The sequence below is a fragment of the Roseobacter sp. YIN89 genome (genome assembly GCF_057219365.1).
In genome coordinates this window covers 288357-401366 of record NZ_JBXVVD010000003.1, presented here as the reverse complement: position 1 = coordinate 401366, position 113010 = coordinate 288357, and the positions used below count along the sequence as shown (strand labels likewise).

Here is a 113010-nt window from a genome sequence, read left to right as displayed (position 1 = left end):
GCTTGAATCGACGGAGTTACTTGCACGTTGTATGTAACATCCCATCGAAAGAATGCCTCTGCAGCCCGTTGGCTTCCAAGTGTTGAATCCGAGAGGCGTTCCCAGCCAATGCCCAATCCCAATTCACCGACCTGATTGTCAGGCCGATAAAGGCTGCCTATGGTAATCGCCCGGTCAGCTCGTGCGACGCTACCTTTGGAAACCCCTGCGCGGATGAAGGGCATCCATCCAGTTTCCAGCAACCAATTGGCCGAAAAGGCCATTCCGTAATCCGCCTCTGTATCAGCATCCTGTTTATCATCAAGGTGCCAAAATGTGAGGTGAACAGCGCGGTCAAATCGGCGCGTTCGGTCTGGACTCCAGCTCACATATGCTTGCGAAAAGAACTCCGCGCGATCTGGAATGACCTCTACCGATCCGCTGTCACCGTTTGCGTCATGAATAGTCACGCCGACAACAGTTTTATCGTTTAGCTTGAAGCCCGCGCCTGCGCCAAAGCCTAGATCCGGGAACGCAATTGTCGAATTGACCAGCAGTGATGCATTTTGAAACCGTGTCCACTGTCCGGAATAGCCAGACAAATCCACAAAATCTAGTGGGTCGAGGCGACCAACAACAACTCCGGCATTCCCTTGATTCAGGAACTGTTCCCAGTAAAGAGGTGCAAGAAACCAACCGGCATCCGTGAAGCTGGTCCCCGTGAGGCCAGCATATCCAAGCCTTGGACCGAGGTTGGCTGGTGATTGCCCGAATGCTGTGCGGTTTTCGAATTTCCAGACGACAGACCCGGTGTCCTTTGTGTCGCGGCCTGTCAGTGTCCAGCGACCAAATAAACGGAAAACACCAGAGGATGCCGATGGTCCGCCGCGTGCCTGCTGACCAAGAATCGCGTAGTCCAATCCGATGTCGAACCCGTATTGCTCGCGGAGCGATGTTTGGACGTCACGCCCCTCTGGGTCTGAAGCGCCATCCGCCTGCAAGTCCGAGCCGACACTGCTTGGCCCGCCAAGAAACGTGGATTGGTCATCAGTGCCCTGCGCTGGCGCGCCCTTTCCAAGCGCCGCCCAAAGGGCGAAAGCAAACAATCCTGTAAGGCACTTATTTGGCATGGATTAAATGGGAATAAATTTCGTTGAATATGGTGCCCAGCGATCTTTCCAAGGCCGTGCGGCTTCCAACTCGAAAGCCAATTCGTAAAGCATGTCATCATTGCCCGTCGCGGCCTGAAACATAGATCCAATTGGCAAGCCGCTCTCTGGGTCCCAATTCAGGGGGACGGACATCGCACAGTGGCCTGACACGTTTACAGGCGCCGTGAAGGACAATCCGTTTTGTAAAAACGCGAGCACTGACTCATTGACTTGGGTCTGTGGCGTCAAGGCGTCGGCTTTGATTGACAAGAAAGGCATCACCGGACTGAGCAGAATGTCGATCTTTGCGAACAACTCGGCATAAGCCCCGGGGACTGTTGCAAGATACGCGGCGCCCGCTGCGGCAACATCATCGGGCGTTCCAGAACCATAGGCGATCAGCGATGCCGTGAAGGGATCCAGCAGACCCGACTCCGCCGCCTCGCTGCCAGAAATACTCAAAGCGCGCTCATTGAACTTACTGAATTGTCCCAGAAATGCGCCGTTGAAGTTCTCGAAAAATTCATCGTAACGAACTGGGATCTTAGCTTCTACAACTTCATGCCCGAGATCGCGCAGCAATTGCGCCGTGTTCTCTTGCGCCGCAGCGACTGGGGCCTCGACAGCCACGCCACCTTGGATCGATGTTGCAAAGCCAACACGAATGCGACGCGTCGATGGAGCTGAGATCAGGCCAATGGTTTCAAAAGGTCCGTTCGGATCTTCGGTGTGCACAAACAGAGCGGCGCTATCGCGTACTGTGCGACTGATGGCTTGGTTCGTCTTGACCGGACCATGCGCTCCACCCGCTTCGCCAGAAAGCATCCGGGCACGACTCGGCTTTATTCCAAAGAGGCCTTGCGCACAGGCTGGTAAGCGGTTCGATCCTCCTCCATCGGTGCCATGTGCCATCGGAACCATGCCCGCGGCAACGGCTGCGCCAGCCCCCCCACTGGAGCCAAGCGTTGATAGGGACAAATCCCAAGGGTTCCGAGTGAGACCAAATGCGGTGTTGTTCGTGATGACCCCAAGTTGGGCAAATTCCGGGACATTGGTCATACCGATGATGTTCATACCGGCGGCCTCGACCCCGTCGATATACATCACGTTCTTGACCGGAATGTTCGTGAGCATCAAACGGGACCCATCCGTCCGTCTGACGCCACCAACATCGATCATGTCTTTGATCAGGATCGGCATACCTGCGAAAGTTGTGTCGGCGGAGATCGTCCCGGCTTTGTCGAAAGCACGCTCGTAGGTACGCGTCGTTATCGCATTCACAATAGGCTCCACAGCCTCTATCCGCCGGATCGTGATTTCAACGGCTTCGCGCGCCGTAATCTCACCGCGCTTGATCAATTCGGCCATACCGAGAGCATCGTAATCGACGAACTCATCGGTTCTCCGGGGCGCAGCGCGAACGCGCGATGGGGGCCAAGTTGCGGCAGAACCTACCATCGCGGTCGTAGATCCCTTGAGAAACGAGCGCCGCGATATGGTCATTTTGCACCTCCAAGAGCAAGGAAATCAGTGACAGGAATCTTAACCGCCTGGGCATTCGCAAGAAGGTGTCTTCTGATCGAACAGCACCGTGTAAATACCGCATAGCAATGATTAGGGAAAGCCATTTGAAGGGCGCTTCTCAAGCTGGACGAAGATTATTAAAGCATCCCGGAAGGAGTTCTTTTAAGCCCGCTAATCGGCAGAGAAAAGGCCTGAAAAGTCTCCGAAACTGCGTTGCAGCTAATGGCTGCATTGTCCGCGACTCGGTCATTGCGCCATTTTCCGCGAGCGTCTGCTCTTGCGCTAAGCGGCCATTCGAGGCTGAAACTTCGGATTTTCTTGTCCGAACGACCGCTCAACGGCGCTTAGCCGTCATCTGAGCAAAATACTCGGATGACCGAGTCGAGCCCACTTTGACAGATGCTGCGTGGAGCATGAATGTCCGGTTTTGATTTCCAACATCAACTTCAGGCGACAAGGCCGAGCTCTTTGTCGGTGGCTGTTGCCGAATATTTTTCCGTTGGGGGCATGGGTCTTGATTGCCAATGCGGCTCGAAAGTGAAGCTTGAAACGCTACGCCCTTCTGGCAAAGCACCATTTCCTGCCCCAAGCGCATAGTCGTAGTAGAGCTTGACGATCTCTTCATCGGTCACCTGCTCTGTCGCTGGATGCGCCATGCATGCGTCATGCCACGCGCGCACCCGGTCATAGCCCTTGCCTTCGGGAAGTTGGAAACCTTCGTAGTAGTCAAGGAACCAAAACCGCTTGAACATTGGGGTGAAGACGGCCTCAACCAGACCAAAATCCTCGAACAGATATGGACCGGTTGGGCTGTGATGCCCCAGGAAATCATCAATGTCCCGATACAGGGTCAAAAGCTTTTCTAGATGTGCGTCCCGCTGTGCCAGATCCTGATTCATGACAAAGAGATAACCTGCCATCGTGAACGGGCCCTCGCGGGCAATCAGCATCGACTCAATGGCATGTTCGACCGGGTCGCTGCGGCGCAACGGTGCCCCCGGCAAGGCTTCGTCAAGATAGCGCAGGATAACGAGGCTTTCCTTGAGGATGCGCCCGTCGCTGGTCTCCAGCACCGGCAAGGCAGTGGTGCCTCGGGTTTTGGCCAGCAACTCCGGATCGCGCGGCTTGGTGATGTCCACGACCCTGAATTCCACCGCATCTGTGAGTCCCCGCAGAGCAAGCAGGATTTCCAGACGCTGTGAAAAGGGGCAGACGGGGATGTGATAAACGATGTGCTTGTCGGTCATGTGATCAATCCAGCGGGGGGCCGGTGAAGGCCATGTTGTGCCGCTTGGCGCTTTCTTCGATAGCAGGCATGTCCTCGGGGATGCGGCATTGACCGGCTGCCATGTCGGCAAAGAAACCCTCAAACCCTCCGGGTGTGAGGATCACGAAATGGCGGCAGGGGCCGTCATCGGTCACTTTGAATGTATGTTCCTTGCCGCGCGGGATGAACACGCTTTCGCCCGCACCGGCGGTGAACTCATCGCCATCCAGCCAGAACCTGCAGGTCCCGGTAACGATCACAAAGGTTTCGTCTTCGTTCTGATGCACATGCCGCGGCGGACCGCTGCCTGCGGGGGACCAACTGTCCACAATGGACATCGCGCCTCCGGTCTGTTCGGGGCTCAGGATGGTCTTGTATTGCACGCCGAGCCATTCGATGGCGCCGTCGATTTGGTCCAGGTCTTTCATCGTTTCTCTCCCATAGTCTTGGATTGAAACGAAAGCGCTTTCGTTGACACTACTTTACAAGATGGCCAATCTATCAGGCAAACCGCATTTTCTGATATAGGGTATCGGCCAAGTGAATTTCGCTACACTCGATCTCAATCTTTTGCGCGTGTTGGACGCTCTCTTTCGCGAAGGCTCAACCGTAAAGGCGGCCGACCGGCTGGCCATGTCGCAATCCGCTGTCTCTGGCGCATTGTCACGTCTGCGCCATGCCTTGGATGACCCCCTCTTTGTCCGGCAGGGGAACCGATTGGTTGCTACGGATTATGCAGCGGGGATCGAAACCGGTTTGCGCGAGGAGCTCGAACGCCTGGAGCTCCTGCTGGCCCCGCCGACGACATTTGACCCGCAAACCGCCGAAGGCACTTTCCGAATTGCCGCCAGTGATTTTTTCGCGGAACTCCTGATGCCGCCCTTGGGTGATCTTTTGCAAAAGTCAGCGCCCAATTTGCGGGCTCAGCTCGTTGATCTGGTTCCGAACGACTACGTGGCCAGCCTTGAACGTCGCAAGGCCGACATTGCGCTTTTCCCCGATTTGGAACTGCCAGACTGGGTCAATCGAGAACCGCTTTTCCATTCGCCGTTCCACGTTATCGCCCGCAAAGGCAATCCAGGCATCAAGAGGCTTGAGGACGGATCGCAGATGCCGATGGATACCTTTTGCGCGCTTCACCACGTTCTGTTCTCTCCTGAGGGAAATCTCGCTGCGATGGGTGATGCTGCGCTGACACGCGTTGGTAAACGTCGGCAGGTCGCGATGACAGTTCCAGTGTTCAGCGGCGTTTGCCGCGCGGTGAGCGAAAGCGATCTGATTGCGCTTGTGCCCGCGCAACTTGCCGAGAAAGTAGCCACGGCCTTCGGGCTGCATGTGTTCAAACCTCCAATGGAGATTGAACCGGCGTTGATCATCGGCATCTGGCACAAGCGTTCCGACAATGCCCCGATGGCGGTCTGGATGCGGAGCCAAGTCTTCGAATTTATGAAGGGTTTGGAGTTAGACATTTAGGCAATCTGTGCCACGCAGCGCCCGTAGGATATATACAAATCGATGTTTCGAAAAACAGAATCGAAATTGGTTTAATCAGTCAATGCAGACATTCGCGCAGGCGCAGCGAATTCACACTTTGTCCGCGACTCGGACCTTCGACGATTTTTTACGAACGGCCGCTGCTGGTGTAAGCAGTCGTACCCACTCTCAGAGCAAAAAACTTATACAAAAAATCTGTCGTTAAGGCTTATCAGACGCCTTCTCCGTTGCATCAAGTGCAGCTAAGAATGCCGCACGCCAAGTTTGGATATTGTTAGAGTTAAGATCATTTTCTCTTAGATATTGACCGCCCTGTCTCTTTTTTTTGGCCTTGTCATATTCTTTGACATGTTTGATTTTGGTCTCTTCTGACCAGCTTCTCTTGCTGCCTTTAGATTGCTTTGCTTCTTCCTTTTGTAGTGGAAGGGTATGGCCATAAATCTCTGACAATAACTTTACGTCTACATCCGGTTCCTTTTCCCGCAAGTAGCCTTTGAAGTCATCTTCGAAATCTTCAAACCTATCTGTCACTTCATCCATCGTTTTTTTTAGGCTGTGTAGGGCAGGTTTGATCATCTCTTCCCAAACTGAATGGAACTCGTGGCTCATCGTCTCTTTAAGCTCAGCGTAGTATTTTTCGTCAGCTTCTTTTTTCTCAGCCTTTAGTTCAGCGAGTGTCTTTTTCTTAGCCATTTTTCCCCATCCCCATTTTCGGTGTTGGTAGCTAGAGTCTAAATTGAAGCACCAACTGTGTCATGATCTCATGCAGAGAATACACATAAATTCAATATTTCTTCAGATAATTATTAACGCACTGGGAAAGCGTCAGGACTGAGGTTTTTTACTTGGGGTAAGCCAGTCGATGATGTACCGCGCGAATGTTGAAAAACATAGGCGATTGGCCGTTTTGTAGAAGAAGCAAGTTTCACTCAAGGAGAAATCACCTTCTACCGCGCCAAATCACTTCTTATCCCGCGCGGCCTTTTCTTCTTTGGTCAGTTTGTTGTTCCAAACATTGTTGCTCAAACCCAGTTCAGCTTTAAGTGGTTTGGTCTTTCCGACGCTGACTTTGCCGCCTTTGTTGAGGAACTCCTGAATAAGCGCATCATCCGTTGTTTTTTTGGGGACATGTTTCATAGAAATACATTTACCTTCTCAGCATCATTCTTGTCACGCATCATTTTAAGGATAATGTACGCCAAAGGTCTTCTGCCGATATTTCATAAGCGCAGCGTCACACGAGGGCACCATCTTGGTGATACTTGTCGCAAACGGCTCTGATTGCGCTGTGCGTGGCTCTGTGGGGCAGGAGATAGTTACAAATTCAGGTGAACGATTGAGCACGTCATATACTGGCGTAATCTGTGATTACGGTGCATGGCGCTTTGTCGTGTTCCACCTTCTTATGGGACCGCTTTTCGCCTTCAGGTTAACAACCAATTCTGTCGCCCAGAGATTGAATGAGGCAGCACGGATTTGCTTTCAAGACTAAATCGGCACAGAGTGAATGAAATTGAGGGAGTATACTTGTGCGGTTTCGACTTACCTTAGCCACCATCATACTGGCCGGCCCAGCCTCGGCACAGAACGTCGAAATGCAGAATGGCGAGAACCTTTTTCTGTACTTTTGTGCCGAGTGTCATGGAAGGGACGCAGAAAGCATTGGCCCAATGGCTGAAATGCTGGCCATCGAAGCGCCGCAACTTACGACACTTAGTGAACGTAACGGCGGAGAGTTTCCGACAGAAACTGTTGCCATGCAGATCGATGGTCGCATGAACATTGGCAGCCACGGCGATATGCCGGTTTTCGGCCCGTATCTGGAAACCGTCCAGTCAGTAGCTATCAAACTACCAAGCGGGCAGACAATGATGGTGACGCAGAACCTTGCTGACTTGATTACATATCTGAAGACTGTTCAGAACGAACCAAAATAGGCGGCTTGGTTCAAAGTGCGAAACGTCGCAGTCGGTATGCGCGTGTGACGATCGCGCAGGAGGTGATATCTACGTGATCAGATAGCAATGTCACTTTGTAGCCTGACAGTTGCGAGATCGTGTTGCAGAAGGAGTCCGTCAGAGACTGGCGTAATCTGTAATTACGGGTCTCGGTTTCGGGTTAGGTTTTTTAGGAGGTATTTGCCCTGATTGAGGAACTTTTACGGGTATTTCTGGTTTTGAACTCGTATTCGACATTTTACCAAGCCAATCAATAGTTACAGTTACAACAACGCCTAACTGTAACATAAAACGGCTAATTCACAAAATTCCGCCAAGCATTGCGTACAAATCCCTTGAGATAATATGGACCTTTTTACCTCCGCCGAGGGCTAGTTTTTCTAGAACTGAATGCTGTGCTTGGCGTTGTCCTCGTCCAAATGTGAGTCCGTCGTGCAACTCTCTCTGAAAAGCTCAAACCTGCGCATTGGTGCGTGTGCAAATTGCCCGTATAGCTTCAGTAAAAAAATAGTAATCGAGCAGGTGAACCATCATGAGCATCAATCCAAACCCAGAAAACAGGTCATTTTTCCGTTTAGAGAATGCGTTAATCTTTGCTGTATATTTGGTTGCAGTAGTGGTTCTAACAACTGCGGCAGAAACTATTGTGGCTAATGCAGTGACGCCCGCCAATATTTTGCCTTTCTAGCCTCTGAACCGTGCCAGTTTTTCAGATACGCATTTGTAGGAAACATTCTCGTGGGGATATGAGGCACTTAATGCGGTACTTCTATCTTCTTCCAGCGATTTTTCTTATGGCTGGATGCGCACTCCATGACCCAAATGATAGAAATCAGTCTGGTCGTTAATCGTCTAAAAAATCCAGATCAAGCTTCTTGATAGCTTCTAATCTGACTTCCAAGCTTGGTCCTACTCCATACTTAGAAGCTTCATCACCAGATGAATGACCAGTTATGAAGTCGTTAATCTCTTTTGAAACACCATTATCACGCAGCATATCTTTAAATGTGCCGCGTAGACTATGAACCACCTTCTGCTTATCGTCTGTCACAGTGCGTATAATCTTCATCAGGCTGTTAGAAAGACTTGTAGTGGTCTTACCATCCTTATTGGTCTTAACGCTCTTAAAAAGCCTACCCTGACCTTCTGGAAGGGTAATTTTAGGGTGTACTGGTACTAAACGCTTAGAACCTTGGTTTTTCACTATAGAATTGGTCAGATCGTAGTACAGAACACCTTCATCACTGGTCTTGATATCTTCATGATTCAGAAGTGCAGCTTCATCCAACCTCATTCCAGTTGAAGCCAAGATGGATAAAAGAAGCCTATGGTCTTCACTCATATCAATGCTGAATATTTCTGTTAGTTCAGCTTTTGTGAATGGGCTATATTTTGTTGATTTTTTACCATAAATGGACAGAGTGAGATTAACGAATGGATTATTTTCAATCAATTCTTCACGTTCTAGCCAAGAAAGAAATGGTGAAACAAATGTGATGTGGGTCTTGATGGTCTTACCTGCATACCCTTGTCCCTCAAGATGTTTAGCAAATCGGTAAGCATGTGCTTTCTGAATTTCACCTACATACTCTGGTCCAACTGAATCCATGAAACGCTCCAATACTCGTTTAGCCGATTTCTGGGTGCTAATTCTGTCCCATGACCTACCGTCTAGATAAAGCGGTATAGCCTCAGAGAGAGGCATAGAGGCTTTCTGTGAAGTGTCTGTTGGTATCGGTGTGGCAACAGGTGGTTTTGGACATACAGTCTTTGGAAACTCTGCACGTTCCATTGCATCGCCTAACTGAGCCTCTAATTTGACCGTGTGGGCTAACATTCTGTCGTACTGACGTTTGTTTATACCCTGTACACGTGCTTTGAAGTCTGTTGGGTCTTCTCTTCTGATTGGAGCAAACCCCATGTCAACCAACTGCTTATCCAGCGTCTGGTAGATTTCTTCTGTGATGCTGTGTTGAAGCTTTTCAGCTTCTTTCAAGTCACTCGTGCCTGTTGATCGTCTGATTTGATTACCATTGTGTGATAATTCAGGTGGCTTGGTGACTACCACATAGTACTTATTATTTTTTGCTTTTAGCTGTATCAGGCTGGATTTATGGAACATGGTGTGAACCTTTTTCAAAACATTTTATAGTGTCCATTCTATTTTGCTTTGGAAATAAATCAATAATATTAAGCGTTTATTAACCATTTTTATGAGAGCCAGAAGCTCTCCCTCTGTCAGACTGTTCAAAAACTCATCCTGCACGCTTGGTGCAGCGGAGCCGATCCAGCTTGCACCCGATGTCAGCGCGTGCACGTTCGAGATCAAGGGCGTATCCCCCTTGGGCAATTCCGGCTGATTTACTTCGACATTCGACAAGGCGGTTCTCCACATCCTGACAGGTCCGCAGTAGCGTCTTGGCCGTCGCTACAGTCTTGCTGTCTTTTGTCTGCTCCAATCCGTCACCTTCACGGACACGGGCTTTGAGCGCTTCCAGTTCAGTGCGCAATTCTTGGATTGTCCCGATAACGGAATTCAGAAGGCTTTCAGTTTCAGACGTTACAGTTTCTACAGTTTGCAAGGTCATTCAGGTTCTACCTCTCGTGCGTTTTGCCTCCGCACGATGAGAGAAACGAAAAAACGACCCGACGGGAGTTAACCCGGGGTCGTTTGCCCACTTCTTCTAGCGTGCCACAAGGTGTACCAAAGACCGCGCGCAGAGTCAACAAAATTCGTTTTTAATTCAGTATCTTAGCGCACGGTTCCATTAACGAATTTCTTAACAGCCGCGCAGTGCGTTCTCGAAATCGAGGCCGTTACGCTAGTTGCTTGATGCTCTCTCAGCTTCAATCTTGCGCCATTCGGCGACGTTGCGATTGTGCTCTTCAAGCGTTTCGGCAAAGGCATGACCACCCGTGCCATCCGCAACAAAGAAGATGAATGGCGTCTCAAGCGGATTTGCCGCCGCCTCTAGGCTCGCACGGCCTGGGTTGGCAATCGGGGTCGGCGGCAAACCTTCGATGACATAGGTGTTCCAAGGCGTCTGGGCGCGCAATTCACTCTGGCGCAGCCCGCGCCCCAGTACGCCACGTCCCTGCGTGACGCCATAGATTACGGTTGGGTCTGTCTGCAGCCGCATACCCTGATTCAGCCGGTTCACGAATACGCTGGCTACCTGTCCGCGCTCCTCGGCAACGCCTGTCTCTTTTTCAATGATCGATGCCAGGATCAGCAACTCCTCAGGCGTTTGAATCGGCAGGTCTTCCGCCCGAGCACTCCAAGCTTCGGCGACACGACCTTCCTGCGCCGCACGCATACGCGCCAGAACGTCGGCGCGCGCGTCTCCGGGCCGCACTTCATAGCTGTCCGGCGCCAAAGCACCCTCAGGCGGAACCTCTTCCACCGTACCCTGCAGTATGTCCATCGCCTTCAGACCTTCAACGATCTGCCAAGACGTGACCCCTTCTGCAAGTGCAACGCGAAAGCGGGTGCCCGCGTCATCTTTGCGATCCTCATAGATTTCTGGCGATGTTTCTTCGACGGGGTTGAATTCCGCTTTCTCAACGAACTGGTTCGTTTGAGGATCGAGCTCCCTCAAACGCACACCGATGCTGTTCACACCAATCCGGTAAACGATCTCAATCCCGCAAGAGCTTGCACCACCGCGGGTGATTGTATCGACGATTTGCGCCATCGATGCATTCTCCGGCACTAGATAACTGCCCGCCTTCAACTGAGACGTCTTATCGGCGTAATCAGCGCCGATCCGAAAGATCGATGCCGACGAAATGACGCCATCTTCGGCCAAAGTATCGCTGACCCGACGCATGTTTGTACCTCCCGGAACCTCCACGCAATAAGCCTCATTCAGCGGCCCTGCGCCTGTGTAACGCCCCTGCCCCCACATGATCACACCGGCTCCGAGGAACAGCACCACCGCGAGCATCGTCACAGCATTGGAAGCAATATGGCGCCACATCAGCTGGTTTTTCCGAAGATCACGCTGGCGTTGGTGCCACCAAAGCCAAAGGAGTTCGAAAGAGCCACGTTGATCTCGCGTTCCCGTTTCGCGTTGGGCGCCAGGTCAATAGCTGTCTCAACCGCCGGATTGTCCAAATTGATCGTGGGTGGTGCCACCTGATCGCGGATTGCCAGAATAGAGAAAATGGCCTCAATCGCACCCGCAGCCCCCAAAAGGTGGCCGGTCGCCGATTTCGTCGAGGACATGGTGACCTTGCCAGCATGTTCGCCCAGCATCCTTTCGACAGCACCCAACTCGATGGTGTCGGCCATGGTCGACGTGCCGTGCGCGTTGATATAGTCCACGTCCTTGGGCTCCAAACCTGCGTTGCGCAAGGCATTACGCATAGATCGTTCGCCGCCCTCACCGTCTTCGGAAGGAGCGGTGATGTGATAAGCGTCGCCCGAAAGGCCATAGCCCAGCACTTCGGCATAGATTTTGGCACCGCGTGCCTTTGCGTGCTCGTACTCTTCCAGCACGACGATACCAGCACCTTCTCCCATGACGAATCCGTCGCGGTCCTCGTCATAAGGCCGGCTCGCTGTCTGTGGCGCGTCGCCTCTTTTGGTAGACAATGCTTTGCAGGCGTTGAAACCGGCAATACCAATCTCGCAAATGGCTGCTTCGGCACCCCCGGCGATCATCACGTCTGCGTCGCCATGCTGAATGAGCCGGCTCGCATCGCCAATGGCGTGTGCGCCAGTCGAACACGCCGTCACAACCGAATGGTTCGGCCCTTTGAACCCGTATTTGATGCTCACCTGCCCAGAGATCAGGTTGATCAGCGCGCCCGGTACAAAGAAAGGTGAAACACGGCGTGGGCCTTTCTCAGCCATCATCACTGCCGTGTTCGCGATCGAATTCAATCCGCCAATACCAGAGCCGATCAAGACACCCGTACGCTCAAGGCTTTCGGAATCTTCCGGCTGCCAGCCCGAGTCTTCGACAGCCTGCTGCGCGGCGGCCATCCCGAACATGATGAAAGTATCGACCTTTCGCTGCTCTTTCGGCGCCATATATACGTCTGCGTTAAATGTCCCGTCGGTGCCATCACCCAAGGGCACTTCGCAGGCGTATTGCGTCACCAGATTGCTTGCATCAAAACCAGTGATCGGCCCGGCACCGGACTGGCCATCCAGAATTCTCGACCAACTCGCCTCGACCCCATCGGCGAGAGGCGTGACAAGACCCAAACCCGTGACAACTACTCTGCGCATCGTAATGCCCCCTTCTTGTGTTGCCCTCCCATACCGTGAGGCGCACTTTTAGTGCAAGGGTCGTTCCTTACCCAGTTGTGGAACTTCGCCTACTGCGGCGGTGTGTTCCTTTCAAATAGCAACACAGGTTCTTCCATGTAGGCGGTTTCCCTCATACGCTGATATCCCAATTGTTTGGCGATTTCGACGGAACGAATATTCTCAGGATCGATCATGCAAACAAGACGCCCGGTGACGACGCGATCAAACCAATCATGTGCCGCACGCACAGCCTCGATGCCAAAGCCCTGACCATGTGCATCCGGTGCCAGCACCCAACCCGCCTCCGGAAAATCATCGAAATCATCGCCAAGGTCACGTTTTGCGTAAAAGAACCCGACCTGACCGGACATTTCCGGTGCCCGATGTCGGTGAATTGCCCATTGGCCGAAACCAGTGATCTGCCAATGTCCTGCGTGCCGCAAGAACGCGGCCCAAGCTTTGCTGCGCGGCCAAGGCGTGCGATCAACGTACCGCACAACTTCGGGCATCGCCCATATTTCGGCAAACCGGTTAAAGTCTTCTGCTCGCATGCCCCGAAGGGTCAAACGATGCGTGTTAATCGTCGGTATCGTGCGCGACATGTGCTCTGCCTCTTTATCGCGTAAACGGAGCTTTTCGCCCTCTGCAACCACCATGACGCAGGATGGCTGCGCGTTTCAAGCCCCATGGATGCCAAGCATGAAAAAAGGCGCCTCTCCGCAACGGAAAGGCGCCAATTTCAGCTGATCTGTCGGGCGCAAGCCCGGGTAAAGATCAGGAGGCTTCAGAGATGAATTTCACCGCATCGCCAAATGTCTGGATCGTTTCTGCCGCATCATCAGGGATTTCGATGCCGAACTCTTCTTCGAACGCCATGACCAGCTCAACAGTGTCAAGGCTGTCCGCGCCCAAGTCGTCGATGAAAGAGGCGCTTTCCACGACCTTGTCTTCCTCAACACTCAGGTGTTCCACAACGATTTTCTTCACGCGATCTGCGATATCGCTCATAATAGTCCCTCATTCTTTCAGGCCACGCATGGCCCCTTTCGGTTACCGGTCAGGCAGCGCACCGCGACCCTGACTTGGCGTATGCCCCAAAAGGGGCGGCTCTATTTCCTGACCCGCAGGTGCAGGAAGGTTCGGGCATGCAAAGCACCCCCGGTTGAAAACTGCGCCCCCTTTAACACAAGCTGCACCAATGGCAAACGCATTGTGCACCCCGCTCGAAAAGGTTGCGGAAAGTGGTTACAACATGGCCATACCACCGTTGACATGCAAGGTCGTGCCAGTCACGTAACCTGCTTCGTCGCTGGCAAGGTACAAAACAGCCGAAGCAATTTCGCCTGGCGTGCCCATGCGTCCAGCCGGAACCTGCCCCATGATTGCAGCCTTTTGATCGTCGGTCAGCTTGTCAGTCATGGCCGTCTCGATAAATCCGGGCGCGACCGCGTTGACCGTGATCCCCCGGCTAGCGACCTCATAGGCGAGACTCTTTGACATTCCCACCATACCTGCTTTGGACGCGGCATAATTTGCCTGTCCCGGATTGCCGGTCGCGCCAACCACCGAAGAAATGTTAACGATGCGCCCCCAGCGGGATTTCATCATGCCGCGCATCACGCCCTTACACAGCTTGAAGGTGGCCGTCAGGTTTACGTCAAGCACTGACTGCCATTCTTCGTCCGACATGCGCATGAACAGGTTGTCTCGTGTAATCCCCGCGTTATTCACAAGAACATCAACCGATCCCATGGCTTCAGCCGCCTGTTTCGGCAGGGCTTCAACCGCCTCCATGTCGCTCAGGTTGCAGGGCAGAACATGTGCACGCTCTCCCAATTCGCTCGCCAACGCCTCCAACGGGTCGACCCGTGTGCCCGACAGACCTACTGTCGCGCCCGCGGCGTGTAAGGCGCGCGCGATATCTGCCCCAATGCCGCCTGATGCGCCTGTAACTAGCGCGTTTTTTCCTGTCAGATCAAACATCTGCCTCTCCCTTTTCAAGTCTCGATAGCAGCTTTCACATCGTCTGGCACGCCGATGTTCCGCACCGTAGCGTCCTTTGCGATGCGGCGGATCATGCCGCTGAGCGCCTTGCCTGCGCCAATTTCCCAGAATTCGGTCACGCCCCGAGACGCCATCCACTCCACAGATGTTTTCCAGCGCACCTGACCGGTAACCTGCTTGATCAACAAATCGCGGATCGTATCAGGGTCACTGACAGCTTCTGCCACCACATTGGCCACAACCGGTACTTTGGGAGCAGCCATTTCAACTTCCGCCAGTGCTTCGGCCATTTTTTCGGCTGCGGGAGCCATCAGTGCGCAGTGGAATGGCGCGGATACAGGCAGCATCAGCGCCCGCTTCGCGCCGGCTTCCTTGGCCATTACAGTCGCACGCTCAACCGCATCCTTGTCACCAGACACCACATTTTGCGCGGGATCATTTGCGTTGGCTACCTGACAGACCTGCCCTTGGGCCGCATCGGCCGCCACCTGCGTCACCGTATCAAAATCCAGACCAAGCACTGCGGCCATAGCGCCCTGACCAACCGGAACAGCCTTTTGCATGGCCAAACCGCGAATACGCAGCAGCCTTGCAGCATCGGAGATCGAAAATGTTCCGGCAGCCGCCAGCGCAGAATATTCGCCTAGCGAATGCCCGGCGACAAAGGACGCACGCGCCACGTCCATGCCTTCGGTTTCCAGCGCCCGCATCGCAGCGATCGAAGTGGCCATAAGCGCCGGTTGCGCATTTTCAGTAAGCGTCAGGGTTTCAATGTCCCCGTCCCAAATCAGGTCACTGAGTTTCTCGCCTAAAGCCGCGTCAACTTCGTCGAACACGGCCTGAGCGGCCGGAAACGCCTCCGCCAGCGAACGCCCCATGCCTATCGTCTGTGCACCCTGCCCGGGAAAAACAAATGCGATGCCCATCTCGCTCCCCTTTGTTTTTGTCTCTTCTTTCTTTCGCCTTAGCCTGCCCCGGCGGCAAGAGCAACAATTCTGCAGGCAAAATTACACCGCTACTCCACGCGCAGCCCCTGTGCGGCACGGCAGATTGTCGATGCATCACGGATAACTAGTCTCTACCTAACGCAGCAGATGAAAGGCCTCTACAATGCAACTCGGCAATACCCAGTCCCACTATGGAACCGTCACGAAGGGGTTTCACTGGCTCACCGCCTTGCTGATCCTGACATTGATCCCCCTTGGCATTTACGCCAATGCCCTGCCTTATGACACAGATGCGGAACTGGCGCACAAAGCTAGGTTTTTCTCGCTTCATAAAACGCTGGGTGTGACCGTATTCTTTGTTGCTCTCGCGCGGATCATCTGGGCACTCAACCAGCCAAAGCCAGCTTTGCTGAATGCCAATCGCAAGCTGGAAAGCTTTGCTGCAGAAACCGTACACTGGTTACTTTACGGTTCGCTGTTGCTTGTTCCACTGTCGGGATGGGTCCACCACGCAGCCACCGAAGGCTTTGCGCCGATCTGGTGGCCTTTAGGCCAGAACCTGCCACTGGTGCCGAAATCCGAAGGCCTTGCCGCCACAACTGCTGGTCTGCATATCGTTTTCGAACGTGTGCTGGCAGCGTCCATCCTTCTGCATCTTGCCGGTGCGCTGAAACACCACTTTGTCGACGGCGACGCCACGCTGCGGCGCATGCTGCCCGGTCGTCCTGCCCTGCCCCCATTGCAGGGCGCACACCGCGTCGTGGCTCCAATTGCGGGCGCGGTGATCGTATGGTCTGCTGCCCTGCTCATTGGCTCTGCGCTGCATGTCTATGAGGGCCACGACAGCCCGGCGGTCGAGGTTGCCGCGCTTGATGACGTACAATCTGACTGGCAGGTGCTGGAAGGCGGCATCGCCATCACCGTGACCCAACTGGGCACAGAGGTCACAGGCAGTTTCTCGGACTGGACTGCCGCTATCAGTTTCGATGAAAACATCACCGAGGGTGTGGCAGGGTCTGTCGATGTCACTATTTCTATCGGATCGCTGACACTCGGGTCTGTAACGGGGCAAGCGATGGGCACAGATTTTTTTGATGCAGCGACCTTTCCAACTGCAACGTATACGGCGGATATCCTCGCCACGTCAGATGGCTACCGCCTTGATGGCACATTGACGATCAAAGACGAGACCGTACCGGTATCCATGCCATTTGAATTGCAAATTTCAGAGGGTGTCGCCTCAGCCTCCGGCCGTACTTCTTTGAACCGGATGGATTTTGGGATCGGCGCGACCAGCCAACCCACGGAAAGCAACCTCGGCTTTGACGTGGGGATCGCCACCAGTCTGACAGCCGCGAACACATCGCTCTGAGGCAAGGGCGTTCCTTGCCGGCTCAAAGATAGAAAAAAGGGCCGCGCGGTACACCCGCACGGCCCAGACACTTTAATATCAAGCGCGACTTACTTAAAACCGCCCGCGCGCATCTCGGTGTTGATCTGAATGTCGATCTCATCTGAACCGACTGGAATGAACCCAGCAACGCCGAACTCGGAGCGCTTGATTGTCGTGGTCGCTGTCATGCCGAGCCATTCACCCTTGTAGTAGTCAAAGAACTGACCAACAGGGTGCTCGCCCATGTTGTGAACGGTGATGTCGAATGTAGCGGGCTTGGTTACGTCCTTGATCGTTAGATCGCCAGTCGCGCGCACTGTCATATCGCCGGTCTGCTCGACGGACGTCGAGACAAACCGGATTGCGGGGTAGTTTTCTGCGTCGAAAAACTGCGCGCCAACCAACTCGGTGTCCAGCATCTCCACGCCACTGTCCACGCTGCTTACCATCACGGAAAAGTCCGCTTTGGCGTCGGCCACATTGCCAGCTTCGAATTCCAGCGTGCCTTCCACTTCGTGGAACTTGGCTGTCTGCATGGAAAAGCCTGCGTGGTTCCATGTAATCACAACATCGGTGTGTGTGGGGTCAGGGACCCATGTTTCGGCAAAGACAGGTGTGACGGCAGTCGCGCTTGCGATAGCTGCTGCAAAAAGGGTCGATTTCATCTCGATATCTCCGGGTTAAAACGTGAGATAAAGATGAGCTAAGGCTTTGAAATAACAATTACAGGAAATGAACAAGGGCCGCGCGCAAACGCACACTGAACAGTCCTGACCGCGATCAGAGTTTTCCGGCAACCCGCAAAGCGGTCACGAGGCTGCGGTGCGATACGCGGTCCGAGGCGGCGACCTCTGCCAGCAGAACATTGTCCTTGCCCCATAGTTGAACATGCGTGCCGGAGTTTTCCACCAACTCAAGATCTTTGAATGCACACCGATCCAGAATATAGCGGTCCTTCCCGCGGGTGCGGACAAGCCGTATCTCGTGGCGGATCGTGTCAATCTCGACCTTTGGGGCCGCCGGACGAATGAAGCCTTGCATACAATAGAGGCCGACAATGCCGCAGACGACCGAGGCCAGCAGCTTCATCAGCAAAAGCTCTGTCGCCCAGTTCGCTCCGGGCGCGATCCATATGCCGGCGGCAGTAATCAGCAGCGCTGTTCCAACGACGCCCTGAAGGAACCTCAAGATCATCCGGGTTCCGTCTGTCATGCGCACCGGTTGCGGCTCAATCGACGCGAAGGTTGCAGGATCTGCAGCGCTGGTCATGTCTCATCGTCCTCAATTGTGGTTAAACAGGAGTTAAAGAGGCAAAAAAGGCCAAAATTAGACGGGTTTTGGGCCGGTATGGGACGATTTGGCCCCTGTAGGCTCCACAAGGGGCCGCCGGGGCTTGCACCAGTGGGCAAAGCGTGTATACGGCACACTCCTTTTGCACAAATCTTGAACCGCGCAGTCTCTCGTGGTGGGGCCGCAAAAGGATATCGCCCCGCCTTTGAAATGCGCCTTGATATAAATGAGGAAAACACATGCCTTTGTATGAGCATGTTATGATCGCACGTCAGGACCTGTCCAACACACAGGCCGAAGGGCTGATCGAACATTTCGGCACCGTGCTGTCCGATAACGGCGGCACACTCGTGGACCACGAGTACTGGGGTGTCAAAACCATGGCTTACAAGATCAACAAGAACCGCAAGGGCCACTACGCCTTCCTGCGCTCGGATGCGCCAGCGCCTGCCGTGCAGGAAATGGAACGCCTGATGCGCTTGCACGACGACGTGATGCGCGTTTTGACCATCAAGGTTGACGAGCACGCCGAGCTGCCATCGGTTCAGATGCAGAAACGCGAAGAGCGTGGTGACCGCGGCGACCGTCGCGAACGCCGCTAATTTGCTTTAGGACAAGGATGTAAACCATGGCCGCAAAACCATTTTTCCGCCGTCGTAAAGTCTGCCCTTTCTCGGGCGACAACGCGCCGAAGATCGACTACAAAGACACACGCCTTCTGCAGCGCTATATCTCTGAGCGCGGCAAGATCGTACCATCTCGCATCACAGCAGTGTCTGCCAAGAAACAGCGCGAGCTGGCTCGTGCCATCAAGCGCGCTCGTTTTCTTGCCCTGCTGCCATACGCCGTGAAGTAAGGAGAGCATCATGCAAGTTATCCTTCTCGAACGTGTCGCAAAGCTGGGTCAGATGGGCGAAGTCGTTGACGTAAAGCCCGGGTACGCCCGCAACTTCCTGCTGCCTCAGGGCAAAGCACTGTCTGCTTCCAAAGCCAACATTGCAGCTTTCGAAGAGCAGAAAGCACAGCTTGAAGCGCGCAACCTGGAAACCCGTAAAGAGGCCGAAAGCCTCGCGGACAAGCTGAACGGTCAGCAGTTCATCGTGATTCGCTCGGCATCCGATGCTGGCGCGCTCTACGGTTCTGTGACCACGCGTGACGCTGCCGATGTTGCAACAGAGGCTGGTTTCTCGGTTGATCGCAAACAGGTTGTGCTGGCGCCGATCAAGGAACTGGGCATTCACCCTGTTCAGATCGTGCTGCACCCCGAAGTCGAGGCGACAATCGAATTGAATGTCGCGCGCTCGCCTGAAGAAGCTGAACTGCAGGCTTCTGGCAAGTCCATTCAGGAGCTTGCTGCTGAAGAAGAGGCCGCCGCGGACTTCGAAATCCAAGAGCTGTTCGATGACATCGGTGCCGCTGCATCCGAAGACGAAGAACTGGCCGAGTCTGCGGGCGTCGAAACGGCATCCGAGCAGGACGAAGATGCGCCTTCGGGCGATCAGGAAGACACAGCAGGCAAACCCTGATCTCTTCGCTTACCAAAGCAAAAGAAAGCCGGGCCGCATTGCCCGGCTTTTTTGTTACGGTGCAGTCTCTCTCCTGCATTGACTGACGTTCGGGAGTTTTGCCGCAGGCAAAAAGATCAGCCCATCAACACTTGATCGGGTTCCGCTCGAACAAGCGACAGATGCTGTGCTTTTGACGCTCGGTCATTTCGCAGAACGATCAATACAAGATACTTTCGAGCTAGACGGAGCAACCCAGCACAGCATTCATTCCGATGAATATTGCCATCACAGTTGATAGAGCCACAGCGCTGAGGGGCTTCAGGCCTTTGTGCCACCTCGCATTTCCGAATGATCTCACAGCGAGCGTGATCGACCAAATCACGACCATAGCTAGGATCGCCAAGCTGAGAAGGCCTCCGACAAAACCGCCTATGCAAGCTCCATCCGAAAGACGATCTTGGCTGGAGGAATACACAGCAAAAATTGCAATTCCGTTTTGTACAATCGCCACCGAAAGCGCAGCGATCCAGTGTATGGTACTGTCTGCAAAAGTTTTCAAAGCAGAGGCGCTCCACCGGAATTACACTCATGGTCCACCGTCTCGTGAACCTGTTTCTAATTACGTTTTGTATCAGCACCCATGACTACACGACCAATTTTGCCGCTCAACAGGGTGAATACCACGGCCTTCTCGAAGGTAGGGCCGCGCGACCCTGCGATGGTTGCCTACATGACAACGGCTTAGCAATCCGGAAGGATCAGGGCGGATACAAATGATTGTCGGCATCGGGTTCAAACGGGCCCCTAGAAGCATTTCGCTGAACGGTAACCATGCATACCAACCAGTCTTTCGCTTTACGGCAGCGCCCTCGTATGGAAATCAGGTTTGCTCGGTCAAAATTCCAGCGTCGTATTGCACAAGCTATGATCAATGTGGCGAGCAGCACATTTCGGCACATCTGAAATCTGTGACTGTCACTTTTAGGAACTGAGCCCTGCCCCTAGCACAACACGAAAGGTGGAAAAGGAGAGGGATATCAATTCCACAAAAAAATAAATAAACAAATTCGATTAGTTGGATGATTTTTATGGTGCGGGTGGAGGGACTTGAACCCCCACGCCTTGCGGCGCCAGAACCTAAATCTGGTGCGTCTACCAATTTCGCCACACCCGCATTGTGACAGAGCTGCCGACTCTCCCGGCGGCTGTCCTAACAAATGCATTCCACCGTGGCGAGCGAAATAAATAAGATTTTAACGGGATGGCGTCATATTGCGGCTCAATCTCGGGCCACGCTTGAAAAGGAGCACGGTGATGACCCCTGAAACAACCGGTCACGTGCCATCAAACAGACCATTATTTGCAACCGTGTCTCGCGCGGCCGCGCCCCTCTTGGGCGATGAATTTGCACGGCGGGGGATGCTTTGGGATAGTCTGGTTGTCACCATGGCGGGCCTGCAACCAGTTCAGTCGCTGCAGGTCGGGTCTGTTGTGGTAACACGCCACTCAGGCGCGGCAATGATCAAGCGGATCGAACAGATAAGCTGCATGTGTCGGGGGATATACGTGCTCGCCGGGTCCCTTGGCCACCGCAAGAGTGACCGTGACAGCCTTTTGCCTGCAGGCCAACCCGTGCTGGTCCGTGATTGGCGCGCGCGTGCCCTGACCCGCGAAGGCGAGGCCTTGATCCCGGCAAAAGCGCTCACCGACGGGGAGTTTGTGCGCGATGTAGGCCTGCTGCCCATGACACTGTTCCAGATCACCCTCGACCGCCCCGGTGTTCTTTATGCGGACGGCATGGAATTGGGCTGCTGCACGCCTTACGAGCTGTGGGCCGCACCTCCCTGATCCGTCAGACCAGACAGAACTTTTGGCATCATCTCGGGTAGATCTTCGGCAATCAGGCCCGGCCCAAAGGTACGTGCCGCCTCGACATGCAACCAGACGGCCGCTTCGGCTGAAACGATTAAATCTGGAGCCAACGGGCTTGCGGCGAGCCCAAGGATCAGCCCCGCCAACACATCGCCTGCGCCCGCGGTTGCAAGCCATGGTGCCGCACGCTGATAGGACGCCGCATGAACCACTGCCCCGCCTCCGGGGGCAGCAATCACCGTATCCGGCCCTTTGAGCAGCACCACGCACCCTGCCCGGTCTGCCGCCTCGCGGACCATGTCGATTTTTGAACGCCGGTTGCGGCTCTTCGCTGAAATATCCGGAAACAGCCGAGCGAACTCGCCAGCATGCGGGGTGAGAATGGTGCGGTCGCTCACCAGTTGCCACAACTGGGCGGGGTCTCGTGAAAAACTCGTCAGCGCATCCGCGTCGAGTACCACAACCGGAGCTCTATCGTCGCGGTCGGTCGGACCGCGCGCCAGCACTTCTTCCACCCGCGAGACAGTGGCCGACCCGACCCCCATGCCGGGACCAAGGCAGAACCCGGTCGCGCGATCATCAGCAATTTCGCGCACGGGCTGATCGGTGCGCAAGCCGCGCAGCATGACCGCATCAAGGCGCGCTGCGTTCTCTTGCAACGCAGCAGCTGGGCAAATGACCGTAACCAGACCGGCCCCCACACGAAGCGCGGCGCGCGCTGCGAGACGCGCCGCACCGCCACGCCCGACACCGCCTGCAAAAACGAAGACATTACCAAAATCATACTTGTGGCCGCTCTTCCCCGCTTTGGGAAGCACGCCAAGCGGCCAGAAACGCGCAGGCAAGGCCACACGCCCTTGCGCGCCAAACATCCAAGGCTCGGCCAGACGGGCGCGTTCGCAATCAGGTGCTGTGCCTATAATCGCGCGTTCCATCGCCTCGCCGCGCAGACCGATGTCAACGATCCTCAGCGCTCCGCAAAGCGACGGCCCCTGCTGCAAATAATGCCCCGGCTTGGGGCTATGAAATGTCACCGTCAAATCGGCGCGGTTGACAACCGGCTCAGTGGCAGCCGCCAAATCTTCAGGCCGCAGAAACACGCCAGTGTCAGCATCAAGCCCCGATGGGCAATCCACCGCAACGCGGCGGGCGTTTTTTCGCCCTTGGCCAGCCACGGACAGCCCTTTCAACACATCATCCGGCAGGCTTCGGGTGAGGCCCGTGCCAAACACCGCATCTACGACGACATCGGCCTGCGGCTCTGCGGCGATCGCTTCCGGGTCCCACATCGACACCATGCCCAATTCGCACCACGCGTCGTAGTTGCTGCGTGCATCTGCCGGCAATCGGTCGGCGTCACCAAAAAGGTACACACTGAGCGACCAGCCGCGCGCTTTCAAAAGCCGCGCAATGACAAACCCGTCTCCGCCGTTATTGCCCGGGCCACAAAGCACCAAAGCGCTCCGAGCTTCGTTCTCCAGTTCAGGCCAGTTTGACATCATCTCTCCGACGACGCCTGTGCCTGCACGTTCCATCAGCTCAAGCCCGGTCACGGCCCCACTGTCCATGGCCGCTTGTTCAAGATGCCGCATCTGTTTGGCGGTCAGTAATTCCGTCATTTCATACCCGCGATTCAGTTTCGCTTATATTTTAGGCGATTTGCATTATTTTTCACCGCCTGCTCATCAATCTTGCGCTCCACTGCATACAGAAAGCCGCCCGGCATGGACCCCGACCCGCTGGAATGCTCTCAAACGCGAAGAACAGTGACGCGGGAGGCCAGCATGAAGAAAATCGAAGCGGTTATCAAACCGTTCAAGCTCGACGAGGTCAAAGAGGCCCTTCAGGAGATCGGCGTTCAAGGTCTGTCCGTGATCGAGGTCAAGGGCTTTGGTCGTCAGAAGGGCCATACAGAGCTGTACCGTGGCGCTGAATACGTGGTCGATTTCCTGCCAAAGGTGAAGATCGAGATCGTCTTGGACGACGATATGGTCGAAGGCGCCATCGACGCGATCGTCGCGGCAGCCAAGACGGAAAAGATTGGCGATGGCAAAATCTTCGTCACGCCGGTTGAGCAGACAATCCGCATCCGCACAGGGGAAACCGGTTCAGACGCGCTCTGATTGGCGCTTCTTCCAGCAATTCATTCCAACCAAGAGGGATATCCGAGAATGAGCAAAGAACTACTCAAGATGATCAAGGACGAAGACGTGGCCTACGTCGACATCCGCTTTACCGACCCGCGCGGCAAACTTCAGCACGTCACAGTGATGTCGGACCTGGTTGATGAGGACTTCCTTGAAGAAGGGTTCATGTTTGACGGCTCTTCCATCGAAGGGTGGAAATCCATCGAAGCCTCCGACATGAAACTGATGCCCGATACGGACAGTGCTTATGTCGACCCGTTCTATGCAGAAAAAACCGTCTGTCTGCACTGCTCTGTTGTTGAGCCCGACACAGGCGAAGCCTACGAGCGTGACCCGCGCGGCACAGCCCAAAAAGCAGAAGAGTATCTGAAGTCTTCGGGCATCGGTGATGTTGCCTACATGGGCCCGGAAGCAGAATTCTTCCTCTTTGACAACGTGCGCTACTCCAACACCATGAACAAAGTATCCTATGAAGTGGATGCGGTTGACGGTTCATGGAACACCGATGCCGAGTTCGAGATGGGCAACATGGGCCACCGTCCCGGTGTTAAGGGCGGCTACTTCCCTGTTAACCCAGTAGACGAGTCGATGGACCTGCGTTCCGAAATGCTGTCCACGATGAAACGCATCGGCATGTCCGTAGACAAACACCACCACGAGGTGGCTTCCTGTCAGCACGAGCTTGGCCTGATCTTCAGCAGCCTGACCAAACAGGCGGATGAGCTGCAAAAGTACAAATACGTGATCCACAACGTGGCACACGCTTACGGCAAGTCGGCAACCTTCATGCCAAAGCCGATTGCGGGCGACAATGGCACAGGCATGCACGTAAACATGTCAATTTGGAAGGACGGCAAGCCGCTCTTTGCTGGCGACAAATACGCCGACCTGAGCCAGGAAGCGCTCTACTACATTGGCGGTGTTCTGAAGCACGCGAAAGCGCTGAACGCCTTCACCAACCCCGGCACCAACAGCTACAAGCGCCTGATCCCGGGCTTTGAAGCACCTGTTCTGCGTGCCTATTCTGCGCGTAACCGCTCCGGCTGCGTCCGTATTCCGTGGACAGAAAGCCCGAAAGCCAAGCGCGTCGAAGCGCGTTTCCCTGACCCATCCGCTAACCCTTACCTGTGCTTTGCAGCCTTGCTGATGGCGGGTCTCGACGGGATCAAGAATAAGATCGATCCGGGCGAAGCTATGGACAAGAACCTTTACGATCTGCCCGCCGAAGAACTGGCCGGCATTCCGACGGTTTGTGGTTCGCTGCGCGAAGCGCTGGACGAACTGCAGAAAGATATGGACTTCCTGCTGGCCGGTGACGTGTTCACCAAAGACCAGATTGAAGGCTATATCGACCTGAAGATGGAAGAGGTGGAGCGTTACGAGCACACACCACACCCCGTCGAATTTGCGATGTACTACAGCTGCTGATCGCATTTTCCCGCGTCAAACCGGTAAGATAAAAGAAAAGGGCGTCTCTGATTGAGGCGCCCTTTTCTGATTTTTTCATTAAGTACGTTCGAAAATGTTTACTTAATTGCGCCCGAAATCTGTCATACTTGGCCTGTAACCGTCCCTCTGAAGCGCTTGTGTCATGTAGTTAGCGCCGTTGTTTTGTTTTTGAGGAACTTTTGTCGATATGATGTTGGCGATCTTTATTCTTTCGATCTCGGCGGTGTTCGCATCGTTCTTGTCGCCTGCACTGTCGGATATTTTCCTACTCGCAGCGCCGATGGCAATCGCCAGCATGATAATTGCTTTGTGCAACGAGCAGCTGCGCCGGATCCAGCGGCTCAAGGACAATCGTGTGGTGATCGACGGGTCAAACGTCATGCATTGGCACAGGGGTCAGCCCAATCTTGAGACGGTACGCAAGGTGATCGGTGAACTGCGCAAAAAAGGTTTCAGCCCGGGGGTCGTGTTTGACGCCAATGCAGGCCACGTTCTGACCGGTAAGTTCCGAGATGAGAATTACTTCCGCCGTGCACTTGGCCTTGAGAAAGATTTCGTCATGGTCGTGCAAAAAGGCACGCAGGCTGATCCTATGATCCTGAAGGCCGCGCAAAACTGCAAAGGGCGCGTGGTTAGCAACGACAAGTTCCGCGATTGGGTACGACAGCATCCGGAACTGGACGATGAAGGTTATGTCATACGAGGCGGTTTCCGATCCGGAAAGCTGTGGTTGGGTCTGCCAGAGCTACGCTGACGTCGTATTCTTCACCATGTAGCTGTGGATCGAGAAAACGATAGCGCGGGTTTGCGGCAGGCGCAGGATGCACTGTCGCTCTGCGCGGACGTAAGGCGCTTCGTCCAGTGGCAAGTCATCTCTTTGTGCATCGGTCTCGGACCGCGGCGAAAAGAGCTCTGGTGAGGCATACCCGAGCATATTGTTGCGCCATAGAGGACGGCTGTCATGAACCGCATCAAACATCCGCTGTACCCGCCGCGTCATGTTTGCAGTGTATTCCCCAACAGGGGCGTGAATGCGGCTTAGTGGCTTGCCTGCTTTTTCCGCCAGCGTCCAACTGGCCGGAAAGCACAAAACAGCGGCAACAAGCACATGCTCTTCGCCTTGCTTTTGCAGGATACAGACATCTTCTTGCACGCATTTGGCCAAGGTCGCCAAAGGACTGTCGGCTTCGTGGTCAATCTCGGTCCCGTCGGGACAAAATATGTGCCGTTGCGTGTAGCTGAACCCCATCGCGGGCATCAGCTTCATCGCCTCATGCAGACATTCGGCCACTGCGTCTTGGGCCTCGGGCGACCCATCAAACAGAACCTCGCCCCGCCGACTGGCGATCAACTCACGGCGGTATCGCATCTGTTCCGCGTAGGCCTTATCGACGCGCAGCCAGCGGCCGTCAGACAATGGCCGGACACCGGGGAGCGGCGGCGCACGCTCAAGATCTTCAGGCATCGCATCGTGCAAAATCTCTCTCATTGCGCAAAAATACTGCCTATTTCAACGGTGTCAGCCCAAAAACGACGCGTTGACGGGTCGTAAACCGACCACACGGGAGGATCGAATCTTGAAACAGTCAGGACAGTGACCCAGCAAGATCGGATCTCCTCATGAACCATCATTTCAGCGACACGCGCAAAATCGACCCGTCACGCGGCTCAGTGCTTGGAGATGGCAGCCCGAATGACATGGATCGAATAGAAACTGGGCCCACACAACTTGCCTTTGCCGAGTGGGCAGCGGCGGGACTGGAACTGCCTGATCTGGAAGCGATGCGCGCTTTTCGCCATCAGCGCCTGACCGATCATATCGTGGCGCGCGGCTACGCCGGATTGTTGATGTTTGATCCTCTCAACATTCGTTACGCCACCGACAGCACCAACATGCAACTTTGGAATACCCACAACCCGTTTCGCGCGACGCTACTTTGCGCGGATGGGTATATGGTTATGTGGGACTATAAAAACGCCCCGTTTCTCAGCAAGTTCAACCGTCTGGTGCGGGAACAGCGTTCGGGTGCCGATCTTTTCTATTTTGATCGTGGCGACAAGGTCGGTCAGGCAGCGGATGTGTTTGCAAACGAAGTACGCATTCTGCTGGAAGAGCACGCACCGGGCCTGAAGATACTGGCCGCGGACAAACCCATGGTACACGCGCTTCGCAGCTTGGAAGCGCAGGGCTTGAAGGTCGTGGACGGCGAAGAGGTGACCGAGAAATCACGCGCGGTGAAGGGGCCTGATGAACTCAAGGCGATGCGGTGCTCGTCGCACGCTTGTGAGGTCGCCGTGCGCCTGATGGAGGATTTTGCCCGCTCGAATGTTGGTGACGGTGTGACGTGTGAAAATGACGTCTGGTCCGTGCTGCACGCTGAAAATGTGCGGCGTGGCGGTGAATGGATCGAAACGCGATTGCTGGCCTCCGGCCCACGGTCCAATCCGTGGTTTCAGGAATGCGGCCCCCGTGTGTGCCAACCGAACGAAATCATCTCTTTCGACACCGACCTGGTCGGTGCGTATGGTATCTGCACGGATATTTCTCGCAGTTGGTGGATCGGCCCCGGCAAGCCGCGCAGCGATATGGTTTACGCTATGCAGCACGGTGTTGAGCACATCATGAAAAACAAAGAGATGCTGAAGCCCGGCGTTATGATCCCCGAGTTGACTGCCGGAACGCATGTTCTGGATGACAAATATCAAAAGCAGAAATACGGCTGCCTGATGCACGGGGTGGGCCTGTGCGATGAGTGGCCGCTGGTGGCCTACCCTGATCGTGCTGTTGAGGGGGCCTACGACTATCCGCTGGAACCCGGCATGACGCTGTGTGTCGAAGCACTGGTCAGCGAAGTCGGAGGGGATTTTTCGATCAAGCTCGAAGATCAAGTCGTCATTACCGAAGACGGCTATGAGGACATCACCCAGTATCCCTTTGATGACGCGCTGATGGGCCGCGCATAAGTTTCATGAAGGGGGCCGTGCCCCGCGTAATTCGGTAAAGATCGCTTCACAAAGCTGCGGCGCCACCAGTCTCAGGTGGTGCCGCGCGCCGCGCTCGTTCGGATGGTATGGATCTTTGACCTGTCCGGATTTGTTGCGTCTGAAAAACGATTTGTTGCCCTGATTGGCCGCGACGGTGTCGGCCGTGATCCCTGACACGAATGAACAGCGCATACCCGCGCGGTCCAGTTCGGCCTTGATGTTTTCCTGCGCCTTCAGGCGCTGCATCGACACCTTTTTGGTGTAGGCCGGTGCGGTGGTCATAAAGATGCACGGAACACCGGCAGGCAGTTGCGCCGCCAAACGTTGTGCGTCGCGGCGTGTCAGGTCGGGACTTTCCGCCCAACGCTTTGCTGCATTGCCAAGAAATGTAAGCAACAGCAATCGCGGCGCGTAGTAGCCCTCCTGAAACATCGCTTCGAAAGGCGACTGTCCCTTTCGGCAAAACTGATAGTTGCGCCCCTGCCCGATCTGGACAAACGGGTTTTCGCTGGTGTTGACAGAACCGTACGAACCCGCGTTGACCTTCCATTTCTTGTCAATGTCACAGACCGATCCTTTGGCAGCTCCACCGCGCGCGGTCCAGGAGTGTATCGAAGTGGAGCGCACGCCAATCACCGCCACCTGCCCCGTTCCCAAGGCCTTCAACGTCCGCTTCTGGCGCATGCTTGGGGCGCAACTCGCCTCGATATCCGAGAAAAAGTCGACAAACGCCGGACCAGACCCAAAGCTGATCTGGCTGTCGCCCAGCACCAGAATGTCTGGTGAGACAAAAGATGTGTCCTGTGCCGTCGCGGTCAAAGGACCTGCTGCCGCCAAAAGCGCCAACGCCCATGCGCGTGCATGTTTGACCAAGGTTTCCATGTGTCGCCTACGCCTAATTTTGCCGCAATGGGCCCATGTGGGGTGTAGACTTCCACAACATGTCGCCTCAAAGCAAGACTTGCCCCCCAAACTTAGTCGTGAACATGTGAAACAATTCTCGTTTCGCGCGAAAGTAATGGGGTGTCGCCCAGTTATGGTGGGCACCGGCGCGGGTCGGTAAAGCACGTCCGCGTGAGCAGGCTGTCACACATCTTGCAAGAGGGCTTGGACGGCATCACTCTGTGTAGCGTAAAAAGGAGCACTTCATGCCGACAGAGCGCATCGTATTTCCCGGACATGACGGCTCGGAGCTGTCGGCCCGTCTTGACCTGCCTGAAGGACCGCATCTGGCGACCGCACTTTTTGCGCATTGTTTTACATGCGGCAAAGACATTCCGGCAGCACGCCGGATCGCCGCGCGTCTGGCGGCACAGGGCATCGCTGTGCTTCGGTTTGACTTTACAGGTCTGGGCCATTCGGGTGGCGAGTTCTCTAACACTTCGTTTACGTCCAATGTACAGGACCTGATGGCGGCGCATGCGTATCTGTCCGACAAGAACATGGCACCATCGCTGATCGTAGGGCATTCGCTGGGTGGGGCCGCTGTGCTAAAGGCCGCGGCGGCACTCGACAGTATCAAAGCCGTGGCAACCATCGGCGCGCCGTTCGATCCCGGCCATGTGACGCACAACTTCAAAAGTGCACTGGAAACGATCGAAGCCGAAGGGTCCGCCGAGGTCAGTCTGGGCGGCAGGCCTTTCCGCATTGGCAAAGGGTTCATCGAAGATGTGGCAAGCGCGTCGCTCAAAGAGGCAATCGGGCGTTTGAATGCCGCGTTGTTGGTGCTGCACGCGCCGCGGGACACAATCGTCGGGATTGAAAACGCCGGCGAGATCTTTGGCGCCGCAAAACATCCCAAGAGCTTTGTGACGCTGGATCGAGCTGACCATCTTGTCAGTGACCCGGCAGACGCCGAATATGTGGCAAGCGTCATCGCAACATGGGCGGCCCGCTATCTCGACATCTCCCGTCCCGCGCCACCGCCAGGCGCGCCTGAAGGGGTGCTACGTGTATCGGAAGCGGACCCGCACGGGTTTCTCAACGACATCACTTCGGGCAGCGGCCATCATCTGCTGGCCGATGAACCAATGGCCTATGGCGGCACGAACAAGGGGCTGTCGCCCTACGGATTTCTGTCTGCAGGCCTTGGTGCTTGTACCTCAATGACCATCCGGATGTACGCGCGGCGAAAGGGGTGGCCTCTCGATCACGTGTCGGTGGACGTGAATCACGACAAAGTGCATGCGCAGGATGCCAAAACGGCCGTCGGGGACAAGATCGACACCTGGCGACGGCGTATTACCCTAACCGGCAGTCTGAGCGACGAGCAACGGCAGCGCCTGTTGGAAATCGCTGACAAATGCCCCGTGCACCGAACCCTAGAAAGAAGCTCGACCGTCATCACCGAACTGGCCGACTGATCACGCCGACAGCCGGCAGCGGGCAGGAGACGCTTTGCATCTTGCGACTTTGCCTGAAAAAGAATGAGGCGCAGCCAGCGGCTGCGCCTCTCAATTGGATCTGAGCTGGCGTAGGATCAGCGGCGCGCGTCGCCCACCAGTTTCCAGACCAGTGGCAGGATGATAGCCGCCAGCGCCAGTTTCAGAGCATCCCCGATCAGGAACGGCGTCAGCCCCCATTCAACGATCGGCTTGTCCCAACCGTAAAGCTGCCCGAGCCACAACAGGCCCGGCACGTAAATCATTGCGTTACCAATCAGCATTGCAACAGCCATCCAGACAAATGACCGGTCCCAGCCGCGTTCGGCCAATGCGCCCAAGGTCAATGTCGCCAGTACATATCCCACCAGATAACCACCGGTACCGCCCATCATATAAGTCAATCCGGCCTTTTCGGCAGATGACCCGGCAAAGACATCATATCCCAGCGCACCAATGATCATGTAACCGATGATTGTCGCCAGCCCCAGCCGTGCACCATAGGCCGCGCCGATGGTGAGAACTGCAAATGTTCCCATGGTGATCGGTACCGGGCTTGGCCATACTGGCACGCTGATCTTGGCCGCTACGGCAAGCAGCGTTATGCCCAGGGCCACAAGTACGATCTGTTTTGCAAGGCGCGCGCCGCCGGCGTGCGGGCCGACGCGGGCGGCCAGAGTGGAATGTGTCGCTTGAAGCTGCATAAAGACTGTCTCCGTTTACGTCTCTTTTCCCACTCAATGCCGCAGTGCGCGCAGGCACGCAAGGGTTCTTGCGCTAACAGCGTGAGTATTTCGTTGTGGCGCTATAATCCTTGCGCGGGCCTTTGACGCGCCAAAAGACGCAAAAATCCGGCCAATCGTCAAAGACATAACGTAGCTGGTAGTCATCCGGTGCGCACCAGTGCTGCACAAGCCCACCCGATGCCGGCACCTGATGAAAGTATCGCCCGTCGTCAAAATAGACACTCAGATCATCCGCCCAGAAATACCGGCGTTGCGCCTGCATCGGGGGGTGGCCCGCGAGGATCATCTGCCCGTCTTCGAGATAGTTCAGACCGCCCTCTGCCCGAGACCAATCTGCAATGCCTTCGAAACGCGCAGTGGCGCCACTGGCCTCGCGGATTTCGCGCATCACCTGCCAACGACCGGCAAAATCCGTTAATCGTCTCGGGTCAGTCATCAACATAGACACCTTCGGTGATTTCGCCGCCTTCGCCGACAAAACGTACCGCGGTCGTGGCGCCTTGCACATCATAGCAAGCCCATAGGTCCGACGGAGGCCACATGCTGCAATAGCGGTCATCTTCGATGCGCCAGTACCCCCAACTGTCCTGCCCCGCGTTATAAAGTGTACGTCCTGACGCGTAGAAATGTTGCCATGCGCGCGCATATTGGACCCGCTTGCCGCTTAATGCATCACGTACCGCCTCCCCAGACAAAGAGCGCCACTCGGCATCGGCGTACAACGGCTGCGCACAGACCAGCGTCAAAACGACCAGCTTTCTCATTTACTTGGGCTCCGCGCTTGTGATGCCTTGCCGCGCAGTTTAAGAGCCAGCCAACCCGGTAAACAATCCCGAAAAGAGGTTCGCGCGCATGATCCCCCGCTACTCCCGCCCCGAAATGGTCGCCATCTGGAGCCCGGAAACCAAATTCCGCATCTGGTATGAGATCGAAGCTCATGCCTGCGATGCCATGGCCGATTTGGGCGTTATTCCACGCGAGAATGCGGATGCTGTTTGGAAAGCCAAAGACGTAGAATTCGACGTGGCGCGGATCGACGAAATCGAGGCTGTGACAAAACACGATGTCATCGCCTTTCTGACCCATCTGGCAGAGCACGTCGGCGCGGAAGAGGCGCGCTTTGTACATCAGGGCATGACGTCGTCGGATGTGCTGGATACCTGTCTCAACGTGCAACTGGTGCGCGCCGCAGACATTCTGATCGCCGATATGGAAAAGCTGCTTGAGGCCCTGAAAACGCGTGCGATGGAGCATAAGCACACATTGCGTGTCGGTCGAAGCCACGGCATCCATGCCGAGCCCACCACCATGGGGCTGACTTTTGCCCGTTTTTACGCCGAGATGGATCGAAACCTGACGCGGCTGCGCACTGCGCGGGAAGAAATCGCCACAGGGGCAATTTCGGGCGCTGTCGGCACTTTTGCCAATATCGACCCACGCGTCGAGGAACACGTTTGCACGCAGCTTGGCCTGACGCCGGAGCCCATCAGTACGCAGGTCATCCCGCGCGACCGCCATGCGGCCTTTTTCGCCACGCTGGGCATCATCGCGTCTTCGGTAGAAAACGTGGCCGTTGAGATTCGTCACATGCAACGCACAGAAGTGCTTGAAGGTGCCGAATTCTTCTCGATGGGGCAAAAGGGTTCGTCAGCGATGCCGCACAAGAAAAACCCTGTCCTAACCGAAAACCTCACCGGGCTTGCGCGTCTGGTGCGCATGGCTGTCATCCCTGCAATGGAAAACGTGGCCCTATGGCACGAACGGGATATCTCCCACAGTTCGGTAGAACGGATGATTGGTCCGGATGCTACAGTCACACTCGATTTCGCCCTCGCACGGCTGACCGGTGTGATTGAAAAGATGCTGATCTTCCCTCAGAACATGCTGGACAACATGAACAAATTCCCAGGTCTGGTGATGAGCCAACGCGTTCTTCTGGCTCTGACACAGGCTGGTGTCAGCCGTGAGGACGCCTACGCGATGGTGCAGCGCAATGCGCTCAAGGTCTGGGAGCATCGCACCGATTTCAAGCAAGAATTGCTGTGCGACCCAGAGGTTTGTGCGGCCCTGTCTAAAGAGGAAATCGAAGAGAAATTCGACATGGCCTACCATACCAAACACGTCGATACGATCTTTGATCGGGTGTTCAAAGACTAAGCACCATAAGGGCGCCAGCCAGACGAACAGGCAAATTACGTTGACGCAGCGGCAGCGCACGCTACTCTTGTCGCATACGTTCAACATGGAGAACCGCAATGACGATCAAGACTTTGGCCGCCGCGGTGGCCCTGACAATTATCCCTGCCATGGGATTTGCCTATGAATGCAACTGGGGCAAAGAACAGGCGTCAATGTCCTGTGCTGAGGGGAGCATTTATGACAGCGAAGCTGGAAAATGCGTGCCTACCACAGGCTGAAAATCAGTCTTCACGTAATATTGTAAGGGCGCTCTGACAGAGCGCCTTTTTTTATCGGTGGCACGCGCTAGCATCCGATGTAGCATTGAACAGGAGTAGACAAGATGCGCAAGATTGTAGCCGCCCTCTTGATGGCCCCTTCCATGGCCTTGGCCGCAGGCGACGACGAACCACCCTCAAAACCGACCGTTTTTTGCACCGGCGGTAAGGTATACGACAAAGAAGCCGGAAAATGCGTGGCGCCAAAAGAAAGCAGTCTTGATCGTGACGAGCTTTACGAAGCGGTGCGCCAGTTTGCCTATGCCGGTCAGTTTGAAGACGCACAGACTGTCGCCAAAGCGCTGCCAGAAGGGGATGCGGGCCGCCTGACGTATATGGGCTTTACGCATCGCAAGCTGGGCAACCCGGAACTGGCCATGATGTTTTATCAACGTGCCATCGATCAGGATCCGGCCAATATCCTTGCGCGTTCCTACATGGGACAAGGACACGTCGAAGCAGGTGACATTGATCTGGCAATGGCACAGTTGAAGGCCATTCGCGCGCATGGCGGCAGCGGCACGTGGTCGGAACAGTCGCTGCGCACAGCGATCGCGACGGGCACAACATTCAACTACTGACCGGCGCGACCGAGGGCTGATCATTTCAGGCAAAATTTACTTTTCTGTGTGAGAACAAATCAAGATCATACAGAGTGGTAGTGATGACAGAAATGGTCCCCTCATCCGGTTTCCCGGCATTACCCGGTGCGGTGGCTGGCAGACCCTCGCGCTTGAGCCGAAAGGCCAAAGCGGCCATCGTGGTGCGCCTTTTGATTAATGAAGGTGCGGACATTCCACTGGAGGAACTGCCAGAGGAATTGCAGGCACAGCTGACCGAGCAGATGGGCGCCATGCGTACGGTTGACCGCGACACGGTCGCCAGCGTTGTCGAGGAATTCGCAACAGAGCTTGAAAGCATCGGATTATCGTTCAGCGGCGGGATCGCGGGTGCCTTGGAGGCGTTGGACGGCAAGATATCAAAGCAGACCGCCATGCGCTTGCGCAAGGAAGCAGGTGTTCGGCAATACGGTGACCCATGGCAGCGCCTGCGAGATCTGGGACCAGAAAAGCTGCTACCGGTTCTGCAAAACGAAAGCACCGAGGTCGCAGCGGTGCTGTTGTCAAAGATCGACGTAAAAAAAGCTGCTGAATTGCTGGGAATGTTGCCGGGGCCGCAGGCGCGCAAGATTACCTACGCCGTATCGCTGACCAGCGCTGTCAGCCCTGATGCTGTCGACAGGATTGGTCTGTCGCTGGCGACGCAATTGGACGCAGAGCCGTTGAAAGCCTTCGACAGCGGACCTGTTGAGCGCGTGGGCGCAATCCTGAATTCAACCAAAACAACCACACGAGATGATGTGCTGGAAGGGTTGGACGAGACCGACGCAGGATTTGCCGAACTGGTAAGACGCGCGATCTTTACCTTTAGCAATATTCCACAGCGTATTGCCGCACGGGATATTCCACGCGTGGTGCGTGTTCTGGATCAGGAAGCTTTGGTGACCGCTCTGGCCGGCGCAGAGAATGCGGGGCTTCAGGCCTCCGCAGAGTTTATCCTCGAGAACATGTCAGCGCGTATGGCAGACCAACTGCGCGACGAAATTCAGGACCGTGGCACCGTCAAGGGTGCCGAAATGGAAGACGCTGCCGCCAACATTGTGCAATCCATACGTGATTTGGAAGCATCGGGCGAGTTGCTGCTGATCGTCGATAGCGGCGAACCAGAATGATTAGCCTCAGTCGGTCTGCTTGTGGTTCACACGAGTGGGATATAAGGCTTAACGGGCGATGCAGCCGATCTGCCATTGAGCCTGAAAGTCCCGCAAAACAATGTCCCAAGGGCCAGCCAATCGCCTCAAACGTCTGTCGCAGTAAGTCAGCAATCTTGCGATCGTAGGCATCATTCGCCTTGGCTTGGCACTTCCCTATCACATACGCGTCCCGCTGGTGGGCCGTATCTTGCAGCATTTGATCGGGCCACTCGCCGGATACCGCAGGCGGGCGCTGGACAATCTTGAGCTTATCTGGCCCGACAGCCCCCTTACCGAGCGCAAAGCCATAGCTGCCAAGTGTCTTAACAATGTCGGTCGGACCTTTATCGAAAATTACTCAAGCCGGGAATTTCCCGCACGACTGCGCGAGGCCGAACTGTCCGGAGCAGGTTTCGCGGCTTTGAAAGCTGCCGCCGCCGACAAAAAACCTGTCATTCTGGTCACCAGCCACTACGGAAATTACGAAGCCGTGCGCGCCGCCCTCGTCGCCAGAGGCTGCAATGTGGGTGGTCTTTACCGCAACATGCACAACCCGTATTTCAACGAGCATTACGTCCGCACCATGGAAGCCTTCGGCGGACCGGTCTTTCCGCAAGGACGCAGCGGAACCGCGGGTTTCGTACGCCACTTTAAACAGGGGGGGCAGCTTGTCTTGCTGTACGATCAGCATGTCCACGCAGCACCCGCTCTGGGTTTTCTCGGCCAACCCGCGCGCACAGCAGTGTCTGCAGCCGAGTTGAGCTTGCGTTATAACGCATTGCTCATTCCATTTTTTGGCATCCGACGCGCCGATGGGCTGACTTTTGACACGGTCGTCGAAGCGCCTGTTGCCGCCTCCACTCCTGAGGAAATGACACAGGAACTAAACGATCGCTTGGCCGCGCGCATCAAAGAAGACCCGTCACAATGGTTCTGGGTTCACCGCCGGTGGCGCCACCAATTGGGCTAAGGTTCAGTCGATCCGGCCAGCTGCAAGGATCGGCCCGTAGTCATCCCGCTGCACGAGAACGACAATGGGCCACTCGCCGGGCGCCGCAGCTTCGATTTGAAGCGGCTCGTCGCCATTCCACGTCGTGAGCTGCTGCCAATCCTGCGCAACATTGACATATTCGAGCGTGCGGCCAGCGTTCTCACCACGTGTTATGTTCGATTTGCGCCGGGGCTGATAGCGCACCATGTGCACCGTCATCGCGGCCTGCGAACCTGAAACCTTTTTTGCATCAATCGCGATCATGTCGCCGTTTCGCGTCAGCTTGAGTTCGACCGTCTTGGCGTCGCCCTTGTGCTTGTCGATTGCCGTGGCCAGCTTCATCGGTTTGGCGCCGACAATGTCGCTGGTCCCGTTTACAATCATCTCTGGTGTGTAGACAGAACGGCGCCCTGCCTCCATTGCATAGCCGCGCTGGCGCTTGGCGTGCCGCGGGTCTGCGAATTCATCCTTCCAGCCGATGTAGTCCCAATAGTCGACATGCAGCGACAAGGCGATCACATCTTCACGCTCTGCCAGCACCGCCATCATCTCGTCTGCCGGCGGGCAAGACGAGCATCCCTGCGATGTGTAAAGCTCGACCACCACGGCGGTTTGCTGCGCCATGGCCGGTATGGACGCTGCAAAGGTGATGGCAATGGCGTGCAGAAAGCTCTTCATCTGATTCCTCTTGAGACCGAATTTGGCCAGTCATCCGAACCTAGAGGCGACGCGGGAGAAACTCCAATCAAGGTTTCTTGAGAGTTTTCGTGAATTGTTGCAAAAAATCGGTGTACAATAGTATACATTTTGCCGCACACCCGCCTTATCCGGTTGAAATGGCCGTCGTCATGAGGCATGGAGACGGCAACTCAACGATGACCCAACCTTAGCCGAAGGGAGCCCCTATGCCCATTACCGTTGGTCACGACACCTCCAAAACCCGTAAAACACTTACAGTTGGCGATCAAAGCGTCGACTACTACTCCATTCCTGCCGCGACAGAGGCAGGCCTAGGTGATTTCAGTTCGCTTCCTGCTGCACTCAAGGTGGTGCTGGAAAACATGTTGCGTTTTGAAGACGGCAAGACCGTGTCGGTAGATGACATCAAGGCATTTGCCGAATGGGCGAGCAAGGGAGGGAAGAACCCCCGCGAGATCGCTTACCGCCCCGCCCGCGTTTTGATGCAGGACTTCACCGGTGTACCTGCTGTTGTTGACCTTGCAGCCATGCGCGACGGTCTGGTCGCTTTGGGTGGCGACCCGGAAAAGATCAACCCGCTGAACCCGGTGGACCTTGTCATTGACCACTCGGTCATGATCGACGAGTTCGGCAACCCGCGCGCGTTCCAGATGAACGTCGATCGTGAGTATGAGCGCAACATCGAACGCTACACATTCCTCAAGTGGGGCCAAAAGGCGTTCAACAACTTCCGCGTTGTCCCTCCAGGCACCGGCATTTGCCATCAGGTCAACCTTGAGTATCTCGCCCAAACCGTTTGGACGGACACGGATCAGAACGGCAAGGAAGTTGCTTACCCCGACACGCTGGTGGGCACGGACAGCCATACAACGATGGTTAACGGTGCCGCAGTTCTGGGCTGGGGCGTAGGCGGCATCGAGGCCGAAGCTGCCATGCTCGGTCAGCCGATTTCCATGCTGATCCCCGAGGTTGTCGGGTTTGAGTTAACCGGCTCCATGATGGAAGGCACCACAGGCACAGACCTCGTTCTCAAGGTCGTTGAAATGCTGCGCGAAAAGGGTGTTGTGGGCAAGTTCGTCGAATTTTATGGCGAAGGTCTCGACCGTCTGCCGCTCGCGGACCGCGCGACAATCGCAAACATGGCGCCAGAGTACGGTGCGACATGCGGGTTCTTCCCGATTGATGACGAAACCCTGCGTTATCTGACCAATACCGGTCGCGACAAGGACCGCGTCGCGCTGGTCGAAGCCTACGCCAAAGAGAACGGCTTCTGGCGCGGTGCCGATTATGCACCGGTTTACACCGACACGCTGCACCTTGACATGGGCACGATCGTTCCGGCGATTTCAGGCCCCAAGCGCCCTCAGGACTACATCTCGCTCACCGATGCCGCCAAGGCTTTTGGCGATTACATCAAAGGTCAACGTCCCGAGAAACGTGCGGATGCCGAAGAAAAAGCCGAATGGACCGGTGAAGGCGGCCAGCCTGCCCCAAACCATATTCCCGGCGACATCGGGCACCACAAAAGTCACGCGGTCGAAGGCGAAGACTATCAACTGCACGACGGCTCGATTGTTATTGCATCGATCACCTCCTGCACGAATACGTCCAACCCTTATGTCATGATCGGTGCCGGTCTGGTCGCGCGGAAAGCGCGCGAAAAAGGTCTGACCCGCAAACCATGGGTCAAGACGTCTCTCGCCCCCGGCAGCCAGGTTGTGTCAGCCTACCTTGAAGCGGCAGAGCTTCAGGAAGATCTGGATGCGATCGGTTTCAACCTCGTCGGTTACGGCTGCACCACTTGCATCGGTAATTCTGGTCCGATCCAGAAGGAACTGTCGGAGGCCATCAACAAGGGTGACCTGATTGCAACATCGGTGCTTTCCGGCAACCGAAACTTTGAAGGTCGGATCAGTCCGGACGTCCGCGCGAACTATCTCGCGTCGCCACCGCTGGTGGTCGCCTACGCTCTGGCGGGTGACATGAACATCGACATTGCCAAGGACCCACTGGGTCAGGATCAGGACGGCAATGATGTCTACCTCAAGGATATCTGGCCCACCAGCAAGGAAGTCGCAGAACTGGTAGAGCAGACGGTCACGCGCCAAGCCTTCCAGGAGAAATACGCTGACGTGTTCAAAGGCGATGAGAAATGGCAAGGTGTTGAGACAACGGACAGCAAGACCTATGACTGGCCACCCACATCGACCTACGTTCAGAACCCGCCATACTTCCAAGGCATGGACCCAGAGCCGGGTACGATCTCTAATATCGAGAATGCCTCTGTGCTTGCCCTACTGGGTGATATGATCACGACCGACCATATCTCTCCGGCGGGGTCGTTCAAGGATACGACACCGGCAGGCCAATACCTGATCGAGCGTCAGGTGCCACAGCGCGAATTCAACTCTTACGGATCGCGGCGCGGCAACCACGAAGTGATGATGCGCGGCACCTTTGCCAACATCCGCATCAAGAACGAAATGCTGGATGGCGTTGAAGGTGGCTACACCAAAGGGCCTGACGGCAAACAGACGTCAATCTTTGACGCGGCAATGGCCTATCAGGAGCAAGGGACGCCGTTGGTGATCTTTGGCGGAGAGCAATACGGTGCGGGCTCGTCGCGCGACTGGGCTGCGAAAGGCACTGCCCTGCTGGGGGTCAAAGCCGTAGTTGCAGAAAGCTTTGAGCGTATCCACCGGTCCAACCTCGTTGGCATGGGCGTCATTCCGTTCGAATTCACCGGTGGCGACACGCGCAAGTCTCTCGGTCTGACAGGCGAAGAGACTGTGTCCATTTCCGGTTTGGATACCATCAAACCACTGCAGGAAGTTCCCTGCACTATCACGATGGCGGACGGAACGGTGAAGGAGATCACTTTGAAGTGCCGTATCGATACGGCGATCGAGATCGAATACATCGAACATGGTGGCGTATTGCACTACGTGCTGCGCAATCTGGCCAAAGCGGCTTAATTGCCGCGCAGTGTCCGGGCACGGTGATGTGCCCGGACCTTGACTTTTTGCAATGATTTCCCTACTTTAAGTATAGGAAAGGAGGCCCGATATGACACAATTTGTTAAGACTTCGATCAAAACAGCTGCGCGTCATCCCGTGAACTTTGCGCTTGGTCTCGCTCCTGCTGTGGCTTTTTTGATGATCGGTGCTGCGCTGCTTTTGGCTTAACCGTCACGACCACGAAAATTCCGTCCGACGCGCACTTTTAGGGTTTTCCAAGAGAATACAGTCTCTTGCTGGTCATTGCTCGCCCAGTGAAATGCAGCGCCCACCAAAAAACCCAAGTACACATAACCGATCATCGCCTCAACCCCTGCCAGCAATCTCATGGCGGGAACAGGCTGCAGATCACCGTATCCCAGCGTCGTAAACGTCACCGTTGCAAAATAAACAGCGGTCGGGAAATCGGTATAAATTTTGACGATCTGGTGTTCCGGCGTATTCGCCAGCGTGTCGAGCGACAGCGCGAAAGGCGCTTGCAACGCCAGATCGGCGATCAGTACAGGATCAGCCCCGACGCAGACAGGGGCCGCGCAGACAACACCAGCAACCTTGTAAACAGATGCGAATACCAGCACACCGACCAGCCCGTTCAGAAAAATACCGAACCAAGCGTATCCATTTCTGATCCTGTCTTCGAAATACGCCAGAAATCCGGACGCGGCGGCGCCGATCATCACTATGACCGCAACAAAGATTGTCCACGACTGCTCAACCACCTCTGGGCCAAAGGCCATGAACAAGCCGAAAATACCCAAGTTGAAAATGATCGGCACTAGTACGTAAAAGAACTCGCGTGCCGTTGGGAGCATCAGCGCTCCAATGCCTTTTCTAGTTCGGGCAGAAAGCGGTTTTCGTAGTCACTACCGACCAAGGGGCCTGCAAACCGGTAAAGAACTGTGCCGTCACCATCCAGAATGAAGGTCTCTGGCGGGGCGGTCACCCCCCAATCAAGCGCAGTGCGCCCCTGTGGATCAAACGCAACGGCGACGAACGGGTTGCCGTCCTTTTGCAGATAGCCAGATGCAGGCCCGGCTTTGTCTTTGAAGTTTACGCCAACGATATTCATGCCCTCTGCTTCCATCTCAAGCAGCTTTGGATGTTCAGCGTGGCATGGCGGGCACCAGCTTGCCCAGAAGTTTACAAGGGTCACTGTGCCGGTCGCGAGATTTTCACCGGTGACGCCGTCGAACCCGTCAAGAGCCACTGGCGTGATCTCTGGCGCAGGCTGGTCAATCAACGTCGAACGCAGTTGCGTCGGATCATCCCGGAACATGCCGACTGCGGCCAGTGCGACAAAACCCGCAAAGATCACAGGCGGCGCGATCATCATCGGCGACACCCTAGCCATCAGGACGACGCCTTTTTTCGATTTCTTCCAAAGCCCTGCGCGCCTTTCGGCCTTGGTAAAGCGTGATCAGCACAAGCAGGAACAGCAACGCCAGAGTTGCCGCATAGGAACTCAGAACTGTGCCGGCGTATTTGCCCAGATCCGGCATCATGAGCGCGCCTCCCGTGCCAGCAGTGCCCGCGCGCGGCGCAGGCGTATCTCTGTTCCGGTCCGGTACAAGACCAACGCCAAGAACAACAGCACAAAGCCAGCAATCGCCACCAGAAGTGGAAAGTAAAACACGTCGGCCACGTTTTCCTCTTTGTCGAGGCTCAGCGATGCCCCCTGGTGCAATCCCTGGTTCCAAAACAGCACAGCATAGCGCGACAGAATCGCGAAAACCGAACCAACAAGGCACAGAACCGAGGTCAGGTCAGCCGCAGTATCGGGATCTTCGATTGCTTCCCACAAAGCGATATAGCCCAAGTAAAACAGGAAAAGGATGAGAAACGATGTCAGTCGCGGATCCCAGACCCACCATGTTCCCCACATCGGTTGCCCCCAGAGCGCACCTGTCGCCAGTGCAATAAGCGTCATCACAACCCCTACCGGAGCGGCGGCTTTGGCGGCCAATGCGCTAACGTGATGTCGACGGACGAGCCAGATCAGCGACGCCACCAGCATCATCAGCCACGCATTGATTGCCATCAAGGCAGACGGAACATGCAGGTAAATGATCTTGACGGTAGAGCCTTGGCGAAAATCATCCGGCGTGAAGAAAAACCCCCAAACCAGACCAACGACCAGCGCAACTGCGGACAGCGTCCACAGCGCAGGCAGCACTTTTTCGCTGAACCGAAGGAACTTCACCGGATTGGCATAAGACCAAAGGCTGCTGTTGCCGCTTGGCTGGTTATCGTTTTCAGTCAGTGACATGGGTCTTAGGTAGTCTTTCTGCGCAAGGCGCTCAATGGGCAAAACGCCACGTTCACCGCAAGTTCACCCGCAAAGCGGCTGCCGAGGCAAAGGGCATCGCCGCGATTACCCCTGCTGTAATGCCACACAGCATCAGCAGCGGGGTTTCCACCGGCATCGCAGATGCGCCGCGGCGCGCAACCTCGGCCCCGAAGATCAGCGTCGGAACGTAGAGCGGCAGCACAAGCAATGACATCAGCAGCCCTCCTCTTTTGACGCCAACAGTCAGAGCTGCGCCGAAGGTGCCGATCACGGACAATGCGGGCGTGCCAGCGGCAAGTGACACGACCAGCCAAATGTACCCGGGCCCCGGCAGGTTCAGCAATACGCCGAGAACAGGTGCGACCAGAACCAACGGCAGACCAGTCGTGATCCAATGCGCCAACGCCTTGACACTGAGCGCGGCCTCCAAGGGCAACGGCGACGTGGCCAGCAGATCAAGGGTGCCATCCTCCCAATCCAGAGCGAGCAATCGATCCAGCGACAAAAGGCAGGCAAGCAATGCGCCCACCCAGAGCACACCCGGCGCAATCCGAGCGAGCAGATCGGATTCGGGACCGACACCAAAGGGGACAAGCACGGTCAGGATAAGGAAAAAGGCCAGCCCGAGGCCAAATCCGCCACCTGCCCGCATGGCAAGGCGCAAATCCCTTAGCAACAGCGCCTTCACAAAAAGGCCTCGTCACTGGCTCCGGCCATAACATCCGCAGTGACACGCATGGAAGATATATCGAGGACTTCGGCGGAACGCAGCCCAAGGTCTATATGGGTCGCAATCAATGCGGCCCCACCTTTGGCAAGGTGGACGTCAACGGCTTGGGCAAAAAGAGATACCGCGTTGGTGTCCAGCGAAACCGTGGGCTCATCGAGCATCCAAATCGGTCGTCCCGTCACCAACAGCCGCGCCAGCCCCAACCGCCGTTTCTGGCCGGCGGACAAGGTCCCTGCAAGCCGGTCAGCAAGCTCGTGCAGCGCAAAACTGTCCAGCGCCGCGTCGATGTTTGACGCGCCAAACACGTCTGCCCAAAAACCGAGGTTTTCACGCACGGTCAGCATTGATTTCAACCCGTCGGAATGTGCTGCGTAGGCAATCTGATCTTCTGCACCTTCGATCCGCCCCGACAGCGGAGGTTGCAACCCGGCCAGCGTGCGCAGCAATGTGGTCTTTCCCGCGCCATTAGGTCCGCGCAGGATCAGCGCTTGTCCCGGCGCCAGCGTTAACGACACGTTTGCCAGAACCGGCACGCCGCCACGGGCCACGCTTAGATCGGTCACTTCCAACTTCATGGAACAAGCGTTAACCGATTGTTGTCACCTGCAAAAGGCTGATCAGACCGGCAACAAGGCCAAAGCAATCCGTCGCCCCTCACTCAGCAGCACATTGTAGGTGCGGCATGCCGCTGGTGATGCCATGGTTTCCACGCCCAGCCCTGCCTCTTCCATCGCCGTCCGCAGCGCTTCGGGCAGATGCGCAATCTCGGCACCCGTTCCGACAAAAACGACGTCAACCTGCCCGGCAAGCTGCACCAGAAGCTCGGCATCCGTCACACCGCCCCACGGCGTGATACCTTGTGGGCCTACCAAGATCGGCCCCTGATGGACCTCACCACCGATCCGGAAAAACCCCGGGCCGTAGCCTTCGACCGGCTTGGCATCGGTATAGCTGATCTCATTCAGGCGCATGTCGGTTCCTCACTTCCAAATCGGCAGGCCCAGAATAGCGGATGCTGCGATCACGATATAGGCCACGGCGCGAAAAATACCCTCGGCATCGGGGTCAAAAAGCCGCGCCCCCGCAATGTTTGCCAGAACGTTCGGGATACCGGCCAGCAATCCGAGCACGGCAATCTCCCACAGGAATAGATCAGACACCCAGAAAACGGAGATCATCACCACGTCGATCGCCAGCAGGTACAATAGAAAGTTCGCACGGATCGTAGCGATTGGCAGCCGGCTGGACATGTACAGCATAATTACCGGAGGCCCGGGAATTCCTGCGAAGCCTGACATGAAGCCCCCCAATGCCCCGGTCGCCATGGTGAGCCGTGGCGTCAGGATACCGCGGTATCGCCAGCCGCTGATCAAAGCAAAGAGGAGCACGAGAACAACCGTCGAAACCACCCAGCCGAAAAAATCGGCAGACATGTTGGCAAGGCACCAAACCCCGACCGGAACCGCGACAATGGCCCCGATCATCAAGCGCCCGACGTCGCGCGGAGCGCCATCCCGCCACGCAGCGCGAAGGTTCGGCAATGGCCCCAAAAGTTCTGCCATCATCATAAAGATCACGGCAGCCACCGGAGACAGCACCGAAGATGCCACGGCCATTATGATCATTCCACTGCCAAACCCGGCAAAGCCACGGACGAGCCCCGCCGCAACAACCGCGATGAAAAGCCAGACCAACCCGTCGATTTCCGACAGGTTGACCAGCGTCTCAGGCATCTATGTTCGCGTATTGATTGCCCGCATTGGCGTCCGGCTTGGACCAGTCGCGCTTGACGCCGAGGTACAGCAGCGCAGCCGAGGCCACGAAGATCGAGCTGTAAGTGCCCACAATCACACCCCAGATCATGGCAAAGACAAAGCCGCGGATCACGTCGCCACCCAGCACAAACAGGGCAATCAGGGCCAACAGTGTTGTGACCGAGGTCATGAATGTACGGCTCAGGGTTTCGTTGATCGACACGTTCAGCACTTCGGCCAATGGCCGCTTTTTGTACTTGCGCAAATTCTCCCGCACCCGGTCAAAGACCACCACCGTGTCATTGAGTGAGTAACCAACAATCGTGAGCAGGGCCGCGATGATCGCGAGATCAAATCTGATTTGCAGCTCGGAAAAGACACCGATTGTGAGGATCACATCGTGCACAAGCGCCAGTACGGCCCCAGCCGCAAACTGCCATTCAAAGCGCAACCAGATGTAGATCAGAACGGCCCCAATGGCGAGCACCACGGCAATCACCGCTGTCTGTATCAATTCACCCGATACTTTGGGACCAACCGATTCGACCGAAATGAATTTGATATCCGGTCGCACGGTCTGCAGCGCCGCCTGTACGTCACTGACGATTTGTGCAGATACCGCTTCTTCACCGTCCTGAGCCTGAATGCGGATCATGGCAACGTTCTGGTCTTCTTCGAACGTGGGATCAAACACCTCAGTAATTGTCACGTCACCCAGTTCGAGTGTGCCAATGGCATCACGATACACACCTATGTCGACGGGCAGCGGGCTTTCCGTGCGGATCGTCGTGCCACCACGAAAATCGATGCCGAAGTTGAGCCCCTGAACCATAAACGAAGCAAAGGCCACAACCATCATCAGACCGGAAATACCCAGCCACAGTTTCCATCGCTTGAAGAAATCGAAGTTCGTATTCTGTTTGACCAGACGCAGACGCATATCAGACCTCGAGTTTCTTCGGGCGTTTCCGCTCGAACCACATCACGACAAAGAGACGCGTGACAAAAATGGCGGTAAAGACAGATGTCAAAATCCCCAGACCCAACGTAATGGCAAAGCCGCGTACAGGGCCCGACCCCATTGCGAACAGGATCGTGGCGGTAATGAAGGTGGTGATATTGGCGTCCAGAATGGCCGACAACGCCTTTTCATACCCCAGTTCAATCGCACGCGCCGGACCCTTGGAGGTTTTCAGCTCTTCGCGAATCCGCTCGAAAATCAGCACGTTGGCATCCACCGCCATACCAACCGTCAGGACAATGCCGGCGATACCGGGTAATGTCAGCGTACCGCCAATGAGGCTGAGCAGTCCAAATATCAACCCGATATTGATAATCAGCGCAATGTTGGCGAAAACGCCAAAGAGCCCGTAGCTGAGGAACATAAACACGAGTACGGCGACAAAGGCGACGATCGTGGCGACTTTACCAGCGTCGATACTGTCTTGTCCCAGTTCCGGGCCAATCGTGCGCTCTTCAAGGAACTCTAACCCGGCTGGCAGAGCACCCGCGCGCAGAAGAACGGCCAGATTGGTTGATTCTTCTACCGTAAAGTTGCCGGTGATGATCCCAGAGCCGCCGGGAATGTGACTTTGGATCGTCGGGGCGCTGACAACTTCGTCGTCAAGAACAATGGCAAACGGCGACCCGATGTTTTCAGCGGTATAATCGCCAAATTTGCGAGCGCCTGAGGTATTGAACCGGAAGTTAACCGCCGGTCGTCCGTTTTGATCGAAAGACGGCTGGGCATCTACCAGTTCTTCACCGGTCACAACAGCCGCGGATTCGATCGTATAGAACGTTCCGGGCTCATCCAGAGAAGGCACAAGCTTGTTTCCGATGCCCGGATTTGCATTCTCGTCGGTTCCCCGTGTGACCACCGGGTTAAACGTAAGCTGCGCCGTTGTGCCAATAATTTCCTTCAGTTCGGCGGCAGAACCGATACCGGGGACTTGGATCAAAATCCGATCGGCGCCCTGCCGTTGGATCGTCGGTTCACGGGTACCGACTTCGTCGATGCGACGGCGAATGATTTCAAGGCTTTGCTGGACCGTGCGCTCGTCCGATGCCAGCTTTTCCGCTTCGGACAACGTGACGATAATCACGTCACCTTCGGCGCGCACTTCGATATCGTTTGCGCCCACTCCGCTGAGCGTCTGGACCGGACGCGCCAATCCGCGCACAACTTCCAATGCGCGCGTTATCCCCTCGGGTTGAGAGATACGCACGCGCACCTCGTCAATCGGTGATGGTTGCAGGCGGATCGTCCCGATAGTCGCACGCTCGGGCCGAAGAGCATCGCGGATTTCCGGCCAATAAGCCTCCATCCGGCTGGCATAGACATCGTCCACCTTGACCTCGGCGAGCAAATGCGCGCCACCGCGCAAATCAAGACCCAGATTGACCAGACCTGATGGCATCCATTCGGGCCACCGTGCACGCATTGCCTCGTTTTCCGCCGAGCTATTGCCCAGTTCGATCGCCTGTACAGCATCGTTGTGCTGTTCTACCTGCGTATAAAACATGTTCGGCACTGCCAGCCACAGGCCAGCGGCACAGGCCAACAGAATGGTGATCCGTTTCCAGAGATCGATCTGAAGCATAGTGACGCCTTTTCAATGCGCTATAGGGTGTTCTTACTTCGCCGGCTCGGTTTTTGACATGACCGAGGCGATAGTCGACTGCACCACCCGAACGCGCACGCCATCTGCGATCTCCAGTTCCAACTCATTGTCGTCTTTGACCTTGGATACTTTGCCGATCACGCCGCCTTGGGTGACAACCATGTCGCCGCGGCGCAGCCCGGCAACCATGGCCTGGTGGTCTTTCATTTTTTTCTGCTGTGGTCTGATCAGCAGGAAATACATGATCGCGAAAATGAGGATCAGTGGTACGAACTGGGCGAATGCATCCATGGAAGGTGTCCTTTGCGTCTCTCACAGCTTGGCGCTTTGTCAGCGCTCTGCCGATTTCGGCGGAACCTATGGGTTGCCACGCAGCTTTGCAAGGCAATGCGACACAGGAAAACGGATGAATCGGTTGCAAATGCGCGCCATGGCAGCATCGCGTGTTCGTGCATTGCATCTAAGCCCCCGACCTCGTTGGATAGCACAATGAAGCTGCTGATAAAGATTTGCTGTGCCGCCGGTCTCGCGGTGGCAGCGCTGGTAGGCACGGTGCTGCCCGTTGTCGCGGAACCAATGCCTGCGCTTGCGCCGGAAGAGCGACGCATTTGGCAAGCTGTCGGGCGGGTGAACAGCGCCGGATATCGGGTCAGACGCGGATGCACGGGGACGCTGATTGCCCCCGACCTTGTTTTGACGGCGGCACACTGCGTGCAGGGCGCCCTGTCGAAATCCGAGCGGCATTTTGTTGCCGGGTGGGACCGTGGTAGCTTTGTTGCGCACCGGACATCGAAAAACATTGAGGTGCACCCGCTCTACGCGGACACGGATGGGACAGAACGGCTAAGGTATGATGTCGCTTTGATCCGGTTGGCCGATCCGATACCGGCGTCGGCGGTGACACCGCTGGAGCTTTATACCGGCACAAAAGACCAACGGGATCGCGCGGGTACGCTGCTCGGCTATCATAACAGGCGGCCACATGTGTTGAATGCCCACAAGGGCTGCCCGCATCTGTCATCGGAGCCATTTTGGCTGTTCGGGTGCGAGGTCATTTCCGGAAATTCCGGCGGACCTACGGTGATCCATCAGGACAATCGCGCGCTGGTCGCCGGTGTCATTTCGGCACGCGCGGCCGATGGTGCGCAGACCATCGTCGCACCAGTTGACCTATGGGTGCGCAGGCACTGGCGAGAAGCGCAAGACCGGGCACGGATGCGCAATTAACAGGCGCCATTTCGCATGATGGTGTTTTGATCGTTGGAAAGATCGGTCATAAGGCTGAAAATCGATTCATGCCGCAGGACCCGAAACATGCACGATATTCGCGCCATTCGAGAAAACCCAACTGGCTTTGACGCAGGCCTCGCCCGTCGCGGAGACGCGCCGATGGCTGACGCGATCCTGTCTCTCGATGCGGCGCGTCGTGACAAGATCAGCGCGGCGGAAACGGCGCAGGCGGAGCAGAACAAGGCCTCCAAGATGGTAGGCGCAGCCAAGGCCAAAGGCGATGAAGCCGAATTTGAACGTCTGCGCGCTTTGGTCTCGGAAAAGAAGGCCGAGATCGCCCGCATGCACGCAGAGGCCAAGGAACTGGACGCTCAACTGACAGACATGCTGGCACGGATCGCGAATATCCCTGCCGAAGATGTGCCGGATGGCGCAGATGAAGGCGACAACGTCGAAATGCGTCGCTGGGGGGATATAAAAACATTCGATTTCGAGCCGAAGGAACACTTCGAAATCCGCGGCGTCGCACCGTCGATGGATTTTGAGACAGCTGCCAAGATTTCTGGGGCTCGTTTTGTCTTGATGTCGGGTGCGGTTGCACGCATTCACCGTGCGCTCGCGCAATTCATGATCGACACGCATGTTGACCATAACGGGCTGACCGAAGCCAACCCTCCGGTGCTTGTGCGGGACGAAGCCATGTATGGCACGGACAAGTTGCCGAAGTTCGGCGAAGACAGTTACCGAACCGAGGAAGGTATGTGGCTGGTGCCAACCTCTGAGGTGCCGCTGACGTATATTGCGGCCGGGCATGTAATCGAGGAAGGTTATCTGCCGCGCCGCTACACGGCCCATACTTTGTGCTTCCGTTCTGAGGCAGGCAGTGCCGGGCGCGACACCGCTGGGATGTTGCGCCAGCATCAGTTCGAAAAGGTAGAGATGGTTTCCATCGTTCATCCGGAGAAATCCGATGACGAACAAAAGCGTATGCTGCGCTGCGCCGAAGACATTCTGGAGCGGCTCGGCCTGCCCTACCGCACAGTGATCCTGTGTACGGGTGATATGGGCTTCGGCGCACGCCGTACCTTTGACATCGAAGCCTGGTTGCCTGGGCAAAATGCATATCGCGAGATTTCGTCGGTTTCGACCACTGGGGACTTTCAAGCACGCCGGATGAATGCGCGTTTCAAGCCTGCTGATGGCGGCAAGCCGCAATTTGTTCACACGCTCAACGGCTCGGGGCTCGCAGTCGGTCGGTGCCTGATTGCAGTACTGGAAAACGGGCAGCAGGCGGACGGGTCGGTGAAACTGCCCGAACCGCTGGCACCTTATCTTGGTGGCAGGCTGACGCTGAGCGCCGAAGGGGCGCTGACCTGAGCGATTGCGCGGATTGCAGGTGATCCGGGGCGCTGCCCCGGACAACGGGAAATTAACGGCTCAAAAAATGCTTATCGTGCGGGCACCACTTCGTACCCGCACTCTTCTGGTTCATCGTCGATCAGGACGGTTGGAAACCCGGGTGCCCGAATGTCGAGACCGGTGCTTTCTTCAAGACGCTCGATCATTCTGTCTGATTGTGCGCGGTCGCCAAAGCGGGCCTGCCCGTCTTGCATCATTTCGATGATCAGAGGAGATATTTCCAGCGGGATCTGGTGGTTATCTGCCAGTTTCTGGAACAGGCCGATGTCTTTTTGCACAAGATCCATCGTGAAATTGACATCTCGCGATCCCGACAGGATCAACTGGCTTTCTGTTTCGTGCACAAAAGAAGTGCCAGACGATATCTTGATGGCCTCAAAAGTGGTGCCCAAGTCCATGCCTGCCGCTTTCATTACTGTTAGCGCCTCGCACAAGGTCAGCAGATTGGCCGTCGCAAGGTAGTTTGTCATTACCTTGAGAACGCTCGCCGTGCCTACCGGACCGGTATGCAGCACCCGCCGCCCCATGAGCGTGAGCAGCGGCAGCACAGCGTCAAACGTCGCGCGGTCGCATCCGGCATAAATCGAGATATTGCCGGTATCCGCACGGTGGCATCCTCCTGAGACCGGACAATCCACCGCAGCGCCGCCTTGCGCATCAACTTCGCGCGCCAGTCGCTTTACCTCTTCGGCATCCGTGGTCGACATCTCCATCCACGTTTTTCCGGGTCCGATAAAGGGCATCATCTCTGCAAGGACTGCCGCCGAGGCAGCAGGGCTAGGCAGGCAGGTGATCACGACATTACAGCTTTGCATCATCTCCGCCGGCGAGTACCCGTTAATTGCGCCAGATGCGACCTTGTCTGCAACCAAATCACCATCGAGGTCGTGCACGGCCAGCGCCACGCCGTTACGCAACAGCGATCCGCTGAGCTTGCCCCCCACGTTGCCCAAACCGATAAATCCGACGCGCATGCCTGCTTCCTTTCGCTTGCGTTTTCGACACGCTCTTAGCGATTTAACGACCTGTCGCGCTTGTTCGCGACCTCAAGGCATTATCCGCTGCGTGCCGCACCGACAGCACGCGATACCATTTCCCAGTATATCTTGCCCACATCTTCAAGGCTGAGACGTCCATCGGCGCGAAACCATGTGTTCACACCTGTTAGCATCGCAATCACGGCCAGCGTCGTCACCTTGGTATCCTCGACCTCAAAGCCTTGATCGGCTTTACCCGCCTGAATGATACTTTCCAGATGTTGCTCATATTGACGTCGCAAAGCTTCGATGACGGTAAAGTTTTCCGGCGAGAGATTGCGCAATTCCATGTAGGCGATAAAAACCGCGTCCGGCCTGTCGTGATGAAACCGTATGTGGAACGAAACGAAATGGCGTAGCCGGGTTTGCGGGTCAGCGTCGTCGAGGTCTTCATACGCTTCCAGCAATTCTTCCATATGGGTACGCATCAGATGAAACAGCAGGCTTTGTTTATCCGGCGTGTAATTGTAGAGCGCCCCCACCTGCACACCTACTTCGGCCGCGATCTGACGCATGGATACCGCCGCAAAGCCATGTCGCGCAAAAAGCGCTTGTGCTGCCTGCCGGATACGCGGACCGGTTATGTCTGAGTGTGAGCCTGTTGTGCGAGCCATAACGGAAGATTATCTGAACGCGCGTTCAAAACAATCCCCGCTTGTGTGATTTCACCACTTGCGGCACAACTACGGCATCAAAGGAGTATCACTTTGCGTTGGATCGCGCTCATCTTGCCTCTGGTCGCGTCACTCGGCTGTACGCAGCTTCCCGACATCGCCGAACCAGTGCCACCGGCAGGCGGCGAACCGGGCTACCCTGCGCTTGTGTCTCTTGACGAACTGAGCACTAAGGATCCGGCCGACGAAGAAGCGGCTTTGCGCCGCGAAGCCGCTGACGCAGCCCGTGTGGCAAATTTGAAGGCGCGGGCGAGCCGGTTACGCGGGTTTCAGTTCGACTAACGGCAAAAGCCCTCTCTACTGCGTTGCACCGCGTGACATGACAGGCTAAACGCGAGCACAGGTACCCCGCCAGTCGTCGTCAAGGAGAGTTCGATGTCCCAGCCCCTTTGTCTTGGTATTGCAGGTCTTGGCACGGTGGGTGTTGGCGTCGTGCGGATCGTACGCCAGCATGCAGCATTGCTCGAAGCGCGCACCGGCCGGCGCATCGAAATCTCAGCCGTTTCGGCCCGGAGCCGTGACAAGGACCGTGGCGTTCCGATTTCAGGTTATGCATGGGAAGACGACCCTGTAGCGTTGGCAACACGTGACGACGTCGATGTGTTTGTCGAACTGGTTGGCGGCGACGAGGGCCCCGCAAAAGATGCCGTAGAAGCGGCCCTTTCCGCGGGCAAGGACGTCGTGACGGCCAATAAGGCTTTGCTGGCGATACACGGGCAGGCACTGGCAGAGCGGGCCGAGACCGCCGGAAAGGCACTGCGCTATGAAGCTGCGGTCGCTGGCGGAATTCCGGTCATCAAAGCATTGACGGAAGGGCTTGCCGCCAACGACGTGACCCGCGTGATGGGCGTGATGAACGGCTCTTGCAACTACATTCTGACACGGATGGAAGATGCGGGTCTGAGCTATGAAGAGGTCTTTGCCGAAGCGGATGCGCTGGGATACCTCGAGGCTGACCCGACACTGGATGTTGGCGGGATTGATGCAGCGCACAAACTGGCCATTCTGTCTTCGCTTGCGTTCGGCACAAAGGTGGATTTCGACGGGATCACGCTTGAAGGCATCGAGAGGGTCAGCATCGAAGACATCCGCGCGGCGTCTGACATGGGGTACAAGATCAAACTGCTGGGGGTGACCCAGAAGACTGCCCGCGGGCTGGAGCAGCGCATGCAACCTTGTCTGGTACCGCAAAGTTCGCCTTTGGGGCAGCTGCAGGGCGGCACAAACATGGTTGTGCTGGAAGGTGACGCGGTTGGTCAGATTGTACTGCGTGGCCCCGGCGCAGGCGAAGGTCCGACGGCATCGGCGGTCATGGCGGATGTGTGCGATCTTGCGCGAGGATTGAAAGGACCGGTCTTTGGTATGCCGGCGTCCTCGCTGACACGCGAGAAACCAGCTCATTCGACGCTGCCGGCATCATATTATCTGCGCATGTCGCTTCAGGACAAGCCGGGCGCACTGGCCAAAATCGCGGCTGTTCTGGGCGAAGCTGGCGTGTCGATCGACCGGATGCGGCAGTACGGGCACGACAACACAGAAGCGCCGGTTCTGATCGTGACACACAAAACCACCCCAGCCGCCATTGCCGAAGCGCTGGATGCCATGCAAGGCACTGGCGTGCTGACAGGCGCGCCCGTCGCATTGCGGATCGAAGACGTCTGAACGCACTGTTGTTCTTGCAGGCCTGCGCCTCTACGCTGACGTTGACACCAAAAACCTAAAGGAACCCAGATTATGCCTGCCCACGCCGAATTTCATGACCGGATGCTGTCGCTTGGCCTTGCCCGTGTCTCAGAAGCTGCTGCATTGGCGTCGGCGCGGCTGGTCGGGCACGGCGATGAAAAGGCCGCGGATCAGGCCGCGGTTAACGCGATGCGTGAACAGCTCAACATGTTGGACATCGCGGGCGTTGTCGTGATCGGTGAGGGTGAGCGCGACGAGGCACCGATGCTCTACATCGGCGAAGAAGTCGGCACTGGCAACGGCCCCGGTGTCGACATTGCGCTGGACCCGCTGGAAGGCACCACGCTGACCGCCAAGGACATGCCCAACGCATTGACCGTCATCGCGATGGGACCGCGCGGCTCGATGTTGCATGCGCCTGACGTCTACATGGACAAGCTGGCCATCGGCCCCGGATTTGCGCCGGATACTGTAACCTTGGACATGACCGTATCCGAACGTGTCGAAGCACTGGCAAAAGCTAAAGGATGCAGCACGTCAGACCTGACGGTCTGCATTCTTGAACGGCCCCGTCACGAGGATATGATTGCCGAGGTGCGGGCCACCAAAGCGTCCATCAGATTGATCACAGACGGCGACGTGGCCGGTGTCATGCACTGTGCCGAGCCTGGCACGGGCATTGACATGTACATGGGTGCAGGCGGTGCACCCGAAGGCGTACTTGCTGCGGCTGCGCTCAAGTGTATGGGGGGGCAGATGTACGGACGTCTGCTGTTTCGCAATGAAGACGAACGCGCGCGCGCGGCCAAAGCCGGTATAACCGATCTGAACCGCATCTATACCCGAGACGAAATGGTGACAGAGGACGTGATCTTTGCCGCGACCGGCGTAACACAGGGCAACATCCTGCCCGCCGTTAAACGCGAACCCGGTTGGCTCACAACTGAAACGCTGATCATGCGATCCAAAACGGGCTCGGTGCGGCGGATCAACTACCGTACGCCGATCTCCTCGCATCGCTTCTGACTTTTACGCAGGGCCTTTCGCAGCCGAGGAGGCCGCAAGACACCCATGAGTTTTCTTGGCGTGACATCATCGCTTACCGGGCGCCAGTGGCTCGGTCCCGCGATTGAAATAGACAGGGCTGCGCAAGCCTTGTCGCAGCAAACAGGATTGCCACCGGCGGTGTGTCAGATCCTTGCGCAGCGCCGCGTCGAAGCGGCCGAGGTAGAAAGCTATCTGTCCCCTGCCCTGCGTGATCTCATGCCGGACCCGCGCAGCCTGCGTGACATGGAAAAAGCTGCCAGTCGCGTGCTGCAGGCGTTGGGCAATCGCGAGCGGATTGCCATCTTTGCCGACTATGACGTGGACGGCGGCAGCTCGGCCGCTTTGCTGATCGGCTGGCTGCGCCAGATGCAGCATAGCGCAACACTCTACATTCCCGACCGGATAGACGAAGGTTATGGCCCAAACGACACCGCGATGAAGACTTTGGCCCGCGATCACGACCTGATTATCTGCGTTGATTGCGGCACGCTTTCGCATGAGCCCATTGCTGCTGCTGCCGGTGCCGACGTGGTGGTACTTGACCATCACCTCGCAGGCGAGACGCTGCCGCCAGCGCTTGCTGTCGTCAATCCCAACCGGCAGGACGAAAACGGCCACGCTGCGCACCTTTGCGCGGCGGCTGTGGTCTTTTTGTTGCTGGTCGAAATGCGGCGACAACTGCGAGAGGCTGGCAAGAGCAGCCCCGACCTCGTGGCAATGCTTGATCTGGTCGCTCTGGCAACCGTTGCGGATGTGGCTCCGCTCACCGGCGTAAATCGCGCTTTTGTACGGCAGGGTTTGAAAGTCATGGCGCGTCGCGAACGCGCGGGCGTCACCGCTTTGGCAGATGCGGCCGGCCTTGATGCTGCGCCTTCGGCCTATCACTTGGGCTACGTGCTCGGGCCGCGGGTGAATGCGGGCGGTCGCATCGGTGCTGCTGATCTGGGCGCGCGACTTCTGGCAACGGACGATCCGCACGAAGCTGCAGCACTTGCCGAAAAATTAGAACACCTCAACCGCGAGAGGCGCGATGTCGAGGCGGCCGTGCGTGCCGTAGCATTGGATCAGGCCGAGACGCGCGGACTGGATGCCCCCCTCGTCTGGGCGGCTGGTCCCGGGTGGCACCCAGGTGTTGTGGGAATTGTAGCATCGCGGTTGAAGGAAGTCTCAAACCGTCCCAGCGTGGTCATTGGTATCGAAAATGGCATTGGCAAAGGGTCAGGTCGTTCGGTGTCCGGTATTGACCTTGGACAGCCTATCCAGCGACTGGTGTCCGAAGGTCTGCTGATAAAAGGCGGCGGTCACAAGATGGCTGCCGGATTGACGGTTGCAGAAGACAAGATCGAGCCCGCCATGGCCCGGCTTGGCACGTTGCTCGCACAACAGGGCGCGGGCGCTCGAGGGGTTGCTGATCTGCGCATTGACGGGGTGCTGATGCCAATGGCCGCGCAAGTCGAGCTTATCGAACAGATCGAACAAGCGGGGCCGTTCGGCGCTTCTTCACCTGCCCCCCGCTTTGCCTTTGCCGAAATGTCCATACGACATACACGGCGGGTCGGAGAGAGCCATCTGAAAATCGGTTTCGGTAACGAGGCGGGGCACCTTGAAGCGATTGCATTCAACGCTTTCAGCACCGATCTCGGACCCGCTTTGGAGGCGCATGGCGGCGCCCGCTTTCATCTTGCGGGCAAGCTGGAGATCAACACGTGGCGAGGGCGCCAGTCGGTGCAACTGCGTCTCGACGACGCCGCGCCTGCCTGATCTGATACCTGAGATATTTTTCTGCTCTGGAGAAAACTTTCCGCTTGCGCCACGAGCGCGGATTGCATAATGACCCCTCACAGAGTCAGTGGCCCGTTCGTCTATCGGTTAGGACGCCAGGTTTTCAACCTGGAAAGAGGGGTTCGATTCCCCTACGGGCTGCCACTTCCACCTAACCCCCTAAAACTATTGACTTTACTCATAATAAACTCAATTTTTGGGTACAAACTTGGGTACAATAGGGTGTTAGGAGATGGCAGATTATCTCATACGGCGCGGCAATACGTGGCACGTGAAAGTCAGTATCCCTGAGGACGTACAGTATGCTTTCGGCCACCGCCGGGCGTTCAAAAAGTCGTTAAAGACGTCTGACAAACTGGTGGCCAAATCACTGTCCGCACCGCTGGTGCTTCGCGTCAAAGCAGAAATCCAAAAGGTACGAGAGAACCCCACGGCACACCTCAAGGATATCGACCAGCTATCTCAGGGTGACATAGCCCGTTACCAACTCACACTACTAGACGACATGGTTCGAGAGAAGGGCGTAATGCACACTGACCAGCTGAGCGATGCTGATGCGTCGGAGGTGGCTGAGAAATACAAGCTCGCGGTCGGCCAACTCACGCCATTCGATGGCCCACTGGATGCATACGCCAAGAGCCGCAGAGTTGAGCCAAAGACAGCCGCTAAGGATCGCCACGCAATCACCAAGTTTGCGGCCAGAGTGTCGGCAATCCAGCGCGTGGACAAGGCGGCCGTACGCGGCTTTGTGAGACACCTGTCGGAGAAGGAAGGTTTTAAGAATAGGACTATTAAGGACAACTTGAGTACACTTCGCGTTTACTGGAAGTGGCTGCAGGATAACTCCTTAGCAGATGAAGACAGGGTCAACCCCTTCGTTGATGTCGCGCTGCCTTCTGAGAACCGCAAAGAGGCTGCAGAGAAGGTGCGCCTACCCTTCACCACCGAAGACATACAGGTTCTGCACCAAGCGGTCATGAGCAGCAAGGATGAGACCCTCAAGGCAATCTTCCAGCTGGCCATCTATACTGGCTGCAGGATCGAAGAACTCGCAAAACTTGAGACACAGAACGTGACCAAAGACACGATAGAGATTGTCCGCGCCAAGACAGAGGCAGGCAATCGGGTTATCCCCATTCACGACAGGCTGAAACCGTTGGTCGCGGACCTCCTGTCGCGGGAAGATCAGTATCTTCTAGCAGACCTCAATGAGAACAGCATAGGCGTTCGGTCGTCACTGATGTCCAAGCGTTTCGGCAGGCTGAAAACCAAACTTGGCTATGACAGCCGGTATGTGTTCCACAGCATCCGCAAGACCGTGGCAACCCAGTGGGAACACGCTGAGGTACCCGAGGGTGTCGCTGCGGACCTCTTGGGGCATGATAAGCCTACCATGACATATGGTGTATATGCTGGCGGCTCTTCGATGGAGCAGAAACGCGCTGCCATCGCCAAGCTGGACTATGGGATAGACTGAGCGCTTCCCGTCAATTTTCGTTTCCTTTCCAGCGTGTGGCCTAACTGGCAAGCCTAAAAGGGTCTAAGCATCACCTTAATTGCAACCCCTACTGCATTGTAATCCTTACGATATTGCAAACCAACGCTGTTGACCGGTTCAACATCTGGCCTCTAGGGTCTCCTCACGAAGATCAACCTCCAAGGAGACCCAACGTGAACACCTCAAACCAAACTTCAAAAGACCTCAAGTCCATCATCGAAATCCTCGACCAGCGCATCTATGAGTTAGCGACGGAGGGCGACGTACCGCAAGAAGAGGTTAGCCTGCTTACTGCACTCCGAGAACACGCGGCCAGCGCGTCTGGTTAAGCAGTGGGGATGCCTCTGTTGGGCTTGTAAAAAAGTGAGTGTTATCAGGGGCCTCCAAAACTGCCCACCCATGAGATACAGATACCCAAAGGTAAACCTTATAGTTACACTATAGGTACACCTAGAGTATCCCCCTCAGGTACACTCAGAGTATCTCCTTGAGATGATGTAGGTAGGGTATATCCCCCCACTCCTACACTCTTAGGACATACACCGAGTGAGCCTCGGGTGATGGTCCGAGGTAGTAGCTCGGTCAATACACGATCAGTTCCACACACCAGTCCCCCGCCAAGTGTAGGGGTAGGCAGGTAACCCACCTAAGCCAAGACCCCCAAGCCCAGCACCATTACTCCGGTGACTGAGGCATTTAACTTGTCATGACCTGTGTTAACGGCCCAGCACCCTCTCGGTGACTGCGGCCTTTGGCGGTCTCCCCTCTCAGCGCCCCTCTCAGCGTCCCTCAACCGCTTACCCACGCTAATGCTCAGCCACTAGGAGGCCACCACCGTGTTCTTCCCATGCTCAAATCAAGCGTGTTCCGCGTTTATACCCCCGAGTGACCTCAAGGCGCGACGATCGACCGGCCTCTGCCACATCTGCCGTCTCCGTTGGTCGCTAGGTGGTCTGCCTACTGGCGGGTTTATCCCCAGCGATGCACTCAGGGTTATCGCCAAGGAGACCCTCAAAGACCTCAACCCCGCAGAACAGGAGATCAGAGAGGCTATCAGGCTAGCCCGAGGTACCCGCCACCGGGAGGGCAACTGGCAGGAGAGACCTGTCTACTCCTACAACCTGCTGATTTCACGACCCCGTCACATCGCATCCCGTCGACTGCCTCACATGTTGGTCGGTAGGCGCAAGCCACCTGACGGGGTCTCCGTGATCGTCGCCGCCTGTCACTACCACGTAGCGGTCAACCACCTCGGCGTAGGGTCGCGGTACGCACGTTGGCTGTGTGGTGCAACCTATATGCTGAGGCGCAACCTAGTGAGACCTCAGGGCCTCCTAGGGTCACTCAGGGGTCAAACGGTCAAGCGCAACTATCGGCTTGAAAGCAGCGACTTTGAGGTTGTCGGCAACCACATCCGGAAGATCGCCCAGCGCACACTCGGGTTCACCCAAGAGGTGGGTCGAGAGGCCACTGTCAGATACCTACAGGGTGTCGATGCGGGTCAGTTCAATCGCAGCGTGATAGTCCCCTACTACTCGCATCCGACGACTGGCCCCGGCGACAGTGCGCTCGACCATTACCTGCCCGACAGGGTGCCTTGGTCGCCTCAGTATGGGCATGGTCTCCGCAGAGCATCAGGCAAGATTGCAGGCCTTTGGCCAGAGGGGCTGGACGTCCCACTAGAAGAGCGCAGGGCGACACGTTCGCTCAACGCTCAAGTGCTCAACGCTCCAGTGCTCAACGCTCAAGTGCTCAGCAACAAGCCACGAACCTACGCAGCCAAGCCTGACGATACCGATTGGCTATTCACCCCATAACACAGGAGGCCAGCAGCCATGCCCCGGACGCACCCCAACAGAGCGATGAGACCTCAAAGAGAGACTGTCTGTTCTGCCTGCTTCACTTCTTTTACGACGCACAAGATGAAAGCGATGAGGTGCCCCGCGTGTATCGCGGATGGCAGAAAGGCGGTTGTCCGCACCTGCCAAGCCTGTCGTGAGAAGTTTACACTGACCGCTGAGGACCAGTTCAACTGTAAACCTTGTGCGGACGAGTTGGGCATTGACCAAACCACAACAACAAAAAGCGAAAAGAAGCAGCAGCCCAAATCCTTCCGCGACCCAGAGGAGATGCGGAGGTTCCTCGACCAGAGGGATAGTCTCCTACGCTGGCTGTCTGAGCGAGACACACGACGAGCCGCCTCAGGCTGGCAACCAATGCAGTGCTCATCGGAGTGCTTAAACCCCCACAACGAAACACTCGCGGTCCACCTAGGGCTGCACTAAAGAAGGAACTAACAAACATGGTTCAGAGATCCGTCATCGGTACGGCAGAGCAACGCGCCGCAGCCGAACCAGTTACAACTCATGCGACCTCAGAGGATTACCAACAGACGGGCCTGAGTGTCCGCAGTGGTCCCGCGGGGTTCTCCCGTGAGGTGCACCGCGCGAGCGACCTAAACGACAACGACATAATCGCGGTTCAAGGCATGGAGTTAAAGGTCTCCCACGCTCGTGAGCTTGGCCTGATCGGTCAACTCTTCGACGAGCAGGTAGACAGCTTGAATGCCGTCGATCCTGTCGTGGATGTAATCGCCAAAGCACAGGAAGAAGCGGCAGATCAGAAATCCAGCAACACAGGATATGCAGACTACGACACCGCCGTGGATAACCTCAACGCTCTGATTGATGAGGGCGAGATGAGCATGGAGGAGGGAATGGTCTACGATACGGCGCTGGCAGAGATGGCCATCACGGGGCTGTCGGCGGACGACGTCGTGGAGACCATCAATGGCCTCGAGGATGGCAGCCTATCTGAGCTGGATGTACCCGCGAACGTACGCGCTGTGGCCGCTCAAGTTGAGGCCCAAGTGCGTAGCGCAAGTGAGACGTCTGCGCTGACCGAGTTAGGTAAGCCTGCGTTCGAGGCTCTGAGCAAGCTGGCCGATAGTCACGCCGGGGTCGCCGGGGTCATCCAACGGTACGCCGTGGACCGCGCTCAGGGTAAGCATGGCGGTGTCAGTTGGGTCGAATTGTATACCGACCTACATGACCAGCTTGGTTTGACTGGTTGAGACATGATCCCCCTGAAGGAAATGTGTTGGGACGCGGACACTGAAACCGCGCTCCTGACGCTGGATCGAAGCTGCCTCGCAGACCAAACACTGTTCAATCAAACGGTGAGCTTGGTCCAAGAGGGTGTGTCCCCCTACACGCGGAATACGCCCATCACACAGAGCGAGTTGAGCCGCTGGCTCTCAGATATCCAGATGGCCCCCGAGGAGACCCCTAAAGATGCCCCTCATCGTGCAACCTGCAGGAGCGCAGCTACGTACAGAATTGTTCCCCACGCTGCCGCGGCCTGAGACCACGTCGATCAACTTCGGCTACACCAACACCGTTCCAGACCCTCGCATAGACGCCGAGGTCGTGGACTTCTTGGATGCCAACAGAGGTTACTTCGGGTGCACTTGGCATTACGTCATCAGGCTTGACGGTGTGGTTGAACTAGGACGTGACCCGAGAACCATCTCGGCGCGTGGTCGCAGCTACACACGCCGCCTGTCCACAATCTTCGTTGGCGTTGTTGGTGGTCTGGCTCCAGAGGACGGCCACCGTCTTGACACGATAACCAGCGCCCAGCGCCAAGCCATCGCTGAGTTGGAACAGGCCATCGCCGACACCCTCAACACACCACTAGATGTCATCGACCACACGGTTGAATGGACAGGCAGGGCCGAGGCTGACTTAGAGGAAGAGGCCAATGAACAAGCACTTGAAGATCAACTCGACCGAGCCGAGGAAGCCGCTGATCAGTTTTACTAACTTGCTCTGGCTAACGGCACTGCGGCTATCGCCGTTCCAATGGTCTGCGAAATACCAGATCGTACCGCGCCGCAAGCACTAGAGACGCTAGAGACGTCCCGAAACAACAATAATAACAATAATGAATGGAGGCAGACACCCATGGCTGCTGAACCACAACCAAACTACATCAACCCCGCTTACGCCCACAGACCCGGACACCTGTTCGGTGACTTCGAATATCTGATCGACACCTACCTCAAGGGCAACGCTGAGATTAAGCGTTCTGTCACGATAGCTGACTGGGAGGGAAGAGGTTTCGACAGTCTGAAATATCACCTGAGCAAGGGGGCTGATGCAAGCTACCGAGACGATCACGTTTACAAGGTCTGCAAGCTGGATGCTCCAAATCCAACAGTAGCTTATCTTCAGGCTTTGGAAGATGACCGAGAGAATAGCAAACCAACTCCGTCTCTCCCAAGAGGTATATCGATCGATCGCGGCATGTACCGGGTGGACGCCATGCGGCACGGAAAGCGGCATCGGAAGAGCCTCTCTACCCGCTCAGAGGCCGTCACCTACCTGCAATCACTTTCGTAGGGGGTGCGAAACCCGAAAACCTCAAAAGTGGGGTCAATAAAATAAGGGTTTTATGCGCGATCTCCCCACCAAAAATAGGCTCTCCGGTGGTACCCCCCATGCGAGCCTATCTCCCCACCAAAACAAAGGATTTTTTCGACATGACAAAGACCCCCACAGACAACACACGCGCCACAATGAATAGCTGGGAGATGTCTTGCAGTATCCTAGTGGGAATATGGCAGGCCATTGAGAAGGCCCGAGAGGAACACGCTGCGATCCTCGAAGCCAACCCCGGCAAGGCATTCGTTGCGGAGGCGGCTCAAGTGGCCCACACCATCGAAGCCCTGTTGGAGGCCAAGAAGAGCCTGGACTACGACCTGCGCAACATCGCACGGGGTGGAAACTTGAGTGTCCCTGAGGTTAACTGATGGTCATCTCATATTTGAACGCGGGGTATCTTGAGGTACTCCGCGAGCGCCTCGTCGGTACACTCGAAGCGAACGCCAAGTGCCCTTCAGTGGACGCTTTGGTACTTCAACGGGAAGACGGGACAGTTTTGTCTGACAGGTTGGGGCTATGGACCTGCGACCTGCGCGAAGCAAAGCTGTTTAGACCAACCGGACCCGAGGCGCTTGGAGCAAAACTCGTGCAATACAATATGGCCGAAGGCGTTCTACGCAGAAAGTTGCTCGCGCAGGTTAAGGCTATCGAAAAACCGCCAGGTAAGCGTTCAGTGAATCTTGAGGGCTGACGCCTTTCGGTGAACCGGAAAAGTCGCCAAGTACAGTTGGGCCTCACACACCGAGTTTTGGTGACTGTCTGCTGTGTCGCGGTTAGCAACCGTTCATGACTGAAAATTCAGAGTTTTGGTTCTGAAAGGCTGCTTCACGCAGAAGCAGACGCTGGCGGAAAATCAGTTTACTTCCGCTGTGCGGACAGAGCCGCCTTTTGCAGGCGCAACAATTTTCACCCTAAAAGGCGAGCCCCCAGGGAGTTGCGCACGCCGCACACCGCGAAAGCAAGTCAACGATGTGCAGCGAAAAAGAGTGGGACACTTTAAAAAGACTACTATCGGGCTTAGCCCGATAGCAGTAGCTGTAAAGCGGAGATTGCCGGCCATCCACTAACAGTAATTACTCCGGTATGTACCAGATTGGAGATGTATACGCGCGGTCTTGAATCGCTGGCGGCACGCTATCCGGCAATGGAATGTCATAAAAAGCTGCATCGTATGTCGTCCAACGCGGTTTAGGAATTTCTATCACACGCACATAGTAGAATGCATTTTGGGTCGGATCGAACTCAGGGTCCTGCCAGTATGCTTCCAGTCCAGCCGCGCCAATCGAATTATTGAATGTCGCGTTTTCGATGTCGACAGTTGACCCAACGGGTTGTCGGGCCCGGCCATCATCGCCAATCTCCCGACCATCCGATACAGCCACATCATAAATGCGTTCAAAGGTTTCTCCGGTGTTATCAATCCATCCCTTGATAATCTGAACGCGGTCCAGATTTGCGCCGTCTGGATCGCGCAGAGCACGGATAAGGAAGCGGGGTGCGGCTCCTTCAGGCGCCTTGACCAGATCACTGCCCATCGGAACGCCGTTCTGGTATCCGTTGGACACAAAATCAGGAGCGCGCAAATCGGTCTCTTCGAATGCCCAGCCGCCAAAAACCCGAACCCGTATCCGGCTACCAGTGGTCGCGTAGGCTTCTTTGCGGGCAATCGCGCCATACACCTCCTCGCGCGTGTTTTCCCGTGCCCATACAGCGGTCAGACCAGAGGCTGATTCCTGCGCTGTCAGAATGCGAAGTGCAGGGTCTTCGGCAGGGATCACGTCCCTGTTGTGCCGGTTCGCGGAGGGTTCCGTGTGCTGGTATTTCCCAAAATAGTTGTCCTCACGCGTTGTCGGGAGTGCCGTGTGCGTATCCGTCGTGCCATAAAGCCCGAACTTGTAGGGGTTCACGCCGATATCGCGCTCGATCTCCAACCCAACCTTTAACGCAGACCGGGCGTATTCGTATTTCAACATCTCGGGTGTCTTTGGGGAATTCCCCCCAAGGTTGGACACATCCCAGCGCTCAAACCCGGCAAACTCGTCATCCGGCGACAACATCGGATGAGTTTCTTCGTCCCCTTTAATCTGGGTCATTTCATGCATTGGTTCCCAACGGATACGCTTCGACGCATAATCTGCATCCATGGGGGAGCCATCAAATTTGTTCTTATTGAACATCAACCCGTTCGACATGTTCCCGTTGTGAGGAACGGCAATGGCATTTCCGCCAATGGTCGCTTCATAGTCTGCCAAATAGTCCCACAGCATTTCCGGATCAGGTGCCAGAAAGAACGGCAAGGGTCTGGTCTGGCTGGTTTTGTCGGCACCGTCCCCAAATATGATAACCCTGTGAAGGTTGTCGCCTTTGGGCGTGAAGGTCCATTCAAAACCGCTGAGCGCGGTAAAGGTGCCGGGAGCATTGTAGTGATCCACGGTCTCCACAATATCGAGCCAGATGTCGCCATCCAGATCCAACCCTTCGGTCGGGTCGATGCCCTGTACCGTCGCCAATTCAATAATTTCTGCAAAAGCGGCCATCCGGGCTGCTTGCCCTTCGCTAAATCCATCGTGGATACGGCGGCCCCACTCATCTGCCAACAGGTTTGGGTGTGATGTGCGGATTGCGGTCGCGAGCCCGAGCAATTCCGCATGTTCCGTTATGGCAAGGAAATCCAGCGGGCGAATGAGCTGAACCGGTTGCCCAGTATTTGAGTTTATTCTTTCGCCACGCGCCACCCGAAACGCGTCATGGATATTGAGCGACGTGCCAATAAGGCCAGCATCAAAAGATATCTCGGTGTGAAAATGCAAGTCGCCGAAAAGTACCTGATCGGGATAGGACCGTCCAACAAACGGAGAGTAGTCCGGTTCAGTTTCGACAGTCTCTTGTGAAACGACGCCCTCGAAAGCAACGGTGACTGACGCAAATGACGATATCAAAGCAGCGCTCAAGCACAGCCTAACGACCGCTGTCCGATCCAAGAACCGCGTATTTTTCATCTCATCCCCTCTCAGTTGCAGACATGTTGATCCACCTCAAAGACTGACACAGTCCATTCTGAAAGAAATGATCCTCAGATCACATCCGGTGCATTTTATGCATATTTCAGGTACTTTAGGGCATGAATGAAGTAAAAAAAATCGGTGCCAGCGAGGCTTGTGCGCTTAAACTGACATCAAAACAAAAGAAAATGTTATGTGCTTCTGGCTGGTTGTCGACATGCCCCAAGGCATTTCAGGAAGACCTGTTGAACTTGGGCGCGGTGGAATTACTGCAAGCAGGAGAAACCCTGTATAATCGTGGGAAAATCCCACAGCATGCACACGGCTTGATCAGCGGTCAGATAGATATCCTGTTGTTGTCGAAGAACAACGAAGAGCTTGTATATCCCCACAGCGGATCTAGCAGATGGTACTGTATGGCAGATGTCATAACCCAGGAAAAATCCGTGGCCACCGCGATCGCGCGTAAGCCTACACTCGTACTAAGCATCTCAGAGCCTGAGTTCACAGGTTTTTTGGAAGCGGAGCCTAAAAGATACCGAGAGATAGTATCACACTATAGCGCTCAACGCAGGCAACTTCAGGAAACCATAACTGATCTGGTTACATTCGATGGCGTCATATTGGTTGCCAAGCGTCTCTTGTGGATGATGGATACTGGCCGTTTGTGCCCGGATCGTTCTTGCATCTTGTCGCAGCACGATCTGGCCGGGACCATGGGACTGTCTGTTCCGACAATCCAGCGCGCCTTTCGACAGTTGAAATCGGAGGGGGTTATATCGACAGACTACGGAAAATTTTGTGTACAAGACCGCAATAGGCTAATGACATTTCTGGATAGAATACCTCAATAAGCCCTTCATTGAGCTACGCGTGAAAGTTGTCACCAATAGCATAAGATACAATGACCGGACGCGTCTGCGTTTCCGTTACCTCGCCAAATTTCGCTTTTGTAGAAGTAAGGATCAGAATGCTGCACAGGCGAAGCTCGGTGTTGGAGCGCTTCTGGTTTGGGCTCGATGCAGTCATTCACCAAGTTTTGGTGAGTGTCGGCTGTTTGCGTTAAGCCGCCATTCACAAACGGAAATTCAAAGTTTTGGCTCTCAATGTCTGCTTTCACCAGCACTGGACGTTCGTGAAAAATCGGCGAATGTCTCAGTTGTGTACGAAGCTTCCGTAGGATTGCTCCCCTATTCACATGGAAATGCTTCCGTCAAAGCATTCGTAAACAGAATTTGCGCAGGTAAATGACGAAGCTCGGGGTGTTCTTTCAAGTAAGCTACAAACACATCGGTCATCTGCTGAGCATTGACTGTGTTTGGAGTGCAGTACCCGAGGATATCCGTGGTCGCTGCCATAATTTCTTGAAGGCTCGACCCTTCGACGTTTTGTTGCGCGGCAAGCGCAGTGTACATTCCACCATCGTTCACCCCAAAAACATACCCATAGCAGAAAGCTTCTGACCCCCCGCTGGAATCTCCACATGCCTCCCAAAGTGCATTTCCATCAAGGCTTTGTGACGTCGCAGCAACGGGTCCAAGAGCCAATGCAGCGGCAACGAAAAGCGGTATCCCACACATCTTACTTTTGGTCATTTATGTGCCCTTCCGTGCAATCCTCGTAAAAGTGCCGCCACGTCGTATTTTATTGCGATTGTTACCCGTTGCAGACTTGCTTCACCTAGCGCTGTAATTGATGTAACAGCGGGTCGGCTAGAGCGCTTTTTAGTAACGGTCAATCTCTTTTGATTTCACGCCAACTGATAGCAACGTGCAAAACCCTTGTGCTATCCTCGGCCCCATATTGTGGGTCTTGATGCTCAAGCAGCACATGACCGCATAGGGCTCTGTGCAGGCCTTAGACGATTTTTAGTGAGCGTCCGCTGTCTCGCTGTTAGCTGCCGTTCACGGTTGGGAAATCGAAGATTTGGCTATTATTGACCGCTTTTAACAGCACCGGACATTCCCTGCACCAGCATCGGATGTCTCAGTTGCGGACAAACCGCCGTTTGCCACAGCGCTGCATTAGATACGAGGCGTGGCAATGCCAACTGGCCTTCGCAAGGGTCCTAATGTTATGCCAGTTGCAATTAATACAGAAAGGCAACAACAGGAGGTCAGATGTCGCGCCGCCGCTCGTTAGCTATGAAAGTTCGACACCGCTACTACGTTCGTCGCGAACTTGGCCTGTCTGGCTTCTGCGTCTATTGCGGGCAAATTGCCGACAGTCTCGACCACGTGCCACCGATTTCGTTGGCGGCTGACCTGCCTCTACCGGCTTTTCTGGATCTCAATCCTTCACTCCTACCATGCTGCCGGCACTGCAACAGCATCATCGGAGACAGCCCCAGTTTATCTCTCTCGTCACGACGTGAGATCGTCGAGAAATATCTCGAAAAGCGATATCCAAGCCTGCTGAAAGCTGGAGCACTTCTTGAGGGTGTTGAGTTCTCCATTTCGGACTTCCGATCAATGATGGCGTTCCGGATCTTCAAGCGGTGGTAATTCGCCACTACGACATTCATAGAAGTACCAACTCCCGAGTATGCGCCTTGTATCCTCCTGATAGTTGGGCATCTAAGGCTCGATAAGCCGAACCTGAGCAAAGCCCAGCATTCTAGAAGGATTTCGACGGACAAAATGATCGGATCGATCATTGAGTTGGTCTAAGTTTACTAGCGTTGAACAGTAACAATCCCCAGCATGAAACCGTCGAAATACGTTATCAGGTCAAAGTAAGACAAAAATCTGAATAGAGCAGACTCGATTTAGCGGACTCATGAAAGAACAGCGCACTATATCGCTCCAGCCTACCAAAAGGCGACAATCCATCACAGAAGACGCTCATCTCGGCTTGAGTAGCTGCCGAACGCTGACCGAATTTTTTAGGCAATTACCATAATGTCATCTACCACAAATTGTGTTCCGTCACTGAGAAGCGTTGGGTCTTTCACTCCCCCTTCCGACGAAAAACGGACTCCTTCGATGTCATCGAACTCTCGACCAAAGTTCCATTGCAGGGGGTTATCTGTATTCAAAATCAGTTCTTCGCGGCCAACCTCCACATAGTCACCGTTCTGTAGGTCCAGTGCGAAGACTGTGAGTTCTAGATCATCGCGCCACGCGGCAGTGAATGTAGCTTGGTTAAGATCAAAGCCGTCATTGTTAAAGATAAACGCGTCTTCGCCGAAATCGTTAAATCCAACCCAGTCACCCGACGTTAGTCCTTTTACGTATCCGCTTTGTTGGTCACCGTAGGATGTTGTGTGTAGTGCATTAATTCCGTCTGAAGTGAATGCACCAAGTTTTCCACTAGTATCGCCGAAATAACCGAACGCGCCAAGCGTAAGTGCGGAGGTATCAAAAGTGAAAAGGTCATCAAAGTCTATCGTTAGACGCATATTTCCATTTTCGTTACTGCTAGTTTTTTCGGGCGGCCCATCCGGTCGGAAATCTCGATAAACGGCTCCAGAAGAAGAGTATTTGTCAATAAAATCGCTAGGGTCGTAAACACCTGCCGCTGGCGCATACAGATCATTTGCGTCGCCGGGCAAATCATCTTCTAGTGCAATTGCCGGGCTGTCAGGGCCATCATAACCGCGGCCATAGGGCCCGCTTCGTAGAAAGAAATTTTGGTCAGCAATTTCCAAGTGAAGATGAATGCCGGCCGCGCCACCTGTCTCTCCCGGAACTCCCAACGACCAATCTTGATCAATGGATACTTTCAGTGTCTCACCGACACTGTAGTCAGGCTCAAGAACACGCGGGTCAAGGGTCTCAAAATGCCCATAAAGTGAATACACTTTCTTCATGTTTGGAAGAGTATGTTCGATAATCACGTAATTTCCGAAAGAAAATATGTAGCCAGCATCGATTATGTAGCCATTTGCAATCGGCAAAACCGGACCTGTTGCGACTTCGTAGTCGTCTCCAAGATGATAGACCGGTGTACTACCGTCGTAGAAGCCAAATTCGCCAAACTGAAAACCGAGAAGTCGATCGTCTACTGGATGCTGAAACTTTGTTGCAAGGTGCGGTCGTGTCATAATGAAAATCCCCAAAATATTGCGTTATCATGACACGCTGTCGTCGATTTGTACAAGTTTCTAGGATTTTGATGTTAGAATGAGGATGGCGTACGGAATGCTCGACCGCACGAATTATGAACACATCAAGGGCTTGGGCCGGCGTATCCGCTATTCATAGGCAGACGTTTGGGAACCGCAAAATTTCACATTTTGTTCGAAATTTGGTCTTAGATCTTACTAATACGCTTGTCTGGAATTACCAAAAAGTTGGACTTTGGGTAAGACTTCACCACAGTAACCCATTTTAGGATTTAGTAAAAAATCTCTGCGGTGTAGTATACCGCCGTATCAGCACAGAGGAACAAGGCAAGAGCGGCCTTGGTCTTGAGGCACAGAACAGGGACATCGCGCTCTTCTTGGAAAACTTCTCCGAGGAGCCATTCGAGATACTGGCGCGGTTCCAAGACCACCTGAGCGGTAAACAGGATGATCGACCACGGCTTGCTGAGGCGCTGGAGATGGTAAGGAAGACCGGTGCTGAGTTACTGGTGGCCAAGCTCGACCGCCTGTCCCGAAAGGTGTCCTTCATCGCGATCCTTAAAGGCAACTTGCCTGAAACCGAACAGAAGGAACGCGAAGCAGCCATGTGGGCCGCAGCGAACCCTCGTGACTTCCAATCAACCAAGAAGGCACCCCCCCCCCGCGTTCGCACTGTGCGTCGTCTCCATGCCAATTGGAAGAACCCTGAACCGAAGCTGGTCAAAGAGACAGCATCCCCCGAAGAACTCTCGATGATGCGCAAGCTCAAGGTCATGGCGGAAGCAAAACGGAACCGCTGTTCCGATTTCAAATACGACAGCGCGAACAACTACATGAAGATCGCCAAGACGAAAATCGCACGGCCATGCGAATTTGCCCAGTGTGACAGCATTGCGGAAGTCCTCGCTCTCGGTAAACCAAAGCCAACCCCCAAATGTCGAACGCGTGTCGGATTTCACCACAAAAATCTGAGCGCCTTATCATACGCGAGCCTTCCGCCAACACCCCCCGTACCCCCGAGTTGAACCCTGAGTGCATCGCCGAGGGGACGGGGGCCACACCAGACTTCAGACTTTTCTTTGGGTATAATTTTGGGTACAATGTGACCAGCAACAACCTCATAAGCTATTGTATCATATAGGTATTAAACGTGCGTCAGCCCCTCCCCTACGGGCTGCCACTTTTCCTAACATAGATTACACGAAAACCTGTTGGATAATGGCCTTCTGGATCCCCAAAGCCGTGAAGAGCAAGCTTTTGCAAACAGTGCAATTAGAATGGTCGATTGGCGGAACGGGCGAGTTCGTAATGCGAGGCGATCAACGATCCCTACTCAGTCGTTTCCACCACCGCGTCGGCAATTTTCAAACGCTGGATCTTTCCCGATGGGCCTTTTGGCAATTCGTCGAGAAAGTGAATGACATCCGGTGATTTAAAGGCACCCAGTCTTTCCTGACAGATGCGGATCAGGTCATTTCCTGTCAATTCAGACCCGCTGCGTACCCGAACAGCGGCCTCCACCGTCTCTCCGTAGCGGGCACACCGACGCGCAAAAGCCGCAGCCTCGATTACGTCCGGATGGGTATACAGCGCCTCGTCTACTTCGCGTGGTGCGATATTTTCACCGCCCTTGATGATCAGTTCTTTCAGGCGTCCCGTCACAAAAACATATCCGTCGCCGTCCATGCGCGCCAAATCTCCGGTGCGCAGCCAACCGTCACGAAAAGCCGCTGTGGTCGCTTCTGCATTGTCGAGGTACCCCAGCATCACGTTGGGGCCGCGAACGACAATCTCGCCTTCCTCGCCCGTGCCCACCTTTTGACCGAGTTGATCCTGAATCTCTACTTCACAGCCATAACATGTCCCAGGCGAGCCGATCTTTCGCACACCGGGGGGGCGAGGGTTCGACAGGATTTGCGCCGACGTTTCAGTCAGCCCCATTGTTTCGACAATTGGCACTGAAAACCGCGCCTCGAATGCTGTTTGCGTCTCAACCGCCAGCGCCGATGATGCGGAGCGGCCAAATTTCAGACGCGCGCGGCAGGCCGCGTCGGGTTCGCCTTTTCCATGAAGCAGATGCGAAATGATCGTCGGCACAGCAGAAAACCAGGTGACCTCACTCTGCGAGGCCTGATCCCAGAAACCGGAAGCCGAAAACCGTGACACGACGGCGAGCGAACCGCCTGACACCAATGCCCCCATGACAGTTACGCAAAGCCCGTTGATGTGATAGACCGGGAGCATGCAAAAACCTCGGTCATCCGGACCTAGGTCATGGGCAATCATGGTCGTCCACCCACCGGCCAGCAGGCTTGCGTGAGAATGAAGCACGCCTTTGGGACGACCCGTTGTGCCGGAAGTGTACATCAAAAGAGCGTGGTCCTCAGCTTGCACATCGTGCAAAGCGACGTTGGCCACGTCTGCCGTGTCTGTAAGACTGAGGGCGACAACCTGCGAGATGTTGGCTTGAGCAAAAAGCTCGGCGCACTCCGCGTGGACGAAACCGAAGCGGGCGCCGGAATGCTCTAGTGCATAAGAAATGGCATCACGTCCGGCGGCGAGATTTATCATCGTCGCGCGGAAACCGCCTGCCATAACACCGAAGAGAGCGATCAGACCCTCCGGACTATTTGGCGCCATGACCGCGACGCTCTCGCCTTTCCTGACGCCACGTGCTGTGAGATTGGTTGCGAAGGACAGCGCTTGGTCGCGCAGGTCTGTCCAGTTAATTTCCGGTTCGCCTTCGGGAAAGACGAACGCTGTCCCGCCTTGGGATGCGCGCCATTCGACCCAGTCGCGCACTGTGCCTTGCGGCGCGATGTCCGGCGCTATCCTTACGCGCATGCCGATGCCCAGTAATCGGCGAATATGTCTTCGACTGATGGCTCTCTGGGCGGAATTTCACGCACAATTTTCGTGGATTGCAGAAAATGCTTCCAGTGGACATTCTCGTTTACGGCATTGCCGCCCCACGTGCCACACCCCATCGACAACGAAAACGGCATACCATTTGTGAACGCGCCGCCAGTCGCAAAAGTGTGCGCCTGATTGACGATAACCCGGCTTGTCGGCATGCCGGTCGCCAGTTGCATCGGTCGGTCCGCATCGGTTGAGTGCAGACCAACTGAATGCCCTGCCCCCTGAAAAAGCTGAATTTCGCGGGTGATCCGTATCGCATCTTCAAAGTTGACGGCCGTATAAAGCGCGAGAACCCGACTTAGCTTTTCGCCAGAAAGCGGGTGCGCGGGCCCAATCCCCGAGGTGGGAACGGCGATATACTCGGTGCCCTGCGGAACCTCATCCGCGAGCCCCAGAGCCTCGATCATCTGGTCTGCGTCCTGCGCAATAACTCCTCGGTTCAGATGCCCGTCCGGCCACATAGCAGCAACCACAGCCGCCTCATCGTCTACAACCGCGCCCCCGGCACTGGCCATGGCTGCGATAAAGGCCTCGCGCACGGCGTCGATCACAACGACGGCATTCTCGGACGAACAGGAAGTTGCATTATCAAACGTTTTGGACGCGCGGATCTTTTCGGCTGCCGCAGCAAGATCAGCGGTTTCATCCACGATCACAGTGACATTTCCCGCACCTACAGCAATAGCTGGTGTACCGGCAGTCTGCGCTCTTTGTACGTTGTTCTGGCTGCCCGTAGCGACGACCATGTCACAGCCTTCCATCAGGCGCTGTGTCTTCTCCTTTGACCCCGGTGCGGGCACCATCTGGACAAGGTCTGGGTCCTCTCCGATCTTGGAGAATTCCGCGTGAATAAACGCCAACAGTCTCTCGCAACTCGCGCCCCCCTTTGGCGAAGGTGCAACAACGATCGAATTTCCACATTTCAATGCGTTAATGATATTATTGGCAGGTGTCGCTGCGGGGTTGGTGGATGGCACAATCGCACCGACGACGCCTTTTGGCCGTGCGATCTCTGTGATCCCGGTGGCGTCATCGTGACTGATAACACCAAATGTCGTGACACCTTGGATATCTCTGAGCAAACCAAGCGTCTTGCGGTGGTTTTTGACAATCTTGTCGGCGACGTTTCCCAACCCCGTCGTCGCGACGGCAAGCTCTGCCAACTCGCGATTGCGCGCGGGTTCCATAATTGCCCACCCGACGGCTTTGGCGGCGCGGTCATAACGGGCCTGACTGCCATTCTCAGCGTACCGCGCTTGCGCGGCCCGCGATTTTGCGATGATCCTGTCAAGTTGCGCGGTTTGGTCGGCGACTGTCATCAAAGCACCTTTGATTAGGTTGCAGCGCGCGCCTGAACTGGCGCGCGCCCTGTTTCTGGTTCAAAGACCGGCAAGCAAATCGCTGAGCGTCTTTTCGCGCGCGGCCCACATCTCAAGGACCTCATCGCGGGTCATGATGTGCATCGGGCTACCACCCGCTTTCATCTTGCCTGCGACACGGCCGTTTTCGAACATCGTCGGCACAACTTCTGCCAGTTTGTCGATGATCGGTTGTGGCGTGCCCTTTGGCACCATCACGCCGCGAAAGTTCACGCTGGCGTTGTCGATATCAAAGCCCTGCTCTTTCATGGTTGGCACATCCGGCATGAAATCGTTGCGCTCCAGATCGAAGACACCAAGAATTTTGACGTTTCCGGCCTCGCGCGCCCGGAAGGCGTCAGACAGGTTGTTCACACCGCCAAGCACTTCGCCCGCGATCACCGCTTTCATCGCACCGGCACCACCCTTGTTGTTCGGGATGTAGGCCAGTTTCACACCGGCGGCTTTTTCCAGTTGTAACGCTGCAATATGGTGACCGACAAAGAGCCCTGCACCGGAAAAAGTCAGGCCGCCGGGGTTTTCCTTAGCGTAGTTGACCACGTCTTCCATCGAGTTGAAGGGGCTGTCAGCGCCGACGACGAACACCGCCGGGTCTGCCCCCCAGTTCGCGATAGGCTCAAAGCTCTCGGCACTGTATTCAACACCGCCTTCGATCGATTGCGCGATGAAGTGAGGGATGTTGTATGCCCCCAGCGTGTACCCATCAGCTTCGGCTTGGCTGGCGAACCAGTTCCATCCGACACGCCCACCGGCACCGGGTTTGTTGATGATTGCGATCGGCATGCCTAGCGCGTCTTCGTTGCCGGCCGTCATTGTCACGATGCGGGCCTGAAAATCCGTGGCGCCCCCGGCACCATAGCTGACCATCATCATGATCGGTCTCTCCGGATAGCTTTCGTGTCCGTCTGCGACGGCTGCCCCTGACATGCCCATCAGGGCAATTGAGGCGGCTGCAAGTAATTTCTTCATTTGATTTCCTCCCATGGAAGTGACTTCTGCCGCTGTGGCGGTTCAGAATAAAATCTCTCGCGGTGTAAAAACATTCAGCAACATCGCGAAGAGGCCGTACATCACCGCAAGGAATCCGGCGGTGATAATGATCCTTTTGATCCAGCTTTTGACCTCTGCATGCGTTGCAGGGTCATAAAACGAGATCAGAATAAAAAAGACGATGGTCGAGGCTGTGTAGAAGCCGAGCGTCTCGGCACCCCAGAACACAAACAACAAAGCAACCACGAGGCCCGGCAGGATATTCTTGATGGCCGTGGCGGACAATCCATTGCCAACCTTTGTGCGCCCCAAAAGCGCCTTGCCGAAGGTCCAGAGCGCCAGCACAACAAACACGGTAGAAATGATGCGCGGGAACAGGAACGCCGCTGCCGGTTGGGCGGTATAGGACACGTAGCTGACCCATACGCCAACCGCTGCGACAAACCCGCTGGCAAGGATATGCTGGGTCCGTGGCAGATCGGTCATGACAGCGCCTCCTCTTTGGCAACAGCCTCATCTTTGGTGGTGTAGCGACGGCTGCGCAGTTCCATCCAAATCGAATAGCCTACCGAGGCCACGACTATTCCGATCAGCAACAAGTTCAGCGTGCCGGTGAAGAAATAGCTGCCAACGCTGGACGTCGCATTGGCAATCATTGACCCCTGAATAAAGTTTGCTTCTGCGATCGGGCCGAGGATCAAGCCCAGAACCAGTGGTGCTGCCGAGAAACCAAAACGTTCAAGAAAATACATGCCAGAGCCAAGTGCAGCCATTACATAGACATCGCCCATGGAATTCTGAACAGAGTAGCTGCCGAACACAGCCAGCCCCAAAACGACCGCTGCCATCACATTGTTCGGCACTTGGGCCACGCGTGCGGCAAGCCCAGAAATGTAAAGCCCGAAGATGCACATCAGTATCTGACCGATCAGCATCGAATTGATAAAGGTCCATGCCACGTCGGGGTAATTATCAAACAGGTCGCTCCCGGGAAAAATCCCGTGGATCAGCAACCCGCCGAGCAATACCGCAGCCGTGGGCGAACCGGGGATCGACAAAGTCAAAAGCGGTACGAGAGACGGGCCGACCATGGCGTTATTCGCGCTTTCCGCCGCGATGACACCTTCGCTGTGCCCTGTCCCGAATTTTGCCCTCTCTGGGCTGAGTTTCTTGGACTGGTCATAGGCGACCAGCCCCGCGATCTGACCACCCACGCCTGGAATAAGCCCGATAACAGACCCTGTAAGCGTGCCAATACTCAGGGCTCTGAAGCGCCCGAAAACTTCGCCAAATGCTTTTGAAATCGGATGTTTCTCGACGGTGAGCACTTCTGCATCCAACCGCGCGCGCCCTTTGGCAAACATGGTGATGACCTGCGGAATAGCGAACAACCCGATCAGAGCAGGTATCACATTGATCCCACCGGACACGCTGGAGTGAAAAATGAAACGCTGCGCCCCCATGATGTCGTCGAACCCAACTGTCGCAAGCCACAAACCGATGCAGCCGGACAAAAGGCCTTTCACCACCGAACTGGAATCCAGCGACCCGATAATCGTGACACCAAGGATCGCCAGCCAGAACAGGTGAGACGGCCCGAAGGCCAGCGCCCATTGCGCCAGAACCGGTGTGAGAAAAATGAGTAGCAGCACCCCAAAGATGCCGCCCACCGCTGAAGCAATAAACGACAACTGCAAGGCCCGAGCACCTTCACCATTTTTGGCCATGGTATGCCCGTCAAGCGTGGTGGCGATGTTGGCTGGGGCACCTGGTATCTTGAGCAAGATCGCGCTGACCGCGCCACCGGCAACTGTCGAAGTATATGCTGCCCCAAGCAGAATTAGACCTTGCGCGGGCTCAAGCCGGAAGGTGAAGGGTATAAGCAAAGCCACCGCCATGGTTGGTGACAAGCCTGGTGTTGCGCCCAAAATGAGCCCGCCTACTGTCCCGCCCAAAAGCAGCAAGAAATTGAAGGGTGTGAACACGTCACCGAAATAAAACAGGAATTCCAAGCTGCGCCCCCCCCGGCTTGCCAGCGATTGACATTTAACCGTAAGAGATGAAAATAGTTTTGCAAATGTTTTCATTAATGCCTGAATTTTCACACTCAAAGCACTGATACAAATGAAGAAAGCTGATATTTTTTCCGTCGCAAAGTCGGCGCGCGTGTCACCTTCAACAGTGTCGCGTAGCTTTAATCATCCTGAGCTGGTGAAACCGGCGACTCGAAAACGTATTGATGCGGCAGTCCGTCGGCTTGGGTACATACGCAACCGTGCGGCTCAGACCATCCATGGTATTCGGAGCGGAACGATTGGCCTGATTGTACCAACAGTGGATCAGGCCATTTTCGCGGAGCTTATCCAGAGCTTCTCGGCCTCGGTGGAGGATTTGGGCTTTACCATTTTGCTGGCGTCCCACGGCTACAGCCTGGAGCGCGAATACGCACTTACCCGCAAAATGCTAGAGCACAGGGTCGATGCAATCGGCCTGATCGGAACCGAGCACTCGCAGGACACCTATGAGCTCTTGGCGCAACAGAATATGCCGACCCTGTTGCTTTGGAACTATTCGAAGAGCGCGCCCTTGCCTTGCGTTGGCGTTGATAACTACACGGCGGGCCGTCTGATTGGGGATCATGTGGCCTCACTGGGTCATGAAAAGATCGCCGCCATTTTCCCACCGCTGCACGGTAACGACCGTGCATCTCGCCGCATGAATGGTGTTGTTGATGCGCTTGAACATGCCGGACATGCAATCCGTCCAGAATGGCGGCTGGAAACGCCGTACACGGTGGCCAGCGCGAAAGCTGCTGTTACCCAGATGATGTCACGCGATACCCTTCCGAGTGTCATTGTCTGCGGCAACGACGTATTGGCGTGGGGCGCGCTGCATGCCTTGTCGCGTCATGGCGTCAAGGTGCCAGAACAGATGAGCGTCACCGGTATTGGTGATTTCAATGGCTCCAAGGATTTTGAACCGTCACTGACCACCGTGCGCATTCCCGCTCGCAAGATTGGAGAGACAGCGGCAAGCGCAATCGTTCAGCTCATCAAGTCCGAAGGTCGCGATGAAGTGGACGCTTTGGTACAACCGGAACTATTGGTGCGGCAAACCAGCGGGCGGCCTCAATAGGGTTACGGCCTTTGCTCTTCAGATGGCTGTGCAGTTGCCCCATGGACGCAGTCCGTTTGCCCGGTCGCGCGATGGGGTGGTGCAATCTTTCCACAGTCGCTTGCGCGGGGTTCGTTACGCGATGATCACCTGCTTGCGCTTGTCGTGGCAATCTGGACCACATCCCGCATTGAGGGTTCAAAAAACTTCACCTGGCCCCGACCGGCGTATTTGGCCGCGTACAGGGCGGTGTCTGCCTCGCTTAGCAACTCGTCTGCATCAGCTGGCGCTGAACGCGCGAAAGAAAAAGAGACACCAGCGCTCGCGGAGACTTTGCAGATGTTGCCTTCGAATTTGACCGGTTGCCGGACCCGCTTAATGATACGCTCGGCGATATCTTCCAAAATCGCCCTGTCCGGGGATTTTGCGAGCAAAATAACAAACTCGTCACCGCCCACGCGCGAAACCAAATCTATTACTCGCACTTCTGACTGCATGATCTTGGCCACGTGCTTCAAGACGAAATCACCGGCGGCATGACCAAAGGTGTCGTTGATCCCTTTGAACAGGTCGAGATCAAGATGCATGACCGAAAAATTCTCGCCGCTGGACAAAAGCCGCGTCAGGCTCTGATCCATACCGCGGCGGTTTGCCAACCCTGTCAGCGTGTCTGTCAAAGCTTGTTGTTCCGCCTCAACCCGTGCGCGTTGCAACCGCTGGTTCAGCTGCCGCGATGCATCCATGGCTGCAGATTTGGCTTCGACCAAATATAGCATCTCGACCGTAAGGTCGGTCGGCGCGAAATCAGCAGCTGTCAGATTGTACTCTTGCACGGCATCGACGATAGATATGCCGAATGAAAGGTTTACGATCGTTTCTTCGGGTGCCGGTCCTGGCATTAGCACGCCTTTGAGCGACCGATGGGGTGGCGCCCGAAACTGCAAATTCAGTTTGCGCCCCGCAGTCTCGAGCAGTGAAGACAAAGAGGTAATCTCGCGCGGTCGCTTGATTTCGAAAATACTGAGAAAGCAAGCGCCCAGAACATCATCGCCACAGACTTTCAAGGTTGTCGGGCCGGCGTGTCTGATACGCCCCTCGGACGTAAGAACGACATGCATCGGGCACAGCCGATCCAGCATGCTGTAGCAGGCCGCGTCAATCATGCGCTGCGTGCCCCTAGATCAAACTCGCGACCCACAGAAAATTCAGCCTCCAAAAGCGCGATCGACACGGTTTCCCGTCCGTCAGCAAAGCCTGAATGCTCGAGAAATACCAAAGCACCATAGTCATCAGCCAAAGCCCGCAGCACGCCCATAAAAACAAAACCCCAACCATACAGGTCGCTGTAGCAACGCAATGAATAGCGTTGGCTCGAGTGTTCCTCCAACTCCACGCGTGGCAATTCCAGATCTTTCACCGCAAGCCGTGCGCGATCAGGCAGATCGTCCAGAGAGTGCAGAAATTCGACGAAACTGACCCCTCCGAACCGTAACAGGCGGCGCGGCGCGTCGGCATTCGGATGCGACACCAGATAGGTGCCGATGTCTTCCGCCAATTCTTCGTATGATCGGTCCAAGACATCACACGCCGCTTCCAGTAACCGCGGTGTTATGTCGTCGTCATAGGTCCACATCGCTTCGAATTCGACGAATTCAAGACCAGCACGCAACGCAGCAGCGCGCCATTTGGCCTCGCCATAACTGTCAGTGACAAAACGTTGAATTGCGCGATTTATTAAGCCATGCATGGCGGACTGCTCTCAATCTTTCGTGCGATTAGACACGCAGAACAGTTAAGAAACAGCCAACATTTCAAATTCTAAGTATTGCTTTCGGCAATCAGAAATCTGTAGGAGCACCCCCCTCAGATTTTCGCCGCGCGACAAAATCGGCAAGCTCTTCGCGAACAGCAATGTCCATATCGGGCGCTTCGAACTTGGCGATGATTTCCTTGAACATCAAATGTGCCCGCTCTGGCGTCCAGACACCACCTGCAGCTTCCCAGCCCTCGTAATTCTTCCAGTCGCTCAGGAACGGTTGATAAAAAGCAGTCGTATAGCGCTGCTGCGTGTGTTCGATACCAAAGAAATGCCCGGCATTGCCCACCGACTTGATGGCATCCAGGGCTATCTCGTCAGGTCCGGTCGCGACGATAGCCGGATCCATATAGCGCTGGATTTGCTGTAATATTTCGCAATCCATGATGAATTTTTCGGGGCTGGCGATCAGCCCGCCTTCAAGCCAACCCGCGGCATGGTACACCATGTTTGTGCCAGACTGCACCGCGGCCCACAAACTGTTCGACGTCTCCCACATTGCTTGGCCATCCGGTACGTTCGCGGCACACACACCAGAAGACCGCATCGGCAACCCGTAGAACCTGCAAAGCTGCCCGGTCATTTGTGTTGCGCGCATGTATTCCGGCGTGCCAAAAGCCGGTGCCCCTGATTTCATGTCAACGTTGGACGTGAAAGTGCCCACTGCGACAGGACAACCCGGGCGGATCACCTGCGCCAGAACCACCGCGCACAAAGCCTCCGCCAGCGATTGCGCCACCGCGCCCGCCATCGTTACCGGCGCCATGGCACCGGCGAGCGTGAACGGCGTGACAACAAGCCCCTGCCCCCGGCGCGCCAGACGCATCCAACCGTCCAGCATGGGATAGTCGTGTTTGAGCGGAGACGTCGAGTTAATGTTGGTGTACATTCGTGGGGTGGCATCGAATTCTTCATGGCTGAGCCCACTGGCGATGCGCACCATTTCCATCACGTCCTCTACCCGCTCCTTGCCCAGTGAGTAGGCGTGCATCACCTTGTCGGTGAGCGTTAGCTTGTCGAAAAGCACGTCCAGGTGACGCACCGATGCGTGCAGATCTACAGGTTCGACAGGATAGCCCCCGGCAAAGTGGATACAGTTGAAATACTGCGTAAGCTTGAGCAGATTGCGGCACATCTCGCGGGTACCCGGCACCTTGGTGCCCAGTTCCATGTCCCAGTAGTTCGGAGGCGAAGAGACGTTGCCAAACAACAGATGGCGTCCGCCGACGGTAATCTTTCGATCCGGATTGCGCGGTGTCAGCGTGAATTCCGAAGGCGCTTTGGCCACGTATTCCATTACGAGGTTTCGATCCATTCGAACCGTCTCGCCGTTCACATCACATCCAGCCTTTCGCAGGATTTCTGCTGCTTCGGGGTTGAGAAACTCAATTCCGATTTCTTCGAGGATGCGCATCGCGCCATCGTGTATTGCCTGAATGCCTTCGGCGCTCAGCGGCTCTACCGGTGCATCACTGTTGATTGGCGGCGACCAGGGCATTTGTTCGATAACCGCGCTGCCCCTGCGGGACGCAGCCCCCGCTCGCCCGCCGGTACGTGATCTCCGCTTTGCATTAACCTCAGCCATGGCATGCCCCTTTCGCGTTTACTGGTAATAAAGAGGCCAGAGCGCGACACCGAGAGCCGTCTCGTTCGCGACCCAATCCGTCGTTTTTGCTACTTGGTTGCGGGCTTGATTAAAATTTTATCCCAGAAGCGTCGGCAACTCTCCAATGTGTTGCACAACGTGGTCAGCTTGGGGTGCGAGTGCCTCGCGCGGTGCCAATCCGGTCAATACACCAACGCACCACATTCCGGCCCGGCGCCCTGCGATAAGGTCATGCGTGCTATCACCGACCATTACCACGGTATCCGGGCTTAACCCGGTTTCGGCACAGAAAGCCAATAGCTGCCCTGCTTGTGGTTTCGCGCCATATCCGCTGTCAAAGCCAGCGACGAAGTCAAAGGCCTGATCTACACCGGCGGCGCGCAAATGGGCTAATGCGGGTTCTTCTGCATCGTTGGTCACCACGCCAAGCTTCAATCCGGCCAATCGCAGGTTTGCGAGATATGGCGGCAATGGCACAACTTCTTTCTGAGGTGCTTGCGCAGCTTCTTGGTTCAGAATGTTAAGAAGTTGAGACCTTGTATATCCTTCAAGTTGCGCGAGTAATTCATCGGCGACTTCACCCGGTGTGCCGGCAATAACAACGCTGTCGCGGGCAAACTTCTGCTGTATCAGATCAAAGCCGATTGCGTGTCCGAGGCGTACTGCCGTTGCGTCATCCTGTGCAATTCGCCGCAGGAACGCCGCAGCCCAAACTTCCCAAGTGGCGGCGAAATCGAACAGAGTGCCGTCTTTGTCAAAAACGATGCCGCGTATTCCTTTCATGTCCAATTGACCTGCTCGCCGCCCGGAAGCGCTTGGCGTGCACGCATCAGCTGGTCGTACTTGAGGCCAATTGAATCGCAACACTTCACGACCCACGCATCGTCCATTGTGACAAAATCCAAAACGGAGGCCAGAAATTGCGCATCCGTCGCGCCCGCTTTCATGTCGGCTTCAGAGACCCCAGTGGAACCTTGGAAAATGGGCAACAGGTCATCATCCGACGCTAACCAGGCCAATACCTGAAGCGCCAGGACCTCAGCGGATTCTTGCGTGAAAGACACAGGGCACCTCGGATTTTAACGTTTTTCGAAACCCTTTGTTAACCATTCTGAGTTCAAAGTCGATGACCGGATAATTCCCAGAAAGGACGCGTGGCGCGTGCAGGGTAAAATACTCATTGTTGATGCGATTTCGACCAACCGCATCGTGTTAAAAGTAAAACTCGCCTCGGCGTTTTACGAAGTTATTCAGGCTGGGACCGCGGATGAAGCTTGCGTCGCGGCACTCAGACACGGCCCAGACGTCATTATTTCAGCCATGGCGTTGCCGGACGGCGATGCGGCAGAGCTTTGCCGCCGTCTGAACCGCAACCCGCAAACTCGAGCGATCCCAGTGATGGTGGTTGCAGGGCGATCGCACACGCAATCACGACTTGCCGCTTTGGAAGCAGGTGTACAGGACGTAATGATCAAACCGATTGAAGACACCCTTCTTTTGGCGCGTGTGCGCAGCCTGATCCGGGCCCATAACACAATGGCAGAGTGGCAGATGCGAGATGACACGTCACGTGCCTTGGGGTTTGCCGAAGAACAGGCCGATTTCGGCCCACCCGGCCGTGCCGTTGTGGTGGGTGCCATGAACGACACTGCCGAAGCATGGATTGAGCAAGTGAGACCGCACCTGCGATGCTCCATCAGCGCAACAGCCCCCGAAACCGCGCTCCGCGATCTGGCGCCGGGTCGGGTCCCTGATGTATTTGTTCTGGTTCTCAAGGAAGGCGACCAGCACAGCGGGGACGTTTTGCGGCTGTTGGCGGCGGTCCGCGCAACGGCGATTACCCGGCATGCCGGGATCTTGGTAATCCAGCCCTCTCCCGACCCCAGATTGGGCGCTTACGCGCTGGATCTGGGCGCAGACGATCTAATGGTCGAAGGGTTCGAAGCGGTGGAATTCAGCTTGCGTGTAAAAGCGCTTTTGCGGCGCAAACGGATCGCTGACCAATTGCGCGCCACGGTGCGAACGGGGTTGAAAGCAGCCGTGTGCGACCCGCTCACAGGGTTACACAACCGACGTTATGCCATGCCCCATCTGACGCGTGTTGCCGAGCATGCCGCGGCCACGGGACGCAGCTTTGCCGTGATGGTCGCCGATCTGGATCATTTCAAAAAGATCAATGATGTCTACGGCCATGCCTCTGGCGACGCGGTCCTCGTTGAATCGGCACGACGCCTGCGTGAAAACCTGCGGGGCGTCGATCTGATCGCACGCATTGGCGGTGAGGAATTTTTGATTGTAATGCCTGCGACACCGCTCGTTGAGGCGCGGGTCGCGGCCAGCCGGTTATGCCGCAGAATCTCTGGCGAGGGCTACAAAGTGCCCGGATCGGCCACGCCAATTGAGGTGACCATCTCGATCGGACTGACCATGGGTGGTTTACGACGCTCGGTGACCCCTCGTGACGCGAATGAGCTGTTGGATGCAGCCGACAAGGCGCTTTACGAGGCCAAGATCCAAGGCCGCAATCAGGTGAACATCAAAAGGCCCGCAGCCTGAAATCGTCGGGTCAGCGACGCGCGGGGCCCCGCTTCATCCCCGCCTCTACCGCGTCGGCATAGTGCGACCGCTCCTCTGCAGACATCTTTGTTACCTTACCGATCCATGCCTGACGCGCGGCGTTCTGCACGGCCACAGCCGTGTCAGCCTGCACTGTTGTTGCAGCAATAAGCCGTGCCTCATCGAATGGTTCGGCGCGCAAGCTTGCCAGAACTTCGCGGAACATGTCGCGCCGCGCGCGCCTGTCCGGCAAGTCGCTGCCCAAATCGTCACGGATCTGGCGGGCGATATCGCGGCGCTGAGACTTGGACAATGCGCGCATATAGGGCGCACCAAAGGCAGCAATATCAGGCGCAGCCCCTGCCCGCGCACCCACCCCATCTGAACGGGCAAATGCCCCGATGATCACGCCTGCGATTGCCAGATTAAGAGCCAACGACACCCCAAGGGTCACCTTGACCCAGAGCGCAGTTGCCGTTTTCGGTTGGTTTGGCGCATTGTCATCCATTTATAATTCCTCTTCGAGGTCCCAGCCAAAGCCGGAAAGCTCGGCTGCCTCATCACTAAAGGCGTACTCCCCGCCCCCCCACAACACGAGCGCGGCATCAGGCACGCCTGCGGGCGGATTAACACCGATCCAAAAGCCGGCACAGGTCGCCGCGGCCAAACCGCTCATCGCAGGCCACCCGCCCAAAGCGCGCACCAAGCGTTTGAAGGTAAACTCTTGCCGACGCGGCGGCGGGGCCGGTTCAGGTTGCAACTGCCGCGCGTCCGCGAGTACGCGTGCCGCAAGCCCGGGCGGCAGTTCATCCGGCTGACGTGCGGCTTCAGCCAGAAGGGCATCCAGTGCCCGCATTTCTGATTTTTCATCCCGTGTCATCTTCGAACCCCAATTCAGCCTTTCGGCCCGCCATGATTTCGGCCAAAGCCCTTTTACCGCGCGCCGTAAGGCTTTCCACTGCGCGCAGCCCGATATCCATGATTTCCGCAATCTGCGGATTGGACAATCCTTCTATGTGCCGTAACACAACCGCTTGCCGCTGGCGCTCGGGCAACCTGTTCAACCCGTCTTGCAGCGCGTCCAGCCGCGTCTGTGCCTGCAGCCGGTCCTCGGCACCGGGGGTGTCGTCCAATGGCTCTGCAATCTCGTCCAGACCGACCCCACGACGCCGCCGCAATCGATCCGTGCACAAATTTGCCGTTACTCGAAACAGCCAGGTTGACGGCTTGGCTTCGCCTGTCCGCCATGCACCGGCGATCCGCCACAGTCTCAGCATTGCTTCTTGCGACACATCTTCCGCCTCGGTCGGATCTCCAAGCATACGACTTGCCTGCCGATAGACAGCAGGCAAAAGCCGCGCGGTCAAAGCTTCTGCTGCACGGTTATCGCCGCGCGCATAGGCCTGCAACAGAGCCTCATCTGACAAGCCGTTCTGTACGTCCAAAGCCAAATCCCGTTACCACCGCGTGACGCTGCGATGTGGTCGTGCCAACTAAGGCACGACCAACCGCTCGTATCAACCTGCTCAGTTCTTCGGGCCGTTCCCCTTGTGCCGCTTCATCCTGTCGCGAGCGGCGTCAAACTCTGCCTTGGAAAGGCTGCCGTCACCATCGCTGTCCAGCCGGTCAAAGCGTGCTTCGGCGCGACGATCCTGTCTCAGTTCATCACCCGACAAAACGCCGTCACCATTGGCGTCACGCCGTTCGAACATCCGCTGTGCACGCTTTTTGGCTCGCTCTTCAACCTGAGCTGTCAGCTCTTCGAGGCTTAGTGCGCCGTCGCCGTTGCTGTCTGTCGATGCAAATCGTGCCTGCCGCGCGGCCGAAAGCTCTTCGCGGGTCACTTTCCCATCGGCATTAACGTCCAGTTCATCAAAAACCGGTGCCGCGTCGCCGCCCGCCGAACGCGCCGTCGCGATGCCTGCCGTCAGAGAGGCCGCCCCCAAAACCACCAGCGTGATAAAGACCGTATGTTTCATGTGTCACTCCTGTTTTTACCTGCCTGACACTTTTTTGTGCCTGACAACCAATAAAACGGCGCAACTTTGCCTTTCCGTCGAAAAAATCCCAATTATTTCGCGACATCCCGACGCAGCGACCGGACGCCACCTTTTAATTCCGGCGCTGCCCACTCAATTTACTGGTTCAACAAGATCAAGGACCGTGGGCTGTGAAGGACACTGCTGACCATATCCAACAGCTGGATGCTAACCTGGACTACGCTCCAGACATCGAAAACCGCGATACGCGGCGTTCGATTTTGCGCGGCTGGCGGAGGAAGTGCCCGCGCTGCGGCAGCGGACCGCTGATGAAATCCTATTTGAAAGTCAATGATACCTGTGCGGTGTGCCGTGAAGATTTGCACCATCATCGCGCGGACGACGGTCCGGCGTATCTGACAATCCTGTTTGTCGGGCATCTCATGGCGCCCTTGCTTCACATTGTCTTTGTGACGTGGCGGCCTGATCCTTTGACACTGTTTACAATTTTTGCAGTTGGCTGCGTTGCACTCTCGCTTTATCTTCTGCCAAGGCTGAAAGGCGCGATCGTTGGGTTTCAGTGGGCGCGCCGCATGGGCGGGTTCGGCAAGTCGTCGTAAGCCGACCTGCCCCAAAGTCGCAGGCACAGGGGCAGGAAGTGACATCACAAGACAAAACCGCAATCCGCGACGCCGCAACGGTCATAGCAATTCGAGACAGGCAAACCGCCCCTCGTATTCTTATGGGTCAGCGCGGTACCAAGGCCGCGTTCATGCCCAGCAAATTTGTGTTTCCCGGCGGCGCTGTGGATGTTGGTGACACTGCAATCGCAGCCGCTCGACCGCTGCCGGAATTGTGTCGGCGACGGCTGGCCGAAGACACCGAAACCGACCTTTCTCATGCACTTGGCATCGCTGCCATTCGAGAGATGTGGGAAGAGACCGGTATGATTTTGGGGCAGAAAGGCGTTTGGGCAGAAACACCACCGCAGGACTGGCTCAATTTCGCCGCGACAGGCCATGTTCCTGACATGGCCGCGCTTCAATTCGTGTTTCGTGCCATTACGCCACCGGGCCGGCCAAGACGGTTTGATGCACGCTTTTTTTTAGTGGATGCGTCCGACATCGCCAGTGATCTCGATGATTTCTCAGCCGCTTCTGACGAGTTATCTCACCTGCAGTGGATTGGCCTTGATGATATCCGGTCGCTCGATATGCCGTTTATCACCGAAGTGGTGTTAAGCGAAATTGCCGCCCGCGTCTCTGATACGGCACCCCCGAAAAGCGTGCCATTTTTTAAAAACCGGGATGAGCAAAGCCTGTTTCGCCGTCTTTACGGCGATGCCGCATCACAGCCAACGTAGTGACGTCAATCGATCACGAGGATCAGCATCAGGATTGAAAGTGTCAAAACGGCCATTCCTGTGAGTTCACGCGCACTACTGCGTTCTGAAAAAACCAGCATCGAAGCCATGAGACTGAAGATCAGCTCAACTTGGCCAACTGCCTTTACATAAGCTGCGGCCTGTAAGGTAAAAGCAAAGAACCAGCAAAACGAGCCCGCGAGCGACAAAAGGCCAACCCACACTGCAGTTTTTCGCGCCGCCCAGACAGCGCTCACCTGCCCGGAATCCCGCCACCGGAGCCACAGGGCCATGCCGATCATCTGCATTGCAGTTACCGCCGATAGCGTCACGCCAGCCCGCAAGACGGGATCTTGTGATGCGATCTCAAGCGATGCGCCACGATAACAAACAGCCGAAACGGCAAACAAAACACCCGATGACAAGCCGAGGAAAACGCTGCGGTTCCACAAAATATGCACACCCCACCCGCGCACTTCCGGCGGGGCTGACAGCAGCAACACGCCAACGAGGCCCACAGCTATGGCCCCAAACCCTGCCCAAGTGACCTGATCCCCAAGCAACAGGTAACCGATAACAACCGAAAGGATCACCTCGGTCTTCATCAGGGTCACGCCTACCGCAAAATTCCGCGTCTTGAACAGTGACACCACACAGACCGTCGCAATGACTTGCGCCAACCCACCTAGCATTGCAAAGGCCCAAAACTGACCAACCAACGGCGGCAATACGCTGTCACTTGTCGCGAGATACATAACGTTGGCGCAAAAAACGATCGGTGCTGAATACAAAAACCGCGCAAAGGTGGCCCCGGTCGGGCTCAGCCCTTCCATCGACAGAACTTTTTGCATCACAAATCGTAGTGTCTGAAACCCCGCCGCGGCCAATGATGCAACAATCCAGAGCGCAGGTAACGCCTCAAACATGGCGCGGTATCACTTGTCCTACAGCGCCGATCACAGCTTTGGGTCCGGGTTCTCGGTGTGACCGTCCACCGCGATAACCTGCCCCGAAACCAACCGCGCCGCCCGAGAGCCAAGAAAGACCGCCATATTTGCGATGTCCTCCGCTTCGACAAACTGGCGCATCGATGTACCGGCAGCATATCCACGATAAACGTCATCGCGGCTCATGCCTTTGGCTGCTGCCTCGCGTGCCAAAACGCCTTCCATACGCGGCCCTTCTACCGCGCCCGGACAGATGGCGTTGGCGCGTATTCCAAACGGCCCCAGTTCCATCGCGAGCGTTTTCATCAAGCCAATAACCGCCCATTTTGCCGCTGCATAAGGTGCGCGATGCGGGTACCCGAATAGCCCGGCAGTGGATGAGGTCAGGACGATCGACCCGCGACCCGCGACTTTCATAGCAGGCACTGCACATTTAGCCGCTATGAAAGCACCATCCAGATTGACAGAAATGCAATCTTTCCAATCTCTTATGGAAATATCTTCAACAAGTTCTGTCGGTCCGGCGACGCCGGCATTTGCACAAAGTACTTCAAGCGCGCCGACCTCGGAAAAGATGTCTTGCATCTGTTTCTCATCGCGGACATCCACGACGAAATGGTGCCAGTTTGTCGGGCAATCCTCCAGTGCTGCAGCATCAACGTCTGTTACAAAGACATCGTACTTGGCGGCGGCAAATGCGTCTGCCATGGCCCGCCCGATCCCTGTAGCACCTGCTGTGATTAGAACACGCCTCACCGCGGTGCGCCGATCGCACGCCCAGCGCCTTCCGGTCGCGGAAGATCGGCATGTGCCGCAGCGATACGCTGCAATGCCGCGTCAATCAGTGCACTTGGGGCCGACGGCCGGCGGGTCTCCAGACTGACGTGAAGCAAGAAGTGCTCTCCTGTGGCGAGCAGTTTCTCACCTTCGTACATCTCGTGCCACAAATGCATCTTTTTTCCACCCCCCAAAAGCACCTGTGTCTCAATGCGAATAACTGCACCCGCGTGCACTTCGTCGAGATGGCGAATGTGCGTCTCGGCTGTAAAATAGCTGCCGCCGGTCGCGATATAGTCTGCGTCACATCCGATCAACTCCATAAAACGATCAGTCGCGTCAGCAAACGCTTCGAGATATTTGGCTTCATTCATGTGGCCATTGTAATCCGTCCAATCCAGCGGCACCGCACGGTGGCCTGTTATGATCGGCTTTGACAGGTCTTCGATATCCTCCGCCTGCAAATCAAGATCCGTGCCCGCACGCAGATTTTTTTCATGCGCATTCAGCAGAGCGCCGGCACCCCAATTCTGCACCTTTAGCGCGCGCATCATTGCAATCAGATTGTCGTCGCGAATGCGCTCAAGTTCCCGTATCGAATAGGCACCGGACTGCGCATCCGACTGCTCGGCAATCTGGTCGACTAATTCGTCGGTAAATTCCGGCACATCCATCAACTTGGTCCACGGCCATGACAGCGCCGGCCCGAACTGAGCCATGAAATGACGCATTCCCGCTTCGCCACCTGCAACCCGATAGGTTTCGAACAAGCCCATTTGGGCCCATCTGATGCCAAAACCGTACCGAATGGCATCATCGATCTCTTGTGTTGTTGCGATCCCGTCCTTGACCAACCAAAGCGCTTCGCGCCACACCGCCTCGAGAAAGCGATCAGCTACATGTGCATCGATCTCTTTTTTCAGATGCAGTGGATACATTCCGATCTGCGTCAGAATATCCTGCGCGGTCGTTGTTTTTGACGCATCGTTTTGCTCGGTGGTCACCAATTCGACCAAAGGCAGCAAATAAACCGGGTTGAACGGGTGGCAGACAAATATCTGGTCCGGGTGCAACGCCCCTTGCTGCAATTCGGACGGCTTAAATCCCGACGTAGACGATCCAATGATCGCCCCCGGGTCACAGGCTTTTTGTACCTGGGCAAAGGTGTCGCGTTTGATATCCAAGCGTTCGGGAACGCTCTCTTGTATCCACTCTGCAATCGAGACAGCCTCAGCAATTGTGGAATGGAATGAAAGGGTGCCTTCCGGCGGCAACACCGCGTTGGTCAGACCGGGCAGGCTGCGTCGCGCATTGTGCAAAACTTCATTTATCTTGCGCTCTGCCTCGGGATCGGGATCGAACACCCGAACGTTCCAGCCGTTGAGCAGAAAACGCGCCAACCATCCACCACCGATGACCCCACCGCCGATGATTGCTGCCGTTTGTGTCATTGGATCGTCCTTTTCAAACGGCTGACATCCCAGCCGTAGAATGCAAAAACATCCCGCGCGGCCCGCGCGCGGTCAGAAGGAATTTCGGGGGCGCGGTTCAGTACGGCGCCGAAACTGCCAGAAGATGTCCCGATCGCTGCGCTTTGAAATGACTCGTCCACCCACATCACCACCAGCGTATCGCCATCGCCCGAAACGGGTATTAACTCGCCCGGAACACCCTCACGATAAAGTCCGGCCACTTCCGGGACTTCATTGCTGGTGATGCGCAGATGCGCGACTTCGGCAGCGGGGGTAACAACCAGTGGCGCCATTTCTCTGGGATCAAAGCTCGCAACAAGCAACCACTCGCCGGAGAATGCCAATGCATCGAACCGCGACGTTGCGCCCAAAGGCACGGAAGCATCTCTAAACCCGGTTTCGGGCGCATCAAAGCTGCATGCAGTCACCGCGACAACGCTGAGACACACCATCAGCCAGCGGCAACACAGGGATATCATGACGCCGGAGCGCGTTTTTCCAAGCCCAGCTTGTCGCGCACGTCCTGCGGGCCAACGACCCGCGCGCCCATGTTTTCAATGATTGACACGGCTCGTTCTACCAATTGCCAGTTTTCAGCGAGCACGCCCTTTTCAAGCCACAAGTTATCCTCAAGCCCCACGCGTACATTCCCGCCCGCAAGCACAGCGGCGGCGACATAGGCCATCTGGTTGCGCCCCAGTGCAAACCCGGAAAACGTCCAGTCATCAGGCACATTATTGACCATCGCCATGAAGGTATTCAGGTCATCCGGCGCGCCCCACGGGACGCCCATGCAAAGTTGCACCAACGCAGGTGAGTCCAGCACCCCATCCGCCACAAGTTGTTTGGCGTACCACAGATGACCGGTATCGAATGCCTCGATCTCCGGTTTGACGCCCAGTTCAGTCATACGACGGCCCATATCGGTAAGCATGCCCGGGGTATTGGTCATCACGTAATCCGCTTCAGCGAAATTCATGGTACCACAGTCAAGGGTACAGATTTCCGGCAAGCATTCCGCCACATGCGCCACACGCTCTGCTGCACCGATCATATCGGTACCACTCTCGTTCAAAGGCAGCGGTCGGTCACTGCTGCCAAAGACCATGTCGCCCCCCATACCCGCCGTCAGGTTCAGCACCACATCAACCTCCGCATCTCGAATGCGATCGGTCACTTCACGGTAGTATACAAGGTCGCGGCTCGGCGTACCGGTGTCAGGATCCCGTACGTGGCAATGAACGATCGCCGCGCCAGCCTTCGCGGCGGCAATTGCACTTTCGGCAATCTGTTTTGGCGATCGCGGCACATGTGGGCTGCGGTCTTGCGTACCACCGGAACCAGTCACCGCACATGTAATGAATACTTCCCTGTTCATTGTCAGCGGCATTGTATGCCCCCCTCTTTTTTATACCCTCAGGTGCCACCTCACCTCGGTTTTGTATAGCGGATCAAGCGCTCGCTTCGCAGCCGGTAAAGCGACACCATCCTTGCCGCAACCGGCATCAGTACGGCATCGGATGGGCCCGGTGCACCGTATCAATGTCCGCAAGCACCTGCTCGGACAATTCGAGATCCGCGGCACCCAGGCAGACTTCGAGCTGCTCCATCGTAGTTGCACCAAAAATGATTGACCCCATAAACGGACGGGTCTTGCACCACGCCAGGGCCATCTGCGTCGGATTCAATCCATGCTTCTGCGCTACGTCAAGATACCCCTGAACCGCGTCAAAGACACGATCCGTCTTGCGCCCGCCAAGATCACTATTGAGCGACATACGTGATTTTTCCGGCATCGCCCCGTTCTGATACTTGCCCGTCAACAAGCCCGCAGCAAGCGGCGAAAACGCCAGCAAGGGCACATCTTCCTGCACGCTCATTTCGGACATGTCGGTGTCGTAAAGCCTGCACAGAAGCGAGTATTCGTTTTGTACGGACGCCACCCGCGGCCCACCGACGTTTTCGGCCGCCTGCAACCACTTGGTCGTCCCCCAAGCGCTTTCATTGCTGAGGCCGAACGCGCGAATGGTGCCGCGTTTGACCTCCTTTTGGAGCGCCTCCAAAGAATCTTCCATATGGGCCTGAGTGTCGAGCATGAGTTGGCCAGACGGGTCATAGCTCCAGTTTTTGCGAAACATATAGCTTCCGCGGTTCGGCCAATGAAACTGATAAAGGTCGATGTAATCTGTCTTGAGACGCCGCAATGATCCTTCAATTGCCTCGGATATGGTTTTTGACGAAATCGGCGCCCCGTCACGAACATACCGCATGCCTTCGCCCGAGTGTTTGGTTGCAAGGATTACGTCCTCGCGCCGTTCGTCGCGTTCAAACCATAGCCCAATGATACGCTCGGTGCGTCCGATCGTCTCCTCTGACACGGGATTTACCGGATACATTTCAGCGGTGTCGATGAAGTTGATGCCTGCATCAAGCGCGCGGTCAATCTGGTCATGCGCCTCTTCGACGACGTTTTGTGTCCCCCATGTCATCGACCCAAGACAAAGTTCCGAAACCTCTATTCCAGAACGCCCCAATGGCTTCATTTTCATAAGTCGATCCCTTTGACTGGCACCAATGCGCTGAACTTCACAGGTTGTAGTGCATCTGGATTTAACGTTTCTCTAGCACCCTGAGTTTTTTGCCCTTGATCGCAAGTTCAAAGTTGAGAACAAACAAAGAACATACTAAATTATTCGCATGTCCGCTGTTCACCCTCTCCTTTCGCGCCGTCCTGCGCGTGCCGCACCCAGCTATTCGCTGCTGCCTGGAGCCGCCGAGCTGCAACTGACGCAAGGCCGTGTGCATGAAGCGTGTGGACCGTCCCGGCGCACGTTCGCATTATGGCTTGCCGCGCAAACTGATGGGCCCGTATTTTGGGTTGCCACCGACTGGGAAAAGGACAGGCTGCACGCAGATGGAATAAGCGCCTGGATTGATCCATCCAGACTGCTTTTCGTGGCACCGCGCCGTGCCGAAGACATTCTGTGGACGCTCGAAGAGGTCTTGCGTTCGGGCGCGGTGGCGCTTGTTGTAGCTGACTTACCTGCTTTGCCTAACCTGACACAGATCAGACGTATGCATCTGGCCGCAGAGACAGGGGCCAATCTGGGTCAACACACCCCTATGGGGCTGTTGTGCACACCGGGTGATGGTGGCGCACCGGGCGTTGAAACACGCTGGCAACTGTCACCCCGGCACGCAGCCGATTGCGACAGCTGGCACCTGCAACGCCTGCGCGCCCGCACAGCGCCACACAAAAGCTGGACCATCCACCAACCTCATGCAAGCCCGGCACCTCAGATCAAGACTGCGTGAAACGATCGGAAAACCTGAAGTTCCGGTATAGATAACCTGTAAACCGCAAAAGGATGCTTGATGCGCCCCCTCATCAGTCGACGCCACTTCATCGCAGCCGGCCTTTGCGCCTGCGGCACGCCAGCTCTCAGCACGGCTCGGCGTTACCAGCTGATAACGGCGGTTTCGGCCATTAACTTTGCGTTCCTGCTCAATGGCACAACTCAGCAAGGCACCCTCCCCGTGCAAACGGCCAATATCCAGATTGACGTTGACCGCCTGAAGGAATCTTCTGCCGAAGTGACCGCTGATGTAACCCAAGCACGCACGGGGTTTGTTTTGATGACACAAGCACTTCTCAGCCCTGCAGTGCTTGACGCGACGACCTACCCAACCGTGCATTTCCGATCAACCGACATCACTCTGGGTCGCACAGGGCGCATCTCTGAAGGTGCAAAGATAGAAGGTCTTTTGACCCTGCGCGGCGTGACCCACCCGATCATCCTGTCGGCGCGAGTATCACGCCCCGCAGGAACTCCATCAGACGCACTGGAGAGACTGAGCGTGCAACTGACGGGCGAAATAAGCCGGACGCGTTTTGGCGCCGCAGGATACCCTGCGCTTGTCGCCGACGCCGTCGCACTCGACATTCGCGCAGAACTGCGCGCCACCACCTAAAAGCGACGCCCTTTGTCGAATAACCGATAGGCGCAGACAGGGCAGCGTCTATGGTGCCTGTATTATGCGCCTCCTGATCTCCTTTGCTGCCCTCTTTTTGTCCGTCATTCTTTTACAACTGTCCTCCGGAGGTGTCGGACCGCTTGATGCGCTCTCGGGCATCGCGCTCGACTTTACAAAACAGCATATCGGCCTTCTTGGCTCTGCCCATTTTTTGGGGTTTTTCATCGGCTGCTGGTGGGCGCCACGACTGATGGGCAGTGTCGGGCACTCGCGGGCTTTTGCAGCCTTCACCGCAGCAGGCGCAATTGGGCTGATGAGCCATATGCTGGTAATTGACCCTTATGCGTGGGCCGCAATGCGCATCGCCTCGGGCATGTGTGTAGCTGGCTGCTATACAGTGATCGAAGCGTGGCTTCAGGCTAAAGTAACCAACGAGACGCGTGGGCGCACCATGGCTGTATATCGTGTTGTAGACATGACAGGCTCACTGGCCGCACAGATGATCATCAGCGTTCTCGCTCCGGCGTCCTACGTGTCGTATAACCTGCTGGCCATTATCTGCTGCGCAGCCCTGCTGCCCCTCGCCCTGACGCGCGTCCAGCAACCGCCGACGCCAAGTTCGCCACGGCTGCGTCCCGGCCTTGCCAGCCGCCGTTCTCCGCTGGCAGCCGCCGCGGTGGTCGTTGCGGCCCTTTCAAGCGCGTCCTTTCGCATGGTTGGTCCTGTGTACGGGCAGGAAGTTGGCCTGAGCACAGATCAGATTGCCTATTTTTTGTCGGCCTTTGTTTTGGGGGGCGCGGTTGCGCAGTATCCGGCTGGGTGGCTGGCAGACAAATATGACCGCCGCTGGGTGCTGATCTGGCTTTCGCTGGCGGCCATCGCAAGCTCTGTGATCACCATACTGTCAACAGGGCTGGGCACATCAGGGATCATGCTGACCGCTGGTTTTTTCGGCTTTACAACATTTCCGATCTATTCGGTTGCCGCCGCGCACGCGCATGACTTTGCCCGCGATGACGAACGCGTAGAGCTTTCCGCCGCCCTTATGTTCCACTTCGCCCTCGGCGCCATTGCCGCGCCGTTTCTCGCGTCTGTGTTGATCGAGGCCTATGGTCCGGCAGCATTGTTTGCCATGATCGCCGCGGGGCACCTTCTGCTCGTCGTCTTTGGATTGGCGCGTCTCAGCGCACGCCCGACGCCTGTGAACAAGACCAGATACACCTACAGCCCACGCACATCCTTTACGATTGGCCGACTCACAGGCTGGAGCCGCCGTAAAGGCGACGAATAAGCGCGTTTTGCCCGTGGCTCTTTATCGCAAGCTGCGGTAATTGGGACAGAACGCAAAAGACCAAACGGGGCATTTCATGGCGCGCCACCTTATCACTTCGGCCATTCCCTACATCAATGGCATTAAACATCTCGGCAATTTGGTAGGCAGCCAGCTGCCCGCTGATCTCTATGCGCGTTACCTCAGGGCACGTGGACATGAAGTCTTGTTTTTGTGCGGCACTGATGAGCACGGGACACCGGCTGAACTGGCAGCAGCCAAGGCAGGCAAGCCGGTGGCTGAATATTGTGCGGAAATGCACGCGGTTCAGGCGCAAATCGCGCAGGGGTTTCGCCTGTCGTTCGACCATTTTGGCCGGTCGTCCAGCCCGCAAAACCACAGGCTGACGCAGCATTTCGCCGGACGTTTGCATGACGCAGGCTTGATCGACGAGGTGTCAGAAAAGCAAGTTTACTCTAACGCAGACAAACGCTTCCTTCCTGATCGCTACATCGAAGGCACGTGCCCAAATTGCGGGTACGACCGCGCTCGCGGCGATCAGTGCGAGAACTGCACCAAGCAGTTGGATCCAACCGATCTGATTGATCCGCGATCTGCCATCTCTGGGTCCACCGATCTGGAGGTGCGCGAGACAAAGCACCTTTACCTGCGGCAATCAGCGCTGAAAGACGATCTTGATGCTTGGATCGACAGTAAAAAAGACTGGCCGGTCCTGACCACGTCGATCGCAAAGAAGTGGCTTCATGACGGCGATGGTTTGCAAGATCGTGGGATCACGCGCGATCTGTCGTGGGGCATTCCGGTGAAGAACGGCGACAAAGACTGGCCCGGAATGGAGGGTAAGGTCTTTTACGTCTGGTTTGACGCACCTATTGAATACATCGCCTGCGCCAGTGAGTGGGCGCAAGCGAAAGGATTGGACGACGCGGCATGGGAACGGTGGTGGCGCACAGACAAAGGCGCCGATGATGTGCGCTACACGCAATTCATGGGCAAGGACAACGTTCCGTTTCACACGTTAAGCTTTCCGGCAACGATTTTAGGCGCAGGCGAACCTTGGAAAATGGTCGACCACCTGAAGTCTTTCAACTACCTGAATTATGATGGCGGTCAGTTCTCGACATCGCAGGGTCGTGGGATTTTCATGGATCAGGCGCTCAACATTCTGCCCGCTGATTACTGGCGTTGGTGGCTGCTCGCACATGCACCCGAAAACAGCGATGCTGAATTCACGTGGGAAATCTTCCAATCGACCGTAAACAAGGACCTTGCGGATGTTCTGGGCAACTTTGTAAGCCGCATCACCAAATTCTGCAGGTCCAAATTCGGCACAGAAATACCGGACGGCGGCGAATTCGGGCCTGACGAAGAGGCTGTCATCGCGTCTATGTCGGACAGGTTTGAAGCTTATCAACGCTGTATGGACCGGATGGAGGTTCGCAAGTCCGCGCAAGAGCTTCGGGCGATCTGGGCCAGCGGCAACGAATATCTGCAAACAGTGGCACCATGGACAACGTTTAAACAAGACCCTGAAAAGGCGGCGATGCAAACGCGGCTTGGTCTGAATATGGCAGCCCTTTTTGGCGCTATTTCGTCACCTTTCATCCCGGATGCTGCCGAAAAGATCGCGCAAGCCTTTCCCGCGGCACCCGCGGCCTGGCCAACCGACATCCGAGAGGCGTTGACGTCGATGACCCCGGGGCAAAGCTTTTCGGTGCCCGAAGTCTTGTTCGCAAAGGTATCGGATGATGACCGAGCGTCTTGGGCTGCACGGTTTGCAGGAAGTGATAACGCTGAATAGGCATTAATGAAAGCCGCGGCCTTGGCTAACCGTGGGTGTTATTCGCGATCTTCCCGTCAGCCAGCGCGCTGTGTCCGAAGCTGCCTTTTTGTTGGAAACCGCGTCTGCTTTGGCGTCTGATATTCGGCCGGGCACGATCAAAATTCCTCCCACCCAGCGTCCAGCTCAGTCTCTAAATTTTCGGCCAAGGCGGCATTGCCGGCCGCCTTTACCGGTGGGCTGGGTTGGACAGGAAACGGGGCATTGTCTTTGCGAGATCCGTTTGGTTCAGGTTTGCCGACCGGCGATGACCTGGCCCCCGCATTGTTCAAGCGGAAGCGCGCGACCGCGGCGACCAAAGCATCCGCCTCCGATGTCAGCGCATGACTCGCGGCAGTTGTCTCCTCGAACATCGCTGCATTTTGTTGCGTGACACTGTCCAGCTCGTTCACTGCTGTATTGATCTCGTTCAACCCGGTAGACTGTTCGCGCGCCGACGCTGCAATGGTTGCCACTCGTTCAGAAATCTCTGCGACCGAGTCAACGATAGCCGACAATGCCTCGCCGGTCTGGTCTACCAACATCACGCCTTGCTGGACTTGGTCACCGGAACTGGAAATCAGCTCATTGATTTCACGCGCAGCGTCAGACGATCTTTGTGCGAGAGCACGCACCTCTGTCGCCACAACCGCAAATCCGCGCCCGGCTTCTCCGGCACGTGCGGCTTCCACACCTGCGTTCAGCGCCAAAAGATTGGTTTGGAAAGCAATGTCGTCGATCACGGACGTGATCTTTGAAATTTCTTGGGAGGATGATTTTATACCATCCATCGCCTCGACGGCCAAACGCGCCACGTCTCCACCTTTCTCTGCATTCGACTGGGCGTCATCCGAAATTTTGGCTGCAGCATCAGCACCTTCAGCCGCGCTTCTGACAGAACTTGTCAATTCGTCCAGAGCGGCAGCTGTTTCTTCGAGTGTTGCCGCTTGTTTTTCTGTGCGTCGCGACAGGTCGTCCGCCGCAGATGTAATTTCACGGGTTTCGTTACGAATGGAATCTGCGTTCTGCGTAACGGCTCCCACCGCCTGCTGAAGCGAAACCAGAGCATCATTGAAGTCGGAGCGCAATTGCTCGTACTCCTGCGGGAAGGACGCGACGAGGGTTTTGGTCAGATCACCTTCGGCGAGGTTCTTGAGTGCCACACCCAACTCTGTGACAACATGCACCTGTTCTGCGGCAATTCGTTCCTGTTCTTCTTGCGCAAGTTGCGACGCGTGCTCGGCTTCGGACACGTCTGTACCAAGAAAGATAATCCGCTCAACCCGACCTGCGGGATCTGAAACAGCAGCAAATCCTCCATCAAGAATTGAACTTTCAGCATCGGCATTGTGCGACTTGATCAGGAATTTACCTTTCACGGCCTGACCGGAAAGCACCGCGTCCACCAGCGAGGAGGACGTAAATCGGCCGCTGGTTTCTCCGTCAAAAACATCGCCGAGCTGCAACCGGTCAGTGGAATTGGCAATACTTCCCAATACCGCAAGGCCATTTTCATTGGCACCGTCAAATTCACCGCCATCCAGAAATTCAAGACGGATCTGATTTTCGTCAATTGCACCCAGCAAAGCAGCATTGCGGCCGGACTGCGTGCGGTCACTCCACTGTATCACGGCACCGATCATTTCCCTGTCACGGCCCAAAGCCGCGTTGAGCTTGACCTCGAAACTGGCGTCACCGATCCGAATTGTCCTGGCAAGGGGCAACGCCGCAGCCCCCCTTTTCGATATGTCGTCAACTTCTCGAGACAGGCTCGTGAAGTCGGAGAGATCGGCCCCTAGTGGGGCGTCGGGATCCAACCCCTTCCAATCGCGCAATATTTCATCGGAGATATTTTGCAAAAGCGCTTCGCACGACGGATTGACAAAGATCAGTTTCAAGTCGCTGTCCACTACCATCATCGGCGCGCTGGAGCCTTCAAAAGCAGCACTCTTAAATGCGCTTTCCAGTTCCGCATTTTTGGCGTCCGCAAGGGCCATCCGAAACGTATCGAGGCGCCTTGCCATCTTTCCCATTTCATCACCGCGTTTCACATACGGTACGTCGACATCGTAATCGGCCTTGGCCACGCGATCCATGACAGACTCTATCCTAGACAACGGCTTGGACATTTGTGCGCGCAAGAAGGCACCGGTCACGATAAGGCTGATCAGCATCACACCCACGCCGATGGCCAAGCTGCGTTCCCGCGACGCCTGCAATTGCGCCAGTTGATTTTCATTTGACCAACCGGTGACAACAACGCCCGCCACATCCGCCGTGTCTCCGAACAGGGATGGAACCGCCGTCATCAAACCGTTTGCAGCGGTTGCAGGAGCGCCTGTTTCCAGAACTGACTGAGCCAATTCACGCGCTGCGGAGACATCGAAACGTTCGTTCTCGGTTGCGAATAGCTCGCTGCCATTGGCGGCCACGACAAAACCGCCGATTGCGTCCGGCTCAGCCGCGCTGATCACATCCGTCAAGGATTGCTCGACCGCTTGCTGATTGCCAAAGCGCATGGCACCACTCAATTGAAGCGCAAGCAAGCCTGTCACTTCGCTTGCGCGCTCGCCCAAGGTTGCATTCACCATCGCACCCTTCGAGCGCCCTTCCAGCAGAGATATCGTTCCCACGACCGACACGACACAGATGAATACCATAAGGGTACACTTTGCGAACATTGTGTTGAACGGATTCATCCGCTTCTTGGACTGCTCTGATTGGGCCATCTTGGTGTCCTCTGATAGGGTTAAAGCCGCGCGGCATGTGCCATCGCGCCCAAATTCGTCCTTCGGGCTATCAAACAAGCGTTTCGGAGCGCTTAACGCCCAATGTTTTGAGGATCACAGCTTGCTAAAATTTTTCTAAAGCAGCGCAGCCCAAGCACCGGTCGTCCTGCAATCAGCGCTGCGGTAAGGTGTAAATTTGTATGCGACCGGCATCGTTGGCCCACTTACGTTCAGCCCGTCTTGAAGCTAGACAAACTGGCGATAGCGATGCGTATCGCGCCGGGCAAACCTAGCTGCAGCGCAGCACATAGTATCTAGTCCTGGTGGTTCCGTGTGCGCGCAGCACCCGCACCTATCAGAGGTCTTCGCCTTTGGGTGCGAGCGGGCCGCCATCCATCATGAGGAAACGTTCTGACAGCCATGGGTTCACGTCCAAGGCGGCAATCAACTGTGTGCGCGCGTCATCCGTCCGGCCAAGGTTCATCAGCGTCAACGCCCGGCCAGACAGCGCCCCAACATGGCGCGGTGACAAGGCGAGCGCTGCGTCAAGATCGACAAGCGCTTTCTCATAGTCTCCGGTCAGAAAATAGATGAACGCACGTTGATTGTATCCTTCGGCATAGGAAGGGCAGTAGTCGACAAGCTTGTCATAATGCACCAGCGCGCCTTGAAAGTCATAGTTTGCCCGCCGACGCATGCCATTATCCAACGCCTCTTGCGCGGCGGCATCGGGCGCCGTTAGCCATAGCTCCCACATTTTGCCGGAAACATCGCGTGCGGCGCGGTCATCAGGCGCTGCCCGGATTTCTGAGATGAGAACATCCATATCAGCAGTGATATCGCGGGCGGCAGGGCATTCGGCCAGCACGGGACCGGACAGAAAAAGAAAAGCAAAGATCAAGCGTGTCATACCGCTATGGTGGCGCGTTCGCCGGGCAGATCAAGTGGCATCTGCCAGCATCGTCTCTTTGACCGCCTCCATCGCGACATAGGTGGATGTGTTCGAGACGTAGGGCAGCGATGAAACCGTCTCTCCCAGAAAACGCCGGTAACTGGCCATGTTCTGTGTGCGCACCTTGAGCAGATAGTCAAAGTCTCCGGCGATCATATGCGCCTGCTCGATCTCAGGAATGCGTGCGACGGCAGAATTAAAGGCGACCAAGGCGGCTTCGCGGGTGTCACTCAGGCGTACTTCAACAAAGGCAACATGATCGAGCCCAAGACGGATTGGATTTAAAATCGCGCGGTAGCCAATAATCACGCCGCTTTCTTCGAGGCGGCGCAAACGGGTTTGCGTCGGCGACTTGGAAAGTCCGATACGTTTCGAAAGATCTGTGATGCTGATGCGTCCGTCCTCTGCCAGAACCGTCAGAATCGCGCGATCAAACCTGTCCAAGCTGCTTTGATCACTTTTCCCGCCGTCACTCAAAAAATTCACTATTTCGCCTCCCAATATCGCCACTTCGGGAAACTTTACTTGGCCAGACGTGGTATTCCAATGCAAATCGCCTGGGAGGCCTGATATGGCACGGGATACGTCATTCGCATCACTCGAAAACCGCATCGACCAAAACACGTACGCAGACGAAGACAAGACAGTCAAAAGCCTTGTCACACAGGCCGGGCTGTCGATGCAGGACCGCGCAGCAATCAGTGCCGCCGCCGCCGATCTTGTGCGTGGTATCCGGAATACCAGCGCGCCCGGTCTGATGGAGGTATTTCTGGCAGAATACGGCCTGTCGACGGACGAAGGCGTTGCCTTGATGTGCCTTGCAGAGGCGCTGTTGCGTGTCCCGGATGCTGAAACCATCGACGATTTGATCGAAGACAAGATCGCACCGTCCGATTGGGGCAGACATCTGGGTCATTCCACCTCGAGCCTGGTGAACGCATCGACTTGGGCGTTGATGTTGACCGGACGCGTTCTCGACGATGATCAACCCGGGCCCGTACGGCACATGCGTGCGGCGATCAAACGATTGGGTGAACCGGTCATCCGTACAGCCGTCAGCCGGGCAATGAAGGAAATGGGCCGCCAGTTCGTTTTGGGCGAAGACATTAACGCCGCGATGGAACGCGCTGCAAACATGGAGAAAAAAGGATTTACGTACTCGTACGACATGTTAGGAGAAGCCGCGCGCACCGAAGCAGATGCAAAAAGATACCATCTCAGTTACAGCCGCGCGATCTCTGCCATTGCGACTGCTTGCACCTACGACGACATTCGTAAGAACCCCGGCATCAGCGTCAAACTGTCCGCCCTGCATCCCCGCTATGAAGTCGCGCAGGAAAGCGCGGTGATGACGGATCTTGTGCCCCGTCTCAGAGCGCTTGCGCTTTTGGCGAAGTCTGCGGGCATGGGATTGAATGTCGATGCAGAAGAAGCGGACAGACTGGCCCTGTCTGTCGCGGTCATCGACAGTGTCATGTCAGAGCCTGCGTTGGCCGGGTGGGATGGATTTGGCGTTGTCGTGCAGGCTTTTGGTCCACGTGCGGGTGTTGTCATCGATACCCTGTACGACATGGCAGTGCGCTACGACCGGAAAATCATGGTTCGTCTGGTAAAGGGCGCCTACTGGGACACGGAAATCAAACGGGCGCAGGTTGAAGGAATTGATGGCTTTCCGGTCTTTACAAAAAAGGCGGCCACCGACGTCTCTTACATCGCGAACGCCCGAAAGCTTCTAGGGATGACTGACCGGATTTATCCCCAGTTCGCCACGCACAACGCCCACACCGTCGCTGCCATACTGCTCATGGCAGACGACGCAAAAACCTACGAGTTTCAACGGCTGCACGGGATGGGGGAAACTTTGCACACGATGGTGCTGCAAAGTCACTCAACTCGCTGCCGCATCTATGCGCCGGTAGGCGCACATCGCGATCTGTTGGCGTATCTGGTCCGGCGGCTTTTGGAGAACGGCGCAAATTCGAGCTTCGTCAACCAGATCGTCGACGAGAACGTTGCCCCTGACGAGGTAGCCGCCGACCCCTTTGCGCTCTTGTCCCAGCCAGCGACGCATCGCATTGCAAAAGGCCCCGACTTATTCCAGCCAGCGCGTCGCAATGCACGCGGCTTCGACCTGACCCATTTTCCAACGCTCGACGAGCTTCATGACCGGCGCAAGCCGTTCGAAGCGCATCAGTGGCATGCCTATCCTATTCTGGCAACTGACAACGGCGAGCGCAGCAAGGATGAAGGCGCAGCCATCAGCAACCCCGCCCTGCCAAACGACACTCCGGGCTTTGTGCTCACAGCGACGCCGGACGATGTCGCGTCTGCCATTTCAGACGCACAGCCTTGGGATGCCCCGCTTGAAATGCGTCAGGCGGCACTGCGTCGCGCCGCCGATTTGTTGGAGGAGAACCACGGCGAGATCTTTGCGCTTTTGGCCCGCGAAGCAGGCAAAACGCTGCCGGATTGTGTAGCGGAGCTCAGAGAAGCTGTAGATTTTCTGCGATACTACGCGTCACAGGCCACAAACGCCCCGCCCGCGGGCGTTTTCACCTGCATCGCGCCTTGGAATTTTCCGCTTGCGATTTTTTCGGGTCAGGTCGCCGCCGCGCTGGCCGCCGGTAATGCGGTCTTGGCCAAACCCGCAGAACAAACCCCGCTGGTTGCGCACAAGGCGGTTTCCCTGTTGCATGATGCGGGTGTTCCGCGATCTGCACTGCAACTGCTGCCCGGCGGCGGTGACGTCGGCGCAGCCCTGACCTCAGATCCGGCGATTAACGGGGTCGCCTTTACCGGATCGACCGCCACGGGCCTGAAAATACGACACGCCATGGCAAAGCACTGCATGCCCGGTGCGCCCTTGATCGCCGAAACAGGTGGGCTGAATGCAATGATCGTGGATAGCACAGCGCTGCCCGAGCAAGCCATCGGGTCAATCGTTGAAAGCGCGTTTCAATCCGCCGGGCAACGGTGCTCGGCCCTACGCTGCCTCTATGTGCAAGAGGACATAGCCGAAGATTTTACCAAAATGCTTATTGGTGCGATGGAAACGCTAAAGCTTGGTAATCCATGGCATCTTGAGACGGACGTAGGCCCCATCATCGACGAAGCGGCACGCAAGACCATTATGGATCATGTCGCAGCGGCGCGGCAGCAGGGCCGCGTGCTTGCCGAACTAGCGGTACCAACCGACGGCACCTTCGTGGCACCGACCCTGATCTCGGTAAACGGAATAGGCGATCTGGAAAGCGAGATATTCGGCCCTGTTCTGCATCTTGCAACCTTCAAGGCGGCGCAGCTCGACAGCATCATCGACGACATCAACGCGACCGGATATGGCCTGACATTTGGACTGCACACGCGCATTGATGACCGCGTGCAGCATGTCTCAGAACGGATTGAAGCCGGTAATGTTTACATCAACCGCAATCAAATCGGCGCAATCGTCGGCAGCCAACCTTTCGGCGGCGAGGGGCTTTCAGGGACCGGACCGAAAGCGGGCGGGCCAAATTACCTGCCGCGGTTTGCGGCTCCCGATGTGCAATTAAGTGCGCAAGACTGGGACACGCAACAACAGGACCTGCCGCAACTTCCCGCACAGGCAACGCGGGTTCATACCACTCTGAGCCTGCCGGGACCGACCGGAGAATCCAACCGGTTGACCACGCTGCCGCGTGCGCCGCTGCTTTGCATGGGGCCTGGTGCAGACAGCGCTCGCGCTCAGGCACGCGCTGTGCGTGCGTTGGGCGGTGACGCCATCATGGCGACAGGCCAAATCTCTCCGTCGGCTTTGACGACCGGGCCAGAGTATGGCGGTGTACTGTGGTGGGGAAGTGAAGAGACCGCGCGCGAAATCTCCTTGGCGCTGGCGGCGCGAACGGGCCCGATTTTGCCGTTGATCACCGGATTGCCTGATCCCGCGCGCGTTCTTGCCGAGCGCCACGTGTGCGTTGACACAACAGCCTCGGGCGGAAACGCAGCACTCTTGGGCGCTGTCAGCTAACCCCGTGCCTTGGCCAGAATTAAGCTCTGCAGGTGCTTGACCCGAAGGGCGCAATCACGCAGCCTGCTCGCATGTTCCCGATCAGAGACCACAACCCGTCAGGGCGAACGCCCTATGTTACCTACGCCCTCATGTTGGCGAACATCGGCATTTTCCTGAGCTATTGGGGTATCATGGGCGACGCCCGCGCCATCAACGCTTTTTGGCTCGACTGGGCCATGATCCCTGCGCGTATCGAGGCAGGACAGGGCTACTACACACTTGTGACATCCATGTTCCTGCACGGCGGGATCATGCATCTGGCCGGCAACATGCTGTTTTTATACATCTTTGGGGACAATATCGAAGACGCCATGGGGCACAGGAGGTACTTGCTGTTCTATCTCGCCAGTGGCGTGCTGGCAGCTTGGACGCAAGTAGTATTTGACGCAGGCTCTACCGTGCCGACGGTCGGCGCTTCTGGGGCGATTGCCGGGGTTATGGGGGCATACCTGCTGCTTTTCCCCAAGGCCAAGGTCGATATCCTGATCATCATCGTCGTCATTTTCCGCATCCTGCCGATACCGGCTTGGATCATGCTGTGCGTCTGGTTTGGCATACAGTTTGTCGGCGTGCTCAGTTCGGGCACTCAAGCAGGAGGCGTTGCATACTGGGCGCACGCGGGCGGCTTTGTGGCCGGTTTGCTATTGGCGATTCCCCTGTGGCGCAGGCTGGGCGGGCCCGAATTTTGGAACCGCACCGACGGTCACCCGCCTCATCCCGAAGCGCGATACCGCATAACAGAAAGCCGCATCCCGAAAGTAAATCGCAAGTGAGTGATCTACTAGATGGCGAGACGCGTGTCGCACGGTGTCACTGCGGTGCTGTCGTGATCGAAGCCTTTTTGCCCGGTGGGTTGGGCGACGTTGCGCGCTGCAACTGCTCTTTCTGCCGCCGGCGCGGTGCGGCAGCGGTCACGACACTCACCAGCAGACTGAAAATCCTGCAAGGACTCAGCAGCCTGTCGCAATATGCGTGGGGCACCGGCACCGCGAAGCATTATTTTTGCATGATTTGCGGAATTTACACGCACCATCAGCGTCGCAGTAACCCCGATGAAACAGGCGTAAACCTGGGATGCTTTGACGGTGTGCTACCGCATGAGCACGAGCCGATACCGACAACTGACGGCATCAATCACTCCAGTGACCGCAAGGGATAACCGGCGCGGTGTTAGCCGCGCACCAATTTGGTCAACGGGGCAAACAATGCCTCGTTCGCACAGACAATTGAACCACCGTCCAAGATATCAGCGTTTTCATCCAGTGGTTCTGCCAGCCCGCCCGCTTCACGCACGATAATCAGGCCTGCCGCAACATCCCATGCATTCAAACGGCGCTCCCAGTAGCCGTCATACCGCCCGGCCGCAACATAGGCGAGGTCGAGGGCTGCTGCGCCCCAACGCCGAACGCCAGCACAGCCCGGCAAAACGCGCCCCAATTCTCGCAGCGTGTCAGGCAGATCGGCCCGCCCGCCAAACGGCAAACCGGTGGCAAAGACACTTTCAATCATCCGTGTGCGCCCCGAAACCCGCAAGCGGCTTTCGTTCATCCAGGCACCGGCGCCTTTTTCCGCGAAAAACAATTCGTCTTTTGACGGATCATAGACGACGCCCGCGACGACCTGCCCCTTGTGCTCCAACGCGATGGACACAGCCCAGTGTGGCAGACCATGCAAAAAGTTTGTTGTTCCATCCAACGGATCCACAATCCAGCGGCGCGTCGGGTCCTGCCCTTCTTCTCCGCCGCCCTCTTCACCAAGCCACCCATAGGTCGGACGCGCGCCCATTAGGTCTTCTTTCAGCATTTGCTCTGCATTTACATCGGCGCGACTGACAAAATCGCCCGCACCCTTCATCGATACTTGCAGGTTCTCGACTTCGCGAAAGTCTTTGATCAATGCGCGGCCTGCCCGACGTGCGGCCTTGATCATGATGTTAAGATTTGCGCTGCCAACCATCTGCTCGGTTCCTTTCAGGGATCAGGCTGCGCGTATAGTGGCACAAACCGCGCTTGCCAAGAGGGGGCGGAGGTTTGCCGCCAACCGTGATCGACAGGGCATCACCTTGCATCGACCCAAGCGCGAGCACCACCCGCCATAGGTGGACGGAAATACGCGATCAACCGCCCCTCCGGCGCGCAACTGGCACCGGTTTCCCAAGGGGCGACACCGTGCAATGCCAGTCTGTGCACCAAAATCGATCCACCCGGATCGCAGGTCACACGAACACGCGTGCAGGTTTCAAATATCTCTTCGCGTGCAGCTTGGTATGCCTCTGTCACATCGTGGTCACCAATCGCACAATCTGTCAGGCCCTCGAAGGCGGTTTTGAAGGCCCGCTGCATGATCAGGTGGCTTCCTTCCCACACGACCAGAGGTGCAGCTCCGACCGACGCTTTGGTCAATGGAATGCCCAGAATGAACTGATGTGGCTCTCGCACAAAACGCCGTTTGGGCTGGCCCACCCCCAGCACGCCATCTACATGGGCCGCATCCCGCTTAACCCTGTAGCGAAATGCACTTTCGGATTCGCCAGCCCTCGGCTTTGGATAACCGGGAAACACACCGGAAAGCTGACCGGCATGCAAATCCGGCCATCCCCTAAGACGCGCGTCAATGAAATCTACCGCTGTACCAGAGAAGGCCGGGCCACCGTCGATGCGACCTTGAGCATCATTGGACAGCGCGTCGAGCCCAACAAACCATGTCCGCTCGCATTGATACCAGTGATCCAGCGCAGGTTCCTGTAATGCCCGCGTGGCGTCGATCAATGCCCCGCGCGCCCAGTCAGTGACTGGGCGGTCCACTGGAAAGACGCGCCACCCACGCTCAAAAAAGCTGTCACTCACAGCGACCTCCAACGATCACTCAAAGCAGTTTAAGAAATTTGCACCGCACTAAAGCAAGAGACCACATAGGTTACAGGTGCCGTGAAAACCACGTTTTTCACCATTATTCAACGCGCTGGGGTATCTCATCCGGGGTTACGTGCTCAAGCGCCGCTAAGACAAGCTCCGGACCGGCGCCGGGCCGGTGCGCGCCCTCGGATAGCGTGCGCCGCCACGCTCGGGCACCTGGCCTGCCGGCAAACAGACCAAGCATGTGGCGTGTCACCTGCCCGAGCTTGCCGCCATGGGCCAAATGTGTCTCGATATACGGCAGCATCGCCTGCACCGCATCCTCAGCGCGCGTGACAGCACCCGTGCCAAATATGCGCGGATCTGCCGAGCACAGTATCGCGCTGGGTTCGTGATAGGCGGCGCGGCCGATCATGACACCATCAAGTCCGCGATCAAGAAACTCTCCCGCTGCATCAAGAGAAGAGATGCCACCGTTTATGGATATATGCAGATTAGGAAAATATTCCTTCATTCGATGCACCAAAGCGTAATCCAAGGGTGGAATTTCGCGGTTTTCCTTGGGGCTCAGCCCTTGCAACCACGCCTTACGCGCATGGATCGTTACCCGCTCGCATCCGGCCGCTACGATCCGCGACAGAAAATCCGGCAATATGTCCTGCGGCGTCTGGTCATCAACCCCGATCCGGCATTTGACGGTCACAGGCACTGATGTCGCCTCGATCATCGCCGCGACACACTCAGCGACGAGCGCCGGACGTTCCATCAAAACCGCGCCAAAGCACCCGGACTGAACCCGATCTGATGGACAGCCGACGTTGAGATTTATCTCTGCGTATCCGGCTTCTTCGCCCATGCGTGACGCTTTTCCAAGTTCGTCTGGGTCGGAGCCGCCCAGCTGCAAAGCCACCGGATGTTCACGCATGTCAAACTCCAAGAGATGATCGGCCCCGCCGCGCACCAGCGCCGCCGACGTGATCATTTCTGTATAGAGCAGGGTTTCAGCGCTGAGATACCGATGCAACCTGCGGCAATGACGGTCCGTCCAATCCATCATCGGCGCAACAGACAATCGCGCCGCGCGCGTGACGCGGGCGGCATCTGGGCGTGCTGTAGGAGTTGTTGCAGTCATTGCGCGATCCGGGTTCAGGCTGTGGCGCTCGTACCACGATGCCGCGCAAGGGTGAAGAGTGGCGGGCTTCGTGGCATTTGCACATTCCGCGCACCGCGCTAGCATCACCAACGGGGAGGACGAACGACATGCGAACGCAGGTCCTGATTATCGGCGGAGGCCCCTCCGGGGTACTTTTGGCGCAACTGCTGCATGGCCAAGGCATCGACACCGTTGTGATCGAGCGTCAAACACGCGCCCATGTGCTCGGCCGTATCCGCGCCGGTGTTCTGGAACAGGGCATGGTATCCCTCTTGCATCAGGCTGGTGTCGGCGCGCGCATGCAAAAAGAAGGTATCCCCCACGATGGCACGCTCATCTCGTATGATGATGAAATCTTTCGCATAGATTTCGAGAAGCACTGCGGCACATCCGTTATCGTCTACGGACAAACAGAAGTTACCCGCGATCTCTACGATGCGCGCGACGCGGCGGGGGCTCAGATGTTCTTTGAGGTCAGTGACGTCGCCCTGTCGGACCTCGATACAGATTCCCCTCAAGTAAAGTTTTTACATGATGGAAGCGAAGTCGTCATTTCGTGCGATTTTGTCGCCGGCTGTGACGGGTATCATGGTGTCAGCCGTCAGACGATCCCCAAATCGGAACGCCGCGAATACGAAAAAGTCTATCCGTTTGGCTGGCTCGGGGTGCTGAGCGAAACGCCCCCCGTCAGCGATGAGATCATTTATGCCAGTTCTGAACGTGGTTTTGCGTTGTGTTCCATGCGCAATCCACATTTGTCCCGATACTATATCCAGTGCGCCACGTCGGATAGCCCAGACAACTGGTCAGACGACGCCTTCTGGCAAGAGCTCAAACGACGTATTCCGCGTGAACAGGCCGAGGCTTTGGTGACAGGGCCCTCGATCGAAAAATCTATTGCGCCGCTCCGGTCTTTTGTGTGTGAAACGATGCGCTGGGGCCGGTTGTTTCTATGCGGCGATGCTGCGCACATTGTGCCACCCACAGGCGCCAAAGGACTGAATACCGCAGCATCGGATGTCCACTATCTTTTCGAGGGGCTCCGCCTTTGGTACGCGGAGGGAGATGCGACCGGACTGGATGGTTATTCTCGCAAAGCGTTGGCAAGGGTATGGAAAGCAGAGCGCTTTAGTTGGTGGTTTTCGCAGCTGATGCACCGCTTTCCGGATCAGAGCGATTTTGATCTGCGCATGCAACGCGCCGAGATTGAATTTCTGCGCAGCAGCGAGGCGGCACAAAGAGCATTGGCCGAGAACTACGTAGGCTTGCCATATTGAGGCTTGTGGCCTCTTACCCGCTGCCCAGCATTGCAGCCATAGCAAGCGCAAACATCACTGTGGTTACCGGCGCCCATATTTTGCGTTCCGGTGCCGATGGTGTGATCCAGTTAAGGATCATAGAGACACCAGAAATGGCTGTTGCAAACCATCCAGTCCAGTTCGGCCAGCCCGGCGGATACCCTGCAGCAGAAAGGATGCCCGCCCCCATCACCAAAAGCAGAAAGATGGACACGCCCGCCGTGACGCGTCCTGCCGCGCCAAGGGGGCGGTCCTGACGGCCGCCTTGGGTGATCTTTCCCCAAGGCGCACCACATATCAGGGCAATCTGAAAACAGATGATACCTGCGATCCCAGTCGCGTATACCACTGCCAAGGTCATCAGCCTGAGCCGCTACCCTGCCAGAGATGGCAGGAACAGAACGATACCGGGGAATGCCACCAGCAGCGCGATTGTCACAGCGTCTGCCAGAAAAAACGGTGTCACGCCTTTAAACACATCCTGCACTGTCAGGTCGTCACGCACACCTGCCACCACGAAACAGTTCAGACCAATCGGAGGCGTAATGAGACAGAACTCTGCCATTTTCACCACGAGTATCCCAAACCAGATCGCGCACATCGGGCCGGACATGCCAAAGGCGCTGTCGGCCGCACTGACAAAATCACCCCCGTTCAGCGCCATAACGGCCGGATAAACAACGGGCAGTGTCAACAGCAACATGCCAATGGCATCCATGAACATTCCCAATACCGCGTAGGCCAACAGTATGCAGATCAGGATCAGCATGGGCGACATCTCAAGCCCTGTAATCCAACTCGCAAAAGCTTCGGGCAGTTCGGCAAACCCAAGAAAACGCACGTAGATCAACACGCCCCAAATGATCGAAAAGATCATAACCGTCAGCTTGGCGGTATCGAGCAGCGCAGTCTTCAACTGCTGCCACCGCATGCCCCGAAAAAGCGCCATCAGAAAGATGATAAAGGCCCCGATCGCACCACCTTCTGTCGGGGTACCCCAAGCGTCTCCAAAGGGGTTGTACACAAAGAAGATAATGATCACCACGACAGCAACAATCGGTAGCGCCGGTGGCAGGGCCTCGAACCGTTCTTTCCAGCTAAAGCCCCCAACAGGCGGCCCGACGGTCTTGAAAACAAGAGCGATACCGATAATCAGGCCCGCGTAGACAATTGCCGAGAACATGCCCGGTAAAAACCCTGCCAGCAGTAGCTTGCCCACATCCTGTTCAACGATGATCGCGTAAATTACGAGGATCGCAGACGGAGGTATAAGCGACGCCAACGTACCACCAGCGGCGACAACCCCTGCAGCAAACTGCTTGTTGTACCCGATCTTCAGCATTTCGGGGATCGCAATCCGGGCGAACACCGCCGCCGTGGCAACAGAGGCACCAGACACCGCCGCGAACCCGGCGGTCGCAAAAACAGTGGATACCGCAAGCCCGCCCGGAACCCACGCGATCCAGCGTTTGGCCGCGGTAAAAAGCGCGGTTGTGAGCTTTGCGTGATAAGCGAGGTAGCCGATCATGATAAAAACGGGGATCAGGCTGAGAACCTGTGCAGACACCTTGGAGTGCGGCGTCAGACCGGCGATCTTTACACTGATTTCCAGCGCCTTGCCGAAACGTTCCGGATCGTAATCAAATCCGTTCCAGCGCAGCCAGACAAGGCCCACGAAACCCGCAAGCGCCGCGGCGAATGCGACCCGCATGCCCAGAATGACCATCACAAGCAGGCCAGCACTGACCCACAAACCAATTTCGATTGGTTCCATCAGTCAGCCCCTTCCAATGCTTCGGCCTCAAGCCTTGCTTGTTCGGCAACGGACAGGTTGAGCGGAACCGCAACAGGATTTTCCAAACCAAGAATTAGCGCGCGGCCATAGCCCCACGCCTGCAGGATCAAGCGCAGCACCAGGACACCGAAAGCAATCGGCACCACGAGCTTCGAGGGCCAGATCGGGATGCCCACGTCGATTGAGCTATCGCGACTGCATAGTGGGCGGGCACAATCAAACGAGCGGTCAAAGTGGTCCCATGCGCCCCACGTCAGCGCCACGATCAACACGAGGATCAGCAAAACCGACAACAACTCGAAAAACCACAGAACTCTGCCTTTGAGCGCGCCAACAAGCATGTCCATGCGCACGTGGGTGCCGTCACGCTGAACGTAAGAGACCCCCATTATCGCAATGATCGGCATCATCGCCTCGATGTAGTCCACATAGCCTGCCATGGGCGAACTGAAAAACTTGCGCCCCGTGACCGAGTAGGCTGCGAGAAACATCAACGAAAAAATTGCAACGCCGCTTAAAAGTGCGCAGAAGCGCTCCAAAGGCAAAAGAGCCCGGTCCAGCCGGCTGAGCAGGCTGGAATCCTCGAGCACCGCAGATGATCCTGCCATTGCCCTGCCCCCCTCATGT

116 protein-coding genes, 2 tRNA genes and 1 pseudogene (1 of these 119 cut by a window edge) are annotated in these 113010 nt (G+C 56.2%); 49 read left to right on the top strand and 70 right to left on the bottom strand.

Annotated features, from left to right (window positions below):
* The 4 genes from AC2D8V_RS14305 to AC2D8V_RS14290 all read right to left on the bottom strand — a co-directional run.
* Positions 1-1109, bottom strand: the 5' portion of a protein-coding gene (locus AC2D8V_RS14305; protein ID WP_484734253.1) for a carbohydrate porin. Its footprint begins 76 nt before the window's first position; 1109 of the gene's 1185 nt are visible here — the first part of the coding sequence; the start codon lies at positions 1107-1109; the stop codon falls past the left edge of the window.
* Between the two features lie 3 nt (positions 1110-1112).
* The gene (locus AC2D8V_RS14300; protein ID WP_484734252.1) at positions 1113-2633 is read right to left on the bottom strand and encodes an amidase; all 1521 of its coding nucleotides are present in this window, start codon (positions 2631-2633) and stop codon (positions 1113-1115) included.
* 467 nt (positions 2634-3100) lie between these two features.
* The gene (locus AC2D8V_RS14295; protein WP_484734251.1) at positions 3101-3901 is read right to left on the bottom strand and encodes a glutathione S-transferase family protein; all 801 of its coding nucleotides are present in this window, start codon (positions 3899-3901) and stop codon (positions 3101-3103) included.
* Between the two features lie 4 nt (positions 3902-3905).
* Positions 3906-4349: a cupin domain-containing protein gene (locus AC2D8V_RS14290; protein WP_484734250.1), complete on the bottom strand. Its 444-nt coding sequence runs from the start codon at positions 4347-4349 to the stop codon at positions 3906-3908.
* A gap of 112 nt (positions 4350-4461) precedes the next feature.
* Here AC2D8V_RS14290 and AC2D8V_RS14285 point away from each other — a divergent pair, with 112 nt between their 5' ends.
* Positions 4462-5394, top strand: a complete 933-nt coding sequence (locus tag AC2D8V_RS14285) for a LysR family transcriptional regulator (protein ID WP_484734249.1) — start codon at positions 4462-4464, stop codon at positions 5392-5394.
* 222 nt (positions 5395-5616) lie between these two features.
* Here AC2D8V_RS14285 and AC2D8V_RS14280 read toward each other — a convergent pair whose 3' ends face one another.
* Both AC2D8V_RS14280 and AC2D8V_RS14275 read right to left on the bottom strand, forming a co-directional pair.
* Positions 5617-6108: a hypothetical protein gene (locus AC2D8V_RS14280; RefSeq protein ID WP_484734248.1), complete on the bottom strand. Its 492-nt coding sequence runs from the start codon at positions 6106-6108 to the stop codon at positions 5617-5619.
* Between the two features lie 267 nt (positions 6109-6375).
* The gene (locus AC2D8V_RS14275; protein WP_484734247.1) at positions 6376-6552 is read right to left on the bottom strand and encodes a hypothetical protein; all 177 of its coding nucleotides are present in this window, start codon (positions 6550-6552) and stop codon (positions 6376-6378) included.
* A gap of 392 nt (positions 6553-6944) precedes the next feature.
* Between AC2D8V_RS14275 and AC2D8V_RS14270 the strand changes: the two genes are divergently transcribed.
* Both AC2D8V_RS14270 and AC2D8V_RS14265 read left to right on the top strand, forming a co-directional pair.
* Complete coding sequence (locus tag AC2D8V_RS14270; RefSeq protein WP_484734246.1) at positions 6945-7352, top strand: c-type cytochrome; 408 nt, start codon at positions 6945-6947, stop codon at positions 7350-7352.
* A 553-nt stretch (positions 7353-7905) separates the two neighbouring features.
* Complete coding sequence (locus AC2D8V_RS14265) at positions 7906-8061, top strand: hypothetical protein (RefSeq protein ID WP_484734245.1); 156 nt, start codon at positions 7906-7908, stop codon at positions 8059-8061.
* A gap of 156 nt (positions 8062-8217) precedes the next feature.
* Here the strand turns inward: AC2D8V_RS14265 and AC2D8V_RS14260 are convergent, their stop codons facing one another.
* The 8 genes from AC2D8V_RS14260 to fabD form a co-directional block, all read right to left on the bottom strand.
* Positions 8218-9495, bottom strand: a complete 1278-nt coding sequence (locus AC2D8V_RS14260) for a hypothetical protein (RefSeq protein ID WP_484734244.1) — start codon at positions 9493-9495, stop codon at positions 8218-8220.
* Positions 9496-9628: 133 nt separating this feature from the next.
* A complete protein-coding gene (locus AC2D8V_RS14255; protein ID WP_484734243.1) occupies positions 9629-9961 on the bottom strand; it encodes a hypothetical protein in 333 nt (110 codons plus the stop codon).
* Positions 9962-10195: 234 nt separating this feature from the next.
* Positions 10196-11353: an endolytic transglycosylase MltG gene (gene mltG / locus AC2D8V_RS14250; protein ID WP_484734242.1), complete on the bottom strand. Its 1158-nt coding sequence runs from the start codon at positions 11351-11353 to the stop codon at positions 10196-10198.
* Positions 11353-12612 (bottom strand): beta-ketoacyl-ACP synthase II, encoded by a 1260-nt coding sequence (gene fabF, locus AC2D8V_RS14245; protein ID WP_484734241.1) that lies wholly within the window; start codon positions 12610-12612, stop codon positions 11353-11355. Before fabF ends, mltG begins: the two co-directional genes overlap by 1 nt.
* A gap of 89 nt (positions 12613-12701) precedes the next feature.
* The gene (locus AC2D8V_RS14240; protein ID WP_484734560.1) at positions 12702-13235 is read right to left on the bottom strand and encodes a GNAT family N-acetyltransferase; all 534 of its coding nucleotides are present in this window, start codon (positions 13233-13235) and stop codon (positions 12702-12704) included.
* A 172-nt stretch (positions 13236-13407) separates the two neighbouring features.
* A complete protein-coding gene (locus AC2D8V_RS14235; RefSeq protein ID WP_484734240.1) occupies positions 13408-13641 on the bottom strand; it encodes an acyl carrier protein in 234 nt (77 codons plus the stop codon).
* A 237-nt stretch (positions 13642-13878) separates the two neighbouring features.
* Entirely contained in the window at positions 13879-14616 is a 738-nt protein-coding gene (fabG, locus tag AC2D8V_RS14230) for a 3-oxoacyl-[acyl-carrier-protein] reductase (protein ID WP_484734239.1), read from the bottom strand.
* A gap of 14 nt (positions 14617-14630) precedes the next feature.
* Positions 14631-15563, bottom strand: coding sequence for an ACP S-malonyltransferase (gene fabD / locus AC2D8V_RS14225; protein ID WP_484734238.1), 933 nt, complete (start codon positions 15561-15563; stop codon positions 14631-14633).
* A 184-nt stretch (positions 15564-15747) separates the two neighbouring features.
* Here fabD and AC2D8V_RS14220 point away from each other — a divergent pair, with 184 nt between their 5' ends.
* The gene (locus AC2D8V_RS14220; RefSeq protein WP_484734237.1) at positions 15748-16956 is read left to right on the top strand and encodes a cytochrome b/b6 domain-containing protein; all 1209 of its coding nucleotides are present in this window, start codon (positions 15748-15750) and stop codon (positions 16954-16956) included.
* Positions 16957-17045: 89 nt separating this feature from the next.
* Here the strand turns inward: AC2D8V_RS14220 and AC2D8V_RS14215 are convergent, their stop codons facing one another.
* Both AC2D8V_RS14215 and AC2D8V_RS14210 read right to left on the bottom strand, forming a co-directional pair.
* Positions 17046-17642 (bottom strand): YceI family protein, encoded by a 597-nt coding sequence (locus AC2D8V_RS14215; RefSeq protein ID WP_484734236.1) that lies wholly within the window; start codon positions 17640-17642, stop codon positions 17046-17048.
* A gap of 115 nt (positions 17643-17757) precedes the next feature.
* The gene (locus tag AC2D8V_RS14210) at positions 17758-18246 is read right to left on the bottom strand and encodes a hypothetical protein (RefSeq protein WP_484734235.1); all 489 of its coding nucleotides are present in this window, start codon (positions 18244-18246) and stop codon (positions 17758-17760) included.
* 260 nt (positions 18247-18506) lie between these two features.
* Here AC2D8V_RS14210 and rpsF point away from each other — a divergent pair, with 260 nt between their 5' ends.
* Genes rpsF through rplI form a run of 3 tightly spaced genes read left to right on the top strand, consistent with a single transcriptional unit; the run spans position 18507 to position 19793 of the window.
* Complete coding sequence (gene rpsF, locus AC2D8V_RS14205; protein WP_484734234.1) at positions 18507-18869, top strand: 30S ribosomal protein S6; 363 nt, start codon at positions 18507-18509, stop codon at positions 18867-18869.
* A gap of 26 nt (positions 18870-18895) precedes the next feature.
* Complete coding sequence (gene rpsR, locus AC2D8V_RS14200; protein WP_005982441.1) at positions 18896-19123, top strand: 30S ribosomal protein S18; 228 nt, start codon at positions 18896-18898, stop codon at positions 19121-19123.
* 10 nt (positions 19124-19133) lie between these two features.
* Positions 19134-19793 (top strand): 50S ribosomal protein L9, encoded by a 660-nt coding sequence (gene rplI / locus AC2D8V_RS14195; RefSeq protein WP_484734233.1) that lies wholly within the window; start codon positions 19134-19136, stop codon positions 19791-19793.
* A 1071-nt stretch (positions 19794-20864) separates the two neighbouring features.
* Here rplI and AC2D8V_RS14190 read toward each other — a convergent pair.
* A tRNA-Leu gene (locus AC2D8V_RS14190) sits at positions 20865-20949 on the bottom strand.
* Positions 20950-21089: 140 nt separating this feature from the next.
* Here AC2D8V_RS14190 and AC2D8V_RS14185 point away from each other — a divergent pair.
* Complete coding sequence (locus AC2D8V_RS14185; protein WP_484734232.1) at positions 21090-21623, top strand: Hint domain-containing protein; 534 nt, start codon at positions 21090-21092, stop codon at positions 21621-21623.
* Here AC2D8V_RS14185 and AC2D8V_RS14180 read toward each other — a convergent pair.
* The gene (locus AC2D8V_RS14180; protein ID WP_484734231.1) at positions 21596-23266 is read right to left on the bottom strand and encodes an NAD(P)H-hydrate dehydratase; all 1671 of its coding nucleotides are present in this window, start codon (positions 23264-23266) and stop codon (positions 21596-21598) included. The two genes, AC2D8V_RS14185 and AC2D8V_RS14180, sit on opposite strands and share 28 nt — an antisense overlap.
* A 165-nt stretch (positions 23267-23431) precedes the next feature.
* On the opposite strand from AC2D8V_RS14180, the gene AC2D8V_RS14175 reads away from it, so the two are divergent.
* Both AC2D8V_RS14175 and glnA read left to right on the top strand, forming a co-directional pair.
* Complete coding sequence (locus AC2D8V_RS14175; protein ID WP_484734230.1) at positions 23432-23770, top strand: P-II family nitrogen regulator; 339 nt, start codon at positions 23432-23434, stop codon at positions 23768-23770.
* A 48-nt stretch (positions 23771-23818) separates the two neighbouring features.
* The gene (gene glnA, locus AC2D8V_RS14170) at positions 23819-25222 is read left to right on the top strand and encodes a type I glutamate--ammonia ligase (RefSeq protein ID WP_484734229.1); all 1404 of its coding nucleotides are present in this window, start codon (positions 23819-23821) and stop codon (positions 25220-25222) included.
* 102 nt (positions 25223-25324) lie between these two features.
* Here the strand turns inward: glnA and AC2D8V_RS14165 are convergent, their stop codons facing one another.
* Positions 25325-25540 carry a hypothetical protein gene (locus AC2D8V_RS14165; RefSeq protein ID WP_484734228.1) on the bottom strand — a complete coding sequence of 72 codons (216 nt, stop codon included), beginning with the start codon at positions 25538-25540 and terminating at the stop codon, positions 25325-25327.
* Here AC2D8V_RS14165 and AC2D8V_RS14160 point away from each other — a divergent pair.
* Positions 25524-25997, top strand: coding sequence for an NYN domain-containing protein (locus AC2D8V_RS14160; RefSeq protein ID WP_484734227.1), 474 nt, complete (start codon positions 25524-25526; stop codon positions 25995-25997). The two genes, AC2D8V_RS14165 and AC2D8V_RS14160, sit on opposite strands and share 17 nt — an antisense overlap.
* Here AC2D8V_RS14160 and AC2D8V_RS14155 read toward each other — a convergent pair.
* Complete coding sequence (locus AC2D8V_RS14155; protein ID WP_484734226.1) at positions 25989-26732, bottom strand: heme-dependent oxidative N-demethylase family protein; 744 nt, start codon at positions 26730-26732, stop codon at positions 25989-25991. The two genes, AC2D8V_RS14160 and AC2D8V_RS14155, sit on opposite strands and share 9 nt — an antisense overlap.
* Positions 26733-26863: 131 nt before the next feature.
* On the opposite strand from AC2D8V_RS14155, the gene dddP reads away from it, so the two are divergent.
* Positions 26864-28207, top strand: a complete 1344-nt coding sequence (dddP, locus tag AC2D8V_RS14150) for a dimethylsulfonioproprionate lyase DddP (protein WP_484734225.1) — start codon at positions 26864-26866, stop codon at positions 28205-28207.
* A gap of 3 nt (positions 28208-28210) precedes the next feature.
* Here dddP and AC2D8V_RS14145 read toward each other — a convergent pair whose 3' ends face one another.
* Entirely contained in the window at positions 28211-29110 is a 900-nt protein-coding gene (locus AC2D8V_RS14145; protein ID WP_484734224.1) for an SGNH/GDSL hydrolase family protein, read from the bottom strand.
* 266 nt (positions 29111-29376) lie between these two features.
* Here AC2D8V_RS14145 and AC2D8V_RS14140 point away from each other — a divergent pair, with 266 nt between their 5' ends.
* Complete coding sequence (locus AC2D8V_RS14140) at positions 29377-30591, top strand: bifunctional alpha/beta hydrolase/OsmC family protein (protein WP_484734223.1); 1215 nt, start codon at positions 29377-29379, stop codon at positions 30589-30591.
* A gap of 116 nt (positions 30592-30707) precedes the next feature.
* Here AC2D8V_RS14140 and AC2D8V_RS14135 read toward each other — a convergent pair whose 3' ends face one another.
* From AC2D8V_RS14135 to AC2D8V_RS14125, 3 genes are all read right to left on the bottom strand, one after another.
* A complete protein-coding gene (locus AC2D8V_RS14135) occupies positions 30708-31313 on the bottom strand; it encodes a biotin transporter BioY (RefSeq protein WP_484734222.1) in 606 nt (201 codons plus the stop codon).
* A gap of 73 nt (positions 31314-31386) precedes the next feature.
* Positions 31387-31791: a DUF6314 family protein gene (locus AC2D8V_RS14130; protein ID WP_484734221.1), complete on the bottom strand. Its 405-nt coding sequence runs from the start codon at positions 31789-31791 to the stop codon at positions 31387-31389.
* The gene (locus AC2D8V_RS14125; RefSeq protein WP_484734220.1) at positions 31784-32119 is read right to left on the bottom strand and encodes a hypothetical protein; all 336 of its coding nucleotides are present in this window, start codon (positions 32117-32119) and stop codon (positions 31784-31786) included. Before AC2D8V_RS14125 ends, AC2D8V_RS14130 begins: the two co-directional genes overlap by 8 nt.
* An 88-nt stretch (positions 32120-32207) precedes the next feature.
* Between AC2D8V_RS14125 and purB the strand changes: the two genes are divergently transcribed.
* The 5 genes from purB (at position 32208) to AC2D8V_RS14100 (ending at position 36534) form a co-directional block, all read left to right on the top strand.
* Entirely contained in the window at positions 32208-33512 is a 1305-nt protein-coding gene (purB, locus tag AC2D8V_RS14120) for an adenylosuccinate lyase (protein WP_484734219.1), read from the top strand.
* Between the two features lie 98 nt (positions 33513-33610).
* Positions 33611-33772 carry an adenylosuccinate lyase gene (locus tag AC2D8V_RS14115; protein ID WP_484734218.1) on the top strand — a complete coding sequence of 54 codons (162 nt, stop codon included), beginning with the start codon at positions 33611-33613 and terminating at the stop codon, positions 33770-33772.
* A 104-nt stretch (positions 33773-33876) separates the two neighbouring features.
* Entirely contained in the window at positions 33877-34392 is a 516-nt protein-coding gene (locus AC2D8V_RS14110) for a tetratricopeptide repeat protein (protein WP_484734217.1), read from the top strand.
* An 83-nt stretch (positions 34393-34475) separates the two neighbouring features.
* The gene (locus tag AC2D8V_RS14105; RefSeq protein ID WP_484734216.1) at positions 34476-35543 is read left to right on the top strand and encodes a flagellar motor switch protein FliG; all 1068 of its coding nucleotides are present in this window, start codon (positions 34476-34478) and stop codon (positions 35541-35543) included.
* 184 nt (positions 35544-35727) lie between these two features.
* Positions 35728-36534, top strand: coding sequence for a lysophospholipid acyltransferase family protein (locus AC2D8V_RS14100; protein WP_484734215.1), 807 nt, complete (start codon positions 35728-35730; stop codon positions 36532-36534).
* Positions 36535-36537: 3 nt separating this feature from the next.
* Here AC2D8V_RS14100 and AC2D8V_RS14095 read toward each other — a convergent pair whose 3' ends face one another.
* A complete protein-coding gene (locus tag AC2D8V_RS14095) occupies positions 36538-37233 on the bottom strand; it encodes a DUF1223 domain-containing protein (RefSeq protein ID WP_484734214.1) in 696 nt (231 codons plus the stop codon).
* Between the two features lie 227 nt (positions 37234-37460).
* Here AC2D8V_RS14095 and acnA point away from each other — a divergent pair, with 227 nt between their 5' ends.
* Positions 37461-40229, top strand: a complete 2769-nt coding sequence (gene acnA / locus AC2D8V_RS14090) for an aconitate hydratase AcnA (protein ID WP_484734213.1) — start codon at positions 37461-37463, stop codon at positions 40227-40229.
* 207 nt (positions 40230-40436) lie between these two features.
* Here acnA and AC2D8V_RS14085 read toward each other — a convergent pair whose 3' ends face one another.
* The 11 genes from AC2D8V_RS14085 to yajC are packed head-to-tail and all read right to left on the bottom strand — an operon-like array spanning position 40437 to position 47958.
* Positions 40437-41084 (bottom strand): potassium channel family protein, encoded by a 648-nt coding sequence (locus tag AC2D8V_RS14085; protein WP_484734212.1) that lies wholly within the window; start codon positions 41082-41084, stop codon positions 40437-40439.
* Complete coding sequence (locus AC2D8V_RS14080; RefSeq protein ID WP_484734211.1) at positions 41084-41623, bottom strand: DsbE family thiol:disulfide interchange protein; 540 nt, start codon at positions 41621-41623, stop codon at positions 41084-41086. Before AC2D8V_RS14080 ends, AC2D8V_RS14085 begins: the two co-directional genes overlap by 1 nt.
* Complete coding sequence (ccmD, locus tag AC2D8V_RS14075) at positions 41616-41774, bottom strand: heme exporter protein CcmD (protein WP_484734210.1); 159 nt, start codon at positions 41772-41774, stop codon at positions 41616-41618. The genes AC2D8V_RS14080 and ccmD overlap by 8 nt, the downstream gene beginning before the upstream one ends.
* Positions 41771-42538: a heme ABC transporter permease gene (locus AC2D8V_RS14070; RefSeq protein WP_484734209.1), complete on the bottom strand. Its 768-nt coding sequence runs from the start codon at positions 42536-42538 to the stop codon at positions 41771-41773. The genes ccmD and AC2D8V_RS14070 overlap by 4 nt, the downstream gene beginning before the upstream one ends.
* A 52-nt stretch (positions 42539-42590) precedes the next feature.
* Positions 42591-43247: a heme exporter protein CcmB gene (ccmB, locus tag AC2D8V_RS14065; protein WP_484734208.1), complete on the bottom strand. Its 657-nt coding sequence runs from the start codon at positions 43245-43247 to the stop codon at positions 42591-42593.
* The gene (gene ccmA, locus AC2D8V_RS14060; protein ID WP_484734207.1) at positions 43244-43864 is read right to left on the bottom strand and encodes a heme ABC exporter ATP-binding protein CcmA; all 621 of its coding nucleotides are present in this window, start codon (positions 43862-43864) and stop codon (positions 43244-43246) included. The genes ccmB and ccmA overlap by 4 nt, the downstream gene beginning before the upstream one ends.
* A gap of 42 nt (positions 43865-43906) precedes the next feature.
* Complete coding sequence (locus AC2D8V_RS14055) at positions 43907-44260, bottom strand: Mth938-like domain-containing protein (protein WP_484734206.1); 354 nt, start codon at positions 44258-44260, stop codon at positions 43907-43909.
* 9 nt (positions 44261-44269) lie between these two features.
* Positions 44270-45022: a sulfite exporter TauE/SafE family protein gene (locus AC2D8V_RS14050; RefSeq protein WP_484734205.1), complete on the bottom strand. Its 753-nt coding sequence runs from the start codon at positions 45020-45022 to the stop codon at positions 44270-44272.
* The gene (gene secF / locus AC2D8V_RS14045) at positions 45015-45983 is read right to left on the bottom strand and encodes a protein translocase subunit SecF (protein ID WP_484734204.1); all 969 of its coding nucleotides are present in this window, start codon (positions 45981-45983) and stop codon (positions 45015-45017) included. The genes AC2D8V_RS14050 and secF overlap by 8 nt, the downstream gene beginning before the upstream one ends.
* Before the next feature lies 1 nt (position 45984).
* A complete protein-coding gene (gene secD, locus AC2D8V_RS14040) occupies positions 45985-47646 on the bottom strand; it encodes a protein translocase subunit SecD (protein ID WP_484734203.1) in 1662 nt (553 codons plus the stop codon).
* A gap of 33 nt (positions 47647-47679) precedes the next feature.
* Positions 47680-47958 carry a preprotein translocase subunit YajC gene (yajC, locus tag AC2D8V_RS14035; RefSeq protein ID WP_484734202.1) on the bottom strand — a complete coding sequence of 93 codons (279 nt, stop codon included), beginning with the start codon at positions 47956-47958 and terminating at the stop codon, positions 47680-47682.
* A 198-nt stretch (positions 47959-48156) separates the two neighbouring features.
* Between yajC and AC2D8V_RS14030 the strand changes: the two genes are divergently transcribed.
* Together AC2D8V_RS14030 and serS are read left to right on the top strand one after the other, a co-directional pair.
* Positions 48157-48894 carry a trypsin-like serine peptidase gene (locus AC2D8V_RS14030; RefSeq protein WP_484734201.1) on the top strand — a complete coding sequence of 246 codons (738 nt, stop codon included), beginning with the start codon at positions 48157-48159 and terminating at the stop codon, positions 48892-48894.
* A gap of 87 nt (positions 48895-48981) precedes the next feature.
* Positions 48982-50274, top strand: coding sequence for a serine--tRNA ligase (gene serS, locus AC2D8V_RS14025; RefSeq protein WP_484734200.1), 1293 nt, complete (start codon positions 48982-48984; stop codon positions 50272-50274).
* A 71-nt stretch (positions 50275-50345) separates the two neighbouring features.
* On the opposite strand, the gene AC2D8V_RS14020 is transcribed toward serS, so the two are convergent.
* A complete protein-coding gene (locus AC2D8V_RS14020; RefSeq protein ID WP_484734199.1) occupies positions 50346-51290 on the bottom strand; it encodes an NAD(P)-dependent oxidoreductase in 945 nt (314 codons plus the stop codon).
* 80 nt (positions 51291-51370) lie between these two features.
* Entirely contained in the window at positions 51371-51967 is a 597-nt protein-coding gene (locus AC2D8V_RS14015) for a TetR/AcrR family transcriptional regulator (RefSeq protein ID WP_484734198.1), read from the bottom strand.
* 93 nt (positions 51968-52060) lie between these two features.
* Here AC2D8V_RS14015 and AC2D8V_RS14010 point away from each other — a divergent pair, with 93 nt between their 5' ends.
* From AC2D8V_RS14010 to AC2D8V_RS13950, 13 genes are all read left to right on the top strand, one after another.
* Positions 52061-52309, top strand: a complete 249-nt coding sequence (locus tag AC2D8V_RS14010) for a hypothetical protein (RefSeq protein WP_484734197.1) — start codon at positions 52061-52063, stop codon at positions 52307-52309.
* 93 nt (positions 52310-52402) lie between these two features.
* Positions 52403-53689, top strand: a complete 1287-nt coding sequence (locus AC2D8V_RS14005) for a homoserine dehydrogenase (protein WP_484734196.1) — start codon at positions 52403-52405, stop codon at positions 53687-53689.
* Between the two features lie 72 nt (positions 53690-53761).
* Positions 53762-54736: a class II fructose-bisphosphatase gene (gene glpX, locus AC2D8V_RS14000; RefSeq protein ID WP_484734195.1), complete on the top strand. Its 975-nt coding sequence runs from the start codon at positions 53762-53764 to the stop codon at positions 54734-54736.
* A 45-nt stretch (positions 54737-54781) separates the two neighbouring features.
* Positions 54782-56518: a single-stranded-DNA-specific exonuclease RecJ gene (gene recJ / locus AC2D8V_RS13995; protein ID WP_484734194.1), complete on the top strand. Its 1737-nt coding sequence runs from the start codon at positions 54782-54784 to the stop codon at positions 56516-56518.
* Positions 56519-56608: 90 nt separating this feature from the next.
* Positions 56609-56683 (top strand) — tRNA-Glu (locus AC2D8V_RS13990).
* Between the two features lie 88 nt (positions 56684-56771).
* Positions 56772-58016, top strand: a complete 1245-nt coding sequence (locus tag AC2D8V_RS13985) for a tyrosine-type recombinase/integrase (protein WP_484734193.1) — start codon at positions 56772-56774, stop codon at positions 58014-58016.
* A gap of 194 nt (positions 58017-58210) precedes the next feature.
* The gene (locus AC2D8V_RS13980) at positions 58211-58366 is read left to right on the top strand and encodes a hypothetical protein (protein ID WP_484734192.1); all 156 of its coding nucleotides are present in this window, start codon (positions 58211-58213) and stop codon (positions 58364-58366) included.
* An 840-nt stretch (positions 58367-59206) separates the two neighbouring features.
* Positions 59207-59854: a hypothetical protein gene (locus AC2D8V_RS13975; protein ID WP_484734191.1), complete on the top strand. Its 648-nt coding sequence runs from the start codon at positions 59207-59209 to the stop codon at positions 59852-59854.
* A gap of 485 nt (positions 59855-60339) precedes the next feature.
* Positions 60340-61110, top strand: a complete 771-nt coding sequence (locus AC2D8V_RS13970) for a hypothetical protein (RefSeq protein ID WP_484734190.1) — start codon at positions 60340-60342, stop codon at positions 61108-61110.
* Between the two features lie 220 nt (positions 61111-61330).
* Positions 61331-61861 (top strand): peptidoglycan recognition protein family protein, encoded by a 531-nt coding sequence (locus tag AC2D8V_RS13965; protein WP_484734189.1) that lies wholly within the window; start codon positions 61331-61333, stop codon positions 61859-61861.
* Between the two features lie 141 nt (positions 61862-62002).
* Complete coding sequence (locus AC2D8V_RS13960) at positions 62003-62440, top strand: hypothetical protein (RefSeq protein ID WP_484734188.1); 438 nt, start codon at positions 62003-62005, stop codon at positions 62438-62440.
* Positions 62441-62580: 140 nt separating this feature from the next.
* Positions 62581-62850 (top strand): hypothetical protein, encoded by a 270-nt coding sequence (locus tag AC2D8V_RS13955; RefSeq protein WP_484734187.1) that lies wholly within the window; start codon positions 62581-62583, stop codon positions 62848-62850.
* The gene (locus tag AC2D8V_RS13950) at positions 62850-63173 is read left to right on the top strand and encodes a hypothetical protein (RefSeq protein WP_484734186.1); all 324 of its coding nucleotides are present in this window, start codon (positions 62850-62852) and stop codon (positions 63171-63173) included. The genes AC2D8V_RS13955 and AC2D8V_RS13950 overlap by 1 nt, the downstream gene beginning before the upstream one ends.
* 382 nt (positions 63174-63555) lie before the next feature.
* On the opposite strand, the gene AC2D8V_RS13945 is transcribed toward AC2D8V_RS13950, so the two are convergent.
* Complete coding sequence (locus tag AC2D8V_RS13945) at positions 63556-65481, bottom strand: DUF3604 domain-containing protein (RefSeq protein ID WP_484734185.1); 1926 nt, start codon at positions 65479-65481, stop codon at positions 63556-63558.
* A gap of 122 nt (positions 65482-65603) precedes the next feature.
* On the opposite strand from AC2D8V_RS13945, the gene AC2D8V_RS13940 reads away from it, so the two are divergent.
* On the top strand, positions 65604-66338 hold the full coding sequence (locus AC2D8V_RS13940) for a Crp/Fnr family transcriptional regulator (RefSeq protein ID WP_484734184.1): 735 nt from the start codon (positions 65604-65606) through the stop codon (positions 66336-66338).
* Between the two features lie 336 nt (positions 66339-66674).
* Here AC2D8V_RS13940 and AC2D8V_RS13935 read toward each other — a convergent pair whose 3' ends face one another.
* Complete coding sequence (locus tag AC2D8V_RS13935; RefSeq protein WP_484734183.1) at positions 66675-67079, bottom strand: Rap1a/Tai family immunity protein; 405 nt, start codon at positions 67077-67079, stop codon at positions 66675-66677.
* Positions 67080-67604: 525 nt separating this feature from the next.
* Between AC2D8V_RS13935 and AC2D8V_RS13930 the strand changes: the two genes are divergently transcribed.
* The gene (locus AC2D8V_RS13930; RefSeq protein WP_484734182.1) at positions 67605-67988 is read left to right on the top strand and encodes a hypothetical protein; all 384 of its coding nucleotides are present in this window, start codon (positions 67605-67607) and stop codon (positions 67986-67988) included.
* A gap of 380 nt (positions 67989-68368) precedes the next feature.
* Here the strand turns inward: AC2D8V_RS13930 and AC2D8V_RS13925 are convergent, their stop codons facing one another.
* Positions 68369-69529 carry a M23 family metallopeptidase gene (locus AC2D8V_RS13925; protein ID WP_484734181.1) on the bottom strand — a complete coding sequence of 387 codons (1161 nt, stop codon included), beginning with the start codon at positions 69527-69529 and terminating at the stop codon, positions 68369-68371.
* 326 nt (positions 69530-69855) lie between these two features.
* On the opposite strand from AC2D8V_RS13925, the pseudogene AC2D8V_RS13920 reads away from it, so the two are divergent.
* Positions 69856-70575, top strand: a pseudogene (locus AC2D8V_RS13920) (recombinase family protein); the annotation flags it as partial.
* A gap of 304 nt (positions 70576-70879) precedes the next feature.
* Here the strand turns inward: AC2D8V_RS13920 and AC2D8V_RS13915 are convergent.
* The 5 genes from AC2D8V_RS13915 to AC2D8V_RS13895 are packed head-to-tail and all read right to left on the bottom strand — an operon-like array spanning position 70880 to position 76850.
* Positions 70880-72394 (bottom strand): AMP-binding protein, encoded by a 1515-nt coding sequence (locus AC2D8V_RS13915; RefSeq protein WP_484734180.1) that lies wholly within the window; start codon positions 72392-72394, stop codon positions 70880-70882.
* Positions 72385-73788, bottom strand: a complete 1404-nt coding sequence (gene sauS / locus AC2D8V_RS13910; RefSeq protein WP_484734179.1) for an acylating sulfoacetaldehyde dehydrogenase — start codon at positions 73786-73788, stop codon at positions 72385-72387. The genes AC2D8V_RS13915 and sauS overlap by 10 nt, the downstream gene beginning before the upstream one ends.
* A gap of 60 nt (positions 73789-73848) precedes the next feature.
* Positions 73849-74817: a tripartite tricarboxylate transporter substrate binding protein gene (locus AC2D8V_RS13905; RefSeq protein WP_484734178.1), complete on the bottom strand. Its 969-nt coding sequence runs from the start codon at positions 74815-74817 to the stop codon at positions 73849-73851.
* Between the two features lie 42 nt (positions 74818-74859).
* Positions 74860-75324, bottom strand: coding sequence for a tripartite tricarboxylate transporter TctB family protein (locus AC2D8V_RS13900; protein WP_484734177.1), 465 nt, complete (start codon positions 75322-75324; stop codon positions 74860-74862).
* A complete protein-coding gene (locus tag AC2D8V_RS13895; RefSeq protein WP_484734176.1) occupies positions 75321-76850 on the bottom strand; it encodes a tripartite tricarboxylate transporter permease in 1530 nt (509 codons plus the stop codon). Before AC2D8V_RS13895 ends, AC2D8V_RS13900 begins: the two co-directional genes overlap by 4 nt.
* Positions 76851-76962: 112 nt before the next feature.
* Here AC2D8V_RS13895 and AC2D8V_RS13890 point away from each other — a divergent pair, with 112 nt between their 5' ends.
* On the top strand, positions 76963-77973 hold the full coding sequence (locus AC2D8V_RS13890; RefSeq protein WP_484734175.1) for a LacI family DNA-binding transcriptional regulator: 1011 nt from the start codon (positions 76963-76965) through the stop codon (positions 77971-77973).
* A gap of 125 nt (positions 77974-78098) precedes the next feature.
* Here the strand turns inward: AC2D8V_RS13890 and AC2D8V_RS13885 are convergent, their stop codons facing one another.
* The 5 genes from AC2D8V_RS13885 to AC2D8V_RS13865 form a co-directional block, all read right to left on the bottom strand.
* Positions 78099-79115: a diguanylate cyclase domain-containing protein gene (locus tag AC2D8V_RS13885; RefSeq protein WP_484734174.1), complete on the bottom strand. Its 1017-nt coding sequence runs from the start codon at positions 79113-79115 to the stop codon at positions 78099-78101.
* A complete protein-coding gene (locus tag AC2D8V_RS13880) occupies positions 79112-79699 on the bottom strand; it encodes a heme NO-binding domain-containing protein (RefSeq protein WP_484734173.1) in 588 nt (195 codons plus the stop codon). The genes AC2D8V_RS13885 and AC2D8V_RS13880 overlap by 4 nt, the downstream gene beginning before the upstream one ends.
* Before the next feature lie 91 nt (positions 79700-79790).
* Positions 79791-81353 carry a trimethylamine methyltransferase family protein gene (locus AC2D8V_RS13875; protein ID WP_484734172.1) on the bottom strand — a complete coding sequence of 521 codons (1563 nt, stop codon included), beginning with the start codon at positions 81351-81353 and terminating at the stop codon, positions 79791-79793.
* A 117-nt stretch (positions 81354-81470) separates the two neighbouring features.
* A complete protein-coding gene (locus AC2D8V_RS13870) occupies positions 81471-82157 on the bottom strand; it encodes an HAD family hydrolase (protein ID WP_484734171.1) in 687 nt (228 codons plus the stop codon).
* Complete coding sequence (locus AC2D8V_RS13865) at positions 82154-82438, bottom strand: DUF3572 domain-containing protein (protein ID WP_484734170.1); 285 nt, start codon at positions 82436-82438, stop codon at positions 82154-82156. The genes AC2D8V_RS13870 and AC2D8V_RS13865 overlap by 4 nt, the downstream gene beginning before the upstream one ends.
* A 97-nt stretch (positions 82439-82535) precedes the next feature.
* On the opposite strand from AC2D8V_RS13865, the gene AC2D8V_RS13860 reads away from it, so the two are divergent.
* Positions 82536-83930 (top strand): diguanylate cyclase, encoded by a 1395-nt coding sequence (locus AC2D8V_RS13860; protein WP_484734169.1) that lies wholly within the window; start codon positions 82536-82538, stop codon positions 83928-83930.
* A 10-nt stretch (positions 83931-83940) separates the two neighbouring features.
* Here AC2D8V_RS13860 and AC2D8V_RS13855 read toward each other — a convergent pair whose 3' ends face one another.
* The 4 genes from AC2D8V_RS13855 to AC2D8V_RS13840 form a co-directional block, all read right to left on the bottom strand.
* Positions 83941-84438, bottom strand: a complete 498-nt coding sequence (locus AC2D8V_RS13855) for a periplasmic heavy metal sensor (RefSeq protein ID WP_484734168.1) — start codon at positions 84436-84438, stop codon at positions 83941-83943.
* Positions 84439-84810 (bottom strand): hypothetical protein, encoded by a 372-nt coding sequence (locus AC2D8V_RS13850; RefSeq protein WP_484734167.1) that lies wholly within the window; start codon positions 84808-84810, stop codon positions 84439-84441.
* Positions 84797-85381, bottom strand: coding sequence for an RNA polymerase sigma factor (locus tag AC2D8V_RS13845; RefSeq protein ID WP_484734166.1), 585 nt, complete (start codon positions 85379-85381; stop codon positions 84797-84799). The genes AC2D8V_RS13850 and AC2D8V_RS13845 overlap by 14 nt, the downstream gene beginning before the upstream one ends.
* Before the next feature lie 75 nt (positions 85382-85456).
* The gene (locus AC2D8V_RS13840) at positions 85457-85909 is read right to left on the bottom strand and encodes an EF-hand domain-containing protein (protein WP_484734165.1); all 453 of its coding nucleotides are present in this window, start codon (positions 85907-85909) and stop codon (positions 85457-85459) included.
* A gap of 233 nt (positions 85910-86142) precedes the next feature.
* Here AC2D8V_RS13840 and AC2D8V_RS13835 point away from each other — a divergent pair, with 233 nt between their 5' ends.
* Together AC2D8V_RS13835 and AC2D8V_RS13830 are read left to right on the top strand one after the other, a co-directional pair.
* On the top strand, positions 86143-86529 hold the full coding sequence (locus AC2D8V_RS13835) for a DUF983 domain-containing protein (RefSeq protein ID WP_484734559.1): 387 nt from the start codon (positions 86143-86145) through the stop codon (positions 86527-86529).
* A 38-nt stretch (positions 86530-86567) separates the two neighbouring features.
* The gene (locus AC2D8V_RS13830; RefSeq protein WP_484734164.1) at positions 86568-87272 is read left to right on the top strand and encodes an NUDIX hydrolase; all 705 of its coding nucleotides are present in this window, start codon (positions 86568-86570) and stop codon (positions 87270-87272) included.
* 5 nt (positions 87273-87277) lie between these two features.
* Here AC2D8V_RS13830 and AC2D8V_RS13825 read toward each other — a convergent pair whose 3' ends face one another.
* The 6 genes from AC2D8V_RS13825 to AC2D8V_RS13800 form a co-directional block, all read right to left on the bottom strand.
* A complete protein-coding gene (locus AC2D8V_RS13825; RefSeq protein ID WP_484734163.1) occupies positions 87278-88198 on the bottom strand; it encodes a DMT family transporter in 921 nt (306 codons plus the stop codon).
* A gap of 30 nt (positions 88199-88228) precedes the next feature.
* Positions 88229-88927 carry an SDR family oxidoreductase gene (locus AC2D8V_RS13820; protein ID WP_484734162.1) on the bottom strand — a complete coding sequence of 233 codons (699 nt, stop codon included), beginning with the start codon at positions 88925-88927 and terminating at the stop codon, positions 88229-88231.
* A gap of 44 nt (positions 88928-88971) precedes the next feature.
* A complete protein-coding gene (locus tag AC2D8V_RS13815) occupies positions 88972-90447 on the bottom strand; it encodes a carnitine 3-dehydrogenase (protein WP_484734161.1) in 1476 nt (491 codons plus the stop codon).
* On the bottom strand, positions 90444-90947 hold the full coding sequence (locus AC2D8V_RS13810) for a lipocalin/fatty acid-binding family protein (RefSeq protein ID WP_484734160.1): 504 nt from the start codon (positions 90945-90947) through the stop codon (positions 90444-90446). Before AC2D8V_RS13810 ends, AC2D8V_RS13815 begins: the two co-directional genes overlap by 4 nt.
* Positions 90944-91858, bottom strand: a complete 915-nt coding sequence (gene bcoG, locus AC2D8V_RS13805; protein ID WP_484734159.1) for a 3-dehydrocarnitine:acetyl-CoA trimethylamine transferase BcoG — start codon at positions 91856-91858, stop codon at positions 90944-90946. The genes AC2D8V_RS13810 and bcoG overlap by 4 nt, the downstream gene beginning before the upstream one ends.
* A 115-nt stretch (positions 91859-91973) precedes the next feature.
* A complete protein-coding gene (locus AC2D8V_RS13800) occupies positions 91974-93017 on the bottom strand; it encodes an aldo/keto reductase (RefSeq protein WP_484734158.1) in 1044 nt (347 codons plus the stop codon).
* A 148-nt stretch (positions 93018-93165) separates the two neighbouring features.
* Between AC2D8V_RS13800 and AC2D8V_RS13795 the strand changes: the two genes are divergently transcribed.
* The 4 genes from AC2D8V_RS13795 to metG all read left to right on the top strand — a co-directional run bounded on the left by AC2D8V_RS13795 (position 93166) and on the right by metG (position 97535).
* On the top strand, positions 93166-93783 hold the full coding sequence (locus AC2D8V_RS13795; protein WP_484734157.1) for an ImuA family protein: 618 nt from the start codon (positions 93166-93168) through the stop codon (positions 93781-93783).
* Between the two features lie 60 nt (positions 93784-93843).
* Positions 93844-94440 carry a YceI family protein gene (locus AC2D8V_RS13790; protein WP_484734156.1) on the top strand — a complete coding sequence of 199 codons (597 nt, stop codon included), beginning with the start codon at positions 93844-93846 and terminating at the stop codon, positions 94438-94440.
* Between the two features lie 64 nt (positions 94441-94504).
* Positions 94505-95734: an MFS transporter gene (locus tag AC2D8V_RS13785; RefSeq protein ID WP_484734155.1), complete on the top strand. Its 1230-nt coding sequence runs from the start codon at positions 94505-94507 to the stop codon at positions 95732-95734.
* A 76-nt stretch (positions 95735-95810) separates the two neighbouring features.
* Positions 95811-97535 carry a methionine--tRNA ligase gene (gene metG, locus AC2D8V_RS13780; protein ID WP_484734154.1) on the top strand — a complete coding sequence of 575 codons (1725 nt, stop codon included), beginning with the start codon at positions 95811-95813 and terminating at the stop codon, positions 97533-97535.
* A gap of 137 nt (positions 97536-97672) precedes the next feature.
* On the opposite strand, the gene AC2D8V_RS13775 is transcribed toward metG, so the two are convergent.
* The 3 genes from AC2D8V_RS13775 to AC2D8V_RS13765 form a co-directional block, all read right to left on the bottom strand.
* Positions 97673-100282, bottom strand: a complete 2610-nt coding sequence (locus AC2D8V_RS13775; protein WP_484734153.1) for a methyl-accepting chemotaxis protein — start codon at positions 100280-100282, stop codon at positions 97673-97675.
* A 355-nt stretch (positions 100283-100637) separates the two neighbouring features.
* A complete protein-coding gene (locus AC2D8V_RS13770; RefSeq protein WP_484734152.1) occupies positions 100638-101192 on the bottom strand; it encodes a tetratricopeptide repeat protein in 555 nt (184 codons plus the stop codon).
* Positions 101193-101222: 30 nt separating this feature from the next.
* On the bottom strand, positions 101223-101720 hold the full coding sequence (locus tag AC2D8V_RS13765; RefSeq protein WP_484734151.1) for an Lrp/AsnC ligand binding domain-containing protein: 498 nt from the start codon (positions 101718-101720) through the stop codon (positions 101223-101225).
* 85 nt (positions 101721-101805) lie between these two features.
* On the opposite strand from AC2D8V_RS13765, the gene putA reads away from it, so the two are divergent.
* The 3 genes from putA to AC2D8V_RS13750 all read left to right on the top strand — a co-directional run bounded on the left by putA (position 101806) and on the right by AC2D8V_RS13750 (position 106441).
* Positions 101806-105240, top strand: coding sequence for a bifunctional proline dehydrogenase/L-glutamate gamma-semialdehyde dehydrogenase PutA (gene putA / locus AC2D8V_RS13760; RefSeq protein WP_484734150.1), 3435 nt, complete (start codon positions 101806-101808; stop codon positions 105238-105240).
* A 71-nt stretch (positions 105241-105311) separates the two neighbouring features.
* On the top strand, positions 105312-106055 hold the full coding sequence (locus AC2D8V_RS13755; protein WP_484734149.1) for a rhomboid family intramembrane serine protease: 744 nt from the start codon (positions 105312-105314) through the stop codon (positions 106053-106055).
* Positions 106052-106441, top strand: a complete 390-nt coding sequence (locus AC2D8V_RS13750; RefSeq protein WP_484734148.1) for a GFA family protein — start codon at positions 106052-106054, stop codon at positions 106439-106441. Before AC2D8V_RS13755 ends, AC2D8V_RS13750 begins: the two co-directional genes overlap by 4 nt.
* An 11-nt stretch (positions 106442-106452) precedes the next feature.
* Here the strand turns inward: AC2D8V_RS13750 and AC2D8V_RS13745 are convergent, their stop codons facing one another.
* From AC2D8V_RS13745 to dusA, 3 genes are all read right to left on the bottom strand, one after another.
* Positions 106453-107238 (bottom strand): inositol monophosphatase family protein, encoded by a 786-nt coding sequence (locus AC2D8V_RS13745; protein WP_484734147.1) that lies wholly within the window; start codon positions 107236-107238, stop codon positions 106453-106455.
* Between the two features lie 101 nt (positions 107239-107339).
* Positions 107340-108128 (bottom strand): hypothetical protein, encoded by a 789-nt coding sequence (locus AC2D8V_RS13740; protein WP_484734146.1) that lies wholly within the window; start codon positions 108126-108128, stop codon positions 107340-107342.
* 103 nt (positions 108129-108231) lie between these two features.
* Positions 108232-109269, bottom strand: a complete 1038-nt coding sequence (gene dusA, locus AC2D8V_RS13735) for a tRNA dihydrouridine(20/20a) synthase DusA (RefSeq protein ID WP_484734145.1) — start codon at positions 109267-109269, stop codon at positions 108232-108234.
* Positions 109270-109397: 128 nt separating this feature from the next.
* On the opposite strand from dusA, the gene pobA reads away from it, so the two are divergent.
* Positions 109398-110567, top strand: coding sequence for a 4-hydroxybenzoate 3-monooxygenase (gene pobA / locus AC2D8V_RS13730; protein ID WP_484734144.1), 1170 nt, complete (start codon positions 109398-109400; stop codon positions 110565-110567).
* A 13-nt stretch (positions 110568-110580) separates the two neighbouring features.
* Here the strand turns inward: pobA and AC2D8V_RS13725 are convergent, their stop codons facing one another.
* Genes AC2D8V_RS13725 through AC2D8V_RS13715 form a run of 3 tightly spaced genes read right to left on the bottom strand, consistent with a single transcriptional unit; the run spans position 110581 to position 112991 of the window.
* Positions 110581-110949 carry a hypothetical protein gene (locus AC2D8V_RS13725; protein ID WP_484734143.1) on the bottom strand — a complete coding sequence of 123 codons (369 nt, stop codon included), beginning with the start codon at positions 110947-110949 and terminating at the stop codon, positions 110581-110583.
* Between the two features lie 12 nt (positions 110950-110961).
* Positions 110962-112362 (bottom strand): TRAP transporter large permease, encoded by a 1401-nt coding sequence (locus tag AC2D8V_RS13720; RefSeq protein ID WP_484734142.1) that lies wholly within the window; start codon positions 112360-112362, stop codon positions 110962-110964.
* Positions 112362-112991: a TRAP transporter small permease subunit gene (locus AC2D8V_RS13715; RefSeq protein WP_484734141.1), complete on the bottom strand. Its 630-nt coding sequence runs from the start codon at positions 112989-112991 to the stop codon at positions 112362-112364. The genes AC2D8V_RS13720 and AC2D8V_RS13715 overlap by 1 nt, the downstream gene beginning before the upstream one ends.
* Positions 112992-113010 lie beyond the last annotated feature (19 nt).

Excerpts from the sequence above, each read along its gene's own strand:
- AC2D8V_RS14300 (WP_484734252.1), bottom strand. The coding sequence starts at position 2,633 with ATGACCATATCGCGGCGCTCGTTTCTCAAGGGATCTACGACCGCGATG.
- AC2D8V_RS14295 (WP_484734251.1), bottom strand. The coding sequence starts at position 3,901 with ATGACCGACAAGCACATCGTTTATCACATCCCCGTCTGCCCCTTTTCA.
- AC2D8V_RS14290 (WP_484734250.1), bottom strand. The coding sequence starts at position 4,349 with ATGAAAGACCTGGACCAAATCGACGGCGCCATCGAATGGCTCGGCGTG.
- AC2D8V_RS14280 (WP_484734248.1), bottom strand. The coding sequence starts at position 6,108 with ATGGCTAAGAAAAAGACACTCGCTGAACTAAAGGCTGAGAAAAAAGAA.
- AC2D8V_RS14275 (WP_484734247.1), bottom strand. The coding sequence starts at position 6,552 with ATGAAACATGTCCCCAAAAAAACAACGGATGATGCGCTTATTCAGGAG.
- AC2D8V_RS14265 (WP_484734245.1), top strand. The coding sequence starts at position 7,906 with ATGAGCATCAATCCAAACCCAGAAAACAGGTCATTTTTCCGTTTAGAG.
- AC2D8V_RS14260 (WP_484734244.1), bottom strand. The coding sequence starts at position 9,495 with ATGTTCCATAAATCCAGCCTGATACAGCTAAAAGCAAAAAATAATAAG.
- AC2D8V_RS14255 (WP_484734243.1), bottom strand. The coding sequence starts at position 9,961 with ATGACCTTGCAAACTGTAGAAACTGTAACGTCTGAAACTGAAAGCCTT.
- mltG (WP_484734242.1), bottom strand. The coding sequence starts at position 11,353 with ATGTGGCGCCATATTGCTTCCAATGCTGTGACGATGCTCGCGGTGGTG.
- fabF (WP_484734241.1), bottom strand. The coding sequence starts at position 12,612 with ATGCGCAGAGTAGTTGTCACGGGTTTGGGTCTTGTCACGCCTCTCGCC.
- AC2D8V_RS14240 (WP_484734560.1), bottom strand. The coding sequence starts at position 13,235 with ATGTCGCGCACGATACCGACGATTAACACGCATCGTTTGACCCTTCGG.
- AC2D8V_RS14235 (WP_484734240.1), bottom strand. The coding sequence starts at position 13,641 with ATGAGCGATATCGCAGATCGCGTGAAGAAAATCGTTGTGGAACACCTG.
- fabG (WP_484734239.1), bottom strand. The coding sequence starts at position 14,616 with ATGTTTGATCTGACAGGAAAAAACGCGCTAGTTACAGGCGCATCAGGC.
- fabD (WP_484734238.1), bottom strand. The coding sequence starts at position 15,563 with ATGGGCATCGCATTTGTTTTTCCCGGGCAGGGTGCACAGACGATAGGC.
- AC2D8V_RS14220 (WP_484734237.1), top strand. The coding sequence starts at position 15,748 with ATGCAACTCGGCAATACCCAGTCCCACTATGGAACCGTCACGAAGGGG.
- AC2D8V_RS14215 (WP_484734236.1), bottom strand. The coding sequence starts at position 17,642 with ATGAAATCGACCCTTTTTGCAGCAGCTATCGCAAGCGCGACTGCCGTC.
- AC2D8V_RS14210 (WP_484734235.1), bottom strand. The coding sequence starts at position 18,246 with ATGACCAGCGCTGCAGATCCTGCAACCTTCGCGTCGATTGAGCCGCAA.
- rpsF (WP_484734234.1), top strand. The coding sequence starts at position 18,507 with ATGCCTTTGTATGAGCATGTTATGATCGCACGTCAGGACCTGTCCAAC.
- rpsR (WP_005982441.1), top strand. The coding sequence starts at position 18,896 with ATGGCCGCAAAACCATTTTTCCGCCGTCGTAAAGTCTGCCCTTTCTCG.
- rplI (WP_484734233.1), top strand. The coding sequence starts at position 19,134 with ATGCAAGTTATCCTTCTCGAACGTGTCGCAAAGCTGGGTCAGATGGGC.
- AC2D8V_RS14185 (WP_484734232.1), top strand. The coding sequence starts at position 21,090 with ATGACCCCTGAAACAACCGGTCACGTGCCATCAAACAGACCATTATTT.
- AC2D8V_RS14180 (WP_484734231.1), bottom strand. The coding sequence starts at position 23,266 with ATGACGGAATTACTGACCGCCAAACAGATGCGGCATCTTGAACAAGCG.
- AC2D8V_RS14175 (WP_484734230.1), top strand. The coding sequence starts at position 23,432 with ATGAAGAAAATCGAAGCGGTTATCAAACCGTTCAAGCTCGACGAGGTC.
- glnA (WP_484734229.1), top strand. The coding sequence starts at position 23,819 with ATGAGCAAAGAACTACTCAAGATGATCAAGGACGAAGACGTGGCCTAC.
- AC2D8V_RS14160 (WP_484734227.1), top strand. The coding sequence starts at position 25,524 with ATGGCAATCGCCAGCATGATAATTGCTTTGTGCAACGAGCAGCTGCGC.
- AC2D8V_RS14165 (WP_484734228.1), bottom strand. The coding sequence starts at position 25,540 with ATGCTGGCGATTGCCATCGGCGCTGCGAGTAGGAAAATATCCGACAGT.
- AC2D8V_RS14155 (WP_484734226.1), bottom strand. The coding sequence starts at position 26,732 with ATGAGAGAGATTTTGCACGATGCGATGCCTGAAGATCTTGAGCGTGCG.
- dddP (WP_484734225.1), top strand. The coding sequence starts at position 26,864 with ATGAACCATCATTTCAGCGACACGCGCAAAATCGACCCGTCACGCGGC.
- AC2D8V_RS14145 (WP_484734224.1), bottom strand. The coding sequence starts at position 29,110 with ATGGAAACCTTGGTCAAACATGCACGCGCATGGGCGTTGGCGCTTTTG.
- AC2D8V_RS14140 (WP_484734223.1), top strand. The coding sequence starts at position 29,377 with ATGCCGACAGAGCGCATCGTATTTCCCGGACATGACGGCTCGGAGCTG.
- AC2D8V_RS14135 (WP_484734222.1), bottom strand. The coding sequence starts at position 31,313 with ATGCAGCTTCAAGCGACACATTCCACTCTGGCCGCCCGCGTCGGCCCG.
- AC2D8V_RS14130 (WP_484734221.1), bottom strand. The coding sequence starts at position 31,791 with ATGACTGACCCGAGACGATTAACGGATTTTGCCGGTCGTTGGCAGGTG.
- AC2D8V_RS14125 (WP_484734220.1), bottom strand. The coding sequence starts at position 32,119 with ATGAGAAAGCTGGTCGTTTTGACGCTGGTCTGTGCGCAGCCGTTGTAC.
- purB (WP_484734219.1), top strand. The coding sequence starts at position 32,208 with ATGATCCCCCGCTACTCCCGCCCCGAAATGGTCGCCATCTGGAGCCCG.
- AC2D8V_RS14115 (WP_484734218.1), top strand. The coding sequence starts at position 33,611 with ATGACGATCAAGACTTTGGCCGCCGCGGTGGCCCTGACAATTATCCCT.
- AC2D8V_RS14110 (WP_484734217.1), top strand. The coding sequence starts at position 33,877 with ATGCGCAAGATTGTAGCCGCCCTCTTGATGGCCCCTTCCATGGCCTTG.
- AC2D8V_RS14105 (WP_484734216.1), top strand. The coding sequence starts at position 34,476 with ATGACAGAAATGGTCCCCTCATCCGGTTTCCCGGCATTACCCGGTGCG.
- AC2D8V_RS14095 (WP_484734214.1), bottom strand. The coding sequence starts at position 37,233 with ATGAAGAGCTTTCTGCACGCCATTGCCATCACCTTTGCAGCGTCCATA.
- acnA (WP_484734213.1), top strand. The coding sequence starts at position 37,461 with ATGCCCATTACCGTTGGTCACGACACCTCCAAAACCCGTAAAACACTT.
- AC2D8V_RS14085 (WP_484734212.1), bottom strand. The coding sequence starts at position 41,084 with ATGCTCCCAACGGCACGCGAGTTCTTTTACGTACTAGTGCCGATCATT.
- AC2D8V_RS14080 (WP_484734211.1), bottom strand. The coding sequence starts at position 41,623 with ATGGCTAGGGTGTCGCCGATGATGATCGCGCCGCCTGTGATCTTTGCG.
- ccmD (WP_484734210.1), bottom strand. The coding sequence starts at position 41,774 with ATGATGCCGGATCTGGGCAAATACGCCGGCACAGTTCTGAGTTCCTAT.
- AC2D8V_RS14070 (WP_484734209.1), bottom strand. The coding sequence starts at position 42,538 with ATGTCACTGACTGAAAACGATAACCAGCCAAGCGGCAACAGCAGCCTT.
- ccmA (WP_484734207.1), bottom strand. The coding sequence starts at position 43,864 with ATGAAGTTGGAAGTGACCGATCTAAGCGTGGCCCGTGGCGGCGTGCCG.
- AC2D8V_RS14055 (WP_484734206.1), bottom strand. The coding sequence starts at position 44,260 with ATGCGCCTGAATGAGATCAGCTATACCGATGCCAAGCCGGTCGAAGGC.
- AC2D8V_RS14050 (WP_484734205.1), bottom strand. The coding sequence starts at position 45,022 with ATGCCTGAGACGCTGGTCAACCTGTCGGAAATCGACGGGTTGGTCTGG.
- secF (WP_484734204.1), bottom strand. The coding sequence starts at position 45,983 with ATGCGTCTGCGTCTGGTCAAACAGAATACGAACTTCGATTTCTTCAAG.
- secD (WP_484734203.1), bottom strand. The coding sequence starts at position 47,646 with ATGCTTCAGATCGATCTCTGGAAACGGATCACCATTCTGTTGGCCTGT.
- yajC (WP_484734202.1), bottom strand. The coding sequence starts at position 47,958 with ATGGATGCATTCGCCCAGTTCGTACCACTGATCCTCATTTTCGCGATC.
- AC2D8V_RS14030 (WP_484734201.1), top strand. The coding sequence starts at position 48,157 with ATGAAGCTGCTGATAAAGATTTGCTGTGCCGCCGGTCTCGCGGTGGCA.
- serS (WP_484734200.1), top strand. The coding sequence starts at position 48,982 with ATGCACGATATTCGCGCCATTCGAGAAAACCCAACTGGCTTTGACGCA.
- AC2D8V_RS14020 (WP_484734199.1), bottom strand. The coding sequence starts at position 51,290 with ATGCGCGTCGGATTTATCGGTTTGGGCAACGTGGGGGGCAAGCTCAGC.
- AC2D8V_RS14015 (WP_484734198.1), bottom strand. The coding sequence starts at position 51,967 with ATGGCTCGCACAACAGGCTCACACTCAGACATAACCGGTCCGCGTATC.
- AC2D8V_RS14005 (WP_484734196.1), top strand. The coding sequence starts at position 52,403 with ATGTCCCAGCCCCTTTGTCTTGGTATTGCAGGTCTTGGCACGGTGGGT.
- glpX (WP_484734195.1), top strand. The coding sequence starts at position 53,762 with ATGCCTGCCCACGCCGAATTTCATGACCGGATGCTGTCGCTTGGCCTT.
- recJ (WP_484734194.1), top strand. The coding sequence starts at position 54,782 with ATGAGTTTTCTTGGCGTGACATCATCGCTTACCGGGCGCCAGTGGCTC.
- AC2D8V_RS13985 (WP_484734193.1), top strand. The coding sequence starts at position 56,772 with ATGGCAGATTATCTCATACGGCGCGGCAATACGTGGCACGTGAAAGTC.
- AC2D8V_RS13975 (WP_484734191.1), top strand. The coding sequence starts at position 59,207 with ATGTTGGTCGGTAGGCGCAAGCCACCTGACGGGGTCTCCGTGATCGTC.
- AC2D8V_RS13970 (WP_484734190.1), top strand. The coding sequence starts at position 60,340 with ATGGTTCAGAGATCCGTCATCGGTACGGCAGAGCAACGCGCCGCAGCC.
- AC2D8V_RS13965 (WP_484734189.1), top strand. The coding sequence starts at position 61,331 with ATGCCCCTCATCGTGCAACCTGCAGGAGCGCAGCTACGTACAGAATTG.
- AC2D8V_RS13960 (WP_484734188.1), top strand. The coding sequence starts at position 62,003 with ATGGCTGCTGAACCACAACCAAACTACATCAACCCCGCTTACGCCCAC.
- AC2D8V_RS13955 (WP_484734187.1), top strand. The coding sequence starts at position 62,581 with ATGACAAAGACCCCCACAGACAACACACGCGCCACAATGAATAGCTGG.
- AC2D8V_RS13950 (WP_484734186.1), top strand. The coding sequence starts at position 62,850 with ATGGTCATCTCATATTTGAACGCGGGGTATCTTGAGGTACTCCGCGAG.
- AC2D8V_RS13945 (WP_484734185.1), bottom strand. The coding sequence starts at position 65,481 with ATGAAAAATACGCGGTTCTTGGATCGGACAGCGGTCGTTAGGCTGTGC.
- AC2D8V_RS13940 (WP_484734184.1), top strand. The coding sequence starts at position 65,604 with ATGAATGAAGTAAAAAAAATCGGTGCCAGCGAGGCTTGTGCGCTTAAA.
- AC2D8V_RS13935 (WP_484734183.1), bottom strand. The coding sequence starts at position 67,079 with ATGACCAAAAGTAAGATGTGTGGGATACCGCTTTTCGTTGCCGCTGCA.
- AC2D8V_RS13930 (WP_484734182.1), top strand. The coding sequence starts at position 67,605 with ATGTCGCGCCGCCGCTCGTTAGCTATGAAAGTTCGACACCGCTACTAC.
- AC2D8V_RS13925 (WP_484734181.1), bottom strand. The coding sequence starts at position 69,529 with ATGACACGACCGCACCTTGCAACAAAGTTTCAGCATCCAGTAGACGAT.
- AC2D8V_RS13915 (WP_484734180.1), bottom strand. The coding sequence starts at position 72,394 with ATGCGCGTAAGGATAGCGCCGGACATCGCGCCGCAAGGCACAGTGCGC.
- sauS (WP_484734179.1), bottom strand. The coding sequence starts at position 73,788 with ATGACAGTCGCCGACCAAACCGCGCAACTTGACAGGATCATCGCAAAA.
- AC2D8V_RS13905 (WP_484734178.1), bottom strand. The coding sequence starts at position 74,817 with ATGAAGAAATTACTTGCAGCCGCCTCAATTGCCCTGATGGGCATGTCA.
- AC2D8V_RS13900 (WP_484734177.1), bottom strand. The coding sequence starts at position 75,324 with ATGACCGATCTGCCACGGACCCAGCATATCCTTGCCAGCGGGTTTGTC.
- AC2D8V_RS13890 (WP_484734175.1), top strand. The coding sequence starts at position 76,963 with ATGAAGAAAGCTGATATTTTTTCCGTCGCAAAGTCGGCGCGCGTGTCA.
- AC2D8V_RS13885 (WP_484734174.1), bottom strand. The coding sequence starts at position 79,115 with ATGATTGACGCGGCCTGCTACAGCATGCTGGATCGGCTGTGCCCGATG.
- AC2D8V_RS13880 (WP_484734173.1), bottom strand. The coding sequence starts at position 79,699 with ATGCATGGCTTAATAAATCGCGCAATTCAACGTTTTGTCACTGACAGT.
- AC2D8V_RS13875 (WP_484734172.1), bottom strand. The coding sequence starts at position 81,353 with ATGGCTGAGGTTAATGCAAAGCGGAGATCACGTACCGGCGGGCGAGCG.
- AC2D8V_RS13870 (WP_484734171.1), bottom strand. The coding sequence starts at position 82,157 with ATGAAAGGAATACGCGGCATCGTTTTTGACAAAGACGGCACTCTGTTC.
- AC2D8V_RS13855 (WP_484734168.1), bottom strand. The coding sequence starts at position 84,438 with ATGGATGACAATGCGCCAAACCAACCGAAAACGGCAACTGCGCTCTGG.
- AC2D8V_RS13850 (WP_484734167.1), bottom strand. The coding sequence starts at position 84,810 with ATGACACGGGATGAAAAATCAGAAATGCGGGCACTGGATGCCCTTCTG.
- AC2D8V_RS13840 (WP_484734165.1), bottom strand. The coding sequence starts at position 85,909 with ATGAAACATACGGTCTTTATCACGCTGGTGGTTTTGGGGGCGGCCTCT.
- AC2D8V_RS13825 (WP_484734163.1), bottom strand. The coding sequence starts at position 88,198 with ATGTTTGAGGCGTTACCTGCGCTCTGGATTGTTGCATCATTGGCCGCG.
- AC2D8V_RS13820 (WP_484734162.1), bottom strand. The coding sequence starts at position 88,927 with ATGGCAGACGCATTTGCCGCCGCCAAGTACGATGTCTTTGTAACAGAC.
- AC2D8V_RS13815 (WP_484734161.1), bottom strand. The coding sequence starts at position 90,447 with ATGACACAAACGGCAGCAATCATCGGCGGTGGGGTCATCGGTGGTGGA.
- AC2D8V_RS13810 (WP_484734160.1), bottom strand. The coding sequence starts at position 90,947 with ATGATATCCCTGTGTTGCCGCTGGCTGATGGTGTGTCTCAGCGTTGTC.
- bcoG (WP_484734159.1), bottom strand. The coding sequence starts at position 91,858 with ATGCCGCTGACAATGAACAGGGAAGTATTCATTACATGTGCGGTGACT.
- AC2D8V_RS13800 (WP_484734158.1), bottom strand. The coding sequence starts at position 93,017 with ATGAAAATGAAGCCATTGGGGCGTTCTGGAATAGAGGTTTCGGAACTT.
- AC2D8V_RS13795 (WP_484734157.1), top strand. The coding sequence starts at position 93,166 with ATGTCCGCTGTTCACCCTCTCCTTTCGCGCCGTCCTGCGCGTGCCGCA.
- AC2D8V_RS13790 (WP_484734156.1), top strand. The coding sequence starts at position 93,844 with ATGCGCCCCCTCATCAGTCGACGCCACTTCATCGCAGCCGGCCTTTGC.
- AC2D8V_RS13785 (WP_484734155.1), top strand. The coding sequence starts at position 94,505 with ATGCGCCTCCTGATCTCCTTTGCTGCCCTCTTTTTGTCCGTCATTCTT.
- metG (WP_484734154.1), top strand. The coding sequence starts at position 95,811 with ATGGCGCGCCACCTTATCACTTCGGCCATTCCCTACATCAATGGCATT.
- AC2D8V_RS13775 (WP_484734153.1), bottom strand. The coding sequence starts at position 100,282 with ATGGCCCAATCAGAGCAGTCCAAGAAGCGGATGAATCCGTTCAACACA.
- AC2D8V_RS13770 (WP_484734152.1), bottom strand. The coding sequence starts at position 101,192 with ATGACACGCTTGATCTTTGCTTTTCTTTTTCTGTCCGGTCCCGTGCTG.
- putA (WP_484734150.1), top strand. The coding sequence starts at position 101,806 with ATGGCACGGGATACGTCATTCGCATCACTCGAAAACCGCATCGACCAA.
- AC2D8V_RS13755 (WP_484734149.1), top strand. The coding sequence starts at position 105,312 with ATGTTCCCGATCAGAGACCACAACCCGTCAGGGCGAACGCCCTATGTT.
- AC2D8V_RS13745 (WP_484734147.1), bottom strand. The coding sequence starts at position 107,238 with ATGGTTGGCAGCGCAAATCTTAACATCATGATCAAGGCCGCACGTCGG.
- dusA (WP_484734145.1), bottom strand. The coding sequence starts at position 109,269 with ATGACTGCAACAACTCCTACAGCACGCCCAGATGCCGCCCGCGTCACG.
- pobA (WP_484734144.1), top strand. The coding sequence starts at position 109,398 with ATGCGAACGCAGGTCCTGATTATCGGCGGAGGCCCCTCCGGGGTACTT.
- AC2D8V_RS13725 (WP_484734143.1), bottom strand. The coding sequence starts at position 110,949 with ATGACCTTGGCAGTGGTATACGCGACTGGGATCGCAGGTATCATCTGT.
- AC2D8V_RS13720 (WP_484734142.1), bottom strand. The coding sequence starts at position 112,362 with ATGGAACCAATCGAAATTGGTTTGTGGGTCAGTGCTGGCCTGCTTGTG.
- AC2D8V_RS13715 (WP_484734141.1), bottom strand. The coding sequence starts at position 112,991 with ATGGCAGGATCATCTGCGGTGCTCGAGGATTCCAGCCTGCTCAGCCGG.